The sequence below is a fragment of the Burkholderia latens genome, assembly GCF_001718795.1.
In the GTDB taxonomy this organism is placed as follows: domain Bacteria; phylum Pseudomonadota; class Gammaproteobacteria; order Burkholderiales; family Burkholderiaceae; genus Burkholderia; species Burkholderia latens_A.
This window is the reverse complement of the sequence record NZ_CP013438.1, coordinates 2246889-2339576: the sequence shown is the minus strand read 5'-3', so window position 1 is coordinate 2339576 and position 92688 is coordinate 2246889. Positions and strand designations below refer to the sequence as shown.

The 92688-nt window shown below is 67.3% G+C and carries 86 protein-coding genes (1 of these 86 cut by a window edge); 50 read left to right on the top strand and 36 right to left on the bottom strand.

Annotation, left to right across the window (positions count from 1 at the left end):
- Positions 1-89: 89 nt before the first annotated feature.
- The 3 genes from WK25_RS29650 to WK25_RS31560 form a co-directional block, all read right to left on the bottom strand.
- Entirely contained in the window at positions 90-1151 is a 1062-nt protein-coding gene (locus WK25_RS29650) for a ParB/RepB/Spo0J family partition protein (protein ID WP_040138955.1), read from the bottom strand.
- 23 nt (positions 1152-1174) lie between these two features.
- The gene (gene parA / locus WK25_RS29645) at positions 1175-1837 is read right to left on the bottom strand and encodes a ParA family partition ATPase (RefSeq protein ID WP_040138954.1); all 663 of its coding nucleotides are present in this window, start codon (positions 1835-1837) and stop codon (positions 1175-1177) included.
- Between the two features lie 94 nt (positions 1838-1931).
- The gene (locus tag WK25_RS31560; protein WP_069243469.1) at positions 1932-2438 is read right to left on the bottom strand and encodes a hypothetical protein; all 507 of its coding nucleotides are present in this window, start codon (positions 2436-2438) and stop codon (positions 1932-1934) included.
- 433 nt (positions 2439-2871) lie between these two features.
- Between WK25_RS31560 and arsC the strand changes: the two genes are divergently transcribed.
- A complete protein-coding gene (gene arsC / locus WK25_RS29635; RefSeq protein ID WP_040138952.1) occupies positions 2872-3228 on the top strand; it encodes an arsenate reductase (glutaredoxin) in 357 nt (118 codons plus the stop codon).
- Positions 3229-3679: 451 nt separating this feature from the next.
- On the opposite strand, the gene WK25_RS29630 is transcribed toward arsC, so the two are convergent.
- Positions 3680-3910 (bottom strand): zf-HC2 domain-containing protein, encoded by a 231-nt coding sequence (locus WK25_RS29630; RefSeq protein WP_069243468.1) that lies wholly within the window; start codon positions 3908-3910, stop codon positions 3680-3682.
- Positions 3891-4487: an RNA polymerase factor sigma-70 gene (locus tag WK25_RS29625; protein WP_040138950.1), complete on the bottom strand. Its 597-nt coding sequence runs from the start codon at positions 4485-4487 to the stop codon at positions 3891-3893. Before WK25_RS29625 ends, WK25_RS29630 begins: the two co-directional genes overlap by 20 nt.
- A 378-nt stretch (positions 4488-4865) precedes the next feature.
- Between WK25_RS29625 and WK25_RS29620 the strand changes: the two genes are divergently transcribed.
- A complete protein-coding gene (locus tag WK25_RS29620; protein WP_069243467.1) occupies positions 4866-5420 on the top strand; it encodes an NADPH-dependent FMN reductase in 555 nt (184 codons plus the stop codon).
- Between the two features lie 40 nt (positions 5421-5460).
- Here the strand turns inward: WK25_RS29620 and WK25_RS29615 are convergent, their stop codons facing one another.
- The gene (locus WK25_RS29615) at positions 5461-7701 is read right to left on the bottom strand and encodes a hybrid sensor histidine kinase/response regulator (protein ID WP_069243466.1); all 2241 of its coding nucleotides are present in this window, start codon (positions 7699-7701) and stop codon (positions 5461-5463) included.
- Positions 7702-8171: 470 nt separating this feature from the next.
- Between WK25_RS29615 and WK25_RS29610 the strand changes: the two genes are divergently transcribed.
- The 3 genes from WK25_RS29610 to WK25_RS29600 are packed head-to-tail and all read left to right on the top strand — an operon-like array spanning position 8172 to position 10106.
- Positions 8172-8540 carry a response regulator gene (locus WK25_RS29610; protein WP_040138947.1) on the top strand — a complete coding sequence of 123 codons (369 nt, stop codon included), beginning with the start codon at positions 8172-8174 and terminating at the stop codon, positions 8538-8540.
- Entirely contained in the window at positions 8533-9159 is a 627-nt protein-coding gene (locus WK25_RS29605; RefSeq protein WP_040138946.1) for a chemotaxis protein CheC, read from the top strand. The genes WK25_RS29610 and WK25_RS29605 overlap by 8 nt, the downstream gene beginning before the upstream one ends.
- The gene (locus tag WK25_RS29600) at positions 9156-10106 is read left to right on the top strand and encodes a diguanylate cyclase (protein ID WP_040138945.1); all 951 of its coding nucleotides are present in this window, start codon (positions 9156-9158) and stop codon (positions 10104-10106) included. Before WK25_RS29605 ends, WK25_RS29600 begins: the two co-directional genes overlap by 4 nt.
- A 53-nt stretch (positions 10107-10159) precedes the next feature.
- On the opposite strand, the gene WK25_RS29595 is transcribed toward WK25_RS29600, so the two are convergent.
- Entirely contained in the window at positions 10160-11044 is an 885-nt protein-coding gene (locus WK25_RS29595; protein ID WP_040138944.1) for an alpha/beta fold hydrolase, read from the bottom strand.
- Between the two features lie 179 nt (positions 11045-11223).
- Between WK25_RS29595 and WK25_RS29590 the strand changes: the two genes are divergently transcribed.
- The 5 genes from WK25_RS29590 (at position 11224) to WK25_RS29570 (ending at position 16618) form a co-directional block, all read left to right on the top strand.
- Complete coding sequence (locus WK25_RS29590) at positions 11224-11556, top strand: hypothetical protein (RefSeq protein WP_040138943.1); 333 nt, start codon at positions 11224-11226, stop codon at positions 11554-11556.
- A 255-nt stretch (positions 11557-11811) separates the two neighbouring features.
- Complete coding sequence (gene hpnD, locus WK25_RS29585) at positions 11812-12660, top strand: presqualene diphosphate synthase HpnD (protein ID WP_040140884.1); 849 nt, start codon at positions 11812-11814, stop codon at positions 12658-12660.
- 4 nt (positions 12661-12664) lie between these two features.
- Positions 12665-13918, top strand: coding sequence for a hydroxysqualene dehydroxylase HpnE (hpnE, locus tag WK25_RS29580; protein WP_069243465.1), 1254 nt, complete (start codon positions 12665-12667; stop codon positions 13916-13918).
- 15 nt (positions 13919-13933) lie between these two features.
- Entirely contained in the window at positions 13934-15907 is a 1974-nt protein-coding gene (shc, locus tag WK25_RS29575) for a squalene--hopene cyclase (RefSeq protein ID WP_040138941.1), read from the top strand.
- 3 nt (positions 15908-15910) lie between these two features.
- Positions 15911-16618 carry a phosphorylase gene (locus WK25_RS29570; protein ID WP_082721622.1) on the top strand — a complete coding sequence of 236 codons (708 nt, stop codon included), beginning with the start codon at positions 15911-15913 and terminating at the stop codon, positions 16616-16618.
- 121 nt (positions 16619-16739) lie between these two features.
- On the opposite strand, the gene WK25_RS29565 is transcribed toward WK25_RS29570, so the two are convergent.
- Together WK25_RS29565 and WK25_RS29560 are read right to left on the bottom strand one after the other, a co-directional pair.
- A complete protein-coding gene (locus WK25_RS29565) occupies positions 16740-17747 on the bottom strand; it encodes a VacJ family lipoprotein (RefSeq protein ID WP_040138939.1) in 1008 nt (335 codons plus the stop codon).
- Positions 17740-20373, bottom strand: a complete 2634-nt coding sequence (locus tag WK25_RS29560) for an MMPL family transporter (RefSeq protein WP_069243464.1) — start codon at positions 20371-20373, stop codon at positions 17740-17742. Before WK25_RS29560 ends, WK25_RS29565 begins: the two co-directional genes overlap by 8 nt.
- A gap of 329 nt (positions 20374-20702) precedes the next feature.
- Here WK25_RS29560 and WK25_RS29555 point away from each other — a divergent pair, with 329 nt between their 5' ends.
- On the top strand, positions 20703-21299 hold the full coding sequence (locus WK25_RS29555) for an MlaC/ttg2D family ABC transporter substrate-binding protein (RefSeq protein ID WP_040138937.1): 597 nt from the start codon (positions 20703-20705) through the stop codon (positions 21297-21299).
- 162 nt (positions 21300-21461) lie between these two features.
- On the opposite strand, the gene WK25_RS29550 is transcribed toward WK25_RS29555, so the two are convergent.
- From WK25_RS29550 to WK25_RS29505, 11 genes are all read right to left on the bottom strand, one after another.
- A complete protein-coding gene (locus tag WK25_RS29550; protein WP_059548502.1) occupies positions 21462-22106 on the bottom strand; it encodes a response regulator in 645 nt (214 codons plus the stop codon).
- A 32-nt stretch (positions 22107-22138) separates the two neighbouring features.
- Positions 22139-23521, bottom strand: coding sequence for a cache domain-containing protein (locus tag WK25_RS29545; protein WP_069243589.1), 1383 nt, complete (start codon positions 23519-23521; stop codon positions 22139-22141).
- A gap of 113 nt (positions 23522-23634) precedes the next feature.
- Positions 23635-25200, bottom strand: coding sequence for a sensor domain-containing diguanylate cyclase (locus WK25_RS29540; protein WP_040138935.1), 1566 nt, complete (start codon positions 25198-25200; stop codon positions 23635-23637).
- Between the two features lie 554 nt (positions 25201-25754).
- Positions 25755-27929: a malate synthase G gene (locus tag WK25_RS29535; RefSeq protein WP_059548500.1), complete on the bottom strand. Its 2175-nt coding sequence runs from the start codon at positions 27927-27929 to the stop codon at positions 25755-25757.
- Positions 27930-27973: 44 nt separating this feature from the next.
- Complete coding sequence (locus WK25_RS29530) at positions 27974-28378, bottom strand: GlcG/HbpS family heme-binding protein (RefSeq protein ID WP_069243463.1); 405 nt, start codon at positions 28376-28378, stop codon at positions 27974-27976.
- Positions 28379-28610: 232 nt separating this feature from the next.
- Positions 28611-28739 (bottom strand): hypothetical protein, encoded by a 129-nt coding sequence (locus tag WK25_RS32295; protein ID WP_257785765.1) that lies wholly within the window; start codon positions 28737-28739, stop codon positions 28611-28613.
- 7 nt (positions 28740-28746) lie between these two features.
- Entirely contained in the window at positions 28747-29589 is an 843-nt protein-coding gene (gene aroE / locus WK25_RS29525; protein ID WP_069243462.1) for a shikimate dehydrogenase, read from the bottom strand.
- Positions 29582-30808, bottom strand: a complete 1227-nt coding sequence (locus WK25_RS29520; RefSeq protein ID WP_069243461.1) for a CaiB/BaiF CoA transferase family protein — start codon at positions 30806-30808, stop codon at positions 29582-29584. The genes aroE and WK25_RS29520 overlap by 8 nt, the downstream gene beginning before the upstream one ends.
- Positions 30808-31266 (bottom strand): MaoC family dehydratase, encoded by a 459-nt coding sequence (locus tag WK25_RS29515; RefSeq protein ID WP_040138930.1) that lies wholly within the window; start codon positions 31264-31266, stop codon positions 30808-30810. Before WK25_RS29515 ends, WK25_RS29520 begins: the two co-directional genes overlap by 1 nt.
- Positions 31267-31268: 2 nt before the next feature.
- On the bottom strand, positions 31269-31661 hold the full coding sequence (locus WK25_RS29510; RefSeq protein ID WP_040138929.1) for a VOC family protein: 393 nt from the start codon (positions 31659-31661) through the stop codon (positions 31269-31271).
- The gene (locus tag WK25_RS29505; protein WP_069243460.1) at positions 31658-32608 is read right to left on the bottom strand and encodes a ketopantoate reductase family protein; all 951 of its coding nucleotides are present in this window, start codon (positions 32606-32608) and stop codon (positions 31658-31660) included. The genes WK25_RS29510 and WK25_RS29505 overlap by 4 nt, the downstream gene beginning before the upstream one ends.
- Positions 32609-32689: 81 nt before the next feature.
- Here WK25_RS29505 and WK25_RS29500 point away from each other — a divergent pair, with 81 nt between their 5' ends.
- The 3 genes from WK25_RS29500 (at position 32690) to WK25_RS29490 (ending at position 35498) form a co-directional block, all read left to right on the top strand.
- On the top strand, positions 32690-33610 hold the full coding sequence (locus WK25_RS29500; RefSeq protein WP_059548534.1) for a LysR family transcriptional regulator: 921 nt from the start codon (positions 32690-32692) through the stop codon (positions 33608-33610).
- A 133-nt stretch (positions 33611-33743) separates the two neighbouring features.
- The gene (locus WK25_RS29495; RefSeq protein WP_069243459.1) at positions 33744-35225 is read left to right on the top strand and encodes a DEAD/DEAH box helicase; all 1482 of its coding nucleotides are present in this window, start codon (positions 33744-33746) and stop codon (positions 35223-35225) included.
- Between the two features lie 84 nt (positions 35226-35309).
- A complete protein-coding gene (locus WK25_RS29490) occupies positions 35310-35498 on the top strand; it encodes a hypothetical protein (RefSeq protein WP_040140878.1) in 189 nt (62 codons plus the stop codon).
- Between the two features lie 138 nt (positions 35499-35636).
- Here the strand turns inward: WK25_RS29490 and WK25_RS29485 are convergent, their stop codons facing one another.
- From WK25_RS29485 to WK25_RS29465, 5 genes are all read right to left on the bottom strand, one after another.
- Positions 35637-36488: a carbohydrate ABC transporter permease gene (locus WK25_RS29485; protein WP_069243458.1), complete on the bottom strand. Its 852-nt coding sequence runs from the start codon at positions 36486-36488 to the stop codon at positions 35637-35639.
- Between the two features lie 21 nt (positions 36489-36509).
- Entirely contained in the window at positions 36510-37454 is a 945-nt protein-coding gene (locus WK25_RS29480) for a carbohydrate ABC transporter permease (protein ID WP_059548491.1), read from the bottom strand.
- 54 nt (positions 37455-37508) lie between these two features.
- On the bottom strand, positions 37509-38768 hold the full coding sequence (locus tag WK25_RS29475) for an ABC transporter substrate-binding protein (protein WP_059548489.1): 1260 nt from the start codon (positions 38766-38768) through the stop codon (positions 37509-37511).
- 62 nt (positions 38769-38830) lie between these two features.
- The gene (locus WK25_RS29470; RefSeq protein ID WP_069243457.1) at positions 38831-40822 is read right to left on the bottom strand and encodes a beta-galactosidase; all 1992 of its coding nucleotides are present in this window, start codon (positions 40820-40822) and stop codon (positions 38831-38833) included.
- A gap of 9 nt (positions 40823-40831) precedes the next feature.
- Entirely contained in the window at positions 40832-41980 is a 1149-nt protein-coding gene (locus WK25_RS29465) for an ABC transporter ATP-binding protein (RefSeq protein WP_040138922.1), read from the bottom strand.
- Positions 41981-42168: 188 nt separating this feature from the next.
- Here WK25_RS29465 and WK25_RS29460 point away from each other — a divergent pair, with 188 nt between their 5' ends.
- A complete protein-coding gene (locus tag WK25_RS29460; protein ID WP_069243456.1) occupies positions 42169-43203 on the top strand; it encodes a LacI family DNA-binding transcriptional regulator in 1035 nt (344 codons plus the stop codon).
- A 130-nt stretch (positions 43204-43333) separates the two neighbouring features.
- Here WK25_RS29460 and WK25_RS29455 read toward each other — a convergent pair whose 3' ends face one another.
- Positions 43334-43975, bottom strand: a complete 642-nt coding sequence (locus tag WK25_RS29455) for a GntR family transcriptional regulator (protein ID WP_069243455.1) — start codon at positions 43973-43975, stop codon at positions 43334-43336.
- Between the two features lie 94 nt (positions 43976-44069).
- Here WK25_RS29455 and WK25_RS29450 point away from each other — a divergent pair, with 94 nt between their 5' ends.
- Positions 44070-44546 (top strand): OsmC family protein, encoded by a 477-nt coding sequence (locus WK25_RS29450; protein WP_069243454.1) that lies wholly within the window; start codon positions 44070-44072, stop codon positions 44544-44546.
- A 146-nt stretch (positions 44547-44692) separates the two neighbouring features.
- Here WK25_RS29450 and WK25_RS29445 read toward each other — a convergent pair whose 3' ends face one another.
- Positions 44693-45643, bottom strand: coding sequence for a LysR family transcriptional regulator (locus WK25_RS29445; protein WP_040138918.1), 951 nt, complete (start codon positions 45641-45643; stop codon positions 44693-44695).
- 114 nt (positions 45644-45757) lie between these two features.
- Between WK25_RS29445 and WK25_RS29440 the strand changes: the two genes are divergently transcribed.
- The 16 genes from WK25_RS29440 (at position 45758) to WK25_RS29365 (ending at position 66176) form a co-directional block, all read left to right on the top strand.
- Positions 45758-47509 carry an IlvD/Edd family dehydratase gene (locus WK25_RS29440; protein ID WP_040138917.1) on the top strand — a complete coding sequence of 584 codons (1752 nt, stop codon included), beginning with the start codon at positions 45758-45760 and terminating at the stop codon, positions 47507-47509.
- A gap of 251 nt (positions 47510-47760) precedes the next feature.
- On the top strand, positions 47761-49119 hold the full coding sequence (locus WK25_RS29435; protein ID WP_069243453.1) for an MFS transporter: 1359 nt from the start codon (positions 47761-47763) through the stop codon (positions 49117-49119).
- A gap of 50 nt (positions 49120-49169) precedes the next feature.
- Entirely contained in the window at positions 49170-50099 is a 930-nt protein-coding gene (locus WK25_RS29430; RefSeq protein ID WP_069243452.1) for a dihydrodipicolinate synthase family protein, read from the top strand.
- Positions 50100-50130: 31 nt separating this feature from the next.
- Positions 50131-51060, top strand: coding sequence for a Gfo/Idh/MocA family protein (locus WK25_RS29425; RefSeq protein ID WP_040138914.1), 930 nt, complete (start codon positions 50131-50133; stop codon positions 51058-51060).
- Between the two features lie 73 nt (positions 51061-51133).
- Positions 51134-52147 (top strand): arabinose ABC transporter substrate-binding protein, encoded by a 1014-nt coding sequence (locus tag WK25_RS29420; RefSeq protein WP_040138913.1) that lies wholly within the window; start codon positions 51134-51136, stop codon positions 52145-52147.
- Between the two features lie 20 nt (positions 52148-52167).
- Positions 52168-53730 carry an L-arabinose ABC transporter ATP-binding protein AraG gene (araG, locus tag WK25_RS29415; RefSeq protein WP_069243451.1) on the top strand — a complete coding sequence of 521 codons (1563 nt, stop codon included), beginning with the start codon at positions 52168-52170 and terminating at the stop codon, positions 53728-53730.
- 30 nt (positions 53731-53760) lie between these two features.
- Entirely contained in the window at positions 53761-54780 is a 1020-nt protein-coding gene (gene araH, locus WK25_RS29410; protein WP_069243450.1) for an L-arabinose ABC transporter permease AraH, read from the top strand.
- 51 nt (positions 54781-54831) lie between these two features.
- On the top strand, positions 54832-55734 hold the full coding sequence (locus WK25_RS29405; RefSeq protein WP_069243449.1) for an SMP-30/gluconolactonase/LRE family protein: 903 nt from the start codon (positions 54832-54834) through the stop codon (positions 55732-55734).
- A 166-nt stretch (positions 55735-55900) separates the two neighbouring features.
- Positions 55901-56425: a MarR family winged helix-turn-helix transcriptional regulator gene (locus WK25_RS29400; protein ID WP_069243448.1), complete on the top strand. Its 525-nt coding sequence runs from the start codon at positions 55901-55903 to the stop codon at positions 56423-56425.
- Between the two features lie 234 nt (positions 56426-56659).
- Positions 56660-57490 carry a p-hydroxycinnamoyl CoA hydratase/lyase gene (locus WK25_RS29395; protein ID WP_040138908.1) on the top strand — a complete coding sequence of 277 codons (831 nt, stop codon included), beginning with the start codon at positions 56660-56662 and terminating at the stop codon, positions 57488-57490.
- Between the two features lie 71 nt (positions 57491-57561).
- Positions 57562-59010, top strand: coding sequence for an aldehyde dehydrogenase (locus WK25_RS29390; protein ID WP_069243447.1), 1449 nt, complete (start codon positions 57562-57564; stop codon positions 59008-59010).
- Complete coding sequence (locus tag WK25_RS29385; RefSeq protein ID WP_040138906.1) at positions 59007-60926, top strand: feruloyl-CoA synthase; 1920 nt, start codon at positions 59007-59009, stop codon at positions 60924-60926. The genes WK25_RS29390 and WK25_RS29385 overlap by 4 nt, the downstream gene beginning before the upstream one ends.
- 246 nt (positions 60927-61172) lie before the next feature.
- A complete protein-coding gene (mhpT, locus tag WK25_RS29380) occupies positions 61173-62378 on the top strand; it encodes a 3-(3-hydroxy-phenyl)propionate transporter MhpT (protein WP_040138905.1) in 1206 nt (401 codons plus the stop codon).
- 68 nt (positions 62379-62446) lie between these two features.
- On the top strand, positions 62447-63595 hold the full coding sequence (locus WK25_RS29375) for a porin (RefSeq protein WP_069243446.1): 1149 nt from the start codon (positions 62447-62449) through the stop codon (positions 63593-63595).
- A gap of 33 nt (positions 63596-63628) precedes the next feature.
- A complete protein-coding gene (locus tag WK25_RS29370; protein WP_069243445.1) occupies positions 63629-65353 on the top strand; it encodes a tannase/feruloyl esterase family alpha/beta hydrolase in 1725 nt (574 codons plus the stop codon).
- A gap of 205 nt (positions 65354-65558) precedes the next feature.
- Positions 65559-66176, top strand: a complete 618-nt coding sequence (locus WK25_RS29365) for a PolC-type DNA polymerase III (protein ID WP_069243444.1) — start codon at positions 65559-65561, stop codon at positions 66174-66176.
- A 116-nt stretch (positions 66177-66292) separates the two neighbouring features.
- On the opposite strand, the gene WK25_RS29360 is transcribed toward WK25_RS29365, so the two are convergent.
- The 3 genes from WK25_RS29360 to WK25_RS29350 all read right to left on the bottom strand — a co-directional run bounded on the left by WK25_RS29360 (position 66293) and on the right by WK25_RS29350 (position 69551).
- A complete protein-coding gene (locus WK25_RS29360) occupies positions 66293-67651 on the bottom strand; it encodes an aspartate aminotransferase family protein (RefSeq protein WP_069243443.1) in 1359 nt (452 codons plus the stop codon).
- A gap of 287 nt (positions 67652-67938) precedes the next feature.
- Positions 67939-68445: a GNAT family N-acetyltransferase gene (locus tag WK25_RS29355; RefSeq protein WP_069243442.1), complete on the bottom strand. Its 507-nt coding sequence runs from the start codon at positions 68443-68445 to the stop codon at positions 67939-67941.
- A 491-nt stretch (positions 68446-68936) separates the two neighbouring features.
- On the bottom strand, positions 68937-69551 hold the full coding sequence (locus WK25_RS29350; RefSeq protein ID WP_040140876.1) for a glycine zipper 2TM domain-containing protein: 615 nt from the start codon (positions 69549-69551) through the stop codon (positions 68937-68939).
- 435 nt (positions 69552-69986) lie between these two features.
- Between WK25_RS29350 and WK25_RS29345 the strand changes: the two genes are divergently transcribed.
- The 3 genes from WK25_RS29345 to WK25_RS29335 all read left to right on the top strand — a co-directional run bounded on the left by WK25_RS29345 (position 69987) and on the right by WK25_RS29335 (position 73202).
- The gene (locus WK25_RS29345; protein ID WP_069243441.1) at positions 69987-71186 is read left to right on the top strand and encodes an amidohydrolase family protein; all 1200 of its coding nucleotides are present in this window, start codon (positions 69987-69989) and stop codon (positions 71184-71186) included.
- A gap of 95 nt (positions 71187-71281) precedes the next feature.
- A complete protein-coding gene (locus tag WK25_RS29340; protein WP_069243440.1) occupies positions 71282-72466 on the top strand; it encodes an amidohydrolase family protein in 1185 nt (394 codons plus the stop codon).
- A gap of 253 nt (positions 72467-72719) precedes the next feature.
- Positions 72720-73202 carry a nuclear transport factor 2 family protein gene (locus WK25_RS29335; RefSeq protein ID WP_069243439.1) on the top strand — a complete coding sequence of 161 codons (483 nt, stop codon included), beginning with the start codon at positions 72720-72722 and terminating at the stop codon, positions 73200-73202.
- Between the two features lie 77 nt (positions 73203-73279).
- Here the strand turns inward: WK25_RS29335 and WK25_RS29330 are convergent, their stop codons facing one another.
- A complete protein-coding gene (locus WK25_RS29330) occupies positions 73280-74146 on the bottom strand; it encodes a LysR family transcriptional regulator (RefSeq protein ID WP_040138897.1) in 867 nt (288 codons plus the stop codon).
- A gap of 167 nt (positions 74147-74313) precedes the next feature.
- Between WK25_RS29330 and WK25_RS29325 the strand changes: the two genes are divergently transcribed.
- The 3 genes from WK25_RS29325 (at position 74314) to WK25_RS29315 (ending at position 76647) form a co-directional block, all read left to right on the top strand.
- Positions 74314-74553: a hypothetical protein gene (locus WK25_RS29325; RefSeq protein WP_069243438.1), complete on the top strand. Its 240-nt coding sequence runs from the start codon at positions 74314-74316 to the stop codon at positions 74551-74553.
- Positions 74554-74942: 389 nt separating this feature from the next.
- Entirely contained in the window at positions 74943-75746 is an 804-nt protein-coding gene (locus WK25_RS29320; protein ID WP_040138895.1) for an ABC transporter substrate-binding protein, read from the top strand.
- Between the two features lie 52 nt (positions 75747-75798).
- Positions 75799-76647, top strand: coding sequence for a phytanoyl-CoA dioxygenase family protein (locus WK25_RS29315; protein ID WP_040138894.1), 849 nt, complete (start codon positions 75799-75801; stop codon positions 76645-76647).
- Between the two features lie 106 nt (positions 76648-76753).
- Here WK25_RS29315 and hutC read toward each other — a convergent pair whose 3' ends face one another.
- Positions 76754-77491 (bottom strand): histidine utilization repressor, encoded by a 738-nt coding sequence (gene hutC, locus WK25_RS29310; protein WP_069243437.1) that lies wholly within the window; start codon positions 77489-77491, stop codon positions 76754-76756.
- A gap of 31 nt (positions 77492-77522) precedes the next feature.
- Positions 77523-78065: a helix-turn-helix domain-containing protein gene (locus WK25_RS29305; protein ID WP_040138892.1), complete on the bottom strand. Its 543-nt coding sequence runs from the start codon at positions 78063-78065 to the stop codon at positions 77523-77525.
- A 135-nt stretch (positions 78066-78200) separates the two neighbouring features.
- Here WK25_RS29305 and WK25_RS29300 point away from each other — a divergent pair, with 135 nt between their 5' ends.
- From WK25_RS29300 to WK25_RS29290, 3 genes are read left to right on the top strand one after another with little or no spacing between them, the layout of a single operon-like run.
- Positions 78201-78983, top strand: a complete 783-nt coding sequence (locus WK25_RS29300) for an aldolase (RefSeq protein ID WP_040140874.1) — start codon at positions 78201-78203, stop codon at positions 78981-78983.
- A gap of 50 nt (positions 78984-79033) precedes the next feature.
- Complete coding sequence (locus WK25_RS29295; protein ID WP_069243436.1) at positions 79034-79930, top strand: dihydrodipicolinate synthase family protein; 897 nt, start codon at positions 79034-79036, stop codon at positions 79928-79930.
- Complete coding sequence (locus WK25_RS29290) at positions 79927-80631, top strand: MOSC domain-containing protein (protein WP_069243435.1); 705 nt, start codon at positions 79927-79929, stop codon at positions 80629-80631. The genes WK25_RS29295 and WK25_RS29290 overlap by 4 nt, the downstream gene beginning before the upstream one ends.
- A gap of 14 nt (positions 80632-80645) precedes the next feature.
- On the opposite strand, the gene WK25_RS29285 is transcribed toward WK25_RS29290, so the two are convergent.
- The gene (locus WK25_RS29285) at positions 80646-81410 is read right to left on the bottom strand and encodes an SDR family oxidoreductase (RefSeq protein WP_069243588.1); all 765 of its coding nucleotides are present in this window, start codon (positions 81408-81410) and stop codon (positions 80646-80648) included.
- Between the two features lie 497 nt (positions 81411-81907).
- Here WK25_RS29285 and WK25_RS29280 point away from each other — a divergent pair, with 497 nt between their 5' ends.
- From WK25_RS29280 to trhA, 7 genes are all read left to right on the top strand, one after another.
- Positions 81908-82618 carry a YceH family protein gene (locus WK25_RS29280; RefSeq protein WP_069243434.1) on the top strand — a complete coding sequence of 237 codons (711 nt, stop codon included), beginning with the start codon at positions 81908-81910 and terminating at the stop codon, positions 82616-82618.
- A gap of 185 nt (positions 82619-82803) precedes the next feature.
- Positions 82804-83934: a 3-deoxy-7-phosphoheptulonate synthase gene (locus tag WK25_RS29275; RefSeq protein WP_069243433.1), complete on the top strand. Its 1131-nt coding sequence runs from the start codon at positions 82804-82806 to the stop codon at positions 83932-83934.
- A 405-nt stretch (positions 83935-84339) separates the two neighbouring features.
- Positions 84340-84768, top strand: a complete 429-nt coding sequence (locus WK25_RS29270) for a PRC-barrel domain-containing protein (RefSeq protein ID WP_040138887.1) — start codon at positions 84340-84342, stop codon at positions 84766-84768.
- Positions 84769-85351: 583 nt separating this feature from the next.
- Positions 85352-86842, top strand: coding sequence for an alanine/glycine:cation symporter family protein (locus WK25_RS29265; RefSeq protein ID WP_069243432.1), 1491 nt, complete (start codon positions 85352-85354; stop codon positions 86840-86842).
- Between the two features lie 349 nt (positions 86843-87191).
- Positions 87192-89270 (top strand): carbon starvation CstA family protein, encoded by a 2079-nt coding sequence (locus WK25_RS29260; RefSeq protein ID WP_069243431.1) that lies wholly within the window; start codon positions 87192-87194, stop codon positions 89268-89270.
- A gap of 12 nt (positions 89271-89282) precedes the next feature.
- Entirely contained in the window at positions 89283-89489 is a 207-nt protein-coding gene (locus WK25_RS29255; RefSeq protein WP_040138884.1) for a YbdD/YjiX family protein, read from the top strand.
- Positions 89490-89701: 212 nt separating this feature from the next.
- The gene (trhA, locus tag WK25_RS29250; RefSeq protein WP_040138883.1) at positions 89702-90322 is read left to right on the top strand and encodes a PAQR family membrane homeostasis protein TrhA; all 621 of its coding nucleotides are present in this window, start codon (positions 89702-89704) and stop codon (positions 90320-90322) included.
- Positions 90323-90413: 91 nt separating this feature from the next.
- On the opposite strand, the gene WK25_RS29245 is transcribed toward trhA, so the two are convergent.
- Both WK25_RS29245 and WK25_RS29240 read right to left on the bottom strand, forming a co-directional pair.
- Complete coding sequence (locus WK25_RS29245) at positions 90414-90845, bottom strand: nuclear transport factor 2 family protein (protein ID WP_069243430.1); 432 nt, start codon at positions 90843-90845, stop codon at positions 90414-90416.
- Between the two features lie 122 nt (positions 90846-90967).
- Positions 90968-91321 carry a DOPA 4,5-dioxygenase family protein gene (locus WK25_RS29240; protein WP_040138881.1) on the bottom strand — a complete coding sequence of 118 codons (354 nt, stop codon included), beginning with the start codon at positions 91319-91321 and terminating at the stop codon, positions 90968-90970.
- 493 nt (positions 91322-91814) lie between these two features.
- On the opposite strand from WK25_RS29240, the gene WK25_RS29235 reads away from it, so the two are divergent.
- Both WK25_RS29235 and WK25_RS29230 read left to right on the top strand, forming a co-directional pair.
- On the top strand, positions 91815-92192 hold the full coding sequence (locus tag WK25_RS29235; RefSeq protein ID WP_069243587.1) for a hypothetical protein: 378 nt from the start codon (positions 91815-91817) through the stop codon (positions 92190-92192).
- Between the two features lie 226 nt (positions 92193-92418).
- Positions 92419-92688 carry the 5' portion of a hypothetical protein gene (locus WK25_RS29230; RefSeq protein WP_069243429.1) on the top strand. It continues 210 nt past the right edge of the window, so 270 of the gene's 480 nt are visible here — the first part of the coding sequence; the start codon lies at positions 92419-92421; its stop codon lies beyond the right edge, outside the window.

Below are 92688 nucleotides of genomic sequence, written 5' to 3'. Positions count from 1 at the left end.
GGCCGTTCAGGCCTCCCTCGGAGCCGCCGGCTCGTCTCGTCCAATCTGAGCGGGCCCGACACATCGCCAGGCCCATCCCGCTCTTACCGTCACTCCGACAGCAGCATCCGCTCGAGTTGCTCGAGGATCGCGTCGCGTTTGTCCTTCGGCAAGCCACGCAGGCGCAATTCGATCCGGTCCTCGCCGTACGACTTCAGGTCGCCGACCGACTTGCCGCCAAGCTTGATCTCGAGCCGCTGCGCGTAGCGCTGGCGGCCCGCCGGCTTAGGCGTTTCCTGCGCTGCCACGCGACCCTTTACGATGTCCGACACCTGGCGCGTGCTGAGGTCGTCGGACACGATCTTGTTGATCAGCCGTAGCGTTGCCTCGGTGCCGCGCGCATTGTGATAACGGCCGACCTGATACGCCATGTTCGAACCGAAACGATCGGGGCGTGCGACCATCTCCTGCATGACGGCTTCCGGCAGCTTGCCGATCGACAGCGCAACTGCGACCGTCGACTCATCGAGGCCGAGATGTTCGGACAGTTCCTTCTGACTCTGGAAATGTTTGTCGTCCAGGAAGCGGCGCCATACGACGGCATTGTCGAATACCGTCTGCGAATCGCGTTGCACGTTCAAGTCGTAGCCGAGCTTGTAGCTCTCGATTCCGATCGGCACGTCGATCACGATCGCCTTCACGGTTTCCTTGTTCGCTTCCTTCAACGCGCGCACGCGGCGGCCGCCGTCGCTGACGAAATAGGAACCCGGATTCTCGTAATCGGGAATCACGTGAATCGCCTGCTGTTGCCCCTGCTTCGCGAGGTTGACCGCAAGCTCTGCAATCGACGACTTCAGATAGAAATGCCGCGGGTTGAACGGACTATGTTTGATCGCCTTCAGCGGCAGCTCGATCACCTGACCGGGGGCATAGCGGTTCTCGAGGCGCCACGCGCGATATTGCGGCGACTCGTCCGTCGACGGATCGAGCAGGACGTCGGCAACGGCAGGTGGCGCGACGTCCTTTCTGGCGGATTTCGTCGGTGCTGTCGTAGCAGTCTCGGACTTGACGATGCCGTCGATGGCATTCAGCCGATCAAGCGCGGTCCGCTTCTCGCTCGTCGTGATATCCGGGCGCGCTTGGAATCCTTTTGCAAATTGGGAGGGCTTCATGTGACTCCTTTATGCGCATAAAGTCAGGGCAGCATGGCGACGATTTCGTCGGCGCATGCGCGAATTTCCGCGGCGGCCAGCTTGGCGCCGCGATCGTTCATTTGCAGCACGGTCTGACCGAGCGCCATCGCCTGCTTGTAGGCTTCCCGGGTCGGAATTTGCGTCTTAAGCAACGGGAAACCGAGCTCCTCGAGCGCGCGCTTGAGCTCGCGGGTCAGCATGCGCTTCTCTTCGGTCTTGTTCAGCAGGAAAACGGCGCGAAGGTCTTCGTTCATTACCTGCGCCTGCTGGATCAGCTTGACCAGCCCGACGCTCGACCAGTAATCGGCCGGCGACGACGAAGTCGGAATCACGGCGATCGATGCGGCCAGCAACACGACGCCGGATACTTTCTCGGTAATCGACGGCGGGCAATCGACGACGATGATGTCGTAGTCGTTGATGAACTTCTTGATCTCGCGGTGGATCTGGCCGCCGGCTTCAGCGAGATTGACTACCGGGAAAGGGATACCGGCGTCGCTGTCACCGGATGCGCTGGACCAGTGAACCAGCGTGTTTTGACCGTCTGCGTCAATGACGAGGACGCGCTTCCCTTTTTCATGGAATGCCGCACCCAGGTGCATGGCGATCGTGCTCTTGCCGACGCCGCCTTTTTGTTGAGTGACTGCAATGATTTCCGCGGCCAATTTTCACTCCTGTTTTTGGTCGTTGAAATTCTACAGGACGATATTTATATTTCAATGAAATTGTGGTTCGCCAACTACGCGTTGGCCGTTTGGGCTATTGGTTTGTGCGCATAAAGTCACGCTCTGCCGGAGCGCTGACGTGGGACCGAGTTTGGAGCGGTGTGAAGCTCGGGCGCGAGGATTCGCGTGGGCGGCGATCCGGCAACTGCGTTGCTGTTCCGAATGTGGTCGCGGTGGTGGTAATGGAGCTTGGCCCGCGCGATCCGGCTGCAGCCGATGGCGTCGTCAGTTTATGCGCATAAATCGCCGGCGAATGTGGCCTCCTCCGTGGACGCATCTCGGCGACCACCGCGACCACCGCGACCACCGCGACCACCGCGACCACCGCGACCACCGCGACCACCGCGACCACCGCGACCACCGCGACCACCGCGACCACCGCGACCACCGCGACCACCGCGACCACCGCGACCACCGCGACCACCGCGACCACCGCGACCACCGCGACCACCGCGACCACCGCGACCACCGCGACCACCGCGACCACCGCGACCACCGCGACCACCGCGACCACCGCGACCACCGCGACCACCGCGACCACCGCGACCCTGGCGCTATCCGGGATGACTCAGCCAACACCGGAGACCTTGAAATGCGCAGGCCTTCGATGAAGGATGCCGACGTCCCTCCTCCGACCGCCACAGCTTTATGCGCATAAACCTGCGGTGGAGAGGGATCCCACCGTTGCCCCCGCCAAACATACCGCTCCGATTGCATTGCCGCCGGGAAACATTTGACTGAAGCGGTCCCCGCCAACACGTAGCCGTGCCGATCGCTGCGCCGCGCATGCGTTCGAGCCACCACCTTTATGCGCATAAACACCGGGGCGTTGCGCGCATTCCCCGGTCGACCCAACGGACGAATATCGTGCGGCCAGGCATTCAAATCGCCCATCACATATACATTGGCACCCCGCCGAAGCGCCCGTAACGAGACTGGCTACAATACGTGCCTCTCTCATGGAGGCCTGACCGATGATCACGATCTACCACAACCCCCGGTGCTCGAAATCCCGCGAGACGCTCGCACTGGTCGAAACGTTGAACAGCACCGGTACGCCGGTGAACGTCATCGAGTATCTGAAGACGCCGCCGTCTGTCGAGGAACTCGAAGCACTGCATCGTCAGCTCGCGCGGCCGGTGCGCGACATGCTGCGTGACGGCGAAGAACCGTACAAGACTCTGGACCTTGCACGCGCGAATCTGACCGACGCAGACGCATATGAAGCGATTGCCGCGCATCCGATTCTGCTGCAGCGTCCGATCGTCGTGTATCGGGGCAAGGCGGCGATTGGCCGGCCGCCCGAGTCAGTGCGGGCGCTGTTTGAATAATTGTTGTACGGCGTATTTTTCTTGTCGCATCAAATCGACGGCAAGCGTATCGGACTGGCGCACGCGCGAGTGGACTGAAGGCATTTACGAGATCGAACCCGGTTCCAACGCGGACCCACCGCCATCGAACGCAGCGCCATTGCCGTCCTGCCTCGGCCGATCAAACCGTGCACCCGAGAATCACCCAGATCAGACCGCGGGGCCGCATCGGCCGGTGACCATGGCAACGCCCGGCTCGCCGGCGCGTCGGCCGCCGGCTGCGCATCGCCATCACGGACGAACTGCGCCGGCTCGATTTCGCGCAATCGCACTGCGGTGCCGACGCGGGAAGTTTGCATCGCCCCGCGCCTTTCGCGACAGCTGCGCACGCAGTCCGCAGCGGTAGACGATCAACAGCCGACCGCAACGACCGTGGCCTTCCGCGCTGCCGCCTCGCGTTGGCCGCTATACGTCAGCGATCTTCGTCGCCCGGCGACTCGCGCCGAGCGTCGTCCGCCGCGACGTCGCGCCCCGCCGCCGCATGCGCGGCCGCCCGCAGCATCGCGATCTGCCCGCGATACGCACGGCATCCGCTGCACACCGGCAGATGTACATGCACCTGCATGTGCTCCTGAAGCGTCAATGACCGGTCGAGCGCAGCCGACAGCAGTCGCGTCACGTCCCTACATTTCCCCGGCAGCATCTTCGGTCGTCAATCCTTTTTCGCTGAGGCAGGTGCGCAGGCGCGTGCGCGCCCGATACAGCAGCACGCTGCAATGATTCGTCGTCAACGTCAGTTCGTGGCAGATATCGTCGATCGCGACATCCAGGAATTCGCGCATCATGAACACGCGGCCGATATGTTCGGGCAGGTGATCGAGGCAAACCTGGAATAGCGTCCAGAACTGCTGTTGCTGCAACAGCGTTTCGGGACGCGGCCACGGCCGCGGCTTCGTGTGTGCGGCCCAGTGCCCGTTTTCCTTGAACAGCTCGCGATCCAGCGCCGATTCGCCGTCGAGCTCCGCATCGAGCGCGGACAGACTCACCGTCCGCTGCCGCGCGCGCAGCGTATCGATCAGCTTGTTGCGCAGGATCCCGAAGACCCACGTCTTGTGCGCGGACCGTCCGGCGAACTCGCCCGCATGCGTCCACGCGGCCGTCAGCGCTTCCTGCACGGCGTCTTCGGCCGCGTCGGCATCGCGCAGCTGCAGCCGCGCGAAGCGCAGCAGATCGTGACGCAGTTGGGCGAGGTAAGCAGGATCGTCGTACGCGGACGGCATGGCGAGCGGAAAGCCTTGTATGGCAACAGCGTTGGATCGCGTTCCACAGGCAGGCGGCCGCGAAACGATGTGCGAGCAGCTTACTGGGCACGCGGCCACGCCGCAACGCATGTTCCGTCGCGAATTCACGAAGCGGCCCGCCTGGCTGCGCTATGCTTGCCGGAACGCCGCGTCGCGCGGCGCGAATTCGCGATGCGAGCGGGATGTAACTTCAGACCATAACGGTCGAGTTATCCACAATTTCTGTGGAAAACCTTGTGGAAAGTCGGCCGGTCGGCCCCGTCGGACGGCTCGCGGGCTGGCTTGCCTATAAACAGACCTTTGTCGCCTGTCCTGAATCAATCGGTCCGATTCCTCACTCACCGGAAGGAGAACACCATGTCCTATCGTGTTGCGGTCGTCGTCGGCAGCCTGCGTCGCGGTTCGTGGAACCGCGCGCTCGCGCATGCCGTAATCTCGCTCGCCCCAGCCGATTTCTCGTTCGAATTCGTCGAGATCGGCGAACTGCCGCTGTATAGCCAGGACTACGACGCGGACTTTCCGGAAGTCGCGAAACGCTTCAAGCAGTCGATCGAAGCAGCCGACGCGCTGCTGTTCGTCACGCCGGAGTACAACCGCTCGATTCCGGGTGTACTGAAGAATGCGCTCGACTGGGGGTCGCGCCCGTGGGGCCACAACTCGTGGTCGGGCAAGCCAGGCGCTGTGCTCGGCACGTCACCAGGCGCGGTCGGCACCGCGCTTGCGCAGCAGCATCTGCGCAACGTGCTCGCGTATCTCGACGTGAAGACGCTCGGTCAGCCGGAAATGTTCATCAAGCACGACCCGGCGCGCATCGACGACCAGGGCCAGATCGTCAGCGAAGATACGCGGAAATTCCTGCAGGGCTTCGTCGACCGCTACGTCGACTGGGTGCGCGTGCTGAAGTCGGTCTGAGCGTCGTCGCGTTGCAGGCGCCGGCCCGCGCGCCCGCGGGTCACGCGCCTGCGTGCCGCGCATCGCGCGCCTCGCGGATCCCGAGCAGGATCTCGTCGAGCAGCGCGATGTCGAACGGCTTCGACAACACGCGCACGTTGACGGTCCGCGTGCGATCGAGCTCCTCCGCGTAACCGGTGACGAGGATCACCGGCAGCTTCTCCGGCCGCTTGCCGATTGCTTCGGCGAGGTCGATGCCGTTCAGGCGGCCCGGCATGTGGATATCGGAAATCACCAGATCGAATGCATCGTTCGCGGCTGCGCCCTCGACCAGGCGCAACGCGTCGTCGGCGCTGGGCGCATAAGTGACGCGGTGCCCGAGCAGTGTAAGCAGCGCTTCGGTGCCGGCCGCGACTTCGCTGTTGTCCTCCACGAGCAGTACGTGCAGGCCCGCGAGCGGGCCGGTGCTCTGCGCGGCGGGCTGCGGCCGTGCGACGATGTCTTCGACACGCGCACGCGGCAGGTAGAGCCGCACCGACGTACCGGCGCCGACCGCGCTGTCGATCGTCGCGAGGCCGCCCGAGCGCTCGCAGAACGCGAACACCTGCGGCAGCCCGAGCCCCGTGCCCATCCCTTGAGGCTTGGTCGTGAACAGCGGCTCGAACGCGCGCGCCAGCACGTCGGGCGCCATGCCGGCGCCCGTATCGTCGAGCGAAATCTGCACGAAATCGCCGGTCAGCGGAAAGCCGTCCTCGCGACGCAGCGTCACGTTGCGCGCGCCGACGGTTAAACGGCCGCCGGTCGCCATCGCATCGCGCGCGTTGACTGCGAGATTGATCACCGCGAGCTCGAGCTCCGCGACGTCGACGCGGATCGGCCACACGCCTGCATCGACCGCGACGACCAGCGACGACTTCGAGCCGAGCGACGTCTTCAGCAGTTCGCGGCACGTGCCGAGCCATTGGCCGACGTCGATCGTCTCGTTGTGAAGCGGCTGCTTGCGCGCGACGCCGAGCAACTGGCGCGTGAGCGACTGGCCGTTCTTCAGCGCACGCTCGATCGCACCGAATTCCTTGTCGAGATGCTGGACGCCGCGCCGCCGCGCGATCTGCACGTTGCTCGAAATGATCATCAGCAGGTTGTTGAAGTCGTGCGCGACGCTGCCGACCAGATTGCCGAGCGCCTGCATCTTGCGCGACTGCCGGTACGCCGATTCGATCGAGCGGCGCATCGACGCCTCTGCCTGCCAGCGTTCCCATGCCGCCTCTTCCGCCTTCAGCCGCTTCAGCGACAACCAGATCACCCACCACAGCGCCACCGACGGCGCGAACATCGAGATGAACAGGACGCTCAGATGTTCGTACCACTGATGCCAGATGGCCGAAGTCCGGTACGAGCAGCTCACGTACACGGGATAGCTGCCGACCTGCCGGTACGCGACGATTTCGCTGTCGGTGCCCTGCCCGACGCGCACGACGCCCGCGCGCGGATCGTTGTGCGCATTGCCGAACGTCGCCGTGCGATCGATCGGCGCGCGTGACGGCGGCGGCGGATACGACGCGATCACCGCGCCGTCCGAGCGCGCGAGCGCCATCGTCATCGGCGTGGACGCACCGCCGAGCAGGTCGCGGTAGAACGCATTGAAGTAGGACGACTTGAGCGCGATCGACACCATTCCGGCGAACGACCCGTCGCTATGACGTCGCGCGACGCCGGTATTGAATACGGGGATGTTCTCGAGCTTGAGCGGCCCCATCATCAACCGGGAGATATGCTCGATCACCTTGCCGTCGCGGATGCCGGTGAAGTCGTCGCGGTTCGCGATCGACGCGTAGGGCGCCGGATAGTAGAGGCTGTTCGCGAGCAGCATCCCGCTCGCACCGAAGATCGACACCGCCGCTACCTGCGGATAGCCGCCGCCGATCGTATTGAGCGCGTCGTGAATGTCCGCTTCCTGGCGGCGCACCGCGGCGTCGTCCATGTCCTGCACGAGATCGACGATGCGCGCATCGAGCGTCTCGCTCAGGTCGAACACCTTGAGCGCGTGCTCTTCGGCGACGCGCACGGTGCGCATCGTCACGTCGCTCGCCGCGCCCTCGCGTGCCCTCAGGTCGTTGTACGCCATGACCGACACGTAGATGCACGGCAACACGATCGCCGCCACCAGCAGCACGATCAACGTCACGCGCCGGACCGCGAAATCGTGCTCGGGAGCGCCGGACGAATAGTTGCCGTCGTCCTGCCAGTCGTCGGCGGGCGCGGAGGCAGGTGGGCGGGAGTCGGCGGGACGTTCGGACGTCATCGAAGCGAGCGGGCGAAGCGGAGGTGGTCAATCATAAACGAGTTGCGCTCGGCCGCCGTACGGCACAGCACATGGGCAACCTGTCGCTTCCGACAGGAACGCAATGAAAGAATGAAAACGCTATGAATCCGGCAGCGCAAACGTACACAAAGAAAAATTTTGCGTGCTTATCTCAAAATTGATCGCGACTGTTTTCGGAATGACGGCCGATCGAATCGATTCTGTTCGAAATGGTGAAAATGGCGAGTTGCACCGCCTCCGGTTTACTCAGAGAATCGCGCCTTGCTTTCCCTATGACAGATATATGCGCCCGCCGGCGTTTGCCGCGCGGAGCGTCGCGCGCGTCGTGGCGCGACGCTCCGCGCGCGGCCGCAAGGCGGTTGCCCCGCGCTTGATTGCCCGGCGCCTCAAGAAGCGCGCCGCGCGGTCGTTAACGCGAGAGAGACCATTCCGTATACCGCTTCGCCGCCATGCCTTTGCCGATAGTGATTGCCGACGATTCCTTGCTCGCTCGCAAACTTCTGACAAAGGCGCTGCCGGGAGACTGGGACGTCGACGTCGCTTATGCGGCGAATGGTCGCGAGGCCTTGGCGCTCTATCGTGACGGCAAAGCTTCCGTGATGTTTCTGGACCTGACGATGCCCGACATGAACGGCTATCAGGTACTGGAAACACTGCGCCACGAAGATCTGAACACGTTCGTGATCGTGGTATCCGCCGATATCCAGCCGCAGGCGCAAGCACGCGTGCGGGAGCTCGGCGCGATCGCATTCGTTGCCAAGCCCGTGACGTCGGAGGCGTTGCTGCCCATTCTCAAGGAGTATGGGTTGTATGCCTGAATCGGTGTTCACGGCGGAGCAACGCGACGCGTTGCAGGAAATCGCCAACCTCGCGATGGGTCGAGCCGCTGCACGGCTCGCGCTGCTGCTCGGGCACTTCATCGAGCTGTCCGTGCCGCGCGTGCGCGTCGTGAAGGCGGCCGATGCTGGCGACGCGCTGCGCGAGATGACCGGCATTCACGAGAACGTGACGGCCGTGCGCCAGGGCTTCCGCTCCGACATCAAGGGCGAGGCGATCGTGCTGTGCCGCAGCGCGAGCGTCGCGCGGCTGATGTCGCTGATGGAGCGCACCTTCGGTGACGGCGTGTATGCCGGCATGGAGACGCAGGACGAAATCGTGTTCGACGTCGCGAACGTGCTGATGAGCGCGTGCGTCGCATCGATCCTCGACGAGCTCGGCCGCAAGCCGGTGTTCTTCCCGCCCGGGCTGCTCGGCGCGAACGTGTCGTTCGACGACGTGTTCCAGCCGAACGCGCTCGCGTGGAGCGTCGCGCTGCTGCTCGAAGTGAACTTCGGGCTCGAGGATCATGCGTTCCGCGCACATTTCGTGATGCTGATGGCCGAAGATTCGATCCGGCTGATGGGCGATGCGCTCGACGCGTTGCTGTCCGCGCTATGAACGCGCCGGCCGTTACCCCCGCTCCGTCGCTGAGCGACCTCGTGATCGAACGGGTCGGCTTCGGCCTGTTCGTACTCGATCGCGGGATGACCGTGCTGATGTGGAATCGCTTCATGCAGGACCACAGCGGCATCCCGGCCGCCGACGTGATCGGCCGCAACCTGTTCGACTGCTTTCCCGAGCTGCCGCGCGCGTGGCTGCAGCGCAAGCTCGAGAGCGTGTTCCAGCTCGGCAGCTTCGCGTTCAGCTCGTGGGAGCAGCGTCCGTACCTGTTTCGCTTCGAGCACGACCGGCCGATCACGGGCGGCGTCGATTACATGCAGCAGGACTGCACGTTCATGCCCCTCACGCGCGGCCGCGAAGTCGAGGCCGTGTGCGTGACGATCTCGGACGTCACTCACGTGAGCGTAATGCAGCGCGAGCGCGAAGAGGCGGTCGCGAAACTGCGCGAGCACGCGAACCTCGATGGCCTGACCGGCATCGCGAACCGGCGCTACTTCGAGGCGCGGCTAAGCGACGAGTTCGCGCGCTGGCAGCGTTACGGCGGCGACCTGTCGGTCCTGCTGTTCGATCTCGACCACTTCAAGACGATCAACGACCGGTTCGGGCACGCGGTCGGCGATGCGGTATTGCGCGAGACGGCGCGGCGCGTCGCGGCGATCGTGCGCGCGCAGGATACGTTCGGCCGTTTCGGCGGCGAGGAGTTCGCGTTGCTGCTGCCGTGCACGAATCTCGACGAGGCGATGCTCGTGGCCGACAAGGTGCGCGTTGCGATCAGCGGCACGCCGGTCGATGCGGAAGGCGTCAGCGTGTCGGTGACCGCGAGCGTCGGCGCCGCGTGTGCGACGGCAGGCGCGGCGGCGTGCGACGCGCTCGTCAACGAGGCCGACACCGCGCTGTATCGCGCGAAGCGGCTCGGGCGCGACCAGTCGGTCGCATACGCGTAACCGCCGCGCGGCCGCCGTTGCAGTTGCCGGTTCGCGCGTGTGCGGCGCGCGTTTCAGCTTTTCGCGATGTCGGCGAGCACGCCGGCCAGCACGGCCGGCTGCGACACGAACGGAGAATGGCTGCTGTCGAGCTGGTGCACGTGCGTCGGGTTGCCGGGCACGAACGCGTCGGCTTCGTCGATGAAGCGCTGCTGTAACGCCGGAAGAATCACGCGATCGGCCAGGCACTTGATGTAGTGACGGTCGATCGCTCCCCAGCGCGCGGCGGTCGTCGGGATCGCGGTGGCGAACGGCGCGGCCGGCACGTCGCAACTCATCAGGTTCGCGACCGCGTCGAAGTCGGCGAGCGGCGCGTCGTCGTACAGCGCACGCTTCATGAGTGCGCGATACGCGGTGTCGGCGCTGTGCGGATCGATCCGCAGCGCGCCGGCGACGCGCGGGCTCGCGAGCATCAGCGGGCCGAGCATCTCGCCGTGGTTCTCGGGCGCACGCACGTAGTCGAGGCCCGGCACGCCCGACGCGGGCATGAACGCGGCGAGATAGACGATCTTCGCGATCTTCTCGGGCGCGCGTTCCGCCGCGGCGGTGATCGCGAGGCCGCCCATGCTGTGCCCGACGAGCACGACCTTGCCGCGGCCCAGTGCGTACGCGTCGTCCACGGCCTGCATCACCTGCGTCGCGTAATCGTCGAGCGTGGTGTTCGCGACCGGCGACGGCTCGGCGCCGAACGCATCCTTGTCGAGCGGCCTGTCGAGATACGATGCGGGAAAGCGGGCATGGACGCCGTGCGCGGGCAGGTCGCGCGCGATCGACAGATAGCCGCGCGCGGCGAGCGCGGCCGCGACGTGCGTGTAGCACCACGCGCCGTGCCACGCGCCGTGCACGAGCACGAAAACGGGATGATCGGACTGCGGGGTGGCGGTTACGTTCGTCTCCATGATGTCCGTGTCGTTCGGGAAAGATGTTCATCTTAGACGAAGCCGCGCACGTCCAAGCATCGACGCGCGGGGTCGCGCGAAACCGCGCTTCTGTCTCGTACAGGCCACATTTCGTCTCGATCTGATTTGAATTTGTCGCGAAGCGCGCTAATTTGACGCTTTCGTCCCCTTTGCGCCCCATGAACGTCGACTATCTCTTCTACCGGAAGCCGGACAAACCCGGCCCCTATTCGCTCGACGACCTGGGCGACGTCGCGCCGCCGATCGGCCCCGGCGACGCCGTGCGTGCGGGAATCGCCAGCGTATTCGACGCGATCGACTGGCATGAATCGCCGGACGTGCCGGGCGCGTGGTTCGGCACCGGCAGCGCGTTGTTCCAGTTCACCGTGGAGCCGGACGGGCGCGTGACGAGCTTCATGGGCTCGCGGCTCGAGCGCCGCTCCATGCTGCAGCTGACCCGCGAAATGGGCCTCATCGCGCTCGACCTGCAGCGCGACATCGTCTACGGCTGAGGGGGCGGCCAGCCGCGCTGATGGCCACCGCCGTCCGCGCCGGCCCGCGGGTACGCGCCCGGCGCCCGCCCGGCGCGAGGCCGCCATCGAACTTCAAAGATTGCTATACTTTCGCCCAATTCCGGCTTCCGGCCGGTAATTTGTGCCTGTCTGCGTCGATCGTTCGCATATCTCGCACGCATTTGACGCCCTGACCAACCCAGCCGGGCATGGCTTCTTCAATCGCCCCGCGTGGGTGCCTCCGTGGAGCTCGTCTTGGCCGTTTCCAATCTCGTCGTGGACGAACAAGAAACCGACGCCGCTGCCGTCACATCGGGCAGTTCTTTCTATCTGGCAATGCGCATTCTGCCGGCGGTGCAGCGCGACGCGATGTTCCAGGTCTATGCGTTTTGCCGCGCGGTCGACGACATCGCCGACAGCGATTTGCCGCGCGCCGAGCGCAACGCGGGCCTCGATCGCTGGCGCGCGGATATCGACGCGTGCTTTGCCGGCCGTCCGCCGCGGCATTTGATCGCGCTTGAGCGCGAAATTCGCGCGTTCAACCTGCAGCGCGACGACTTCCACGCAATGATCGACGGGATGGCGATGGACGCCGCCGAAGACATCTGCGCGCCCGACGAGCCGACGCTCGATCTGTTCTGCGATCGCGTCGCGAGCGCGGCCGGCCGCCTGTCGGTGAGGATTTTCGGGATCCCCGACGCGGAAGGCATCAAGCTGTCGCACCATCTCGGCCGTGCGCTGCAACTGACGAACATCCTGCGCGACATCGACGACGATGCGGCAATCAACCGTTGCTATCTGCCGCGCGAGCTGCTCGCGCGGGAAGGCATCGCGATCACCGATCCGGCGACGATCGCGCGCGATCCGGCGCTGCCGCGCGTGTGCGCGACGCTCGTCGAACGGGCGATCGCGCACTTCCGCGAAGCGGACGCCGTGATGGACACCTGCGCGCGCGCGCAGGTGAAGGCGCCGCGCATCATGTCGGGCGCTTATCGCTGCATTCTCGACGCTGCGATCGCGCGCGGCTTCGCTTATCCGCGTGCCCCGCTGCGCAAGCCGAAGGCGCGCATGCTGATGATCGCGGCGCGCTACGCGCTGTTCTGAGCCGATGCCCAGAACCGTCCACGTGATCGGTGCAGGACTCGCGGGGCTGTCGGCCGCCGTCGAGCTGCAACGCCGCGGGCGGCGGATCGTGCTGCACGACGCGCGTGCGCATGCGGGCGGCCGTTGCCGCACGTGGTTCGACGGCACGTTGAACACGACGCTCGACAGCGGGCTGCATCAGATCTTCGCGGGTCAGCCCGCGACGCAGCGCTACCTGCGCGCGACGGGCGCGGCCGATCTGCTCGTCGGGCCCGCGCTGTCCGAATATCCAGTGGTCGACGCCGCGTCGCAGCAGCGCTGGACGCTGCGCTTCGGCAACGGACGCTGGCCGTCGTGGCTGTTCGATGCCGCCTCGCGTGCGCCCGGCACCACGCCGCTCGACTACCTGGCGCTCGCGCCGCTCGCATTCGCGCGCACCGGCCGCTCGCTCGCGCAGACGATGCGATGCGACGGCGTGCTGTGGGATCGCTGGCTGAGGCCGTTTCTCGTCGGCGTGCTGAACGTCGAGCCGCGCCATGCGAGCGCCGAGCTCGCACGAGCGGCGCTGTGGGGCGCGTTCTCGGCGGGCGGGCCGGGCTGCCGGCCGCTCGTCGCGCGCCAGGGGCTCGGCAGCGCGTTCGTCGAACCGGCGCTGCGGATGCTGCAGCATGGCGGCGCGCAAATACGGCTGAACTCGCGCCTCAATGCATTCGAGTTCGGCGCGCATGGCAATGCGGTCGACGCGATCACGATCGGCGGCGAACGCGTCGATCTCGCGCCGGGCGACGCGGTCGTGCTGGCCGTGCCGCCGGAGGTTGCGCAACCGCTGGTGCCGGACCTCACGGCGCCCGATACGTTCGGCGCGGTCGTGACCGCGTATTTCGCCGCCGACACGCACGACGGTCCTCCGCAGCAGACGACCGTCGTCAACGGCATCGTCGATGCGATGCGCACCGGCGACGGCACGCTCGCGGCATCGATCCGCGATGCGGGCCGCTGGCTCGACATGCCGCGCGACGCGCTTGCGCAGCGTATTTGGGACGACGTCGCGCGCGTGACGGGCGCGAATGCCGAAGCCATCCCCGCGTGGCAGCTCGTCGTCGAGCCGCGCGCGGGTTTTGCGGCGGTGCCGTCGCAGGAAATGAAACGTCCGGCCGTGCGTACGCGCTGGACCAATCTCGTGCTGGCGGGCGACTGGATTGCCACCGGCCTGCCCGCCACGATCGAGGGCGCGATCCGTTCCGGCCAACTGGCCGCGGACGTGCTCCAGACACAATAAGCAACAGAGGGACCGATGAACGATCTCACCGAAATGGCTACCCTGTCCGCCGGCACCGTGCCGGCCTCGCTCGACACGGCCGTCGCGCGCGCGACCGACGCGCTGTTGGCCGCGCAGAACGCGGACGGACACTGGGTCTACGAACTGGAGGCCGATTCGACGATTCCGGCCGAATACGTACTGCTCGTCCACTATCTCGGCGAGACGCCGAACCTCGAGCTCGAACAGAAGATCGGCCGCTATCTGCGCCGCATCCAGCAGGCCGACGGCGGCTGGCCGCTGTTCACCGACGGCGCACCGAACATCAGCGCGAGCGTGAAGGCGTATTTCGCGCTGAAGGTGATCGGCGACGACGAGAACGCCGAGCACATGCAGCGTGCGCGCCGGGCGATCCATGCGATGGGCGGCGCGGAGATGTCGAACGTGTTCACGCGGATCCAGCTCGCGCTGTACGGTGCGATCCCGTGGCGCGCGGTGCCGATGATGCCGGTCGAAATCATGCTGCTGCCGCAGTGGTTCCCGTTCCATCTGTCGAAGGTGTCGTACTGGGCGCGCACGGTGATCGTGCCGCTGCTGGTGCTGAATGCAAAGCGCCCGCTCGCAAAGAACCCGCGCGGCGTGCGTATCGACGAGCTGTTCATCGACCCGCCCGTCAACGCGGGGCTGCTGCCGCGCCAGGGTCACCAGAGCCCTGGCTGGTTCGCGTTCTTCCGCGTGGTCGATCATGCGTTGCGCGCGGTCGACGGGCTGTTCCCCAGCTACACGCGCGAACGCGCGATCCGTCAGGCGGTGGCGTTCGTCGACGAGCGCCTGAACGGCGAGGACGGCCTGGGCGCGATCTATCCGGCGATGGCCAACGCGGTGATGATGTACGACGTGCTCGGCTACGCTGAAGATCATCCGAATCGCGCGATCGCGCGCAAGTCGGTCGAGAAACTGCTCGTCGTGCACGAGGACGAAGCGTATTGCCAGCCGTGCCTGTCGCCGGTGTGGGACACGTCGCTCGCCGCGCATGCGCTGCTCGAAACCGGCGACGCGCGTGCGGAAGAGGCCGTACTGCGCGGCCTCGATTGGCTGCGCCCGCTGCAGATTCTCGACGTGCGCGGCGACTGGATCTCGCGCCGGCCGAACGTCCGGCCGGGCGGCTGGGCGTTTCAGTACGCGAATGCGCACTATCCGGACGTCGACGACACCGCTGTGGTCGTGATGGCGATGGACCGCGCTCAGAAGCTCAAGCAGACGGACACGTATCGCGAATCGATGGCGCGTGCGCGCGAATGGGTGGTCGGCATGCAGAGCAGCGACGGCGGCTGGGGCGCGTTCGAACCGGAGAACACGCAGTACTACCTGAACAACATTCCGTTCTCGGATCACGGCGCACTGCTCGATCCGCCGACCGCCGACGTGTCGGGCCGCTGCCTGTCGATGCTGTCGCAACTCGGCGAGACGCCGCTGAACAGCGAGCCGGCCCGTCGCGCGCTCGACTACATGCTGAAGGAACAGGAGCCGGACGGCAGCTGGTACGGCCGCTGGGGGATGAACTACGTATACGGCACATGGACGGCCCTTTGCGCGCTGAACGCGGCCGGCCTGACGCCGGACGATCCGCGCATGAAGCGCGGCGCGCAGTGGCTGCTGTCGATCCAGAACAAGGACGGCGGCTGGGGGGAGGACGGCGACAGCTACAAGCTGAACTACCGCGGCTACGAGCAGGCGCCGAGCACGGCGTCGCAGACGGCCTGGGCGCTGCTCGGACTGATGGCGGCCGGCGAGGTGAACAACCCGGCTGTCGCACGCGGCGTCGACTACCTGATCGCGCAGCAAAACGACGAAGGCCTGTGGGACGAGACGCGCTTCACGGCGACCGGTTTCCCGCGCGTGTTCTACCTGCGCTATCACGGCTATCGCAAGTTCTTCCCGCTGTGGGCGCTTGCGCGTTATCGCAACCTGAAGCGCGCGAATGCGACGCGCGTGACGGTCGGGATGTAACGCGTGCCGGCGACGCAGCACAACGGCACGCTGCCCGTCATCGCCGTCACGGGGATGGCGTTCGAGGCGCGCATTGCGCGCGGTCACGGCGTCGAGGCGGTGTTCGCCGCGCGGGCCGACCGGCTCGAGCGCGCGCTGGCCGAAGCGACCGCACGCGGTTGCGCGGGCATCGTCAGCTTCGGCACCGCGGGCGGGCTCGCGCCCGAGCTCGCGCCCGGCGCGCTCGTGATCGCGGACGCGATCGACGGCCCGTTCGGCCGCGTGCCGACCGATCCGGGCTGGAGCGCCCGCCTCGTCGCCGCGCTGCACGACACGCCGGTGTGGGCGCGCGTCACGCGCGGCACGATGGCGGCAGTTGGCGCGCCGGTGGTCAGCGAGCAGGAAAAGACGTCGCTGCATCGTGCGAAGGGCGCGCTCGCCGTCGACATGGAATCGCATATCGCGGCGGCCTTCGCCGCGTCGCGCGGCGTGCCGTTCGCGGTGTGTCGCGCGATCGTCGATCCCGCGTGGCGCACGCTGCCGCGCGCGGCGACGGCCGGCCTGCGCGACGACGGCAGCACCGCGATCCTGCCGATTTTGCGCGAGCTGCTGAAGCAGCCGTCGCAGCTTGGTCCGCTGCTGCAGGTCGCGGGCGATGCGCGCGCAGCGCGCACGACGCTGATACAGGCGCGGCACGCGTTCGAGCGTGCGGGCGCGATGCGGATCGTCTGAGCGGCGCTCGCCGCTTTCCCGCTGCGCTTCTCCCCTCCTCTTTTTCGTTTCGCGGACGCGCAAAAAAAGAGCGCTGCATGATGCAGCGCTCCTTGTCGTTCCGGCAGACGGCGTGGCCGCGCTACTGCGCGGCCGGAGCGCTTGCGGGCGGCGTCGGCACGGCCGGCGCGATGGGCGCGCCGTTCGCGGCAGGTGCGGTCGTTGCACCGGTCGGCGCAGCCGCCGATGCCGCAGCAGGCGCACTCGCGGGCGCTGCCGCGCCCGCACCCGGATCGTCGTACTGCGGCAGGCCCGGTGCGGCCGGCGCATTGTTCGGCGTTGCGCCCGATGCGCCTCCCGACTCACCCGGATCCTCATAGTTCGGCAAGCCGCCCGGCATGGCGGGCGTCGCGGCCGGCACCGCGCCGGCTTCACCCGGCTCCGCGTAGTTCGGCACCGCGGTCGACGCCGACTGCCCGCGATACGTGAGCGACTTGCGTTGCTGCAGATACGCATCGCGGACGAACGAATACGGATCGAGCGCCGCCTGCTTCAGCAAATCGGTTGCGCCGAGCAGGTCCGAGCGCGCGCTGATGAACTGCGCGATGTACATCGGATTGCGCACGGCCGGCTCGATGTAGTTGAGCAGGTTGAAGCGGACGTCCACCGCGCGGCCGACGCCGTCGCGAATCGTGCTTGGGCCGAACACCGGCAACACGAGGTACGGGCCCGACGGCATGCCCCAGCGCGCCATCGTCAGCCCGAAGTCCTGGTGATGCTTCGGCAGGCCGGCCGGCGTCGCGATGTCGATCAGGCCGCCGACGCCGAACACCGAGTTCATCGCCACGCGCATCAGGTCCTGCGTCGCATCCGTGATGCGCAGCTGCAACAGGTTGTTCGCCATGTTGCCGAGATCGCCGAGGTTCGAGAAGAAGTTGCTGATCGCGGTGCGCACCGGCGTCGGCGTGATCTTCTGGTATCCCTTCGCGATCGGCACCGCGATGTTCGTGTCGACCGTGTCGTTGAACTTGTACATCGCGCGGTTCATCGGCTCGAGCGGGTCGTTGGGGTTGCGGTTCGGGCCCGTCGCGCAGCCGCTGAGCACCGCGCTGGCTGCGACGGTCGCCGCAATGATTCGCACCTTATTCATTGTTTCCTTGCGATTGGTTCTTGGCGCGTTTGACGCGCGGTTTGCCCATCAGGACAGGCTGAAACACCACGGCGCCGATCAGCGTGCAGGTCAACGCCAGCGCAAGCAGTTTGCCCATGCTCGACGTGCCCGGATGATGCGACAGCCACAGGCTGCCGAAAGCGGTTGCCGTCGTCGCGGCGCTGAACAGCACCGCGTGCGTGAGGCTCGAGTGCAGCAGGCCAGTCTGCCCCGCGCGCCATGCCATCACGAAGTACACCTTGAACGCGACGCCGACGCCGAGCATCAGCGGCAGCGCGATGATGTTCGCGAAGTTCAGCGACATGCCGAGCACCACGCACATCTCGAGCGTGACGAGCCCGGACACGAGCAGCGGCACCAGCGTGCGCAGCACGTCGCCGAAGCGGCGCAACGTGATCCACAGCAGGATGGTGATCGAGATGATCGACCACAGCGCCGCATGCAGGAACGCGTTGATGATCGTCTCGGCCGAATGCAGGATCGAGATCGGACCGCCGGTCGCGCCCGGGTCCGCCGCCTTCACGGCCTTCGCGAAGCGGCGCAGCATCGTGTCGTCGTTCGGGTCGACGCCCTTGGGCACCTTCGGCGAGATCTGCACGAGCGCGTGGCCGTCCGGCGCGACCCAGTCGCGCACCAGCTGCGGCGGCAGCGATTCGCGCGTGATCTCCTGCGGCTGCAGCAGCGTCGCGAGCTGGTTGAGTGCGATGCGCAGCGTGTCCGAGAACGCGCGTTCCGCGCGATCGCGCGTCGCGCTGTCGGCCGCGGCCAGCTTCGCGAGCGATGCCGACAGATGCTGCGCGGCCGGCGCGCCCGGCCCCGGGTGATCTTCCGCCGCATAGCTCAGCAGGTCCGACACGCGCTTGAGCGCGGCGACGCGCTGCGCGTCGGTCGCGGGCGGCGCGGCCGGCTGCGTCAGCGCGGGCAGCAGTTCGCTCGCAGCCGTGGCGATCGCCGCGCGCTTGGCCGGCTGGTCGGCCGGCACGAAAGTCGTGAGCGTCGTCGTGCGACCGACCTCCGGCAGCGCGTCGAGGCGCTTCGCGGCCGCGTCGGCTTCGGCGAGCGACGGCGCGAGCAGCGTGACGTCGTTGACCGCGGCTTCCGGCGAATCCTTCAGCGCGAGCAGCGTCGCCATCGATTCGCTGTGCGGATCCTTCAGGTGCAGCGGATTGAAGTCGAAGTGCAGGAACGCGAGCAGCGGCAGCGCGCCGATCACGACCGCGAGCGTGCCGATGAGGATCGGCTTGCGATGGCGATCGAGGAAATCGTCGACCGGCGCGAGCCACGGAAACCCGGGCGTCTTCGATTCGCCGGGCGGCGCGAACAGGCGGAGCAGCGCGGGCAGCAGTGTGAGCGTGGTCAACAGCGCGACGAACATCCCGACGCCCGCGATCAGCCCGAGCTCGGACACGCCGCGATACGCGGTCGGGATGAACGAGAAAAAGCTCGCCGCGACGGCCGTGGTCGCGAGCGCGAGCGGCATGCCCATCGAGTGCGCGGCCCCGATCAGCGCGTGATCGATGCGCGGATCGCGGAAGCGTTCCTCGCGGTACTTCACGCCGTACTGGATCGAGAAGTCGACGCCGAGGCCCACGAACAGCACCATGAACGCGACCGAGATCATGTTCAGTGAACCGACCATCGCAAGGCCGAGCGCGGCGGTCACGACGAGGCCGACGAACAGCGTGACGAGCACCGATCCGATCATTCGCTTCGAGCGCAGCGCGAGCCACAGGATCACGAGCACGGCGAGCAGCGTGAGCACGCCGTTGAGCGCGGCGCCGTCTTCGACCGACGCGAATTCGTCGTCGGCGAGCGGCTGTTCGCCGGTCAGGCGCACGACCGCGCCGTAGCGTTTTTCCAGATCGAGCGTGCGCGCGGTGTCGCGGATCACCTCGCTCGTGGCCGCGCCGGCCTTCAGCGCGCCGTAGTTCACGACCGGCTGCACGGTGACGAATGCGCGCGCCGGCTGGCGTGCGGCGTCGCTGTCGACCAGCCCGCGCCAGGAGAATGCGGCCGGCTTGCCGGCCAGCACGTCGTCGACGGTCGCGGCACTGCGCGCGAGCAGCTTCGCCATCGCCGGCAGCTTGACCTGCCCGGTCAACAGCGGCTGGCCGAGCGTGGTGGACAGCGTGGTCGCGAGCCCGGTGAGGCTCGGGTTCTTCGCGAGTTCGTTGACGAGCGGCCGCGCGCTCGCGAGCTGGGACGTCGTATCCGACACCTCCTGCGGCGACAGGAACAGCAGCCCGTTGTGCTCGAAGAACGGGCCGCCGCCGGGTTCGCCGACCTGACCGATATGGCCGGCGTCGGTTTGCTTCTGCAGCGCGTCGGTGAGCGCGTGCGCGGCGGCGGTCGCGAATTCGGGCGCGGGCGCTTCGACCACCGCGAGGATCGTGCCGTTGCGTTGCGGGAACGCTGCGTCGACGGCCTTGCTGAGCGCGGCCCATTGCGGCTCGGCATCGACGAGCTTGCTGATGTCCGTGTTGATCTTGAAGTGCTGCGCGACATAGACGCCGCTGAACGCGGCAATGACGAGCGACAGCACGACGACCCAGACGGGGCGGCGGACCGACCATGCGACGAGTCGGACGATGAGAGATGTCACCATGTGGCGGTGCGGAGGGGCTGGCAAGGGCAAAGCAACGAGTATACCGGCGCAACGTGGCGTCGGTCGCGACGTCGCTACGTAAAAGGGCGGGAAGGATATTTGCTCCGCTTCGCGAGAATCGGCGCCAAAGATCGGATGATTGGTAAGGGGACGCTTACATAATCGGCGCGGAGCGCCGCGGCGAAGGCTCTGTGACAAAGGGGGATCAAAGGTAACAGTCGGTCACCGCGCGGCAGGCGCGCGTGGGGGCCGCTATACTTCGACCCACCGGCCGATGCAACGCATGCGATTTTGCCGGCCGTTTTTTCTCATCGAGTGCGAATATCAGTATGAAACGTCATCTGTTTGCTTTCATCGCGGCCGCAGCCGTGTCGGTTTCCGCTTTCGCGCAGAGCGCGCCGGTCGACGTCGTCCGCAGTGCGGTCGAGGGCACCGTCAACGCGATGAAGGCCGACCCGGCCGCGCGCGGCGGCGACATGGCGAAAGTCACGCAAGTCGTCGAGCAGCGCTTCCTGCCGGCGACGAATTTCGAACGCACGACCCGCATCGCCGTCGGCGACGCGTGGAAGCAGGCGACACCGCAACAGCAGCAGGAGCTGTACAAGCAGTTCAAGCTGCTGATGACGCGCACCTATGCGGCGTCGCTCGCGCAGCTCGGCAACCAGGATGCGAAGTTCTCGTTCAAGGCCGGCGGCGCGTCGGGCGCCGATGCGCTGGTGCAGTCGACGGTCACGACGCCGGGCGACAGCCAGTCGGTCGGCTACCGGCTCGGCAAGGTCGGCAACGACTGGAAGATCTACGACATCGACATGTCGGGCGCGTGGTTGATCCAGGTATATCAGGGCCAGTTCAAGAGCCAGCTCGCATCGGGCGGCGTCGACGCGCTGATCGCGTATCTGCAGAAGCACAATTCGCGGACGAATTGAGCGTCGACGCGCGAAGTCTGGATGCATGAAAGGCGCCTCCGGGCGCCTTTTCTATTCGCGGGTCGGTCGAGCGGCGATTGCCACTGCGGGATGCTGACCCAGCGAGTCTGCAAGTGCTTTGGAGGGGCGAATCGCGCGCGGTGCGAGCAGTCGGAAGACCGCCTACCGCCGCCGATGCTCGACCGCGAACTTGATCAGTTCCGCCTGCCCTTCGATTTCGAGCTTGCGTTTGAGATTGAGCCGGTGCGTTTCCACCGTGCGCACCGACAGCCCCGTCTGCTGCGCGATCTGCTTGCTCGACAGCCCCTCGGCCAGCGCATCGAGGATGTCGCGTTCGCGCGGCGTCAACCGGTCGAGCGGCGACGCGGTCGCGCTCGCCTGGATCATCCGCGCGGCGAGCCCTTCGCTGAAGAACGTCTGGCCGGCCAGCACCGCGCCGATCGCGCGCACGATCTCGCTCGCTGGCGAATCCTTCAGCAGATAACCGCTCGCGCCGGCTCGCACGGCCTGCGTCACGTATTCGACGTTGTCGTGCATCGACAGCATCAGCACGCGAATGCCCGGGAAGCGCTCGTGGAACACGCCGGCGAGCGTGATCCCGTTCATCCCGTTCATGCCGACGTCCATCAGCGCGAGATCGGGTTCGAGCGACGCGGCGAGCGCGAGCGCCTCGTCGGCGTTGCCGGCTTCGCCGACCACGGACAAGTCGGCTGCCTCGAGCCGCATCCGCAACCCGTCGCGTACCAGCGGGTGATCGTCGACGAGTAGCAGGCGGGCAGCGGGCCGGGCGGTGTCGGGGGCGCTCATGGGCAAGAGTCTCCGGTTAGGGGCGCGCACCGTCAGGCGGCGGCGCGCAGCGGCACGCGCGCGGCAACGACGGTGTGGCCAACCTGCGACGCGATCGTCAGCGTGCCGCCGAGCGCATCGAGGCGCTCGCGCATGTTGCGCAGCCCGATGCCGCGGCGCGCATCGGTCTGCGTCCGTTCGGCATCGAAGCCGCAGCCGTTGTCGGCGATGGTCAGCGTGACCGCATGCGCGCCGACATCGAGCGTGACGGCCGCGCGCGACGCCTGCGCATGATGCACGATGTTGCTGAGCGCTTCCTGCGCGATCCGGAACAGCGCCGTGTTGACCGCCGCAGGTAGCGGCCGCGCGCCGCTGTGCGCGACCTGCGTATAGCCGATGTCGATGCCGCTTTCCGTGCCGAGTTCGCGCACCAGTTGTTCGAGCGCGGCCGCGAGGCCGAGATCGTCGAGCATCGCCGGGCGCAGCGCATGCGAGATGCGCCGCACTTCGCGCAACGTGTCGCCGAGCCGCCCGACGCCCGACGCGAGCGCCTGCTCGGCTTCGGGCATGCGTGTCGCGCCGCGCTCGAAGCGCGCGAGCGCGGATTCGAGCATCAGCTTCGCAGACACCATCATCTGGCTGATCCCGTCATGCAACTCGCGCGACAGCCGTTCGCGCTCCTGCTCCTGCGATTCGACGACGCGCTGCGCGAGCTGCTTGAGCTTTGCGTCGGCACTGCGCGATTCGCTGACATTCAGCACCAGCGCGCACACGGCGATCGCGGCGGCGCCGGTCAGCGCGATCGCGGTGAGCCAGCTCATCGTTCGCTCGATGTTCGCGGACGCGCGCGCGTCGATGCGCTGCAACGCGGTGTCGACGTCATCGAGATAGATGCCGGTGCCGACCATCCAGCCCCAGCGCTCGAGCGCGACGACGTAGCCGAGCTTCGGTGCGGGCTTGCCGGTCGACGGCCGTTGCCACGTGTAGCGCACGTAGCCGCCGCCGTGCGAGGCCGCGCCGATCAGCTGCTGGATCGTCAGCGCGCCCTGCGGATCGCGCATCGTCCAGAAGTTGTGGCCGACGCGCTCGGGTTCGCGCGGATGCATCAGCGCATTGCCGTGCAGGTCGTAGACGAAGAAATAACCGTCGGGGCCGAAATCCATCTTTTGCAGCATCGCGAGCGCCTGCGTGCGCAGCAACCCGTCGTCGCGCGCGTTGCCGCCGCTAGCGTCGTACAGCGGCATGATCGCGCTCGTCGCAAGCTCGACGTAATGCTTGAGCTCGACTTCCTTGCTCGACAGGTACGCGGCCTGGATCGTCGCGTGCTGCGTGCGCGCGAGCGACGTCGCCTGCTGACGCACGCCGAAACCGATGCCGGCGATCGCGAGCAGGAACGGCACGATGGCCAGAAGAAATATCTTTGCCTTGAGTTTCATGGTGACGGGAAGCCGGCGCGCCGACGGCGGACGCGCGCCGCGCATAGCGCGGCGAGCCGACATTGTCGGCGATTTTGCCCGCCGGCGGCGCGCGCGGAATGGCCGGGCGGCGCTCAGGCGCGCCGCGGCTCGCGCTCGGCGGCGGCCGATGCGATCTGCACGACGACCCGGTTGCGTCCCAGCTCCTTCGCGCGATACAGCGCGTCGTCGGCGACTTTCAGCGCGCGCTGGATGCTGCAGTCGCGGGCCGGATAGCAGGTCGTCACGCCGATGCTCGCGGTGAGCCGCCCCGTCGTGCCCGTGTCGTGGTGGATGCCGAGCTCGAGGATGCCGGTGCGGATCGCTTCGGCGATCGTCACGGCGCCGTCCGTATCGACATTGGGCAGCACGACGACGAATTCCTCGCCGCCGTAGCGCGCCGCGTAGTCGGCCGGCCGCCGCAGGCAGCCGGCGATGCAGCGTGCGACCGCGGCGAGTGCGTCGTCGCCGGCCTGGTGGCCTTGCGTGTCGTTGTAGCGCTTGAAGTGATCGACGTCGACGAACAGCAGCGACAGCGCGTGTTGCGAGCGCGCGGCGCGACGCCATTCGCGCGCGAGTGTGACGTCGAGCATCCGGCGGTTGTCGAGGCCGGTGAGGCCGTCGGTGCGCGCGAGCGCCTCCAGTTCCGTTTCCGCGCGGTGGCGTTTGCGCAGCTGCACGTCGAGCAGCAGCGACAGGCCGACGAAGCCGAGCGCGAGGATCGCCATCGCCGAGCCGATCGGGATCGCGCGGTCGTACCACGCGGCGTACGTGTCGGCTTCGGAGCGCGCGACCATGATGATCAGCGGCAGGTTCTGCAGATGCCGGAACACGTACAGGCGCCGCACGCCGTCGATCGATGCGGTATCGGCGAAACTGCCTTCGCTGGCCGCCATGAACTGCCGGAACGTGCTCGCCTTGCTGATGTTGCGGCCGACGATCGCTGGATCGTATGGCTGGCGCGCGAGCATCAGGCCCTTCGTGTTGATCAGCGCCATCGACCCGCGATCGCCGAGCGCGAGACGCGAGAACAAATCCTGGAAATATTCGAGCCGGATCGACATCACCGCGACGCCGCCGAACGATCCGTCGGGCCGCGTGATCCGCCGGCTGAGCGCGATGCTCGGCGAGCCGGCGCGCAGCCGCGAACGGTATGGATCGCTGACGTACAGGCCGACGTCGGGGTGATCGCGGTGGACGGTGAAGTACGGTTCGTTGCCGAAATTGACCTTGCGCGGCACGTCGCTCTTGCCGTCGACCGCGATGTCGCCGTTCGCGTCGAGCACGTAGATCCCGCCGAGGTACCTGGCCGTGGTTGCGCGATCGAACAGCACCTGGCGGCGCAGCGGCATCGGCAGCGCGGTGACCGCCGGATCGTTCGCGCCGTCGACGACTGCCTGCAGCGACAGCGAATAGAACTCGATGTTGCGCTCGATGTCCCACGACGCCATCAGCGCGATGTTCTGCTGCGTGATCCGCGCGCGGTCGCGGGCGTCGACGCGGGCTTCGTACAGCACGATGCCGCACAGAAGCAGCAGGAGCAGACCGATCAGCAGCCCGGAATAAAAGATCAGATGCGGCAGCAGGAGCCGGCGCAATTGTGCGGCGATACGGCCGGTCGGGCCGGATTCGCTGGGCATTGCGTAGTCGGTCTCTGCCATGGTTCGTGAAGCGATGGGCATCGCCGTCAGCACGCGGGTCGATGCAATTGTTCGTATGATTGGCGCGTGGCGATCCGATACGCTGCCCCGTTGTGTTCTGCTGGTCCGACGACCGTGCGCCGATTATCGGAACAACGCGGCAGGCTGAACCGCTCGATTATTCATTCATCGGCGGATTCTGCCGCGATTCAACGATCAGGCGAATCGGGCCGCGTGGATTGGTCCGAGTATAACGCGCACGTTGGCGGACGCGAAAAATGTTGCCGGCCGTTGATCGGGATCAAATTACGACGGCCGCCGATACTTGCCAATCGCGCGGTGAACGTTGCTGCGCAAGGGCCTGTGGCGGCGTTGCGCGTGCCGCGCATTAGGTCGCGGCTCGATTTCCGTCTTTAACGGATTGCAGAATGTCTGCCCGACGTTGTGCAATGCGCAATGATTATTCTTTTCAGCGTCCGCCTCAGTCCGCATATGAAAACGGACGGCCGCGACGGCCGTCCGTTTCGTGAATCCGCATGCGGGAAAGCCCGCATGCGTGTGCGCATGCCGGGCGTTTACGCGCCGTGCTGCTGCGCCTTGAACGCGAGCCGGAAGCGATGCAACAGCGGCTCGGTATAGCCGCTCGGCTGCGACGCGCCCTGCAGCGCCAGCGCGCACGCGGCCTTGAACGCGGTCGACTCGTCGTAGGCGGGCGCCATTGGACGATAGTTCGGATCGCCCGCATTCTGCTGGTCGACGACGCGCGCCATCCGCTTGAACACGTCGAGCACGAAGGCTTCGGTGATCACGCCATGGCGCAGCCAGTTCGCGATGTGCTGGCTCGAAATGCGCAGCGTCGCGCGGTCCTCCATCAGGCCGACGTCGTGGATGTCTGGCACTTTCGAGCATCCGACGCCCTGTTCGACCCACCGCACGACGTAGCCGAGGATGCCCTGCGCATTGTTCTCGACTTCGCTGAGGATCTCGGCCTCGCTCCACTCGGCGCGCTCGACGACCGGCACGGTCAGCAGCCCTTCGAGCAGCGCGTCGCGCTCGCTCGCGTACGGCGTCTTCTCGAGTTCCTGCTGGACGGCCTGCACGTCGACGAGGTGGTAGTGCAGCGCGTGCAGCGTCGCGGCGGTCGGCGACGGCACCCACGCGGTGTTCGCGCCGGCGCGCGGATGCGCGATCTTCTGCTCGAGCATCGCATGCATCAGGTCCGGCATCGCCCACATGCCCTTGCCGATCTGCGCGCGACCGCGCAGGCCGGCCGACAGCCCCGCGAGCACGTTGTTGCGCTCGTACGACTGGATCCACGCCGACGACTTCATGTCGCCCTTGCGGATCATCGGGCCCGCTTCCATCGCGGTGTGCATCTCGTCGCCGGTGCGGTCGAGGAAGCCGGTGTTGATGAACGCGACGCGGGCCGCCGCCGCCGCGATACACGCGGCGAGGTTCACGCTGGTGCGCCGCTCCTCGTCCATGATGCCCATCTTCAGCGTATTGCGCGGCAGGCCGTACAAATCCTCGATCCGCGCGAACAGCGTGTCGGCGAACGCGACTTCGGCCGGGCCGTGCATCTTCGGTTTCACGATGTAGATGGAGCCCGTGCGCGAATTGCGCTTGGCCTTCAGGTCGTGCAACGCGCACAGCGTGGTGACGACGCCGTCGAGGATCCCTTCCGGAATCTCGTTGCCGTCTCGATCGAGCACCGCGCCGTTGGTCATCAGGTGGCCGACGTTGCGCACGAACAGCAGCGAGCGGCCGTGCAGCGTCAGCGTGCCGCCGGACGGCGTCGTGTATTCGCGATCGGCGTTCAGGCGGCGCGTAAACGTCTTGCCGCCCTTCGCGACTTCTTCGACCAGCGTGCCTTGCATCAGGCCGAGCCAGTTGCGGTAGAGCTGAACCTTGTCGTCGGCGTCGACCGCAGCGACCGAATCCTCGCAGTCGATGATCGTGCTGACCGCGGCTTCGAGCACGATGTCCTTCACGTTCGCGAGATCGGCGCGGCCGATTGGCGTCGATGCGTCGATCTGGATCTCCAGATGCAGCCCGTTGTGCTTCAGCAGGATCGCGGACGGTGCGCCGGCCGCGCCCTGGTAGCCGACGAATTGCGCGGGCTGTGCGAGGTGCACGACGCCCTTGCCGGTTTCGACGGCGAGCTGGCCGTCCTGCACGCGGTAGCGCAACGCATCGCGGTGCGAGCCGCTCGCGAGCGGCGCCGCGTTGTCGAGCACGCCGCGCGCGTAGTCGATCACGCGCTGGCCGCGCGTCGGGTTGTACGCGGTGGTGCGTTCGGCGCCGCCGTCCTCCGGCAGCGCATCGGTGCCGTACAGTGCGTCGTACAGGCTGCCCCAGCGCGCGTTCGCGGCGTTCAGCGCATAGCGCGCGTTCGACAGCGGCACGACGAGCTGCGGGCCGGCCTGCGTCGCGATCTCGGTGTCGACGTTCGCGGTGGCGGCCGCGACGTTCGCCGGCGCCGGCACGAGATAGCCGATCTTTTCGAGGAACGCGCGATACGCGGCGTGATCGCGCACCGGGCCGGGGTGCGCGCGGTGCCATGCGTCGAGTTCCTGCTGCAGGCGGTCGCGTTCCGCGAGCAGTTCGCGGTTGCGCGGCGCGAGGTCGTGCACCAGCGCCGAGAAACCGCTCCAGAACGCGGCCTTGTCGATACCGGTGCCCGGCAACGCTTCGTCTTCAATGAACTGGCTCAGCGCTGGCGCGACTTGCAGTCCTGCTTGGTCGATCATCGTGATTCCTCCCGGGGAATGAAAAACGCGCGCGCGTTGGCTGGCTATGCCACGACGCTTTGTGTACCGGCGCGGGCGATCTGCACATCCTGTTCGGACTTTACGCCAGACACGCCGATCGCGCCCGCGATGCGGCCGTCCACCGTGACCGGCACGCCGCCTTCGAGCAAGCCCGTCAGCGGCACGCTCAGAAACGCGGTGCGGCCACCGTTGATCATATCCTCATACGCCTTCGTCTCGCGACGGCCGAGCGCGGCCGCGCGCGCCTTGTCCTGCGCGATATGGGCGCTGGCCGCCGACGCGCCGTCGAGCCGCGCGAATGCGAGCAGGTGGCCGCCGTCGTCGACGATCGCGATCGATACGGACCAGCCGTGACGCTCCGCTTCCGCGCGGGCGGCGGCGAGCATGCGCTCGACGTCGGCGAGTTCGAGTTCGGGCTTGGTCTTCATGACGGTTCTCCGGAATCAGCGTCAGTTGACGAGTCGGTTGTCGACGAGCCCGATCCAGTGGCGCACGGGCGTGCGGCCGGCGCCGCTCAGGTGAGTCTGGCAGCCGATGTCGGCCGTGACAATCCGGTCGCGCGCGCGGCCGCGAGCGCGTCGGGCTGCCGTGCAGTTTCGTCGGGAGTTTGCGTTGCGCCGGGGATGCGCGGTTGACGCAGAAGGGCGCCGGCAGCGAGTGTCAGTGCGCGCCGGACGGCGGCTTCGCGCGACCGAACAGCGCCGATTCGCGCCGCGCGCGGAACGGGGTGAGCGGTGCGCCGGCAATCGCAGCCTCGCGACTCGGGACCATCGCGGTGCTGGCACTCATTGCGCGTTCAGTCGAACGGCACCGCAAGCCGGTCGATCACCGAACTGGTTTCCGGACGTACACCGCGCCACCACGCGAACGCTTCCGCCGCCTGCTCGACCAGCATGCCGACGCCGTCGGCGATTCCGTGTACGCCAGCATTTCTCGCGAGCCGAAGAAACGGCGTGAGGCGTTTGCCGTACGCGAGTTCGTAGGCCGTGCCGTGCGGGCTGAACACGCTCGGCGGAACCGGCGGCAGATTGCCTGTCAGGCTCGCCGACGTCGCATTGACCACCAGGTCGAAACGCCCCATCCGCTCGAGCTCCGCATAGCCGCCGGCCACGAGCGCATTACGCGGGCCGGACTGCGACACCTGCGCGACCAGTGTGCGCGCCTTGTGGACGTCGCGATTCGCGATGACGAGTTCCGCCGGCCGCGCGTCGAGGAACGGCAGCAATGCTCCGCGCACCGCGCCGCCGGCACCGAGCACCAGCACGCGCTTGCCGGCCATCGGCAGCCGCAGGTTCACTTCGATATCGCGCACCAGACCGATACCGTCGAAGTTGTCGGCCAGGATGCGGCCGTCGTCGAACTTCAGCGCGTTGGCCGCGCCCGCCAGCTTCGCGCGCTCGCTGCGTTCGTCGGCCATCGCGAACGCGTCGAGCTTGAACGGCGCGGTGACGTTGACGCCCTTGCCGCCCCTTTCGAAAAATCCGCGTACCGCTGCGGCGAACGCGCCCGCCGGTTCGAGCGGGCCTTCGATCGCCGTGTAGTTGATGTCCTGCTGCGTCTCCTGCGCGAAGAGACCGTGAATCAGCGGGGATTTCGTGTGCCCGATCGGATTGCCGATCACCGCGTACTGGTCAGTCATCGTTGGCTCGCTTGTGAAAGAGGACGCCATCGGCCAGCATCGCGTCGATCTCGGCCGAATCGAATCCCAGTGAATGCGCGACTTCCGCGTTGTGCTGCCCGAGATCGGGTGCGACGTCGCGAATCGTCGTATCGCAATCGGAAAACCGGAACGGCAGATTCGGCAGACGAAGCGTCCCGTAGCGCGGATGCTGTTGCTCGACGACCATGCCCCGTGCCTGAATCTGCGGATCGTCCAGCACCTCGTCGATGCGCTGCACCTTTGCGCACGGAACGTCGATGCCGTCGAGCAATTCGAGCACCGACGCGACGGAGCGGGCGGCGACCCACGGCTCGACCACCGACAGGATCGCCGCGCGGTGCGCGTTACGCCCGACGCTGTCGTGAAAGCGCGTGTCGGAGCCGAAATCCGCCGGGCCGCCGTGCGCGGCGATCAGCGCGGCGAAGCGCTTCCAAGCGTCGTCGACCTGCGCGGCGATCACGAGATCGCCGTCCGCTGCACGAAACACGCCGTACAGCGTCGACGTCGGCATGTCGTGCCCGGTCTGCTCGGGCAGCACGCCCTGCAGCGTGTAGCACTGCACCGCGTATTCGTGCATCGACACCAGCGTGTCGTACAGCGCCATGTCGATGTGTTGCCCGCGGCCGCTCGTCACGCGGCCCAGCAGCGCGGCGTTGATGGCCGCGACCGCATGGATGCCGGTATACATGTCGCCGAGCGAGATGCGCAGCAGCGGCGGCCGCTCGCCCGGCGTGCCGACCATCTGCATGATGCCGCTCTTTGCTTCCGCGATCAGCCCGAAACCGGCTCGATGCGCGTCCGGGCCGGTATGCCCGTACGCCGAAATCGAGCAGTACACGAGCCCCGGATTACGCGCCGACAGCTCCGCATAGCCGAGACCGAGCTTGTCCAGCGCGCCGGGCCGATAGTTTTCGATGAACACGTCGGCGGAATCGCACAGCCGCTGCATGAACGCCTTGCCGCGTGCGTCCTTCATGTTGACGCTCACGCCGCGCTTGCCCATGTTGAGCTGCAGGAAATAGCCGCTTTGCTGATCGTCGAGCACGGTGGCGTGCTGACGCCCGGCGTCGCCGGCGCCGGGGCGCTCGACCTTGATCACGTCGGCGCCGAGTGCCGCGAGACAGCGCCCGACATACGGACCGGCGAGGAAGTGGCTGTAGTCGACGACGCGGATGCCTTCGAGGGGACGGGCCTGCATCACAGCGCTCCCGGGCGGCGCGGCACCATCAGCCGATGTTCGCCGCGTTGAACGACCTGCCCGTGCTGATTGATCAGCTCCGACGGCAGCACGACGATGCCCCATTCCGGGCGGCTCTTGCTCGCGCGCATCGAGCCGACACGGAACGTCACGTGAAGCACGTCGCCGACCTTGATCGGCAGCAGGAAGTCCCACGTCCAGCCGAGCGACATGCCCGGCAGGAACCGGTAGTCGCTCTGCGTTTTCAGGCCGTCGGCAATCGACAGGCCGAACAGCCCGTGCGCGACGAGGCAGCCGAAATGGCTGGCGTTCGCGTATTCCTCGTCGACATGGACGGGCGTATGGTCGCCGGTGAGTTCAGCGTACGCGAGAATGCGTTCCTTGGTCACGACGTACTCGGGACTCGTGCACGTGTCGCCCTCGCGCGCGTCGTCCCAGTATTTCTCGACGATCGTCATGGTCATGCCTCCGCGCGCGGGTTGATCGCCAGCGCCTGTGCAACGCAGGACGCCGGCCGCGCCTGAATCAGTTCGACGGCCAGGCCGTCCGGCAGCCGCAGCCAGTTGCGCCCCTGCGGCATTTCGGTCACGCCGAACCGCCGTGCGGCGGCAAGCGCGGCCTCCAGGTCTTCGCACATCACGCCGAGATGCGCGAGCCGGCCTTCCGGGCCGTCATGTTCCGGCGCGTGGATGAACTGCAGGCCGCCGAGCGTCCAGTACTGACGCGGTGCGTCGAGCGAACCGTCCACTTCGCGCATCGTCATGCCGAGGACTTCCTCGAAGAAACCGATATGCCAGCGGATGTCCTTTACCCAGATCGCGACGTGTTCAAGATAGGCTTTTGGCGTGTTCATGCGTTGCCCTCCTCGCGCCGGCGATCGGCCATCGCGCGTTCGAGCCCCTTGATCGCGGCAACGAGCGTTGCATTGACCGGGGTCGGCACGCCATATCGTTGTCCGTAGCGCACGACCGAGCCGTTGATGAAGTCGATTTCGGTGATCGAGCCTTTCTCGAGGCTTTGCAGCATCGACGTCTTGAACGCCGCGGGCAGCCCCTCGGCGGCGAGCGTCCATGCCTGTTCGGGATCGGTCATCGAGAGCTTCACGCCGGCCGCCTGCGCCGCCGAGACCGCCTCGGCGACCGCCGCCAGCGACGTTGCCTTCAATAGCGGCTCGTCGTACAGCTGTCCGTAGGTGAGGCCGGTGATGCCGGTCAGCGCGCCCGTCGCGACGTTCACCAGCAGCTTGTCCCACATCGTGCCGACGATGTTGTCGCTGATTGTCGTGGCGAGGCCCGCCGTATCGAACGCATCGGCGATCGCCTGCACACGCGGCGTGATGCGGCCGTCGAGTTCGCCGATGTACGTGTATTTGCCGGCCACGCCCGATTCGACGTAGCCCGGGCCGCGCAGCACGCCGCCGACGTAAGTCTTGCCGGCGAGCACGCGCTCGCGGCCGACTACGTCTGCCAGGATGTCTTCGTGCCCGAGGCCGTTCTGCAGCGACAGCACGACGGTATCCGGCCCCACGAGCGACTGTGCGCCGCGGATCGCCGCGTCGGTGTGGAACGATTTGACGAGCACGATGACGAGATCGGCCACGGCAATATCGGCGGCTTGCGTGGTCGCATGGACGCGCACGTGCCGGGTGCCGCTGGCGTCGTCGACGCGCAGGCCGTCGCGACGCATCGCATCGACGTGCACGGGCGAACGGTCGATCAGCCAGGTCTCGTGACCGCCTTCGGTGAGGGTGGCGCCGATCGCACAGCCCAGTGCGCCGGCACCCAGAATCGCAATTTTCAACGGCTTCTCCTTGACGTATGGACGTACGATAGGAGCCGCCGCTCATACTGCCAATGCAATGGATACAATGGCGTCATTGCTATTGACAATAACGATGCGATGACCGCCGACCTGCCCGACCTGAAGCTGCTCCAGCTTTTCGATCTGCTGTACGAACTGCGCAGCGTCACGCGCGTTGCCGAGCAACTTGGCCAGAGCCAGCCGACGATCAGCATCTGGCTCGGGCGCTTGCGGGAACATCTTCACGACCCGTTGTTCATCCGGACGCCGGGCGGCATGGCGCCGACGCCGCAGGCCGACGCGCTGATCGGGCCGTGCCGGGAGATTCTGGAATCGCTGCGCCGCTTCACCGCGTGGGAGATCGCGTTCGATCCGGCGACGGCCCAGCGGCGGTTCCGGATCTGCATGACCGATGCAAGCCATATCACGCTGCTGCCGCGCCTGCTGGCCCACGTGCGCGCGCAGGCGCCGGGCGTTCGGCTGGAAGCCGCGCGCATCGACGGCAACACCGAACGCGCGCTCGAATCCGGCGAGGCGGATCTCGCGATCGGCTATGTGCCGTGGCTGGGCGGCGGCATCTATCAGCAGAAACTGTACGACCAGGACTGGGTATGTCTGGCGAACCGGCATCACCCGAGGATTCGCGGTCGCCTCGGTGCGAAGCAGTATCGTTCGGAAGGACACGTCGCGATTACCGCCGGAACCGGCGCGCAGCTCCTCGAACAGGCGCTGCGGCACGCGCGTATCGAGCGCGACGTGGTGCTTGAGCTGCCTGGCTTTCTGGGGCTGGGCGCGATCGTTCAGAGCACCGACCTGATCACGACGCTGCCGCGTCATATCGGAGAGACGCTCGCTCAGGCCAGCGATCTGGCGGTTCATGGATGCCCGATCCCGGTCGACGGGTTCGCGGTACGGCAGCATTGGCATGCGCGATATCACCATGAGGCCGGCAACCGCTGGCTGCGCGGTCTCGTGATCCAGCTGTTCGGGGCGTCGCACTGAGCGGCGGCGATCGGCATCGCGCGCGGCCGGGGGGCAGTGCGAGATCGCGGAACGGGCTCGCTCGCGGGTCGCCGAGTGCGCTGCGCTCGGCGCGGCACCCGCTAGAATTGCGGTTTTAGCCCGGAATACGCCCATGTCCTTTGCCTCGCTTGGCCTGATCGAGCCGTTGCAGCGCAATCTGCGAGATCTCAATTACCAGACACCTACGCCGGTGCAGGCCAAGGCGATTCCTGCCGTGCTCGGCGGCAAGGACGTGATGGCTGCTGCACAGACCGGCACCGGCAAGACCGCCGGTTTCGCGCTGCCGCTGCTGCAACGGCTGGTGCAACACGGGCCGGCCGTGTCCAGCAACCGCGCGCGTGTTCTGGTGCTGGTGCCCACGCGCGAACTGGCGGAGCAGGTGCTGCAAAGCTTCGTCGCATACGGCAAGGGCCTCGATTTGCGCTTCCTGGCCGCCTACGGCGGCGTGAGCATCAATCCGCAGATGATGAAGCTGCGCAAGGGTGTCGACGTGCTCGTCGCCACGCCGGGCCGGCTGCTGGATCTCAATCGCCAGAACGCCGTGCAGTTCGATCAGGTGCAGGCGCTGGTGCTCGACGAAGCCGACCGCATGCTCGATCTCGGCTTCGCGCGCGAGCTTAATGCCGTCTTTGCCGCGTTGCCGGCGCAGCGGCAGACGCTGCTGTTCTCCGCCACGTTCACCGACGACATCCGCGCGATGGCGGCAAGCATTCTGCGCAAGCCGGTCGATATCAGCGTCAGTCCGCCCAATGCGACGGCCAGCAAGATCAAGCAATGGGTCGTGCCGGTGGACAAGCGGAACAAGCCGGACCTCTTCATGCACCTGGTGCGCGAGAACAACTGGGAGCACGCGCTGGTGTTCGTGAAGACGCGTGCGGGCGTGGACTACCTCGCGGCGATGTTGCACGACGCGGGCTATGCGGTCGACACGATCCACGGCGACAAGCCGCAGCCCGCGCGATTGCGCGCGCTGGAGCGCTTCAAGGCCGGCGACGTGCAAATGCTGGTCGCCACGGACGTGGCGGCGCGCGGGCTCGATATCGACGACCTGCCGCTGGTGATCAACGTCGATCTGCCGATCGTCGCGCAGGACTACGTGCATCGCATCGGCCGCACCGGTCGTGCGGGCGCGAGCGGTGTGGCCGTGTCGCTCGTGTGCGCGGACGAAGCCCCGCAACTGGCCGCGATCGAAGCGCTGATCCGGCAGACGCTGCGTCGCGAAGAGGAGCCGGGTTTCGAAGCCGAACATCGGGTGCCGGAAACCAGTGCGACCGGGCAGATCATCAAGAAGCCGAAAAAGCCAAAGAAACCGAAAGTGCCGCAGGCGCAGCCGGCGCCCAGGCCGATGCCAGGCAAAAAGCCGCATGCGCAAAATGGTGATGGGAAGCGCAAGCCGGCGGCGCAGCGGACGACGGCTCCGGGCAATGGCGCGGGCGGCGCAAGCGCGAACGTGATCAGCGGCAGCCCGTTCAGCGTGCAAAAGCCGCGCGCGAAATCGGGCGGCAAAGCTGCGGGCAAGCCGGGTGCGGGGCCTGGCAAGCCGGGCGGGAAGCCTGGCAAGCCCGCCGGCGGCCGCGGCAAAGGCCGGCCCTGATTTTCGCCAATGTGACTGTCGGGGTTGCGTACGACATCGTGGCGGCTAGACTGGAAGTTCCCCCTGCAAATCATGGAGGGACACATGGCAACCATTTATGTTGTGAAGACCGGGGAGCAGTTCCTCTGTACCGCCGAGGACGGCGATATCGGCATCGCACCCGTGATCGAGGACGCCGCGTCGTTTCTGTCCTATGACGAAGCGGTCAAGGTGGCGAACCAGCACGCCGACCCCGGGTTCGAAATCCTGACCGTCGAGCTGACTTGCCGTTGACGCGGCGCGTAAGCCGCGTGATGGTGCCGGGCGCGCATGACGAGCCTGCACCGCATCGAGAAAAAAAAAAGCCCGCCGAAGCGGGCAACCTCTCGATGAAGAGGAGAGAGATCCGGCCGCGCGACCGGTGCCGCGCGCTCAACCCTTGGTGGCCCCGAACGTGAGCCCCGCGACGAAATGCTTCTGCATCGCGAAGAACATCGCGACCGACGGAAGTGCGGCGAGAATCGATCCGGCCGAAACGAGGTTCCACGACGTCGTCCATTGCCCCTTCAACGCCGCCACGCCCGCCGTGATCGGCGCGGCCTCGTCGCCTTGCGTGAGGCACAGCGCCCAGAAGTAATCGTTCCACACGAACGTGAACACGAGAATCGCGAGCGCGGCCAGCGCCGGCCGGATCAACGGCAGCACGATCCGCCAGAACACCGTCCACTCGCCCGCGCCTTCGATCCGCGCCGCCTCGATCAGTTCGAACGGCAACTGCTTGATGAAGTTGCGCAGGAACAGCGTGCAGAACCCGGTCTGAAACGCGACGTGAAACAGGATTAGCGCCTCGACCGTATTGAACACGCCGAGCCTCAGCGACAGATCGCGGACCGGAATCATCAGCACCTGGACCGGCACGAAATTGCCGGCGACGAACGTCCCGAACAACGCCGCGTTTCCGCGAAACCGGTAAGTCGCGAGCGCGAACCCGGCCATTGCCGCGAGTGCGATCGAACCGATGACCGACGGCACCGTGATCTGCACGCTGTTCCAGAAGTAATGGAGCATCGGCGACGTGGTCAGCGCATCGCGATAGTTCTCGATCATCGAGAAGTGCCGCGGCCAGCCCCAATAGTGGCCTTCGACCAGCTCCTCGGTGGAGCGCACCGACGTGACGAACACTGCGATCAACGGCAGCAGCCAGATCACGAGCGCGACGGGCAGCGACAGCTTGTACAGCCGGCGAGATACCGGCTTCCAGTGGGCAATGGGTGTCGGAAACATGATGAATGAACTCCGGGGAGGTCACTGCTCGTTGCGCAGCATGCGGCGCAACTGGAACGCGATGTAGACGAGCATGATCGCGAACAGCACGACCGCGATCGACGCGGAATAGCCGAGCCGGTAGTACTTGATCGCCTGGTCGTACATGTAATAAGCGAGCACGGTCGAGCTCTCGAACGGGCCGCCGCCCGTCATCACGGAGATCAGGTCGAAGCTGCGCAGCGCGCCGATCACGGTGACGACGATCGCCATGAACGTGGTCGGCCGCAGTTGCGGCAGCACGACGTGCCACAGCAGCGCGAAGCCGCGCGCGCCTTCCATCCGCGCCGCTTCGATCTGTTCCGGATTCACCGACGTGAGGCCGGTCAGGTACAGGATCATGCAATACGCGGTTTGCGGCCACAGCGCGGCGAACACGATGCCGAACGTCGCGTAGCGCGCATCGCCGAGCACCGGAATCCCATGCCCGGCGATCAGTGCGAGCAGGCCGAACGTCGGGTCGTAGAACCACGAGAAGATCAGCCCGACGACCACGCCGGACAGCACGAACGGCGCGAAGAACAGCGACTTCACGAGCCGGATGCCGGCGACCGCCTGGTTCAGGTACAGCGCGAGCGCGAGGCCGAGCGGCGGCGCGAGCATGAACAGCGCGAGCCAGATCACGTTGTTGCGCAGCGCGGTGTAGAACGTCGGCGCCTGCAGCAGCTCGGCATAGTTCGCGAGACCGACGAACGTGCGCTCGGTCATTCCGTCCCAGTTGCAGAGGCTCAGCCACAGCGTCGACAGGATCGGCCAGATCACATAGACGGCAACCATTGCGCACGCCGGCGCGAGAAAGAGCCACGCGGCGCGGCGTTGTCGCCGCACGGCCGGCGACGGGCGGCGGGCGGATCGTGCTGCGGATGAGCCGCGACCCGGCAATGCGGCAGCCGTTTCGACGGGTCTGGACGTGATCGGACTGGACACGGCAAGCCTCCTGGGCGGACGCGGCGGCACGCGGCCGCCGCCGGGGTCATACGGTTATTTCTTGTAGATCCGCTTGCGGGTCTGCTCGAGCTGCGCGAGGACGCTATCGAGCTGCGCGGGATTCGCGACGAACTGCTGCATTCCCTTCATCCCTTCGTCGGCCATTTCCTTCGTCATGTCGCGGTCGTAGAACTGCGCGACACCGCCTTTGGTGTCCGCAAGAATCCGGAAGCCGATCCGCGAGATCGGATCGGCCGGCTCCGGCGATTTGCTGTTGGCCGACAGCGAGCCGAGCCCTTCGGCGAGCTTCGCGCCGATCTCGGGCGTTTCGACGAACGCGAGGAACGTGTGCGCGTCGGCCTTGTTCTTCGCCTTGGTCGGGATGTGCAGCGATTCGACGGGGCCGTCCTCGGCGGTCGGCACCTTCGCGTCGATGATCGGGAAGCGGTAATAGCCCATCTCCTGCTTCACGTTCGGCGGAAAGCCGGCCGCGATGAACGTGCCCATCAACATCATCGCGGCCTTGCCCTGGAACAGGAACGGCTGCGCGCCGTCGAGATCGTAGGACAGCGCGTTGTCGATGAAGTAGCCCGAATCGATCAGCGATTTCCACGTCGTGTAGACCTTCTTCACGCGCGGATCGGTGTACGGCACGTCGCCGGCCATCAGCTGCTGGTGGAACGCGTTGCCGTTCAGGCGCAGATCGAGGTAGTCGAACCAGCCGGCGAGCGTCCATGCATCGCGGCCGCCGACCGCGATCGGCGTGATGCCGGCTGCCTTCAGCTTCTTGCATGCATCGAGAAACTGATCCCACGTCTTCGGCTCTTCGGCGATGCCGACCTTGCTGAACAGATCCTTGCGATAGAAGAGCCCCCACGAGTAGTAGACGGTCGGCGCCGCATACTGCTTGCCGTTGTACGACGATGCGCTGCGCGTCGACGCGTACATCGCATCCCAGCCGTTCTTCTTCCAGTCGCCGCTCAGATCCTCGAACAGCCCGCGCTTCGCGTAGTACGCCATCCGCTCGCCCGCATGCCAGTTCACGACGTCGGGCGCGACGGTCGTGAGCCATGCGGGCAACTGCACCTTGTACGCTTCCTCGTCGACGAAGGTGGGCTTCACGTCGATGTCGGGATGAGCCTTGTGGAACGCCTCGATCGTCGATTGCCACACGGCGCGCTGGCTGGCGCCCTTGAACGCGATGTTGATCGTCAGCGTGCCGGCGTCGGCCGGCGCCGCGGCGCAGAACGATGCGAACGCGATGGCGGCGGCGCTCGCCAGCCGGGCGGCGACGCGAAGGGGGCGATGTGTCATGTGTGTCTCCATTCCTGTGTGTCGTTGTGCGTGACCGGCGCTGCGGGCGCCGGGGGCGGTTGCTACGAACGGCTTCGATACACGGCGACGCCTTGCGGCTCGACCTGCGCGGCGCCCACCACGAACGCGGACGGCGGCACCGCGTCGATCGTGTGCGGTGTGCTGCCGTAGTTGAATACGTACGTCAGTCCGCCGCGCCGGCTCACGCGCACGCCGTCGCCGAGCGGCGTCGGCGCGAGGCCGGCTTCGGCCGCGACGTCGGCGAACAGGCGCGCGGTGGTCGCGTCGTCGAACAGCGCGGCCCAGTAGTGCAGCGCGCCGTGCGACACGCAGGCCGGGTGACCGTCGGCGAAGCGCGCACGCACGACACTGCGTGCGCCGTCGTGCAGTTCGACGAGGTCGCGCCAGTGACGTGCGTCGCCGGCGAGCGGCGAGCCGTCGCGCAACGTGCCGTCGATTCGCGCGGTCACGTTCGGCCGCAGCGATTCGACGCGCCACACGCGCACCGGCAGCAGCGATACGAGCGGGCCGGGCGGCAGCGTCGGCGGAATCTGCAGGTCGGCGGTCTTCGAACCGGTGCGCGGGCCGAAGACCACGTGCGCGCCCGATGCGGCGACGCGCGTCGCGAAGTCGTCCGGCACGATCGGCAGCGGCGGCACGACGACGAGCCGGTAGCCGTCGAGCGGCGCATGCGCGGAAACGATGTCGACGTCGAGGCCGAGCGAACGCAGCGCCGAGTAGTACTCGAACGCGAAACGCGGATAGTGAAAATCGGCGCCTTGCGGCTGCACTTCGAAAAGCCACTTCGCCTCGTAGTCGAACACCAGCGCAACGGGCGCGCGCACCGGGCCGCTCGGGTCGGCCTCCGCGCCGGCATCGAGCACGGCCTCGATTTCCTGCGCGACGCGCTGCGCTTCGCGGCCGCCTTCGTCGAGCCTGTCGTCGGGCGTGTGCAGGCCCGCATGCATCTGCTCCTGCGCGAACGGCGCCTGCCGCCAGCGGAAGTACGACACGCAGCCGGCGCCGTGCGCGAACGCTTCCCAGCTCCACAGCCGCACCATGCCAGGCAGCGGCGCGGGGTTCCAGTGCGCCCAGTTCACCGGGCCGGGCTGCTGTTCCATCACCCAGAACGGCAGTTTCGACATGCCGCGATACAGATCGTGATTGAACGACGCAAAATCCGGGTGGCCGGTGCGCAGCCAGCGCGCCTTCACGTCCGGCGCGAACCACAGCTCTTCGAGTGCGCCGAGCGGATAGCTGTCCCACGTCGCGACGTCGAGGTCGCGCGCCACTTCGTAGTGGTCGAACTCCGTGAACAGTTGCATGAAGTTGTGCGCGACGGGCCGGTCCGGCGAATGCGCGCGGATCACGTCGACCTGCATCCGGTGATAGCGCGCGAGCTCGTCCGACGCGAAGCGCCGGTAGTCGAGGCGGTGCGACGGATGCGCTTCGGTCACGGTGCCGACCGGCGCATCCACTTCATCGAAATGCCGGTATTCCATGCTCCAGAACACGGTGCCCCACGCGCGGTTCAGCGCGTCGATCGTGCCGTAGCGCGCCTTCAGCCATTCGCGGAAGCGCACGAGTGCGGCCGGCGAGTAGCTGACGACCGTCTGATGGCAGCCGAGCTCGTTGTCGGTCTGCCAGTAGCGGACGGCCGGATGGCGGCCGTAGCGTTCGGCCACCGCGGTGCAGATCCGGTGCGACGCCTCCAGATAAGTCGGCGACGAGAAGTCGTAATGGCGGCGCGAGCCGAACCTGCGCGGCTGGCCGTCCGCGCCGATCGCGAGAATGTCCGGATGACGGTCGACGAGCCACTTCGGCGGCGTCGCGGTCGGCGTGCACATCACGATCTCGAGACCGGCCGCGCCGAGCACGTCGACCGCGCGGTCGAGCCAGCCCCAGTCGTATTCGCCGGGCGACGGCTCCATGCGGCTCCATGCGAATTCGGCGATTCGCACCTGCGCGATGCCGAGTGCCTTCATCCGGCGGGCGTCGTCGGCCCACATCGATTCCGGCCAGTGTTCCGGGTAGTAACAGACTCCGAGGCGCATGCCCGATCCTTATGCGTAATGGTGGACGGGAAGGGCGGCGCACGCGGGCACCGCGCGGCCGTCTTCGGTGAACAGATGACAGGCCGCAGCCGGCGCATGCGCATGCACGCGCTCGCCGGTGCGGATGGCGGCATCGCCGGGCACTTTCGCGATTAGCGGTGTGCCGCCGGGCTGGTCGAGGTGCACGTAGGTCTGCTCGCCGAGCCGTTCGACGAGCGCGACGTCGCGCGCGAGCGTCGTCGCGTCGTGCGCGGCGCCGAGCGTCAGGTGTTCGGGGCGGATGCCGAGCGTGACGGCCGCGCCCGGCGCGAGCGCGGAGCCGTCGCGCGGCAGCGTGAACGTTTCGCCGGACGGCAAGACGGTGACGGTCGTGCGCTGCGCGTCGCACGCGGCGACCACGGCCGGCAGGAAGTTCATCCGCGGCGAGCCGATGAAGCCGGCGACGAAGCGGCTCGCCGGGTGATGATAGAGATCGAGCGGCGCGCCGACCTGCGCGATGCTGCCGTATTGCGCGGTGTCGGCGCCGGCGTGCAGCAGCACGATCTTGTCGGCGAGCGTCATCGCTTCGGTCTGGTCGTGCGTCACATAGACGACGCTCGCGCGCTCGAACTGCCGGTGCAGCTTCGCGATCTCGACGCGGGTCTGGCCGCGCAGCGCCGCGTCGAGGTTCGACAGCGGTTCGTCGAACAGGAACACGCCGGGCTCGCGCACGATCGCGCGGCCGATCGCGACGCGCTGCCGCTGGCCGCCGGACAGCGCTTTCGGCTTGCGGTCGAGCAGCGTATCGAGTTGCAGGATCCGCGCGGCGTCGCGCACCTTGCGGTCGATCTCCGCCTTCGGCACGCGCGCGAGCTTCAGCCCGAACGCCATGTTCTCGTAGACCGTCATGTGCGGAAACAGCGCGTAGCTCTGGAACACCATCGCGACGCCGCGCTCGGCGGCCGGAACGTCGTCGACGCGACGGCCGTCGATCGACAGTTCGCCGTCGGTCAGGTCCTCGAGGCCCGCGATCATGCGCAGCAACGTCGACTTCCCGCAGCCGGACGGACCGAGGAACACGCAGAACTCATGCGCGCCGATCTCCAGATCGACGTCGCGAATGACCGGCGCGTGGTCGCCATACGCTTTCTGCACGCGCCGCATCGAGATGCTCGCCATTGTCTCCGCTCCATGTTTTAATGCGCTTTTACCGATGCTTAAGCGCTTAATCATCGCGATCAAAAAAGAGGCGATGCGATCGCGGCCGAGTCGCGCCCGTCACGCGGGCGGCAAGGGATGCGGCGATAGTGCGCCGCTTCGGCAAACGAAGCAAATACTGGATTGTCGTCTCATATAGTGAGCAAACGATGGCAACACTGGATGAAGTGGCGCGCCGCGCCGGCGTGACGGCTGCGACCGTGTCGAACGTGCTGCGCAACCGCGGCCGGGTCGGTGACGCAACGCGCTCGCGCGTGCTCGAAGCGGTCGACGCGCTCGGCTATCGGCCGCATCTCGCCGCGCGGGCGTTGGCGGAGGGGCGGGCGCCGACGGTCGCGCTGATGGTGTCGAGCATCGCGAACCCGTTCTATCCGGAATTCGCGCTGGCCGTCGAGCGCGCAGTGCGCCGCAACGGGCAGTTCCTGATCGTCTGCAATACGAATGAAGATCCGTTGCAGGGGTGCGCGTATCTCGACCAGATCGCAGGCACGATTTCCGAAGGCATTCTCGTGACCAACGCGAATCTGCACCTGCCCGATCTCGCCGACGTCGCGCGGCGCGGCGTGCCGGTCGTGCTGTGTCTATGGGAGCGGCCCGATGCGCCGCCGGAAGGGTTGCCGTGCGTCGCGGTGGATTTCCGCGAGGCGGGGCGGATTGCGACGCGGCATCTGATCGAACTCGGGCATCGCGAGATCGGCGTAATCGTCGGCGGGTCTGCGAACGGCGTGCAGGCCGCGCGCTACGACGGTTTCGTCGACGTGATGCGCGAAGCCGGGCTGGACGCATCGCGCGTCGCCGCCGGGCGCGATTCGATCGAAGGCGGCGTGCATGCGGCAGGGCAATTGCTCGATGCACATCCCGGGATGACCGCGCTCGTCGCCACCAACGACCTGCCCGCGATCGGCGCACTGCACGCAGCGGCCGACCGCGGCCGGCGCGTGCCCGACGACCTGTCGATCGTCGGCATCACCGATATTCACCTGGCGAGCGACACGCGGCCGACGTTGACGACGGTCGCGATTCCGACCGGCGAGGCGGCGGGACTCGCGGTCGAATTGCTCAATGCGTTGCGCGAGGCGGGCGGGTACATCGACGATGCGTCGCGCGTGCGGACGGCGTCGGTGCCGCGGCTGGTGGTGCGGGGGACGACCGGGGCGGCGCCGGCACGCCGAACGCCGGCGTAGACGTCGCGTGCGGTCGCGATGCGTGCCGTGCGTCTCGCAAGCGCGCGGGTCACGCCCGGAAGCTGAAAACGGAGGATGGCTCGCCGGCCGATGGGTGACATGACGAGGCGGGCCGGATCGTCCGTCTGCGTCACCGGCCTTCGACGAGCCGCATCACGATGGACCGGGCCGAATCGAGATGCGCGACCGTCATCGCGCGGGCGCCGCGTGCATTGCGTTCGCGGCACGCTTGCAGGATGGCTTCGTGCTCGACCTGGAACGACGGCGTATCGGCCAGCAACGTGGCCTGCAGGCGCTCGTAGCGCTCGACCTGGCCGCGCAATTCCGCGATCGCCTTCAATTGCCGGTCGTTGCCGCAACACGAGTACAACAGTGCGTGGAATTCGCGATTCAGTTCGCCTTGCCGGCGCGGCACGCTGGATTCGCCGAGCAGCCGGTGCACGAGTTCGGCTCGCGCGAGCGTCTCGTCGTCGAGCCGCTTCACGCTCCGGTAGATCGCATCGCCTTCGAGCAGCGCGCGCATGTCGTAAATTTCCTGCACGTCGGACGCGCTCAGCATCCGCACGACCGCGCCACGATTGCGGAAGATGTCCAGCAGTCCTTCTCGCTCCAGCCGCTGGATCGCCTCGCGCATCGGAATCCGGCTGATCCCGAAGCGCTCGGCGAGATCGCGCTCGACCAGCCGCTCGCCTGCCTGCAGCTCGCCGTTGATGATCATCTCCCGCAACGATGCGGCCACGGCATCCGCCGTGGAATCGAGTCTGGCTTCCATGCGTTCGCGTTCCTTAGTTTGGAATAATGGTATACCAAACGACATTCCGGTGCCACAATGGCGGCCTCACGTTCCGATATCGAAGGAGAGCGAGATGGCGCACGGCGAACACAAGTACCGCGTGGCAGTGGAGTGGACCGGCAACCGGGGCACCGGTACGTCGGGGTATCGCGAATACGGCCGCGATCATGTGATCCGGGCGGGTTCGAAGCCGGACATTCCCGGCTCGTCGGATGCAGCGTTTCGCGGCGACGCGGCGCGGTGGAATCCGGAAGACCTGCTGCTGGCTTCGGTATCGGCGTGCCACAAGCTCTGGTATCTGCATCTGTGTGCGGATGCGGGCGTGCGCGTGCTTGCGTATGTCGACGACGCAGAGGGGACTATGCTCGACAATCCCGAGCCGGGGCGCTTCACCGAAATCGTGCTGCATCCGCGCGTGACGATCCGCGCGGGCGACGACCACGAGCTAGCCGAGCGGCTGCATCATGACGCGCATGCGAAGTGCTATGTGGCGAATTCGGTGAATTTCCCGGTCCGGTGCGAGCCGGTGATCGAGGTTGCTGCAGTGTGAGGCAGGCGTTGGGGAGCGCGCGAAGGCACGTTGCCGTCGAGTGAAGTTGGGTCGAGATCGTGCCGGACCGAACAGCGGTGAGGTATCGCCCCGCAGGCCAGGGGTTATCCAGGACGGCGACCGATCACCGCACCCGCCGCCGCCCCTTACAGCGCGACCCCGTACACCTCCCGCGCGGCCGCCCGAATCGCGTCCGCCATCACCTCGACGGCAGGCGAATGCAGCCGGTCGGTGCGCGTGATGATCCCGAAATCGTCCATCCGGCAGTCCATCTCCAGCGGCAGCATCGTGACGATCCCGTGTCGCGCGTAGTATCGCGCGACGTCCTCCGCGAGCACGGCGATCATGTCGCTCTGCTCGATCAATTGCGTAATGAACAGCAGCGCCGCCGTCTCGACGACGTTCGCCGGCGGCGCCAGGCTCGCGCGCTGGAACACGAGTTCGAAGCGGTGGCGCAGCACGCTGCCGGCCGGCGGCATCACCCACGCGGCGCGCTGCACGTCGGCGAGCGACAGCGGCGCCTGCGCGAGCAGCGGATGGTCGGGCCGCACGACCGCGGCGACCGGCTCGCCCGTGAGCGGCTCGTAGCGCAGATGCAGCTTGTCGTGCTCGGCGGACAGCCTTCCGAGCACAATGTCGAGCTTGTCCTGCGCGAGATGTTCGAGCAGCACGTTGCTCGTGTCGATTGCGACGGACACCCGCACGTTCGCATGTGTCCCCTTCACGGCAGCGACAGCCGGCGGCACGAGCCGCAATCCCGGCGACGTGATCGCGCCCACCGCCACGTGCCCCAGGTGGCCGGCCTTCAGCGCGGCCAGCTCCTCGCGCGCCTGGTCGAGGCTGCCAAGCGCCGCGCGCGCGTGGCGGATCAACGCGTCGCCGTATAGCGTCGGCCGCATCCCGCGCGGCAACCGCTCGAACAGCACCGCGCCAATCGATTCCTCGAGCTCGCGCAGCAGCTTCGACGCGGCGGGCTGCGTCATGCTCAACGCGGCCGCTGCGCGGTGAATGCTGCCTTCGTCGGCGAGCGCGACGACCAGCAGCAGCTGGCGCGTCTTCAAGCGGTTGCGGTTTCCCCACGGGCTGGCTTCGGTCATCGTACGGGTTTATATCGATATCGGAATGGATATCGTAATCGCCTAAAACGTCATTAGCCAGTTATCAAAATTCTGCCTAGACTGCGCCGGTATCCCGTCACCACAGGACTGACGATGTCGGCAACAAAACCCAGGCTGCGCTCCACCCAATGGTTCGGCACCAACGACAAGAACGGCTTCATGTACCGGAGCTGGATGAAGAACCAGGGCATTCCCGATCACGAATTCGACGGTCGGCCGATCATCGGCATCTGCAATACGTGGTCCGAACTGACACCCTGCAACGCGCACTTCCGCAAGCTCGCCGAGCACGTGAAGCGCGGGATCTCCGAAGCGGGCGGCTTCCCCGTCGAGTTCCCGGTGTTCTCGAACGGCGAATCGAACCTGCGGCCGTCCGCGATGCTCACGCGCAATCTTGCATCGATGGACGTCGAGGAAGCGATCCGCGGCAACCCGATCGACGCGGTCGTGCTGCTCGCGGGCTGCGACAAGACCACGCCCGCACTGCTGATGGGCGCGGCGAGCTGCGACGTGCCGGCGATCGTCGTGTCGGGCGGCCCGATGCTGAACGGCAAGCTGGAAGGCAAGAACATCGGTTCGGGCACGGCCGTCTGGCAGCTGCATGAAGCACTGAAGGCCGGCGAGATCGACCTGCATCACTTCCTGTCGGCGGAAGCCGGCATGTCGCGCTCGGCGGGCACCTGCAACACGATGGGCACCGCATCGACGATGGCGTGCATGGCCGAGGCGCTCGGCGTCGCGCTGCCGCACAACGCGGCGATTCCGGCCGTCGATTCGCGCCGTTACGTGCTCGCGCACATGTCCGGCATCCGCATCGTCGAGATGGCGCTCGAAGGGCTCGTGCTGTCGAAGATCCTGACGCGCGCGGCGTTCGAGAACGCCATCCGCGCAAACGCGGCGATCGGCGGCTCGACCAATGCGGTGATCCACCTGAAGGCGATCGCGGGCCGCATCGGCGTGCCGCTGGAACTCGAGGACTGGATGCGCATCGGCCGCGACACGCCGACGATCGTCGACCTGATGCCGTCGGGGCGCTTCCTGATGGAGGAGTTCTATTACGCGGGCGGCCTGCCGGCCGTGCTGCGCCGGCTCGGCGAAGGCGGGCTGCTGCCGCATCCGGATGCACTGACGGTCAACGGCAAGTCGTTGTGGGAGAACGTGCGCGAAGCGCCGAACTACGACGACGAAGTGATTCGCCCGCTCGACCGTCCGCTGATCGCGGACGGCGGGATCTGTATCCTGCGCGGCAATCTCGCGCCGCGCGGTGCGGTGCTGAAGCCGTCGGCGGCGAGTCCCGAGCTGCTGAAGCATCGCGGCCGCGCGGTGGTGTTCGAGAACCTCGAACACTACAAGGCGACGATCAACGACGAATCGCTCGATATCGACGCGAGCTCCGTGATGGTGCTGAAGAACTGCGGGCCGCGCGGGTATCCGGGAATGGCCGAGGTCGGCAACATGGGGCTGCCGCCGAAACTGCTGCGCCAGGGCGTGAAGGACATGGTGCGGATCTCGGATGCACGGATGAGCGGCACCGCGTACGGCACGGTCGTGCTGCACGTCGCGCCGGAAGCGGCCGCGGGCGGGCCGCTCGCCGCGGTGCGCAACGGCGACTGGATCGAACTGGACTGCGAGGCCGGCACGCTCCATCTGGACATCACCGACGAAGAATTGCAGCGCCGTCTGTCGGATGTCGATCCGAATGCGGCGCCGGGCGTGGCCGGGCAGTTGGGCAAGGGTGGTTATGCGCGGCTGTATATCGATCACGTGCTGCAGGCCGACGAGGGGTGCGACCTCGACTTTCTGGTCGGCATGCGCGGCGCGGACGTGCCGAGCCATTCGCATTGAGCGGCAGGCAGTGGCGTTCGAGAAAGGACGAGGGCGGCGATTGAGGGGAATGCGGTGACGCGCACGATGTGGTCGAGCGCGATCGCAGTCCGACCGCGAAGCATGGGATCGATGCAAGCGGTAAAGCGCTGACGTGCATCGACCGCGAAGCATGGGATCCACGCAAGCGCTGAAGCGCTAACGTGGACCGACCGCGAAGCATGGGGTCCACGTAAGCGCTAAAGCGCTAACGTGGACCGACAGGAGACAAGATGACGACGCAGTACACGCCCGCGCACCCCGCGGCGGACCAGTCCGATTCGCCGGCAGCCGTCGACGAACGGCAACTCACCCGCCTGCTCACACGCAAGCTCGTGCCGTTCCTCGCGCTGATCTACGTGGTCGCATACGTCGACCGCACCGTCGTCGGCTTCGCAAAGCTGCACATGAACGCAGCGATCGGCCTCGGCGATGCCGCTTACGGCCTCGGAGCCGGCCTGTTCTTCATCGGCTACTTCCTGTGCGAAGTGCCGAGCAACCTCGCGCTCGGCCGCTTAGGCGCACGCGTGTGGTTCGCGCGCATTCTCGCGACGTGGGGCGTGATCACGATGGCGATGGCGCTCGTGCAGGGGCCGACCAGCTTCTACGTGCTGCGCTTCCTGCTCGGTGCGGCCGAAGCCGGCCTCTATCCCGGCATCCTCTACTTCCTCACGCAATGGTTTCCGATGCGCGAGCGCGCACGCGTGATCGGCCTGCTCGTGCTCGCGCAACCGCTCGCCGGCATCGTGACGGGCCCCCTCGCGGGCTGGCTGCTGTCCACGCACGGGCTGCTCGGCCTGTCGGACTGGCAGACGCTGTTCGTCGTCAGCGGCCTGCCGGCCGTGCTGCTTGCGTGGCCCACGCTGCGGCTGCTGCCGGAGTCGCCCGCGCATGCGCGCTGGCTGAACGACGGCGAACGCCGCTGGATCGCACGGCAACTCGCCGCCGACCGCGACACGTATCGCCCCGATTCGCACGGCAATCCGCTCGCCGCGTTGCGCGATCGCCGCGTGCTGCTGCTCGCCGCGCTGTTCCTGCCGTTTCCGCTGTGCATCTACGGGCTGTCGCTGTGGCTGCCGACGATCATCCACGCATTCGGCACCGGCGATGCGGCAACCGGACTGCTGTCCGCCGTGCCTTACCTGTTCGCGGTGGCCGGCCTGCTCGTCGTGCCGCGCCACTCGGATCGCAAGCGCGAGCGCTACTGGCACATCGTCGTCGTCTCCGCGGCCGCCGCAGCGACGATGGCCGCCAGCGCATGGGTGCGGCAACCTGCGCTGCAGTTCCTGTTCATCTGCCTGACCGCGTTCTCGCTCTATTCGATCCAGGCCGTCGTGTGGGCGCTGCCCGGCGAATTCCTGACCGGCACGAGCGCGGCGGTCGGCATCGCCGCGATCAACTCGCTCGCGAATCTCGGCGGCTACGCCGGGCCGTACGGCATCGGGCTGATCAAGGCATCGACCGGCAGCCTCGCTGCCGGCCTGTACTTCCTCGCGGCGACGCTGCTGTTCGCGGTGCTGATGACGTTCGTGGTCCGCGCCGCGCTGCGCACGCCCGAGCCGGCCGCACGCGCATTCGCCGGCGAATCGTGAACGCATTGTTTTCCGGCTGAACGCCGTTTCGACTGACGCAGGACCGAACCATGACATCGAGCAGCACACCGCGCTATCGCGGCATCTTCCCCGTCGTCCCGACGACGTTTACCGACACCGGCGAGCTCGACCTCGCGAGCCAGAAGCGCGCGGTCGACTTCATGATCGACGCTGGCTCCGACGGCCTCTGCATCCTCGCGAACTTCTCCGAGCAGTTCGCGATCACCGACGACGAACGCGACGTGCTGACGCGCACGATCCTCGAACACGTCGCCGGCCGCGTGCCGGTGATCGTCACGACGTCGCACTACAGCACGCAGGTCTGCGCGGCGCGCAGCCTGCGCGCGCAACAGCTCGGCGCGGCGATGGTGATGACGATGCCGCCTTACCACGGCGCGACGTTTCGCGTGCCAGAAACGCAGATCTTCGATTTCTATGCGCGCGTGTCGGATGCGATCGGCATCCCGATCATGATCCAGGACGCGCCCGCGAGCGGCACCCCGCTGTCCGCACCGTTGCTGGCACGGATGGCGCGCGAGATCGAGCAGGTCGCGTACTTCAAGATCGAGACGCCGGGCGCGGCCAACAAGCTGCGCGAGCTGATCCGGCTCGGCGGCGACGCGATCGAAGGGCCGTGGGACGGCGAAGAGGCGATCACGCTGCTCGCCGACCTGCATGCGGGCGCGACCGGCGCGATGACGGGCGGCGGGTTTCCGGACGGCATCCGGCCGATCCTCGAAGCATTCCGCGAAGGGCGCGGCGACGATGCGTTCGCGCATTACCAGACGTGGCTGCCGCTGATCAATCACGAGAACCGCCAGTCCGGGATCCTGACCGCGAAGGCCCTGATGCGCGAAGGCGGCGTGATCGCGTGCGAGCGGCCGCGGCATCCGATGCCGGAACTGCATCCGGACACGCGTGCGGAGCTGATCGCGATCGCGCGCCGGCTCGACCCGCTCGTGCTGCGCTGGGCGCGCTGAGCCAATCGCGAATGGTGAAGGAGAAACGCAGATGAGCAACGTGATTTCGCTGGGCGTGATCGGGATCGGCAAGATTGCGCGCGACCAGCATCTTCCCGCAATCGCGGCTGAGCCCGGCTTCGTGCTGACCGCCTGTGCGAGCCGTCACGCGGAAGTCAACGGCGTACGCAATTATCCGGATCTGCACGCGCTGCTGGCCGCCGAGCCCGAGCTCGACGCGGTGTCGCTGTGCGCGCCGCCGCAAGTGCGCTACGCTCAGGCGCGCGCCGCACTGGAGGCCGGCAAGCACGTGATGCTCGAGAAGCCGCCTGGCGCGACGCTCGGCGAAGTGGCCGCGCTCGACGCGCTCGCGCGCGAACGCGGTCTCACGCTGTTCGCGACCTGGCATTCGCGCTGCGCGAGCGCCGTCGAACCGGCGCGTGCGTGGCTCGCAACGCGCACGATCCGCGCGGTTCAGGTGCGCTGGAAGGAAGACGTGCGCCGCTGGCATCCGGGGCAGCAGTGGATCTGGGAGCCGGGCGGCCTCGGCGTGTTCGACCCCGGCATCAACGCGCTGTCGATCGTCACGCGAATCCTGCCGCGCGAGCTCGTGCTGCGCGAAGCGACGCTCTACGTGCCGAGCGACGCGCAGATGCCGATCGCGGCCGAACTCGATTGCGCGGATACGAACGGCGTGCCGGTGCACGCGGAATTCGACTGGCGCCACGGCCCGGTCGAGCAGTGGGAGATCGCGGTCGACACGTCGGACGGCGTGCTCGCGATCAGCCGCGGCGGCGCGCAATTGTCGATCGACGGCGCGCCGGTCGAGATCGGGCCGGAGCGCGAGTACCCGGCGCTGTATGCGCATTTCCGCGCGCTGATCGCGCGCGGCGAAAGCGACGTCGACGTGCGGCCGTTACGGCTCGTCGCCGACGCGTTCCTGTTCGGACGGCGCGTCGGGACCGACGCGTTCGGCCGCTGACAATGTGCCGATGCGCCAAAGCGAGACCGGCACGACGGATGTTGAAGACCCAAGCCATTACAAGGAGACACGCATGAACCGCACGAATCGAACGATCCGCCGACACACGCTGCGCGCACTGCTCGCCGCGCTCTGCATCGCCCCGCTCGGGATGCAGGGCGCCGCCCACGCCGACGCGCCGCTGAAGATCGGCTTTCTGGTGAAGATGCCCGAGCAGGCATGGTTCATCAACGAGCAGAACGCTGCCGCCGCGCTCGGCCAGAAGGAGAACTTCTCGGTCGTGAAGATCGGCACGCCGGACGGCGAGAAGGTGCTGGCCGCGATCGACAACCTCGGCTCGCAAGGCGCGCAGGGTTTCGTGATCTGCGCGCCCGACGTGCGGCTCGGGCCGGCGATCGCGTCGCGCGCGAAGCGCTACAACATGAAGTTCGTGACGGTCGACGACCAGCTCGTCGATTCGACCGGCAAGCCGCTGCCGAACGTGCCGCACCTCGGGATGTCGGCGACGAAGATCGGCAACCAGGTCGGTCAGGCGATCGCCGACGAGATGAAGCGCCGCGGCTGGAAGCCGGAAGAAGTCGGCGCGCTGCGCGTGACCAACTACGAGCTGCCGACCGCGAAGCTGCGCACCGACGGCGCGACGCAGGCGCTGCTTGCGAACGGCTTCCGCAAGGAGAACATCTTCGACGCGCCGCAGAAGACGACCGACGACGAAGGCGGCTTCAGCGCGGCAGCGCCCGTGCTCGCCCGTCATCCGAACGTGAAGAAGTGGGTGATCTACGCGCTGAACGAGGAAACCGTGCTCGGCGCGGTGCGCGCGACCGAACAGCTGCACATCCCGGCGGCCGACGTGATCGGCGTCGGCATCAACGGTGCGGGCGAGGCGTTCGCCGAATTCCAGAAGAAGGAGCCGACCGGCTTCTACGGGACGATCGCGGTCAGCTCGACGAACCACGGCAAGGACAGCACGCAGAACCTCGTCGACTGGATCCGCAACGGCAAGGTGCCGCCGGCCGACACGCAGACGAGCGGCAAGCTGATGACGCGCGCGAACTGGCAGGCCGTGCGCGCCGAACTCGGCATCTGAGCGTGCGGGGCGACGACGCAATGACGATGCAGACGATCACGGCCGTGTCGGGCAACGACGCCGCGGCCACGCCCGGCGCCGTTGCGCCGCCGCCCGGCGGCGCGCTGCTCGCGCTCGACGGCATCACGGTGACGTTTCCGGGCGTGCGTGCGCTCGACGGCGTGTCGCTGTCGGTGCGCGCAGGTGAAGTGCACGGGCTGATGGGCGAGAACGGCGCGGGCAAGTCGACGTTGTTGAAGGTGCTGTCCGGCGTGAACCAGCCGCAGGCCGGCACGCTGACGCTGAACGGCGCGGTCCAGCGCTTCGCGTCGACGCGCGCGGCGCTCGAGGCGGGCATCGCGATCATCTACCAGGAGCTTCATCTGGTGCCGGAGCTGACGGTCGCGGAGAACCTGATGCTCGGGCAACTGCCGAGCCGGCTCGGCGTGGTCGACGAGCGCGCGCTCGCGGCGCGGGCGCTCGATGCGCTCGAACGGCTCGGCGAGCACATTGATCCTGACATCCCGGTCAAGTATCTGTCGATCGGGCAGCGCCAGATGATCGAGATCGGCAAGGCGCTGATGCGCGACGCGCGCGTGATCGCGTTCGACGAACCGACAAGTTCGCTGTCCGCGCGCGAGACGACGCAACTGTTCCGCATCATCCGTTCGCTGCGTGCGGAAGGCCGCGCGATCATCTACGTCACGCACCGGATGGAGGAAGTCGACGCACTGTGCGATCGCGTGACGGTGTTTCGCGACGGCCGCCGCATCGAAACGTTCGAATCGGTCGCCGATCTCGATCGCGACCGGCTGATCGGCTGCATGGTCGGCCGCTCGATCGAGGACGTGTACGGCTACCGGCCGCGCACGGCCGGCGACGTGCTGATCGAGGCGAAGGGGCTGACCGGGCCCGGGTTATCGGAGCCGGTATCGTTCGCCGCGCGGCGCGGCGAGATCGTCGGTTTCTTCGGGCTCGTCGGTGCGGGCCGTTCGGAGCTGATGAAGCTGCTGTACGGCGCGGCGCGCCCGAGCGGCGGGCACGTGGAGCTGGGCGGCAAGCGCGTTGCGTTCGCAAGCCCGCGCGACGCGGTCCGCGCCGGCATCGCGCTGTGCCCGGAAGACCGCAAGCAGGAGGGCATCGTCGCGATCGCGTCGGTGGCCGACAACCTGAACATCAGCGCGCGTCGCCACTTCAGCCCGGCGCGCGTGCTGCTCGACGCGCGGCGCGAACGCGAGCTCGCGCAGAAATACATCGAACGCCTCGCGATCAAGACGCGCGACGGCGAAACGCCGATCGGCGCGCTGTCGGGCGGCAACCAGCAGAAGGTCGTGCTCGCGCGCTGGCTGGCCGAGCGCATCGACGTGTTTCTGATGGACGAGCCGACGCGCGGCATCGACGTCGGCGCGCGCGCGGAAATCTACAACCTGTTCTACGAGCTCGCGGAAGCGGGCCGCACCGTCATCATCGTGTCGAGCGATCTGGCCGAGGTGATCGGCGTGTCGGACCGCATCATCGTGATGAAGGAAGGGCGGATCGCGGGCGAGGTGGCGAAGGCGCAGGCGACGCCCGACGCGCTGATCAAGCTCGCGCTGCCGCGCTAGCGGCGAGCAGTCAACCGGAAAGCAACTGATATGAGCCAGGCAATGCAACCCCAACGTACTTCCCCCTCCCCGGACGCCGCGGCCGCGGCCGCGCGCCCGCGCGGCGGCGTGTGGCAGCTGGTCAACCGCTCCGGCATCGTGATGGTGTTTCTCGTGCTGTTCGCGGTGCTGTCGCTAACGGTGCCGGACTTCCTCACGCCGCGCAACATCCAGGGCCTCCTGCTGTCGGTCACGCTGATCGGCTCGATCGCGGTGACGATGATGTTCGTGCTCGCACTCGGCGAAGTCGACCTGTCGGTCGCGTCGATCGTCGCGTTCTCGGGCGTCGTCGCATCGACGCTGATCACCGCGACGCACAGCGTCGTGCTCGGCATCACGGCGGGCGTGCTCGCGGGCGGCGCGGTCGGGCTCGTGAACGGCGTGCTGATCGCGCGTTGGCGGATCAACTCGCTGATCGTCACGCTCGCGATGATGGAAGTCGTGCGCGGGCTCGCGTTCATCACGTCGAACGGCGACGCGGTGATGATCTCCGAGGAGCGTTTCTTCGATCTCGGCGGCGGCTCGTTCCTCGGCATCTCGTATCCGATCTGGAGCAACATCATCGGCTTCGTCGTGTTCGGCTTCCTGCTGCGCAAGACGGTGTTCGGCAAGAACGTGCTGGCCGTCGGCGGCAACGGCGAAGCCGCGCTGCTCGCAGGGCTGCCGGTGATGCGCATCAAGATCACGGTGTTCGTGCTGCAGGGGCTCGTGACCGGCTTCGCCGGCGTGATGCTCGCGTCGCGGATGAGCCTCGGCGATCCGAAGACGTCGGTCGGCCTCGAACTCGGCGTGATCTCGGCATGCGTGCTCGGCGGCGTGTCGCTGACGGGCGGCGTCGCGACGATCTCCGGCGTGCTGGTTGGCGTGCTGATCATGGGCTCCGTGCAGGACGCGATGAGCCTGTTGAACGTGCCGACGTTTTACCAATATCTGATACGCGGCGGAATTCTGTTGCTCGCGGTGCTGTTCGACCAGTATCGTCGCAACCAGCGGCGCGCGATGAAGATCTGAGTTCGACCCGAGCGCGACCGCCGGCAACTACGACGAATATCGGGAGACGGCATGCAACAGACTCATCCGGGCACGGCGGCGGCGCTGCTGGTGGACAGCCGCAACATGCTCGGCGAAGGCGCGACGTGGTGCGATGCGACGCACGCGCTGTACTGGACCGACATCGAAGGCGCGCGGCTGTGGCGCTGCCGCGCGGACGGTTCCGCGCTCGCGCAGTGGCCGATGCCCGAGCGCCTGGCGTGCTTCGCGCTCACGCCGGATCCCGACGTGCTGCTGGTCGGACTCGCGACCCGTCTCGCGTTCTTCGATCTGCGCAGCGGCGCGTTCACGCAGATCGTCGACGTCGAGCCCGATCTGCCGACGCGTCTGAACGACGGCCGCTGCGATCCGTTCGGCGCGTTCGTGTTCGGGATGAAGGACGAAGGCGGCGAGCCGCCGCGCGCGGTCGGCGGGTTCTATCGGCTCAATCCTGACCTCACGCTCGAGCGGCTCGCGCTGTCCGCGGCGGCGATCGCGAACAGCATCGCGTTCTCGCCCGATGGCACGAAGATGTATTTCTGCGATTCGATGGTGCGCGAGATTCTCGTGTGCGATTACCGTACCGGCGGCGACGTGGCCAACTTGCGGCCGTTCGCGCGCTTGACCGATGCGAACGGCGACCCGGACGGCTCGACGATGGATCGCGACGGCGGGCTGTGGAACGCGCAATGGGGCGGCCGGCGGGTGGTGCGTTACGGGCCGGACGGCGTCGAGACGGATCGCGTCGACGTGCCGACCGCGCAGCCGAGCTGCGTCGCACTCGACGGTGCCGGCCGGTTGTACGTGACGAGCGCACGCGTCGGGCTCGACGACGATGCGTTGGCGAACGATGCCGACGCCGGCGGCGTATTCGTCGCGCGCACCCGCTACGCGGGGCTGCCGACCGCGCGATTCGCGGGCAAGCCGCGCCGCTGATCGCGCCGCCGCATACGGGTTGCCGTCGATGGGAGCCCGCTGATGCGGCGGGCCGCGCGCTCATGCACGCGATCCGGTGCGGACGGCGGCTGCGATCGGCCGCCGCCACGTCGTTCATCTGCCCACCTGCTGGTAAGATGGCCCGCAATTCCATCCCGCCAGCACCATGAGTTCCGCAACGACCAAGCCCGCTATCCCGAAGCGCGCGGTAAAGCACACCCCGACGGACGCCGCGACGGCCGACCGCGCGCCCGGCGACAAGCCGAAGGCGCGCGTGCAACAGCGCCTGACCTACGTGATCGGCGGCCTCGACCGGCTGCTGCGCCGTCACATGACCGACGCGCTCGCACCGCTCGGCATCACGCTCGCGCAATACACGGCGCTGTCGGTGCTCGAGGCGCGCGGCGCATCGTCGAACGCACAGCTCGCCGAGCGCTCGTGGATCACGCCGCAATCGGCGAACGAGGTAATGAGCGTGATGGCCGCCCGCGGCTTCGTCACGCGCGAGGCCGACCCGTCGCACGGCCGCATCATCCTGCTGAAGCTGACCGACGCAGGCGCGGCGATGCTGCGCGAATGCGAGGCCGTGCTGCGCCCGCTCGAGGCGCGCATGCTCGGCGACATCTCCGCCGACGATGCCGCGCACGTGCAACGCGCGCTCGAACTGTTCTCGCGCAACCTGCGCGGCTGATCCCCGCCGCCGATCGCTTCCGAACCCGCATGACGCGGGCCCGCGCGGCCCGCTTTCGCCGTGTGCGCGTTGCCGCCGGCCGCCTGACCGTTCCCTGATTTCGTCGCTTTCCGCTTCGGGTTAACACCGGCGCTCATGCCGCTTGCAATATCAGGTAGCCTGATATTAAATGAAGTCGTCCGCAGCAGGGATGCTGCGCACCGAATCGCACAGGAACGAACGACAGGAACAGACATGAGCAAGTACGACAACCGCTGGCAGACCGTTGAAGTGAAAGTGGAGGCCGGCATCGCGTGGGTCACGTTGAACCGCCCGGAGAAACGCAATGCGATGAGCCCGACGCTGAACCAGGAAATGCTGCAGGTGCTCGACGCGATCGAGTTCGACGACGAGGCCAAGGTGCTGGTGCTGACGGGCGCCGGCGCCGCGTGGACGGCCGGCATGGATCTGAAGGAGTATTTCCGCGAAATCGACGGCGGCTCCGACGCGCTGCAGGAGAAGGTGCGCCGCGACGCGTCGGAATGGCAGTGGCGCCGGCTGCGGATGTACAACAAGCCGACGATCGCGATGGTGAACGGCTGGTGCTTCGGCGGCGGGTTCTCGCCGCTCGTCGCGTGCGACCTCGCGATCGCCGCGGATGAAGCGGTGTTCGGGCTGTCGGAGATCAACTGGGGCATCCCGCCCGGCAACCTCGTGAGCAAGGCGATGGCGGACACGGTCGGGCACCGCCGCGCGCTGCACTACATCATGACCGGCGACACGTTCACCGGCGTAGAAGCGGCGGAGATGGGCCTTGTGAACAGCAGCGTGCCGCTCGCCGGGCTGCGCGACGCGACGATCGCGCTCGCGGCGCGGCTGATGGACAAGAACCCGGTCGTGCTGCGCGCGGCGAAACACGGCTTCAAGCGTTCGCGCGAGCTCACGTGGGAGCAGTGCGAGGACTACCTGTATGCGAAGCTCGATCAGGCGCAGCTGCGCGATCCGGAACGCGGCCGCGAACAGGGGCTGAAGCAGTTCCTCGACGACAAGACGATCAAGCCGGGCCTGCAGGCATACAAGCGCTGATACAAGCGCCGACGCAGCCGCCGGCGCAACCGCCGGCGTAACCGGAAGAGACAGGCAAGGCAGGAGACGACATGACCGACAGACGGATGCTGATCGGCGGCGAGTGGTGTACCGCCCGTGACGGCCGCACCTTCGACCGCTTCAACCCCGCGACGGGCGCGCTTGCGTCGCGCGCGCCGGCGGCCGGCATTGCCGACGCCGACGCGGCAATCGACGCCGCGCAGCGCGCATTCCCCGCGTGGGCGGCGCTCGCGCCGACCGAGCAGCGCCGCCGGCTGCTGAAGGCGGCGGACCTGATGGACGCGCGCATCGACGAATTCATCGCGGCCGGCGTCGCCGAAACGGGCGCGACGCCAGGCTGGCTCGGCTTCAACGTGACGCTCGCGGCCAACATGCTGCGCGAGGCCGCGTCGATGACGACGCAGATCGACGGCGACGTGATCCCGTCGGACGTACCGGGCAATCTCGCGCTCGCGATGCGCGTGCCGTGCGGCGTGGTGCTCGGCATCGCGCCGTGGAACGCGCCGGTGATTCTCGGCACGCGTGCGCTCGCGATGCCGCTCGCGTGCGGCAATACGGTCGTGTTGAAGGCATCCGAGGCATGCCCCGGCGTGCATACGCTGATCGGCGCGGTGCTTGACGAAGCCGGGCTCGGCGGCGGCGTGGTGAACGTGATCACGCACGCGGCCGCCGATGCACCCGAACTCGTCGAGCGGATGATCGCGCATCCGCACGTGAAGCGCATCAACTTCACCGGCTCGACCCACGTCGGCCGCATCATCGCGCGCCACGCGGCCGCGCACCTGAAGCCCGTGCTCCTCGAACTCGGCGGCAAGGCGCCGGTGCTGGTGCTCGACGATGCCGACCTCGAGGCGGCCGTTGACGCGATCGCCTTCGGTGCGTTCTTCAACCAGGGGCAGATCTGCATGTCGACCGAGCGCGTGATCGCCGCGCGGCCGATTGCCGACGCGCTCGTCGAACGGCTGACGGCAAAGGCCCGCACGCTCGTTGCCGGCGATCCGCAGGCCGGTCACGCACTCGGCACGATGGTCGATGCGGCGGCGGCCGCGCGCGCCGCGTCGCTGGTCGACGATGCGCGTGCGCACGGCGCGCGACTGCCGCTCGGCTGCCGAGTGGAGGGCGCGACGATGCAGCCGTCGATCGTCGACGGCGTCACGCGCGACATGCGGCTCTATCGCGAGGAGTCGTTCGCGCCGGTCGTCGCGATCCTGCGCGCGGACAGCGACGACGAAGCGGTCGCGCTTGCGAACGACAGCGAGTTCGGATTGTCGGCGAGCGTGTTCAGCCGCGACATCGCGCGTGCGATGGCGGTCGCGCGCCGGATCGAATCGGGGATCTGCCACGTCAACGGGCCGACCGTGCACGACGAAGCGCAGATGCCGTTCGGCGGCACGAAAGCGAGCGGCTACGGCCGCTTCGGCAGCCGCGCGTCGATCGCGGAATTCACCGAGCTGCGCTGGATCACCGTGCAGACCACGCCGCGGCACTACCCGATATGAGCGAGCCGACGATGAATGTTGCGACGCCCGCGAGCAGCCCGGTGAACGACACGGGCCGCGTGCGCTACCGCGCGGCCGACGTCGCGGTCGGCGCGGCCGAGATTCGCCGCACGGCCGACGGCACCTGGTACCTGCGCTCGCGCGAGCCGCTCGGCGATTACCCGACGCGCATCACCGACTGTCTCGTGCGCGGCGCGCAAGCCCATCCGGACCGTGTGCTCGCCGCGCGGCGCGGTGCGGACGGCCACTGGATCGAGATCACGTACGCGCAGATGCTCGAACGCGCCCGCGCGCTCGGCCAGGGGCTCGTCGATCTCGGGCTGTCGGCCGAGCGTCCGCTCGCGGTGCTGTCCGGCAACGATCTCGAGCATTTGCAGCTGATGTTCGCGGCGATGCTGGCGGGCGTGCCGTACTCGCCGATCTCGCCCGCGTATTCGCTGGTGTCGGCCGACTTCGGCAAGCTGCGCCACACGCTCGCCGTGCTGCGGCCGGGTGCCGTATTCGTCGCCGAGCGCGCGCCGTTCGCGCGCGCACTCGACGCGACGCTGCCGGCCGATGCGGCGCTGATCGTCGCGCGCGACGCCGACGCCGATGCCGACGGCCGCGCGGTGCCGCTGTCGCGGCTGCTCGGCACCGCTCCGCGCACGATCGACGCGATCCACGCCGCGGTGGGTCCCGATGATCTCGCGAAGATCTTGTTCACGTCGGGTTCCACCAAGCAGCCGAAGGCGGTGCCGACCACGCACCGGATGCTGTGCAGCAACCAGCAGATGCTGCGCCAGACGATGCCCGAGCTCACGCGCGAACCGCCGGTGCTGGTCGACTGGCTGCCGTGGAACCACACGTTCGGCGGCAGTCACAACCTCGGCATCGCGCTGTACAACGGCGGCACGCTGTATATCGACGACGGCCGCCCGATGCCGGGCCGCTTCGACGAAACCGTGCGCAACCTGCGCGAGATCGCGCCGACGATCTACTTCAACGTGCCGAAGGGCTGGGAGGAACTGACCGCCGCGCTCGAGCGCGACGCCGCGCTGCGCGACACGTTCTTCTCGCGCGTGAAGCTGTATTTCTTCGGCGGAGCGGGGCTGTCGCAGGCCGCATGGGACCGGCTCGACCGCGTGACCGAAGCGCATTGCGGCGAGCGGATCCGCATCATGGCCGGCCTCGGGATGACCGAGGCGTCGCCGTCGTGCCTGTTCACGACGGGGCCGCTGATGCGCGCCGGCTACATCGGGCTGCCCGCGCCCGGCTGCGATGCGAAGCTCGTGCCGTGCGGCGGCAAGCACGAACTGCGCTTCAAGGGGCCGAACGTGATGCGCGGCTACTGGCACGCGGACGTCGATCCGCGCGACGTGTTCGACGAAGAAGGCTACTACCGCAGCGGCGATGCGGGGGTCTTTGCCGATCCGGCGCGGCCGGAACTCGGGCTGATGTTCGACGGGCGGCTGACCGAGGACTTCAAGCTGAGCAGCGGCACGTTCGTCAGCGTCGGGCCGCTGCGCGCGAATGCGGTGTCGAGCGGTGCGCCATACGTGCAGGACGTGGTCGTCACCGGGATCAATCGCGACGACATCGGCTTGCTGGTGTTTCCGCGCGTCGATGCATGCCGTGCACTGGCCGGGCTTCCCGCCGATGCATCGGTGACCGACGTGCTGCGCGCGCCGGCCGTGCGCGCGGCGTTTGCGGCATGGCTCGCTGCGCTGAACCGGAACGCGAGCGGCGGTTCGACGTTCGTCGCGCGGATCCGGCTGATCGACACGCCGCCGTCGCTCGATCTCGGCGAAGTGACCGACAAGGGTTCGCTGAACCAGGCCGCCGTGCAGAAGCATCGCGCGGCGACGATCGATGCGCTGTACGACCCGACGCGGCGCGATCCCGACGCGATCTACGCGCAAGCGGCGCGCACGGGCTGAAACGCGTAACGGGCAGCACGCGGCAACGGGCCGCAACGAGCAGCAACGAGCAGCAACCAGCGGGCACAACGACCGGCCGGCCACGACACCGGCGGGCATTCCTGCGGCCAGTGAATCAGGTTGCCTGATAAATGCAGCCATTCATGCGACCCCTCGCGCGCCGGCCCGCCACTGGCCGGCGGCGGCGCGCGGCGGCCGTTGCAAGGCCGGCCGACTACAAGACAAGACATAGGATCTGGAGACAGCATGAACACTTACGTTGCCGAAAAACCCACGGTCGCGACCACGCTCGCACTGTGTTTCGCGATCGCACTCCTCGAAGGGCTCGACCTGCAGTCGGTCGGTGTCGCCGCGCCGCGGATGGCGCGCGAATTCGGACTGTCGGTGTCGCAGATGGGCATCGCGTTCAGCGCGGGCACGTTCGGGCTGCTGCCGGGCGCGATGCTCGGCGGCCGGCTCGCCGACCGGATCGGCCGCAAGCGCGTGCTGATCGCGTCGGTCGTGCTGTTCGGGCTGCTGTCGATCGCGACCGCGCAGGTCTCGACATTCGCGATGCTCGTCGTCGTCCGCGTGCTGACCGGCATCGGCCTCGGCGGTGCGATGCCGAACCTGATCGCGCTGTCGTCCGAAGCGGTCGAGCCGCGCTCGCGCAGCAGCGCGGTGGCGACGATGTACTGCGGCATTCCGTTCGGCGGCGTGATCGCGTCGCTTATCGGCGTGCTGCTCGCCGGCGACACCGAATGGCGGCACATTTTCTACGTCGGCGGCGTGGGGCCGCTGCTGCTCGTGCCGCTGCTGGTGTGGTTCCTGCCGGAATCGCGCGCGTATCTCGACGTCGCCGGCACGCAGGCCGCGCGCACCAGCGTCGCACGCACGCTGTTCGGCGACGGCCGCACGACGTCGACGGTCGCGCTTTGGGTCAGCTACTTCTGCACGCTGATCGTCCTGTACTTCCTGCTGAACTGGCTGCCGTCGCTGATGGCCGCGCGCGGGCTCGATCGCGCGCACGTCGGCCTCGTTCAGATCGCGTTCAACGTCGGCGCGGGGCTCGGCGCGCTCGGCATCGGCGCGGCGCTCGACCGGATGCGCGCGTCGCGCGTGGTCGGCGGCATGTATGTCGGGATCGTGCTGTCGCTTGCCGCGCTCGCCGCCGCGCCCGGTTTCGCATCGCTCGCGGTGGCCGCGTTCGCGGCCGGGATGTTCGTCGTCGGCGGACAGTCGGTGCTGTATGCGCTCGCGGCGATCTACTACCCGACCGCGATGCGCGGCACCGGCGTCGGCGCGGCGGTCGCCGTCGGCCGGCTCGGCTCCGTCGTCGGGCCGCTCGCGGCCGCGACGCTGCTCGCCGCTGGCCGCAGCGCGCCCGTCGTGATCGGCGCGAGCATTCCCGTCACGCTCGTCGCGGCCTTCGCTGCATTCGTGCTGATCCGCCGCCCGCACGCGGACGACTGAAACGTTTCGCTTTTTTCAATGCGCGCCGTCAGAGCGCGCAATTCATCACGGTCTGGAGACGCAACGAAATGAAGACGAAGACAAGGAACGGCCTGCTGGCCGCCGGCGCGTGCTGCGCGCTTGCCGCACCGGGTGCGCACGCGCAGTCGAGCGTGACGCTGTACGGGATCATCGATACGGGCGTCGAGTTCGTGTCGCACGCCAACGCGGCCGGCGATCACGTCGTGCGGATGCCGGGCGTGACGGGCGAACTGCCGTCGCGCTGGGGGCTGCGCGGCACCGAAGATCTCGGCGGCGGCTACCAGGCGGTGTTCACGCTCGAAAGCGGCTTCAACGTGCGCGGCGGCGATTTGGGCCAGGGCGGCCGGCTGTTCGGGCGGCAGGCGTTCGTCGGGCTGAAGAGCAGCTTCGGCACGCTTGCGTTCGGCCGCCAGTACACGATGACGTACCTCGCGCTGCAGGGCGCGGACATCATCGGCCCCGACATCTACGGGCTCGGCTCGTTCGACGCATACGTGCCGAACGGCCGCGCCGACAACGCGGTGACTTACGTCGGCACGTATCGCGGCGTGACGCTCGGCGCCGCGTATTCGTTCGGCCGCGACGGTGCGGGTACCGGCAACTCGCCGGGGCAGGGGACGTGCGCGGGACAGGTGCCTGGCGACGCGGTGCAATGCCGGAACTGGTCGGTGATGCTCAAGTACGACAGCGCGTATTTCGGCGCGGCGGCGTCGTACGAGGAACAGCGTGGCGGCACCGGTGCGGCCGCCAACTTCTTCGACGGCGTGGCGCCCGCCCCCTTCACGAGCAGCGGCGGCAAGGACACGCGCACGCACGTGAGCGCGTATGCGCAGGCGGCCGGCGCGCGGATCGGCGCGGGCTGGATCGGGCGGCGCGTGTCGACCGGTTCGCCGGCGGCGCCCGGCGCGCATTCGGATCTGTTCTTCGTCGGCGCGTCGTATGCGGTGAAGCCCGACTTCATCGTCGACGGCGAAGGCTACCGGATCGTCAACAGCGCGCACGACACGCGCGGCACGATGGCCACGCTGCGCGCGACCTATTTGTTGAGCAAGCGTACGGCCGTCTACGCGCAGTCGTCGTATCTGTGGAACAGCGCGCATGCACGCTACTCGGTCAGCGGCGGCGGCCCTGGCACGACGCCCGGCGCGGGGATGGGTCAGCTCGGCGCGATGGTCGGCGTGCGGCACATGTTCTGATTCATCGGCGTGACGAACTGAACGGGAGATATCGTGAACAGAAAATCTGCATTCCTGTATATCGCGCCGTTGTCGGCCGCCGCGATGCTTGCAGGTTGCGGCGGCGACGATTCGGTCAGCTCCGCACCGGCGCACCTGAGCGCCGCGACGCCGGCCGCGATGGCGCAGACCTGCGACGCGCTCGCGGCGAAGCTCGCGTATGCGAACACGTCGTTCACGTCGGTGACGACCGCGGCCGCCGGTGCGCTGAAGGTGGCCGGCAAGCCGATCGCCGAGCATTGCGTGGTGCAGGGAAAGATGAACGAGCGCGTGAGCGCGGTGGACGGCAAGACCTACGCGATCGGCTTCGAGATGCGCTTGCCGAAGGCATGGAACGGCCGCTTTTTCTATCAGGCGAACGGCGGGCTCGACGGCAACGTCTTGACCGCGACCGGCGAGATCGGCGGCGGCGGCCCGCTGACGGACGCGCTGAACCAGGGCTTCGCCGTGATCAGCTCGGACGCCGGGCACAGCGCCGCGCAGAATCCGCTGTTCGGCCTCGATCCGCAAGCGCGACTCGACTACGGCTACGGTGCCGTCGATGCGCTCACGCCGATGGCGAAACAGGTGATCCGGCTCGCATACGGGAAAGCGCCCGATCGCAGCTATTTCGGCGGCTGCTCGAACGGCGGCCGTCATGCGATGGTCACCGCCGTGCGCAACGCGGGCGACTATGACGGAATCATCGCAGGCGACCCGGGCTTTCACCTGCCGAAGGCGGCGATCGGCGAGATATACGGTGCGCAGCAGTTCGCAAAGATCGCGTCGGCGACCGGAACGAACGGGCTGCCCGACATCCGAAGCGGCTTCACCGACACCGAGCGCCAGTTCGTCGGCGCGAAGATTCTCGACAAGTGCGATGCGCTCGACGGCGTGGCCGACGGAATGGTGCAGGACGTTGCCGCATGCCAGGCGCATTTCAGCGTCGACACGGACATTCCCACCTGCGCGAATGGCACGCGTACCGGGTCGTGCCTGACGACCGCGCAGAAGGGTGCGCTGGAGAACGTATTCGCGGGCGCGCGCAACAGCGCGGGCACGGCGCTCTATGCGAGCTTTCCGTACGATCCGGGCATCTCGGGGCCGGGCTGGGCCGCGTGGAAGCAGTCGAATTCGATCGTGCTCGACCCGGCCGCGATGGCATTCACGTTCATGACGCCGCCGAAAACCGCTGCGACGCTCGCGAATCTCGCCGGCTTCGCGCTCGGCTTCGACATGGACAACGACGCACCTGCGATCTTCGCGACGAACGGCACGTACACGCAATCGTCGTGGTCGTTCATGACGCCGCCCGACGAGACGAACCTGTCCGCGCTGAAGTCGCGCGGTGCGAAGCTGCTCGTCTATCACGGCACCGGCGATCCGGTGTTCTCGTTCAACGACACGAGCGACTGGTATGCGCGGCTCGCGCAGGCGAACGGCGGCGATGCATCGAGCTTCGCGCGCTTCTATCCGGTGCCGGGGATGAACCACTGCTCGGGCGGGCCGGCCACCGACCAGTTCGACATGCTGACGCCGCTCGTCGCGTGGGTCGAGCAGGGCCAGGCGCCCACGGCGATCGTCGCCGCCGCGCGCGACACGACGAACGCGGTGCCGAACGCGGACGTGCCGGCGTCGTGGGGCGCGGGGCGCACGCGTCCGCTGTGTCCGTATCCGCAGGTCGCGCGCTACAACGGCTCGGGCGACCTGAATTCGGCGGCGAGCTTCAGTTGCCGGTGACGTAAGGGAACGCGCGAATGGACCAAGGTGCGCGCGCATCGGTCCATTCGCCGTGGCGGCGGGCAGGTGCGCGAAGCGGCGGCGTTCGACGCATGACGTCGTCATTTTCCGGGGAAGGCCGGATCAGGATGTACCATGGCGCGTCCTCGTCGGTGCGATGTGCTGACCGACGTGCAGCACCATGTCTCCTTCCTCCGATTCGACCATGCAAACCGTAGCGGTACTCGACTTCGAAACAACCGGGCTTTCTCCGAACATGGGAGACAGAGCGACCGAAATCGCCGTGATCCTGCTGCGCGACGGCGAGATCGTCGACCGCTACCAGAGCCTCATGAACGCAGGGCGCCGCATTCCGTCCGACGTTGTCGCGCTTACCGGCATCACGAACGAAATGATCGCGTCGGCGCCGCCGGTGTCGAAGGTGATGAAAGAGGCCGCCGCGTTCGTCGGCAGTCATCCGGTCGTCGCGCACAACGCCGGTTTCGACAAGCGCTTCTGGCAGGCCGAACTCGGGATGCTCGGGATGGCGGCCGACCATGCGTTCGCGTGCACGATGCTCGTCGCGCGGCGCGTCTACCCGGATGCGCGCAGCCACCGGCTGTCGAGCCTCGCCGACATGTTGCGCCTGCCGCAGACGGGCCGCGCTCACCGCGCGATGGTCGACGCCGAGATTGCGAGCCATCTGTGGTGCCGGATGCAGCGCGACCTCGGCGCGACGTACGGACTGACGCAAGTCGATCACGGGCTCATGTCGCGCCTGCAGACGACGAGCAAGGCGAAGGTCGCGACGTTCTTCGGTTCGCTGGGCGCACGCGCGCGCTGACCCCGGCGCCTGCAGTGCGGCCGGTGCGCGGGTCGATCCGGCGGATCCGCCGAAGTGGCGCCAGGCGTGCGCTCGGCCGGCCGTTGTGAGCGACCTCGAACGCACGCCGCATCATGTCACAGCAGTTCGCCCATACACGCATCGAACTGCGCGACGAGCGTGTCGACGTCGTCGGTCGTCGTCTGCGGGCACACGAGCATCATGTTGTGGAACGGCGTGATCAGCACGCCGCGGTTCAGCAGATACAGATGCACGATGTGCTCGAGCTCGCTGTCGAGTTGCTCGCCCGCGATCGTGCCGTTGCGCGGCGGTACCGGCGTGAACTGGAACTCGGTGCGCGCGCCGATGCGCGTCACGCACCATGGCAGCCCGCGCTTCGCGATTGCCTGTTCGAGCCCGCTGGCGAGCCGCGCGGCCAGTTCGAACATGTGCGCATACGCGGCATCGGTCGCGACTTCTGCAAGCGTCGCCCGCATTGCATGCATCGCGAGCATGTTCGCGGTCAGCGTCGTGCCGATGCCCGAATGGCCGGGCGGCGCGTTCAGCTTCGCCTGCTTCGCGCGATTCGCGAATTCGGCGCTAAACCCGTACACCGCGCACGGCACGCCGCCCGCGATCGGCTTGCCCACGACCAGCGCGTCCGGCTCGAGGCCGTGCGCGGCCGCGTAACCGCCCGGGCCGCTGCTGATCGTGTGCGTTTCGTCGATCACGAGCAGCGTGCCGTATCGGCGCGTCAGCTCGCGCGCGGCGTCCCAGAAACCGGGCTCGGGCAGCACCATTCCGATGTTCGTCATCGCCGGCTCGGCGAGCACGCACGCGACGTCGCCAACCTTCAGCGCCGCTTCGAGCGCGTCGAGATCGTTGAACTCGATCACGCGCGTGTTCGCGAGCAGGTCATAGGATTGACCGAGCAGGCTGTCGCGCTGCACCGGACGACCGTCGACGAGGTCGACGAACACGTCGTCGACCGTGCCGTGATAGCAGCCGTTGAACACGACGATCGTGTTGCGGCCGGTGGCCGCGCGTGCCCAGCGCAGCACGAAGCGGTTCGCGTCGCTCGCACTCAGCGCGAATTGCCAGATCGGCAGCTTGAAGCGCCGCGCGAGTTCGCGCGACACCCATGCGGCGTCCTCGCTCGGCAGCATCGTCGTATAGCCGCGCGTCGCCTGTTCGGCGAGCGCGCGCGCGACGGGCTCGGGAGCATGGCCGAACATCGCGCCGGTGTCGCCAAGGCAGAAGTCTGCGTAGCGGTGACCGTCGACGTCGGTGAACGTCGCGCCGCGCGCTTCTTTCACGACCAGCGAAAACGGTGTCGACCAGTCTTGCATCCAGTGCAACGGCACGCCGAAGAGCAGGTGCTCCGCCGCTTCCGCGGACAACGCGCGGGAGATCGGCATGGCTTCGGTGAACGCGTGGCGCTCGCGATCGAACAGTGCGCGAGCGCGGATGAGGTCGACTCCGTGGCGGGTCTGCAATTGAAGCTCCTGTGACGGGGTTAAGGGACCGGTGAAACCTCCGCGAGCTTGTCATATTCCGTGCGCGCGGTCGATCCGGGCTAGCCGGCCGCGCCGGGATGCAGAAAGTTTGTGCGCATAAAGATACGACGACGGACGTCTTGTCGCGCTGGACGGGGCGATTGTCACGTCGCCGTGGTCGATCTACGGGTTCAACGTCGGTGCGATGACGCTGACGAACGTGACGATCGCCGACAAGCGGTGATGAAACGCGTTCGCGTGCGATCGGCGCGGTGCGCGCGAGCGCATTACGCCAGCATCTTGACCATGTGGTGTTCGTCGTAGAAGCGTCCGTCGACGAACAGCGCACGCAGTTCCGTGCCGAACCGGACGAAGCCCTGCGACGCATATAGCCGCTCCGCGCTGCGGTTGATCTCGTTTACGCACAGCGTCAGCTGCGTGCAGCTCCACGTTTGCGCTGCGTGGGCTGTGGCGGCGTCGAGCAGCGATTGCGCGACGCCCCGCCCGCGATATGCGGAGGCGACGAACACGCCCCATATCAATGCCTTGTGCGCTACCTTCGCGCGCGTATCGCGGCGCACGCCGGTGATGCCGATGAGCGTGTCGTCGTCGAATGCGCCGAATACGGCCTGCACGCCGCTGGGCGTAATGCGCGTCGCGAATTCCTCGACCGGGATGCCGGCTTCTTCGTCGCGTGTCGGCAGGAACGACGTCGGCGACGTGTCGATCGCGTGCAGGCGGACGGAGCGGAATTGCGCCGCGTCGGCGGCATCGAGCAGGCGGATCGTGATCATCGGTGCGGTTCGCGGGTTTGTCGGGGGAGGCGGATTTGCGGCGTGCGCGGCGGCGGTGCATCGACAATGCTAAGGGGAAACGCGTACGTTTGCCTGTGCGATCGCCGTGCCGCATCGACGCGCGTGGCGCACGTTACGGGCACGCGAATGGCGGCCGTTGCCGCGGGCGGGAATCGCGACACAGGCGTGTGACGAGCCGACCGGAAATTGCGCATGCCGTGGCGAACCCGTGCTCACCCGAGCCAGCCGGAACGCCGCATGTTGGCCGACGCGCTCCACGCGAGGCTCGTCCTCGGGCGGGATTTCGATCTGCGGGGAAGTGACGGTGCGGTGTCGTGCGCGAATGCGATGCGGCGCCGACCGAGAGAGCCGAAGATGAAGCGATGCGCGCCGGGCGTCGCGCCGGCGCGCGTGAAGTGCGGACAATGCGTCGGGATCCTGCGGCGCGGTGTGTCATGCGCCCGACCGCGTCGGGCGCACGGCCCGCCGCGTTAATACCGCGACAGCTGATTGCCGTTGATCTGCACGCGATCGCCCGGACGCAGGTCGCCCGGCGACTGCACGTCGAACGACCGCATCGAGCCGTCGCTGACGCGTACGTCGATCCGGTAGCTGCTTGGCGGCTGGGCCGCGCCCATTTGCTGGCCGATCTGGTTGCCGGCCACGGCGCCGCCGAGCGCGCCGATCACGGTCGCGGCGTCGCGGCCGTGGCCGCGGCCGAACTGGTTGCCCACCAGGCCGCCGACCAATGCGCCGACGACGGTGCCCGCGACCCCCGACGCACCGACCGAGCCGCTCACCGGCTGGATATTCGCGACCGTGCCGTATTGCGTGCCGTAGCCGTTGCCGTACTGGCCGGCGTAAGGCTGCGGGTTGCCGTACTGGTCGTACTGCGGCGCCTGGTTCGGATAGGCCGGCTGCTGCGGTTGAACGTAGCCGGGTTGCGAATACGCGGGTTGCGCGTAGCCGGGCGTCGCGTACTGCTGCTGCGGATAACCCGGTTGCGCGCCGTAGTACCCCGGCGCGACACAGGCGGTCAGCGGAAGCGCCGCCACGGCGACGAGCGAGGCGAACAGAACGGTCTTCGTGGAAGGCATGCGCATCATGGTGATTTCCTGCATCGGCAACGTGTTCGCCGACGAAAGCCGGGACGGGTGGCGAACTCGGCGTGAGTATAAGGAAAGGGCGGATGCGCGTCCGGTGCGGCCGGGTAACAACGTGTAAAGTCTGTTGCCGCGCAAATCGGTGTGCACATTGGCGTGGGGTGGGCCGCGCGGGCGGCCTGCGCAGGTGGCAGCCCGTCACGCACACGTCGGCCGTTCTGCCGATTCCGCTGCGACCGCGCCCTCATCCGCCCACGCGGGCATCCGCGCCGCACATTGCGGAATCGAATGCACGGCATCGCGACATTTAATTGGCCACTGGCAGCCCGGTCCGATATCGTGGCCGCATTCGCTGCCAACGGTCCCGCCCGCCGGCTGCGGTGCCGTTCCCGTTTCCGCGCCAGTGTCGCGCAGCCACCGCCCCACCCATTCCAGCTCATGACCGATCGCTTCTTCACCCACGCCGTCGATGCCGGCGGACAGCCCATCAACCTCGTCGTCCGTGAAGGGCGCTTCGTCGCGATCGGCGCCGACTGCACCGCCGTGCCGGGTGCGGAAACGATCGACCTCGGCGGCTGCGTCGTACTGCCCGGCTTCGTCGACGGCCACATCCATCTCGACAAGAGCTTCGTCGGCGATCGCTGGGTGCCGCACGAACCGGTCGGCTCGCTGCGCGAGCGGCTCGCGGTCGAGACGCGCCAGCTCGCGGCGGCGCCGCCGATCGTCGAGCGTGCGAACGCGCTGATCGAGCAGGCCGCCGCGTTCGGCACGATCGCGATGCGCAGCCACGTCGACGTCGATGCGACGACGGGCCTGTCGAACCTGCAGGCCGTGATGGCGGCGCGCGAACAATGGCGCGGGATCGTCGACATCGAACTCGTCGCGTTTCCGCAGGCCGGCGTGGTGAGCTGCCCTGGCACCGCGGCGATGCTCGATGCGGCCGTGCGCGAAGGCGCGGACGTGGTCGGCGGGATCGATCCGACGACGCTCGACGGCGATGCGGACGGCCAGCTCGACATCGTGTTCGGCATTGCCGAAAAGCGCGACGTGAAGATCGATATCCACCTGCACGAGCCGGGCGCGACCGGCATCGCGCAACTGCTGCGGATCGCGGCGCGCACGCGCGCGGCGGGCCTTGGCGGTCGCGTGAACGTGAGCCACGCCTATGCGCTCGGCCAGGTCGATCACGGCGACGTCGAGCGTGCGGCCGCGGCGCTTGCCGACGCCGGCGTGTCGATCCTGACCAACGCGCCGGGCGACTGCGCATTCCCGCCGGTGCGGCAACTTCGCGACGCTGGCGTGCACGTGTTCGCGGGCAACGACAACATCCGCGACGCGTGGTGGCCATATGGCAACGGTGACATGCTGCAGCGCGCGATGATGGTCGGCTACCGCTCGGGCTTCTATACCGACGACGCGCTCGGCATCGCGCTCGACATGGCAACGCACGCCGGCGCCCGCGCGATCGGCAAGGCCGATTACGGGATCGCGGTCGGCTGCGACGCGAGCTTCGTCGCGGTGCGCGCACCGAATGCGGCGGCGGCCGTGGCCGGCGTGCCGGCCGAACGCTGGGTGTTCCGCCGCGGCGAAGCCGATACCGGCGCGCCGATTGCACCGGCCCTGCGTTTCGGGCGATGACGAACGACCGCCGTCGCGGTGCCTGCATCGCGGCGGACTCGCATCGAGCGACTGACCGACGCACCGATACACCGACTGACCCTCTCGGAACCGACATGACGAATTTGCTGATCCGCAACGTCCGCACGCACGCCGACGAAGCGTTCGACATCCTGATCGAAGGCGACCGCATCGCGCGCATTGGCCCGTCCCTCGACGCACCAGCCGACTGTGCGAACGAAGACGGCGCGCACGCGCTTGCACTACCCGGCCTGGTCGAAGGCCATACGCATCTCGACAAGACCCATTGGGGGATGCCGTGGTATCGCAATGCGGTGGGGCCGCGACTCGTCGATCGCATCGAGAACGAACGCACGTACCGCGCGACGAGCGGCCATGATGCGGGTGCCGCGTCGCTCGCGTTGTCGCGCGCATTCCTTGCGGCCGGGACGACACGCATTCGCACGCACGTCGACGTCGATACCGACGCGGGCCTGCGGCATCTGCACGGTGTGCTTGCGACGCGCGAGACGCTGCGCGGCCAGGTCGACATCCAGATCGTCGCGTTTCCGCAGTCGGGCGTGCTCAAGCGGCCCGGCACGGCCGCGCTGCTGTCCGACGCGCTGGCTGCGGGCGCAGATTTACTCGGCGGGCTTGATCCGTGCGCGATCGAGGGAGATCCGGTCGACGCGGTGGACGTGCTGTTCGGCATTGCCGAGCGCCATGGCTGCGGGCTGGACGTGCACTTGCACGAGCGCGGCTCGATGGGGGCGTATTCGCTCGACCTGATCCTGCAGCGCACGGCTGCGCTCGGCATGCACGGCAAGGTCACGATCAGCCATGGCTTCTGCCTCGGCGACATCGCCGACCGCGAGCGCGACGCGCTGCTCGCCCGGATGGCCGAACTCGGCGTCGCAATTGTCACGACGGCGCCGGCCGCGGTGCCGGTGCCGCCGGTGGTTGCGTGCCGTGCGGCCGGCGTGACCGTGATCGGCGGCAACGACGGCGTGCGCGACACGTGGACGCCGTACGGTTCGCCGGACATGCTCGAGCGCGCGATGCTGATCGGCATGCGCAACGATTTCCGGCGCGACGATGCGCTGGAAGTCGCGCTCGACTGCGTGACGCACGGCGCTGCGCGCGGCTGCGGCTTCGCCGACTACGGCCTGGAAGCGGGCAAGCGTGCGGACGTCGTGCTCGTCGATGCGCTGACATTTGCCGAGGCCGTGGTCTCGCGGCCGACTCGACGGCTCGTCGTGTCGTCGGGGAAGATCGTCGCGCGTGATGGTGTGCTTGTCTGAACGCCGCTTTGCTGTCCGCAGGATCGGGCTGCCTTCAGTCCGACGGGCGATGCGGGGCGCGCGCGATGGCGATCCGCGCTGAACGCGCGCGTTGCGGCGGGCGGGGTGGGGTTTCGTTCAGCCTGCCTCCCGGAAGATGCCGATACGACGCACCCGAGTGATGGCGATAAGGTCCAATCGAACGCATCGCGGCCGGTATGATCGGGCTTCCTTCAGCTCGATTTCCGGGGAGACGACGATGCGATGCACCCGCATGACGACGGCACGCGCCGCGCGATGCGCGCGATGGGTGGCCGCGGCCCTGTTCGCGGCGACGTCCGCGCACGCGATTGCGTCCGGCGTGGATAGCGTGGATAGCGCACTTCAGGAGGCGAACCGTCGTACGGTGCTCGCGTTCTACGAGAAAGGGCTGAACGAGAAGGACGCGGACGCCGCGCTCGCGTACGTTGGCGACCAATACGTGCAGCACAACCCGAACGCGGCCGACGGCCGCGACGGCTTCCGCAAGTTCGTCGCGTTCCTGCGCGACACGTATCCGCAGTCGCATAGCGAGATCAAGCGCTCGTTTGTCGACGGCGACTACGTGATCCTCCACGTGCACGCGGTGCGCGAGCCGGGCACGCGCGGCAGCGCGATCGTGGACATCTTCCGGCTCGCGCACGGCAAGATCGTCGAGCACTGGGACGTGAACCAGCCGGTGCCGGAGCATGCGGCGAACGGGAATACGATGTTCTGACGCGCGGCGGTCTTTCGGCAGCACCGAGCGCCAACGGCCATCTGCACGCCGACGCCCAAATCGCCGCAGAGCCGCGTTTATTCCTCCTCGTGCTCGAGCATCGCCGCGAGCACCTTCGTCAGTTCGCTGACCATCGGATCGGCAGTCGGCCGATGCAGGATCGCAATGTCCATGTGCTCGATGGGCGCGAAGCCGCCGGGCTCGTCGTTCAGCACCACGTGGTCGTCGGTCACCACGCGCGCGGGCAGCACGCTGATCCCGAGCCCGTCGGCCACCGCCGCCTGGATTCCGCTCAGGCTCGATGTCGTGAAGCTGATGCGCCAGCGGCGGCCGCGTTCCTCGATCGCCTTGATCATGTCGTCGCGATAGAGCCCGCGCGGCGGAAACACGACGATCGGCACCGGGTCGAGGTCGATCGTCGGATGCCGTGCGCTGTCGATCCAGCGCAGTTTCTCGGGCCAGCGTGCCACCGCCTCGCGGCTGTCGCGCCGTTGCTTGATCAGCACGAGATCGAGCTCGCCGCGATCGTAGGCCGCACAGATGTCGCGGCTCAGCCCGCACGTCACTTCGAGCTTCACCTGCGGGTGGTCGCGCTTGAACGCCGCGAGCGCATGCGTCGTGCGGCCCGCCGCGAAATCGTCGGGCACGCCGAGCCGGATCGTCAGCGCGACGGTCGCGCCCGACAGCGCTTCGAGCATCTCGTCGTTCAGCGCGAGCATGCGCCGTGCATAGCTGAGCACCGTCACGCCGGCGTCGGTCGGCCGTACGTCGCGCGTGCCGCGGTCGAGCAGTCGATGCCCGGCGATCTCCTCGAGCCGCCGCACCTTCTGGCTGACCGTCGACTGCGTCGAATGCAATCGCGCGGACGCGGTCGTGAAGCTGCCGCAGTCGGCCACCATCACGAGTGCGCGCAGCAGGTCGAGGTCGAACAAAGGTCTATTCATTTCCGCACTTTTATCGATTCTGGCATTTCATTTTCAAATGAATGCGACGACTTTTAGCATGGCCGGGGCCCGCGGGCAATCGCGGTTTCGCCGGACTCGGCGTGCGTGCGTCGCCCGCGGTGGCGCACGCGGCACGAGCACGATGGATGTTGTTCAAACGATGAGCGATGGCCGGCGCGCTTGCGCTGACGGTGCGCACATCGGCCACCGCAGCCGCCCACGGCGGAGCGCTCGGTGCAAGGCTGCGCAGCGCAACGGACCGCGGCGCTGCCGGCGACGCCCGGATGGTGTTGAAGCACGCCGCGCGAATCAATTCACGAGACGACGAGAGCCGCGCGGTGTTCCTGCCCGCAACGCGCGAATCACGCGGACCGGACGCGCATGCCCGTCGACGGCAAGCGGTCTAGGATGGTGGCAATCAAAGTCCGATATCCATACGAAAGAGCGCTCGGGCGCCAGCGAATCATCGACATCGGAAGATGTGGATATCCGGCATCGCCCACTCTCGATCAACTGTGCGATTCGCTCGGGTAAACACCGAAAAATATAGTAATTTGCCGCAATAAGCGCTCTATATTTCTCTATTGCGCGCATCTTGAGCGACTTCTCCGGGCGGCCGTTGCCGATCGTCCATGGCTGCGTTTTCATGCCTTGCGCTCACGGATTGAGCGGTCTAGACTGCATTGCAGTTTCAACGAAGTCCCGTCTTTCGCGCGCCGTATTCGGCTCCCCGGCGCACGGCTCCCAATGGACGCCCGGCGCTTGCCGCCGCGTCGAGACCACAAGGACACCCGTCATGATCCGCACTGCAAAGCTTGTCGTTTCCGTGCTGGCGCTCGCGCCGCTCGTCTCGTTCGCGCAGGATACGGCGACGATCCGGTGGGGCATCGATCCCACTTATCCGCCGTTCGAGGCGAAGCAGCCGGACGGCTCGCTCGCCGGCTTCGATATCGACCTGCGCAATGCGATCTGCGAGCAGCTGCGCGCGAAATGCGTGTGGGTCGAGCAGGGCTTCGACGGGATGATTCCGGCGCTGCGCGCGCGCAAGTTCGACGTGATCATGTCCGCGATGACGGCCACCGACGAACGGCTCAAGCAGATCGATTTCTCGAACAAGCTCTATGCGTCGCCGGGCGCGCTCGTCGCGCCGGTCGGCTCGAAACTGCTGCCCACGGCCGCGTCGCTCGCGGGCAAACGCGTCGGGATCGACCAGGGCACCACGCAGGAGGCCTACGCGAAGGCGGAATGGGCGACGAAGGGCGTGACGATCGTGTCGTACCAGAACCAGGACCAGGTGTACCAGGATCTGGTGAACGGCCGGCTCGACGCGACCTTCCAGGACAAGACGCAGGCCGGCTATGCGTTCCTGAAGACGCCGCGCGGCAAGAACTACGCGTTCGCCGGCCCCGACGTAACCGACGTGCGTATCACCGGCTACGGCGTCGCGATGGGCGTGCGCAAGGGCGACGCGGAGATGAAGAAGCGGCTGAACGATGCGATCGCCGCGATCCGCGCAAACGGCACGTACCGGAAGATTGCTGCGAAGTACTTCGACTTCGATATTTACGGTGCTAAGCAGCAGGTGACGTCGGCACCGTGAAGCCGTCCATGTCTCCCATGACCCCATGAGTCATTCAATCGACAGCCAGCCCATGACGAGTATCCAGGACCGCGTCGCGCAAGCCGTGACGCCCGAACTGATCGCCGCGTTCCGCGACGAAGGCGCGGTGTGCATCAAGGGCATCTTCTTGCCCGACGAGGTGGCCGCGCTGCGCGCCGGCATCGACGCGAATCTCGCGCAGCCGAGCGCGCGCGCGAAAGTGGCGAGCCGGCCCGACGATCCGGGCTGGTTCTTCGAGGACTTCTGCAACTGGCAGCACAACGCCGCATATCGCGACTTCATCGTGCATTCGCCGGCGCCGTCCGTCGCGGCCGCGCTGATGGGCGCGCGGACGGTGCGGCTGCATCACGACCATCTGCTCGTGAAGGAGCCCGGCACGCGACAGCGCACGCCGTGGCATCAGGATCAGCCGTACTACAACATCGAAGGCGACGACAACGTCAGCATGTGGATCCCGGTCGATCCGGTGCCGCTCGAATCGACGCTGGAATTCGTCGCCGGCTCGCACCGTGGGCCGTGGCTGATGCCGCGCACGTTCATGGACAAGGAGGCGAAGTGGTTTCCGGAAGGCAGCCTCGCCGATCTGCCCGACATCGAAGCCGACCGTTCGGCGTTTCCGATCCGCCACTGGGCGCTCGAGCCGGGCGACATGGTGTGCTTCAGGATGCTGACGTTGCATGCGTCGGGCGGCACGCAGAACCGTCGGCGCGCGTTCTCGATCCGTTTCGTCGGCGACGATATCCGCCACGCACCGCGCCGCTGGAAGACGTCGCCCGATTTCCCCGGGCTCGCCGACGAACTGCCGGCTGGTGCGCCGCTCGATCATCCGCTGTTTCCGGTCGTGTGGTCGCGCGGGGCAGGGCAGGTCGCGGCGATCTGACGCGGCTTCGCGGACACCGACCACATCGGGCGTCATGCGCGCGGCGGCGGCGTCGCGATGAGGCGGTTGCCGCGCGCGATCGTTTGCTTGCTTCGGCGAAGGTTGCTCAGGTCTGGTGGCGGCCCGCGCCGGGTTTGAACCGCGAGCCGAGCCGGTAGCGATTGCCCGGATGCAGGAAGTGCACGAACGTGACCGGCAGCCCGTTCGTCCAGGTGCGGCGCGTGAGCGTGAGGCACGGCTCGTCGGCGCGCATGTCGAGCAGCCGTGCCTGTTCGCTTGTCGGCAGCGACGCGTCGACCACGTGCTCGATCTCCAGTTCGTAGTGCGACACGTTGTTGAACAGGTATTCGGACGGCGGTTCCGCCTGAAAGTCCTGATCGATGAATGCCGGCGCGGCGGCCGGATTCACGTAGCGGTCCTCGAGCTGGATCGGGCGTCCGTTTTCCTCGTGCACGCACACGACGTGATAGACCGGCGTGTTGACCGCGAGCCCGAACGCGGTTGCGACGTCGAACGATGCGGGCTCGCGCGACCGACTCAGCACGCGACACGTGTATTCGTGCCCGCGCGCGCGGATTTCGTCGCGGATGTGCGCGATCATCAGCAGGTTCGACTGCGGTTTCGCTTCGGCGACGAACGTGCCGACGCCTGCAATGCGCTTGAGCACGCCTTCCTCGGTCAGCTCGCGCAGCGCGCGGTTGACCGTCATGCGCGCGACGCCGAATTGCGCGGCGAGATCGAGTTCGGACGGAATGCGGTCCCCGGGCCGCCAGTCGCCTGCATCGACGTTCTGGCGAACGAGCGTCTTGATCTGCTGGAACGGTGCGGTGGTCTTCGTGACCATCGGAGGATCCTTGCGCGAAGAAGTGACGAGGCTAGTCGTCGTGACTGACGATGACCAGGATTTCCGCCTGCGCGGCGCCGAGGCTGCGCGTGCGGTGCGGGATGAGTGCGTTGAAATAGACTGAATCGCCGGTCTTGAGTTGCACCGTCTCGTTCGGAAATTCGATTTCGATACGCCCTTTGTGCACGAACAGGAATTCCTCGCCTTCGTGTTCGCGGAACGTCGACGCCGCGAATTCGTGCGGCGGGTGCACGATGAACGGCAGCATTTTCTTCGGCGCGACGCCGGCCGCGATGCTTTCGAAGCGGTGCGCGTGGCTGTCGGCCGCCGCACCCATCGCCGTGCGCTCCCCCGCGCGCGTGACCGTGATCAGCTCCCGGTTCCGGCTTTCCGAGAACAGCTGCTCGACATCGACATTCAGCGCCTTCGACAGCTTCAGCGCAACCCCGATCGACGGCACGCTCAGGCCGCGCTCGACCTTCGACAGGTAGCTCTTGGTCAGGCCGGTCTCGTCGGCCAGCACGTCGAGCGTCCAGCCCTTCTGTTTTCGGAGCAGTTTCAGGCGAATCGTCATGGGGCGCCACGGGTTCTTCGAAAAATCGATTGTAGCGCATGACACAAAGTGTCATAAGGTGTATTGTGTGTCCTGAAGCTCCCGGGGAGACGGCTGCGGTTGGCGTGGCCGATCCGGTTCATTCAGGAGGCGAACATGGCGGAAACGCTGAATTTGACGAAGGAGGCGCTGGTCGAGCTTGCGGAGCGGCGCCTCGACAACGAGGTGGGCGACAGCGGCTGGTCCGTCCGGCAGAAGCTGGCACTGACGTGCCGGATCCTTTTCGACGCCGGCCATGATTCGGGGCTGGCCGGACAGATCACGTGCCGCGCGGACGAAGCCGGCACGTATTACACGCAGCGGCTCGGGCTCGGTTTCGATGAAATCTCGGCCGCGAACCTGCTGCGCGTCAACGAGGATCTCGACGTGGTCGACGGCAAAGGCATTCCGAATCCGGCCAACCGGTTCCATACGTGGATCTACCGCGAGCGGCCGGACGTGAACTGCATCATTCATACGCACCCCGCCCACGTGGCGGCGCTGTCGATGCTCGAGCAACCGCTCGTCGTGTCGCACATGGACACGTGCCCTTTGTACGACGATTGCGCGTTCCTGAAGGACTGGCCAGGCGTGCCGGTCGGTAACGAGGAGGGCGAGATCATCTCGAAGGCGCTCGGCGGCAAGCGGGCGATCCTGCTGTCGCATCATGGCCAGCTCGTGGTCGGCAAGACGATCGAGGAAGCATGCATGCTCGCGCTGCTGATCGAGCGGGCGGCGAGGCTGCAACTGCTGGCGATGTCGGCCGGCGAGATCAAGCCGGTTCCGCCGGCGCTGGCGCGCGAAGCGCACGACTGGATTTCGAAGCCGAAGCGTGACGCCGTGACCTTTGATTACTACGCGCGCCGCGCGTTGCGTACGCACCGGGACTGCATCGCATGATCGGGCATTTCGTTTCCACCGTATCCACCCATCATTAAGGAATCCGCATCGTGTCCATTCTTTTGCAAGGCGTGATCGCCTACCCTGTTACGCCGTTCTCTGCCGACGGCTGTGTCGACCTGAACTTGCTCGACGCGCTGATCGAGCGCCTGATCGCCGATGGCGTCCATGCGATTGCCCCGCTGGGCAGTACCGGCGAAAGTGCATACCTGTCCGATTCCGAATGGGAATCGGTCGCCGCCGCGTCGATTCGCGCGGTGCGCCGGCGTGTGCCGACGGTCGTCGGCATCTCGGATCTCACGACCGCGGGAGCGGTGCGCCGCGCGCGCATTGCCGAACAGGCCGGCGCCGATGCGGTGATGGTTCTGCCGGTGTCGTACTGGAAGCTCGGCAACGATGAAATCGTCGCGCACTATCGCGCGATCGGCGACGCCATCGGCATTCCGATCATGCTGTACAACAATCCCGCGACGAGCGGCGTCGACATGTCGCCGGAGCTGATCGTGACGATCTGCAAGGCTGTCGACAACGTGACGATGGTCAAGGAAAGCACCGGCGACATCGGACGGATGCACCGCCTCGCGCAGTTGAGCGACGGGACGATCCCGTTCTACAACGGCAGCAATCCGATGGCGCTGGCCGCGCTTGCGGCGGGCGCGGCCGGATGGTGCACGGCCGCGCCAAACCTGAATGCCGATTTGCCGCTTGCGCTTGTCGACGCGATGCGCACGGGCGACCTCGCGCGCGCCCGCGCGGTATTCCACGCGCAGTTGCCGCTGCTGCAGTTCATCGTCAGCGGCGGGTTGCCGGTGACCGTGAAGGCCGGATTGCGGCTGCGCGGCTTCGACGCCGGCGAGCCGAGACGGCCGCTGCTGCCGCTTGGCGACGCACGCACGCGTGAACTCGAACGCGTGCTGGCAGCCCTGGCGGACGGCGTGGCGGCATGAGCGGCGACGCACGCCCGGCGATCGCGGCGGCCATCGGCATGGTGCGCGTCGGCACCAGCGGGCCGCTGGCCGGCACGCGGCACGTCAGTGCGATCGACAAGCAACCGGTCGACGCGCGCCTGTGGCTGGGCGCGCTCGGCTTTGCCGGCGATAGTCAGGCCGATGCGCGGCATCACGGCGGGGCCGACAAGGCGGTCCATCACTACGCGCACGATCACTATGCGTGGTGGTCGGCGCAGATCGGCATGCGCGACGTGCTCGCGCGGCCGGGCGCATTCGGCGAAAACCTGTCGACGCACGGCTTGACCGAGCATGACGTGTGTCTCGGCGACGTGTTCACGCTGGGCGGCGCCGTGCTCCAGGCGTCGCAGTCGAGGCAGCCGTGCTGGAAGCTCAATGCGCGGTTCGACCATCCGCGGATGGCCGCACTCGTGCAGGAAAGCGGCCGGACCGGCTGGTACTACCGCGTGCTGCACGAAGGCTGGGTCGCGCCGGGCGATGTGCTGACATTGCATGAGCGTCCGTATCCGCAATGGCCGCTGTCGGACGTGCTCGACGTGCTGTACCGGCGCACGCTCGACATGGCGGCGCTCGACGCGCTGTGCGACGTTCCGGTGTTGACGCGAGGCTGGCGCACGATGCTCGAAAAGCGCCGGACGGAACGCCGGGTCGAGGACTGGACGAAGCGGCTCGGTGGATGAGGGCCGCTGCCCGGTTACGCCGGCGGCAGATTCCGCACGTCGGCCGTCGGCTCGGCGCCGAACGCATCGCTGAGCGCGTAGTTGATCAGCTGCCGCGCGGCGGCCTCGGGAGTCGACAGCGCGCCGCTCGCCTTCAACTGGTCGAACTTCTCGCGCATCGGGAAGTTCGCTTCGCTGGTCGAGCGGATCGTCGCCTGCATCGCCGTATCGACAACGCCCGGCGCGACGCTGCAGATTCGCAGCGCGCGATTCGCATCGAGCGCGACGGCACGCGCGTGATGGTCGAGCGCGGCCTTCGTCGCGCAGTAGACGCTCCAGCCCGCGTACGCATTGCGCGCGGCGCCGCTCGACACGTGCAGGATCCGGCATTCGGTCGGCGTTGACGCAACCTGCGCGAGCGCCGCTGACAGCATCAGCGGCGCCGCGACGTTCACGCCGACCGCGCGCGCGACGAGCGTCGGGTCTTGCGCCGCAAGCGGCCCGATCGGGTCGACGATGCCCGCGTTGTTGAAGAGCAGCACGATCGACGCGCCGTCGACGTAGCTGCGCAGCGTGTCGCCGGCGAGCCACGTCGCGATGGCCGACGCGTCCGACAGGTCGAGTTCGATTTCGGCGAGGCGGCCGCCCGCCTGCGCGGCGAGCGATGTATGGCGGCTGCGCGACACGCCGAGCACGGCGATGCCTTGTTGCAGCAGTTGTCCGGCGAGTGCTGCGCCGAGGCCGCGCGTGTGTCCAGTGACGATGGCGCGCACGTTCGGCGTGAGCGAGGATGCAGTCATGGTGATAAGCGTTTGAACGGTTGAGCCGTGTTGACCACGCGAGCGCGGCACGGATGCACGCACGCACGACATGCACGACCGCTGATGCGCTGCGACGGAGTCGGCTGCGAACGCGATCGCGCGGGGCGCCGCGTGTCCGGGCGAACGCGTATCGTAGCGCCGCCGTTCGCGCCGCGCAAACGGGAACGCGATACTGAGCAACGAGCACGAGCAACGAGCAACGAGCAACGAGCAACGAGCAACGAACAACGAACAACGAACAACGAACAACGAACAACGAGCACGCAAAAAGCATCCGCACCACCGAACGCCCGCACCGTCGCACGACGCTGCACGCAGCGAATCGTTGGACGAAAGGCCGGCCGCGGCAAGTGCGCGCGCCTTGACGGCGAGCGGCATCGTGCCGCACGTCGCGAGCTATCATATGGCTCGCCCGTTCGCGACGCCGGACGGGCCGCGACCGTTTCCCTTCACCCGCTGCACGCTGCGACGCCATCATGAACACCACGCCGGATACGCCCACGCCCCGCGCCCTGCGCGAACTCACGCCCCTCGAAGCACGGATTCTCGGCGTGCTCGTCGAAAAGCAGCACACGGTGCCGGACACCTATCCGCTGTCGCTGAACGCGCTGACGGCCGGCTGCAACCAGAAAACCGCGCGTTCGCCGGTGATGAACGTCAGCGAGGACGAAGTCACGACCGCGCTCGACGGGCTCAAGCATCTGAGCCTCGTGATGGAAGGGAGCAGCAGCCGCGTGCCGCGTTTCGAGCACAACATGAACCGCGTGCTCGGGATTCCGAGCCAGGCGATCGCGCTGCTGACGATCCTGCTGCTGCGCGGCCCGCAGACGGCCGCCGAGCTGCGCCTGAACAGCGCGCGCCTGCACGGCTTCGCCGATATTTCGTCGGTCGAGGCATTCCTCGACGAACTCGCCGCGCGGGCGCAGCCGCTCATTGTCCGGCTGCCGCGCGCGCCCGGTGCGCGGGAAAACCGCTGGATGCATCTGATGTGCGGCGAAGTCAACATTGCCGATTACGCCGGTGCGGATACGGGCGGCGGCGCGGATTCCGTTCCGCCGTCCGAGTTCGAGGCGCTGAAGGCGGAGCAGAAGCGGCTGTCGGACGAAGTGGCGCGACTGAACGCGCTGGTCCAGCGGATGGCGACCGAACTCGGCATCGACGTCGACGCACCGGGCGCCGCGAGCTGACGGGTTGCCCGCGCCCTCCGCACGTGCGGCGCGTGCGGCATTCGTGCAACGCGCCGAATGCCCGGCGAGCCCGTGCGGATCGCCGTTCGTTCGTCGCGCGTTCTGACGGCGGCGCGCCGCGCGTCACCGCGCGAATGCCATAATCGAGCCCGCAACACATTCAAGACGTCCCCCGGAGAACCCCCATGCAGAACCTCGACAATCCCGCCCACGATCGCGAGGTAGGCAGCGCCGACGCGACGCAGGACACCACGCGCATCGACGACGTCCGCATCGGCGCGGTGCGTCCGCTGATCTCGCCCGCGCTGCTGCAGGACGAACTGCCGGTGCCCGCCGCGACGCAGACGCTTGTCGAGGACACGCGCCGCGCGATCGGCGACATCCTGCACGGCCGCGACGACCGGCTGCTGCTCGTCGTCGGCCCCTGTTCGATCCACGACCACGATCAGGCGCTCGAATACGCGCGCCGCCTGAAGGCCGCCGCCGATGCGCTGAAGGACGATCTGCTGATCACGATGCGCGTGTACTTCGAAAAGCCGCGCACCACGGTCGGCTGGAAGGGCTACATCAACGACCCGCGGCTGGACGGCAGTTTCCGCATCAACGAGGGGCTGCGCGCCGCGCGCCAGCTGCTGCTCGACATCAACGCGCTCGGCCTGCCGGCGTCGACCGAATTCCTCGACCTGCTGAGTCCGCAGTACATCGCGGACCTGATCGCGTGGGGCGCGATCGGCGCACGCACGACCGAGAGCCAGAGCCACCGCCAGCTCGCGTCGGGACTGAGTTGCCCCATCGGTTTCAAGAACGGCACCGACGGCGGCGTGCAGGTCGCGTCGGACGCGATCGTCGCCGCGCGCGCGAGCCATGCGTTCATGGGGATGACGAAGATGGGCATGGCCGCGATCTTCGAGACGCGCGGCAACGACGACGCGCACGTGATTCTGCGCGGCGGCAAGAACGGGCCGAACTACGACGCCGAGCACGTCGAGGCGAGTTGTGCCGTGCTGCGCAAGAGCGGGTTGCGCGAACAGGTGATGGTCGATTGCTCGCATGCGAACTCGAACAAGTCGCATGAGCGGCAGATCGAGGTTGCGCAGGATCTCGCACGTCAGCTGTCGCAGGGCGAGCACCGGATCGTCGGCGTGATGGTCGAGAGCCATCTCGAAGCCGGCCGGCAGGACCTGAAGCCGGGCGTGCCGTTGCAGTATGGCGTGTCGATTACCGATGCGTGCCTGAGCTGGGCGCAAACGCTGCCGGTGCTCGACGTACTGGCCGAGGCGGTGCGGCATCGCCGGGTGTATTCGCGCAATGCGTGACGCGGTTTCGCTGCATGGCGGGGTGGCATCCGCCGCGCAGTTCGATGCGCAGTTCGATGCGCAGATGAACGACGGCCCGCTCGCGCAGATGTTCTGCTGATCGATATCCCGCAGCGCCTGTCGTCGCGCCTCGCACGCGCCTTTATCCGCACGATCGTTGATCTTTCCCCGTCCTGGCCCGCCTGCCACGCTGCACGCTCAACGCACGTTGCGCCGAATGTCGCTACCATGAACCGCGTGTTGCACGCTGTGGCCCGACGCTACCGGCCCGTCATGCACACGCGCAGTGGCGGCGCGGCCGGCCGCCACGCGACCGACGAAGCGCGGGGCGCTCACCGATCAGCCATTGCGCCCGCGTCGCTTCGTTCCCGGAGCCAACAACAACCGAACCGGAGTGCAACGCACATGAAGTTCTACAAGACCCTTATCGCAGCAACCGTCCTCGCATCGAGCGTCAGCGCGCACGCGCAGATCGCCGGCGCGCAGCCGCTCAGCGTGACCGTCGAGCAATCGCAGGCGCTGCTCGAAGGCTGGAGCGTGAAGAAGAGCGTGCTCGGCAAGGCCGTCTACAACGACGCGAACCAGAAAGTCGGCACCGTGCGCGATCTGATCGTCGCGCCGGACGGCTCCGTGTCGGCGGCGATCGTGTCGGCCGGCGGGTTCCTCGGCGTGGCCGCGCACGACGTCGCGGTGCCGATCGCATCGCTTGACGTGCGCAACGGCAACATCTATCTGCCGGGCGCGACGAAGGACGCGCTGAAGGCGACGCCGGCGTTCCAGTATGCGAAGGTGCCCGCGGCGCCGAAGCCGAAGAAGGTCGACGACAAGCATTGACGCAAGCAGCCCGGCGCGGAATGTGCCGGGCCTGAACGCGCACGTGCCGTAAGTGGCCCTTGCGCCGGCGATGTCGGCGTACACGGCACACACGGCGCGCAGCGTCCGCGCGGCGACCGGATCGCGTCGGCGAGCGACGATGGATGAACGACGTTTGCCGCGCTGCCACGGCACGTCGCGCAGGCCGCTGCGGCAGCGAACCTGCCGCGGCCGCGTCGGCAATGCCGCCAATACCGCTCATGCCTTCAATGCCGGCGACTGCATCGCCGGCTTTCTTCCGTCTGCCGATCCTCCAGTAAAGCGAACGCGACGGGCCACTGCCCGCTGCTGCTGCCCCCCACACGTGTATCAGGCACCGAGCCCTCGGCCATGACGAGCCCGACGGCGCGCCGGGCTGTCCCGCCACTGTTCCGTCCGGCGAACTGCCGGCTGCTCGGGACTCACCCGGATTCGAATGAAATCGTAAGGCGTGTAATATAAATGAAAGTTATATTCGGATTTGTCCGACGTCGCGGCTTTCGCGTGTCGCCGTGACGAGTCCGGCTTTCGCTACACGTCCACCCGCTTTCAACCGAAACGCCTCATGGAAAAACTCGTCGACTCGATCAACGGTGTTATCTGGAGCCCCGCGCTCATCTTTTTGTGTCTCGCGGCTGGCCTGTATTTCTCGCTGCGCACGCGCTTCGCGCAGGTGCGCCACTTCATCGAGATGCTGCGCCTGATGCGCGGCAGCAAGGCGTCGGCCGAAGGCGTGTCGTCATTCCAGGCCCTGGCGATGTCGCTGTCCGGGCGGGTCGGCACCGGCAACATCGCCGGCGTCGCGACCGCGATCACGTTCGGTGGTCCCGGCGCGATGTTCTGGATGTGGCTCGTGGCGTTCCTGGGCGCGAGCACCGCGTTCGTCGAATCGACGCTGTCGCAAATCTACAAGGTGCGGCGCGAAGGGCAGTACCGTGGCGGCCCCGCGTATTACATCGAGAAGGGGCTCGGGATCCGCTGGTACGCCGTGGCGTTCGCGGTTGCCACCGTGCTCGCGTGCGGGCTGCTGCTGCCGGGCGTGCAGGCGAACGGAATTTCGTCGGCGATCGAGAATTCGTTCGGCGTGGCGAAGCCGGTCACCGGCGCGGTGCTTGTGCTGCTGCTCGGCCTCATCATCTTCGGCGGCGTAAAGCGGATCGCGCGCGTCGCGGAAATCGTCGTGCCGTTCATGGCGCTCGGCTACATCCTGATCGCATGCGTCGTGATCGCGCTCGACATCGAGCGGCTGCCGGGCGTCGTCGCGCTCGTGTTCGAGAGCGCGTTCGGCTTCGAGGCCGGCTTCGGCGCGGTGCTCGGCATGGCGATCCAGTGGGGCGTGAAGCGCGGCGTCTATTCGAACGAGGCGGGCCAAGGCACCGGCCCGCACGCGTCGGCGGCCGCGGAAGTGACGCACCCGGCGCAGCAAGGGCTCGTGCAGGCGTTCTCCGTCTATGTCGATACGCTGTTCGTCTGCTCGGCAACGGGCTTCATGATCCTGATCACCGGCGCGTACAACGTGATCGCGCCGAACGGCCGCGCACTGTTCTCGGGCGCGGCGGGCGTCGAGGCGGGCCCCGGCTATACGCAGATGGCGGTCGAATCGGTGCTGCCCGGCTTCGGCGCGGCCTTCGTCGCGATGGCGCTGTTCTTCTTCGCGTTCACGACCATCCTCGCGTACTACTACATTGCGGAAACCAACGTCGTCTACCTGAGCCGCACACGCAGCAGCGCCGCCGGCACGTTCGTGCTGCGCGCGGTGATCCTGCTGGCGACGCTGTACGGTGCGGTGAAGAGCGCGAGCGTCGCATGGGCGCTCGGCGATATCGGCGTCGGTTTGATGGCCTGGCTCAACATCGTCGCGATCCTGCTGCTGCAGAAGCCCGCGCTCAACGCGCTGCGCGATTACGAGGCGCAGAAGCGGGCGGGGCGCGAGCCGACGTTCGACCCGGCCGCGCTCGGCATCGCGAACGCGACGTTCTGGGAGCAGCCGGCTTCGGCCAACGCCGATACGGACCGCCGGCCGACGCCCGTGGTCCAATCCGAGCGGCTCTCGTAGCGCGCGGTATCGCCGTGCGCATGGCGCTGGCTGCCGCATCGACGCGGTCGCACGGCGGTGCGTGTTGCGAAAATCACTCGCGAAGGGCCGGCACATCCGTTGCCGGCCGTTTCGAGGCTGACTGCGCGAGCGCACTGCCGTTGGGTTCGCCCGGACGATGCGCACACATCTACGTAATTCTACGTAGCCCCGCATACGTAGTTATGCGCTTGTAAGTCTCCCCCGTCGCGCGGAATACTACGCCCCACCGCCGTGGCTTTCCCGAGCCGCGGCACGACGCATCGACGTCACGCGGGTGCGGCGGCCTCACCGCATCCAGTCAAAAACACATTGGAGACCAGGAGACGCCATGAATCGGGCTTCCAGTACCCTGCTCTGGATCGCGGTCGCGCTGCTCGGCGCGTTCGCGTTCGGGACGATCGCGCTCGCACACGGCGAACGCGTCAGCGCGCTATGGATCGTGATCGCCGCGGTCTGCGTATATCTGATCGCATATCGCTTCTACAGCCGTTTCATCGCCATCAAGGTCATGCAGCTCGACGGGCTGCGGATGACGCCGGCGGTCAAGTACAACGACGGCCTCGACTACGTGCCGACCAACAAGTACGTGCTGTTCGGCCATCACTTCGCCGCGATCGCCGGCGCCGGCCCGCTCGTCGGGCCCGTGCTCGCCGCGCAGATGGGCTATACGCCCGGCATGCTGTGGATTCTCGCCGGTGTCGTGTTCGCCGGCGCCGTGCAGGACTTCATCGTGCTGTTCATTTCGACGCGCCGCGACGGACGTTCGCTCGGCGACCTCGTCAAGATGGAGCTCGGCACGGTGCCCGGCGTGATTGCGTTGTTCGGCGCGTTCCTGATCATGGTGATCATCCTCGCGGTGCTCGCGCTGATCGTCGTGAAGGCGCTGACGAATTCGCCGTGGGGCACGTTCACCGTCGCCGCGACGATTCCGATCGCGCTGTTCATGGGCGTCTACACGCGCTACATTCGTCCGGGCCGCATCGGCGAAGTGTCGATCATCGGCTTCGTGCTGCTGATGGCGTCGATCGCATTCGGCCAGACCGTGCACGATTCGCCCGCACTCGCCGCGTGGTTCACGTTCAGCGGCACGCAGCTCACGTGGATCCTGATCGGCTACGGCTTCGTCGCTTCGGTGCTGCCGGTGTGGCTGCTGCTCGCGCCGCGCGACTACCTGTCGACGTTCCTGAAGATCGGCACGATCCTGGGCCTCGCGATCGGCATCCTTGTCGTCGCACCCGAACTGAAGATGCCGGCGCTGACGAAGTTCGTCGACGGCACGGGCCCGGTGTGGTCGGGCAACCTGTTCCCGTTCCTGTTCATCACGATCGCATGCGGCGCGGTATCGGGCTTCCACGCGCTGATCTCGTCGGGCACGACGCCGAAGCTGCTCGACAACGAAACCAACGCGCGCTTCATCGGTTATGGCGCGATGCTGATGGAATCGTTCGTCGCGATCATGGCGCTGGTCGCCGCGTGCGTGATCGAGCCGGGCATCTACTTCGCGATGAACGCGCCGGCCGCCGTGCTCGGCTCGACGCCGGAAGCAGTCGCAAACACGGTCACGCAATGGGGCTTCGTGCTGACGCCGGACATGCTCACGCAGACGGCCAAGGCCGTCGGCGAAACGACGATCATCGCGCGTGCGGGCGGCGCGCCGACGCTGGCGGTCGGCATGGCGCACATCCTGCACCAGGTGATCGGCGGCGAAGCGATGATGGCGTTCTGGTATCACTTCGCGATCCTGTTCGAGGCGCTGTTCATCCTGACGGCCGTCGACGCCGGCACGCGCGCGGGCCGCTTCATGCTGCAGGATCTGCTCGGTACCTTCCATCCGGCGCTCAAGCGCACCGAGTCGCTGCCTGCGAACCTCGTTGCCACCGCGCTGTGCGTGGCCGCGTGGGGCTACTTCTTGTATCAGGGCGTGGTCGACCCGCTCGGCGGCATCAACACGCTGTGGCCGCTGTTCGGCATCTCGAACCAGATGCTTGCCGCGATCGCGCTGGTGCTCGGCACCGTCGTGCTGTTCAAGATGAAGCGCGAGCGCTACGCGTGGGTGACGATCGTGCCGACCGCGTGGCTGCTGATCTGCACGCTGACGGCCGGCTGGCAGAAGATTTTCGATGCGAACCCGAAGGTCAGCTTCCTCGCGCACGCCGCGAAGCTGCAGGCCGCGGTCGACGAAGGCAAGGTGCTCGCGCCGGCGAAGTCGATCGCGCAGATGAAGCGGATCATCTTCAACGACTACATCGATGCGGCGCTCGCCGGCCTGTTCATCTTCGTCGTCGTGTCGATTGCCGTGTACGGGCTGCTCGCCGTGCTGCGCGCGCGCCGCGAGTCGAAGCCGACCGTGCGCGAGACGCCGTACGAGGCAATGCCGGCCGCGCAAGCGCTCGGCAGCGGACGATAACGGGAGGCCGCGATGTTCAGCGATCTCGGCAGCGATCTGCGCAGCGCAGGGCGTTACCTCGGGCAGGCGTTGCGGCTGATGGTAGGCGTGCCCGACTACGACACCTACGTCGCGCACATGCGCGAAACCCATCCAGACCGCGAGCCGATGACGTATGAGGAATTCTTCCGCGAACGTCAGAACGCCCGGTACGGATCGGGGGCAGGGAAGTGTTGCTGAACCGGGCTGACGCAGCTGGACGATAGGCCCGTCCGGCACCCGGCCACGAAGCGCCGTGAAGGAATTCGCGGCGCTTTTTCTTTTGGCGGGCGCGCGGCGTGCTCGACGCTTACCATCGTCGCAGCGCTTGATTGCGTTCAGCGCGGCGCGATTCGCTCGCCGGTATCATATGGCTTGCTTTTTTCCGATGAATCCGCGCAGGAGAACCCGTCGTGCATGCCGGTGAGCGTTTCAACAGCATTTCCCATCTCGTCGGTGCCGTGTTGTCGGTGGCGGGGCTGGTCGCGCTGGTGACGATGGGCGCGCTCGACCGCGACCCTTACAAGATCGTGAGCTTCAGCGTGTACGGCGCGATGCTGATCCTGCTTTACGGGATCTCGACGGCCTATCACAGCGTGCGCAATCCGCGGCTGAAGGCGATCTTGCAGAAGTGCGACCATTCGGCGATCTATCTGCTGATCGCCGGCAGCTACACGCCGTTTACGCTCGTCACGTTGCGTGGCCCGTGGGGCTGGTCGCTGTTCGGCGTGAGCTGGGGGCTCGCCGCATTCGGGATCGCGCAGGAGCTCACGCTGGGCCGGCGCACGCGCATCGTGTCGATGGTGCTGTATGTGCTGATGGGCTGGCTCGCGCTCGTCGCGATCCGCCCGTTGATCCATGCGTTGCCGCCGGTCGGTGCCGTGTGGCTCGTGGCCGGCGGCGTCATCTACAGCGCGGGAATCTACTTCTTCATCAACGACGAGCGGATTCGCCACGGACACGGTATCTGGCACCTGTTCGTGCTGGGCGGCAGCCTGTGCCAGTTCGTCAGTGTCGCGATGTATGTCGCGTGAACGGCGCGGGGGCGGCGGCAAATGCATAGCCGCGTCCTGCGGCCGTGCAAGCGTTGAACGGCGTGCCGCGCGTGCTCGGCGGTCTTCGGCATCAGATGCGGGCCGCCGCGGGCGTGACGTTGCGCAGCGCGTTGACGCCAACCCAACCCCAGTAGACGCGATGATGCGCGATCAAGCCGTCGCGCAGATCCATCACTTCGACGAGATCGACCTGATCGCCTTCCGGTGTTTCGCGCGGATATTCCCAAGTGAGCTGCCGGCCGTTCGAAAAGAACAGCCCGGTTCGATACCAGCGCCCGAGTCCGCTGCCCGGATTGCGCAGGCCGGCCGCGAAGAACGCGGCGATTGAAGCCTTGCCGTGGAGCACGCCCGAGCCGTGCTCCGGCAGCGTGACTACGATGAGCGGCGTTTCGAGGATCGCGTCGTCCGCGTACAGCGACATCAGCGCGTCGAGATCGCGTGCGACGACGGCGGCGTGCCAGTGGTGATGGATGCGTTGCGCATCGGGGTCGGCGTGTGTCATCTCGGGTTCCGGCAAGCGTGAATAACGGAACGACTGTATCGGCGCCACGCCGCCGGACGTTTCATCCCGATCCGAAACGTCGATGTCACGCACGCGCAGCGGGCGCGCGTCCGCGCTCCGCGTCAGCCGCCGAGCGCGCCGAGATTCAGTTCATACGACTTGCCGATCCACACTGCGCTGTCGCGATGGTCGCGCAGTTCGTCGTCCGTGTTCGGATGCAGGAAGATGTCGAGTCCGCCGTGATTCAGCACGAGCCACGGCACGATGGCGTCGAAATGCGCGGCGTCGAACGCGATCTGATAGGACCACGCCGGATGCGGGCCGACGAGGCGCTCGTGAAAGCGGCCGAGTTCGATGATCGCGCCGAATCGTTCTTCGACGACGACGCGAAACGCCCAGGCCGCGTCGCGGCTCGCGGCGTCGAAGTAGACGTGTGCGTGCCAACTGTCGATGGCGGTGGTGTCGATGGCAGCCATGGCGGAACTCGAAAGAAGAACAGGCAAGGACTAGCGCCGTGCGTGACGGCCGATGCGCAATTATCTCGCGTCCTGGCGGGACACGTCTCGTCGCGGAGCAGGTAATCGGCGCGATGGACTTGTCGTGTGTCAGGGAATCCAGTGTGTTCGTTGAGTCATTTCGCACTTGTGCCGGCGTGTGCGGCATCGTGCCGAAAGCCGCGCCGAGCACCGCCCGGACCGAATTCGCATCGGCAATACGTCATTTCAAAAACTGCAAAAGCGATTCGCGTGGCGCTTCGATTCGTCAGCCAAAATGCGATCAGGTAATTGAATGAAATAAAGAATTTCCGCTCGGGCGGCATTGGCGAATCGCTTGAATCGGGGGCCGGCCGCCAGTGCAGAAAAAATCAATTGCGGAATCGGCTATTCAAGCGCATGGCCACGCGACATACGATGATTGCACCGCATCGACGACGACGATCGATGCGGAAACAACCATGTGGAGGCCATGATGCGATCCGTTGTTTCCCTTGCTGTCCTGTCCGGCGCGCTTGTCGTGCTGCCTGCCGCAAGCTTCGCGCAGTCCGTCGATACCGACTGGCAACCGAACGCCGCGCCGTTGACCTGGTCGGCGGCGCGTGCCGAAACCGACGTGCAACTAATGCAGATGACGCGCGCCGGCTATCGCGCGACGACAGCCGGCAATCAGAACTATCCGCTCGCGATGCAGCGCGCGCTCGAGCGCGTGAGGTACCCGGCGCCTGACCGCTCGCCGGAGGAGAAGGCCGCGATGGAAGAGCGCGCGGCAAGCGCCGCGCGCAGCGGCCATCCGGTGAAGGCGTTCTTCGTGAAGACGGCGTACTACCTGAAGGGCGAGAATACGTTCTGATGCGGGAGGCGAGCATGGCATGCGCTGATGGATTCCCCGACGTGTTGCGCGCATCGGTGGTTCGCCGGCGACGCCAGGCGCGCGCGACGCGGTCGCGGGGCGGCATGAACGGCGGCGCGCCGCGCCGCGCGAACGGCCGTCGAGATGGGAGTCGCGGCGCCGTTGCGTGCCGCATCGCATGGTCGGCATTCGATGCGGACGACGTCACGCCAGGCGAGGGCCGATCATGAAGGCCGCCAGAAAAGGCCGTCGCCACGTTCCGTTGACGCGCGAATGGCTGCTGCCGCTGCCGCCCGCGCATGCGCGCGACATCTCGCTGAAATGCCACATGGCGCTCGTCGCGCTGCGCGGCGAGCACGGCAACGAAACGTTGCTGATGCGGTTGCGCACGAGCGTCTACCTGGTGTTCCTCGCGCTCGACGACGCGGTATCCCCGGACGCGAGCATCAACCTGTGCGTCGACGCGGAGCGCGTGCTCGACGCGAGCGTTGCGCGC

What these genes read in the sequence shown, in the direction of transcription:
- WK25_RS29650 (WP_040138955.1), bottom strand. Translation starts at nt 1,151, where the DNA reads ATGAAGCCCTCCCAATTTGCAAAAGGATTCCAAGCGCGCCCGGATATC.
- arsC (WP_040138952.1), top strand. Translation starts at nt 2,872, where the DNA reads ATGATCACGATCTACCACAACCCCCGGTGCTCGAAATCCCGCGAGACG.
- WK25_RS29630 (WP_069243468.1), bottom strand. Translation starts at nt 3,910, where the DNA reads ATGCTGCCGGGGAAATGTAGGGACGTGACGCGACTGCTGTCGGCTGCG.
- WK25_RS29625 (WP_040138950.1), bottom strand. Translation starts at nt 4,487, where the DNA reads ATGCCGTCCGCGTACGACGATCCTGCTTACCTCGCCCAACTGCGTCAC.
- WK25_RS29620 (WP_069243467.1), top strand. Translation starts at nt 4,866, where the DNA reads ATGTCCTATCGTGTTGCGGTCGTCGTCGGCAGCCTGCGTCGCGGTTCG.
- WK25_RS29615 (WP_069243466.1), bottom strand. Translation starts at nt 7,701, where the DNA reads ATGACGTCCGAACGTCCCGCCGACTCCCGCCCACCTGCCTCCGCGCCC.
- WK25_RS29610 (WP_040138947.1), top strand. Translation starts at nt 8,172, where the DNA reads ATGCCTTTGCCGATAGTGATTGCCGACGATTCCTTGCTCGCTCGCAAA.
- WK25_RS29605 (WP_040138946.1), top strand. Translation starts at nt 8,533, where the DNA reads ATGCCTGAATCGGTGTTCACGGCGGAGCAACGCGACGCGTTGCAGGAA.
- WK25_RS29600 (WP_040138945.1), top strand. Translation starts at nt 9,156, where the DNA reads ATGAACGCGCCGGCCGTTACCCCCGCTCCGTCGCTGAGCGACCTCGTG.
- WK25_RS29595 (WP_040138944.1), bottom strand. Translation starts at nt 11,044, where the DNA reads ATGGAGACGAACGTAACCGCCACCCCGCAGTCCGATCATCCCGTTTTC.
- WK25_RS29590 (WP_040138943.1), top strand. Translation starts at nt 11,224, where the DNA reads ATGAACGTCGACTATCTCTTCTACCGGAAGCCGGACAAACCCGGCCCC.
- hpnE (WP_069243465.1), top strand. Translation starts at nt 12,665, where the DNA reads ATGCCCAGAACCGTCCACGTGATCGGTGCAGGACTCGCGGGGCTGTCG.
- shc (WP_040138941.1), top strand. Translation starts at nt 13,934, where the DNA reads ATGAACGATCTCACCGAAATGGCTACCCTGTCCGCCGGCACCGTGCCG.
- WK25_RS29565 (WP_040138939.1), bottom strand. Translation starts at nt 17,747, where the DNA reads ATGAATAAGGTGCGAATCATTGCGGCGACCGTCGCAGCCAGCGCGGTG.
- WK25_RS29560 (WP_069243464.1), bottom strand. Translation starts at nt 20,373, where the DNA reads ATGGTGACATCTCTCATCGTCCGACTCGTCGCATGGTCGGTCCGCCGC.
- WK25_RS29555 (WP_040138937.1), top strand. Translation starts at nt 20,703, where the DNA reads ATGAAACGTCATCTGTTTGCTTTCATCGCGGCCGCAGCCGTGTCGGTT.
- WK25_RS29550 (WP_059548502.1), bottom strand. Translation starts at nt 22,106, where the DNA reads ATGAGCGCCCCCGACACCGCCCGGCCCGCTGCCCGCCTGCTACTCGTC.
- WK25_RS29545 (WP_069243589.1), bottom strand. Translation starts at nt 23,521, where the DNA reads ATGAAACTCAAGGCAAAGATATTTCTTCTGGCCATCGTGCCGTTCCTG.
- WK25_RS29540 (WP_040138935.1), bottom strand. Translation starts at nt 25,200, where the DNA reads ATGGCAGAGACCGACTACGCAATGCCCAGCGAATCCGGCCCGACCGGC.
- WK25_RS29535 (WP_059548500.1), bottom strand. Translation starts at nt 27,929, where the DNA reads ATGATCGACCAAGCAGGACTGCAAGTCGCGCCAGCGCTGAGCCAGTTC.
- WK25_RS29530 (WP_069243463.1), bottom strand. Translation starts at nt 28,378, where the DNA reads ATGAAGACCAAGCCCGAACTCGAACTCGCCGACGTCGAGCGCATGCTC.
- WK25_RS32295 (WP_257785765.1), bottom strand. Translation starts at nt 28,739, where the DNA reads ATGAGTGCCAGCACCGCGATGGTCCCGAGTCGCGAGGCTGCGATTGCC.
- aroE (WP_069243462.1), bottom strand. Translation starts at nt 29,589, where the DNA reads ATGACTGACCAGTACGCGGTGATCGGCAATCCGATCGGGCACACGAAA.
- WK25_RS29520 (WP_069243461.1), bottom strand. Translation starts at nt 30,808, where the DNA reads ATGCAGGCCCGTCCCCTCGAAGGCATCCGCGTCGTCGACTACAGCCAC.
- WK25_RS29515 (WP_040138930.1), bottom strand. Translation starts at nt 31,266, where the DNA reads ATGACGATCGTCGAGAAATACTGGGACGACGCGCGCGAGGGCGACACG.
- WK25_RS29510 (WP_040138929.1), bottom strand. Translation starts at nt 31,661, where the DNA reads ATGAACACGCCAAAAGCCTATCTTGAACACGTCGCGATCTGGGTAAAG.
- WK25_RS29495 (WP_069243459.1), top strand. Translation starts at nt 33,744, where the DNA reads ATGTCCTTTGCCTCGCTTGGCCTGATCGAGCCGTTGCAGCGCAATCTG.
- WK25_RS29490 (WP_040140878.1), top strand. Translation starts at nt 35,310, where the DNA reads ATGGCAACCATTTATGTTGTGAAGACCGGGGAGCAGTTCCTCTGTACC.
- WK25_RS29485 (WP_069243458.1), bottom strand. Translation starts at nt 36,488, where the DNA reads ATGTTTCCGACACCCATTGCCCACTGGAAGCCGGTATCTCGCCGGCTG.
- WK25_RS29475 (WP_059548489.1), bottom strand. Translation starts at nt 38,768, where the DNA reads ATGACACATCGCCCCCTTCGCGTCGCCGCCCGGCTGGCGAGCGCCGCC.
- WK25_RS29470 (WP_069243457.1), bottom strand. Translation starts at nt 40,822, where the DNA reads ATGCGCCTCGGAGTCTGTTACTACCCGGAACACTGGCCGGAATCGATG.
- WK25_RS29465 (WP_040138922.1), bottom strand. Translation starts at nt 41,980, where the DNA reads ATGGCGAGCATCTCGATGCGGCGCGTGCAGAAAGCGTATGGCGACCAC.
- WK25_RS29460 (WP_069243456.1), top strand. Translation starts at nt 42,169, where the DNA reads ATGGCAACACTGGATGAAGTGGCGCGCCGCGCCGGCGTGACGGCTGCG.
- WK25_RS29455 (WP_069243455.1), bottom strand. Translation starts at nt 43,975, where the DNA reads ATGGAAGCCAGACTCGATTCCACGGCGGATGCCGTGGCCGCATCGTTG.
- WK25_RS29450 (WP_069243454.1), top strand. Translation starts at nt 44,070, where the DNA reads ATGGCGCACGGCGAACACAAGTACCGCGTGGCAGTGGAGTGGACCGGC.
- WK25_RS29445 (WP_040138918.1), bottom strand. Translation starts at nt 45,643, where the DNA reads ATGACCGAAGCCAGCCCGTGGGGAAACCGCAACCGCTTGAAGACGCGC.
- WK25_RS29440 (WP_040138917.1), top strand. Translation starts at nt 45,758, where the DNA reads ATGTCGGCAACAAAACCCAGGCTGCGCTCCACCCAATGGTTCGGCACC.
- WK25_RS29435 (WP_069243453.1), top strand. Translation starts at nt 47,761, where the DNA reads ATGACGACGCAGTACACGCCCGCGCACCCCGCGGCGGACCAGTCCGAT.
- WK25_RS29430 (WP_069243452.1), top strand. Translation starts at nt 49,170, where the DNA reads ATGACATCGAGCAGCACACCGCGCTATCGCGGCATCTTCCCCGTCGTC.
- WK25_RS29425 (WP_040138914.1), top strand. Translation starts at nt 50,131, where the DNA reads ATGAGCAACGTGATTTCGCTGGGCGTGATCGGGATCGGCAAGATTGCG.
- WK25_RS29420 (WP_040138913.1), top strand. Translation starts at nt 51,134, where the DNA reads ATGAACCGCACGAATCGAACGATCCGCCGACACACGCTGCGCGCACTG.
- araG (WP_069243451.1), top strand. Translation starts at nt 52,168, where the DNA reads ATGACGATGCAGACGATCACGGCCGTGTCGGGCAACGACGCCGCGGCC.
- araH (WP_069243450.1), top strand. Translation starts at nt 53,761, where the DNA reads ATGAGCCAGGCAATGCAACCCCAACGTACTTCCCCCTCCCCGGACGCC.
- WK25_RS29405 (WP_069243449.1), top strand. Translation starts at nt 54,832, where the DNA reads ATGCAACAGACTCATCCGGGCACGGCGGCGGCGCTGCTGGTGGACAGC.
- WK25_RS29400 (WP_069243448.1), top strand. Translation starts at nt 55,901, where the DNA reads ATGAGTTCCGCAACGACCAAGCCCGCTATCCCGAAGCGCGCGGTAAAG.
- WK25_RS29395 (WP_040138908.1), top strand. Translation starts at nt 56,660, where the DNA reads ATGAGCAAGTACGACAACCGCTGGCAGACCGTTGAAGTGAAAGTGGAG.
- WK25_RS29390 (WP_069243447.1), top strand. Translation starts at nt 57,562, where the DNA reads ATGACCGACAGACGGATGCTGATCGGCGGCGAGTGGTGTACCGCCCGT.
- WK25_RS29385 (WP_040138906.1), top strand. Translation starts at nt 59,007, where the DNA reads ATGAGCGAGCCGACGATGAATGTTGCGACGCCCGCGAGCAGCCCGGTG.
- mhpT (WP_040138905.1), top strand. Translation starts at nt 61,173, where the DNA reads ATGAACACTTACGTTGCCGAAAAACCCACGGTCGCGACCACGCTCGCA.
- WK25_RS29375 (WP_069243446.1), top strand. Translation starts at nt 62,447, where the DNA reads ATGAAGACGAAGACAAGGAACGGCCTGCTGGCCGCCGGCGCGTGCTGC.
- WK25_RS29365 (WP_069243444.1), top strand. Translation starts at nt 65,559, where the DNA reads ATGCAAACCGTAGCGGTACTCGACTTCGAAACAACCGGGCTTTCTCCG.
- WK25_RS29355 (WP_069243442.1), bottom strand. Translation starts at nt 68,445, where the DNA reads ATGATCACGATCCGCCTGCTCGATGCCGCCGACGCGGCGCAATTCCGC.
- WK25_RS29350 (WP_040140876.1), bottom strand. Translation starts at nt 69,551, where the DNA reads ATGATGCGCATGCCTTCCACGAAGACCGTTCTGTTCGCCTCGCTCGTC.
- WK25_RS29345 (WP_069243441.1), top strand. Translation starts at nt 69,987, where the DNA reads ATGACCGATCGCTTCTTCACCCACGCCGTCGATGCCGGCGGACAGCCC.
- WK25_RS29340 (WP_069243440.1), top strand. Translation starts at nt 71,282, where the DNA reads ATGACGAATTTGCTGATCCGCAACGTCCGCACGCACGCCGACGAAGCG.
- WK25_RS29335 (WP_069243439.1), top strand. Translation starts at nt 72,720, where the DNA reads ATGACGACGGCACGCGCCGCGCGATGCGCGCGATGGGTGGCCGCGGCC.
- WK25_RS29330 (WP_040138897.1), bottom strand. Translation starts at nt 74,146, where the DNA reads ATGAATAGACCTTTGTTCGACCTCGACCTGCTGCGCGCACTCGTGATG.
- WK25_RS29325 (WP_069243438.1), top strand. Translation starts at nt 74,314, where the DNA reads ATGGCCGGCGCGCTTGCGCTGACGGTGCGCACATCGGCCACCGCAGCC.
- WK25_RS29320 (WP_040138895.1), top strand. Translation starts at nt 74,943, where the DNA reads ATGATCCGCACTGCAAAGCTTGTCGTTTCCGTGCTGGCGCTCGCGCCG.
- WK25_RS29315 (WP_040138894.1), top strand. Translation starts at nt 75,799, where the DNA reads ATGACGAGTATCCAGGACCGCGTCGCGCAAGCCGTGACGCCCGAACTG.
- hutC (WP_069243437.1), bottom strand. Translation starts at nt 77,491, where the DNA reads ATGGTCACGAAGACCACCGCACCGTTCCAGCAGATCAAGACGCTCGTT.
- WK25_RS29305 (WP_040138892.1), bottom strand. Translation starts at nt 78,065, where the DNA reads ATGACGATTCGCCTGAAACTGCTCCGAAAACAGAAGGGCTGGACGCTC.
- WK25_RS29300 (WP_040140874.1), top strand. Translation starts at nt 78,201, where the DNA reads ATGGCGGAAACGCTGAATTTGACGAAGGAGGCGCTGGTCGAGCTTGCG.
- WK25_RS29290 (WP_069243435.1), top strand. Translation starts at nt 79,927, where the DNA reads ATGAGCGGCGACGCACGCCCGGCGATCGCGGCGGCCATCGGCATGGTG.
- WK25_RS29285 (WP_069243588.1), bottom strand. Translation starts at nt 81,410, where the DNA reads ATGACTGCATCCTCGCTCACGCCGAACGTGCGCGCCATCGTCACTGGA.
- WK25_RS29280 (WP_069243434.1), top strand. Translation starts at nt 81,908, where the DNA reads ATGAACACCACGCCGGATACGCCCACGCCCCGCGCCCTGCGCGAACTC.
- WK25_RS29275 (WP_069243433.1), top strand. Translation starts at nt 82,804, where the DNA reads ATGCAGAACCTCGACAATCCCGCCCACGATCGCGAGGTAGGCAGCGCC.
- WK25_RS29270 (WP_040138887.1), top strand. Translation starts at nt 84,340, where the DNA reads ATGAAGTTCTACAAGACCCTTATCGCAGCAACCGTCCTCGCATCGAGC.
- WK25_RS29265 (WP_069243432.1), top strand. Translation starts at nt 85,352, where the DNA reads ATGGAAAAACTCGTCGACTCGATCAACGGTGTTATCTGGAGCCCCGCG.
- WK25_RS29260 (WP_069243431.1), top strand. Translation starts at nt 87,192, where the DNA reads ATGAATCGGGCTTCCAGTACCCTGCTCTGGATCGCGGTCGCGCTGCTC.
- WK25_RS29255 (WP_040138884.1), top strand. Translation starts at nt 89,283, where the DNA reads ATGTTCAGCGATCTCGGCAGCGATCTGCGCAGCGCAGGGCGTTACCTC.
- WK25_RS29245 (WP_069243430.1), bottom strand. Translation starts at nt 90,845, where the DNA reads ATGACACACGCCGACCCCGATGCGCAACGCATCCATCACCACTGGCAC.
- WK25_RS29240 (WP_040138881.1), bottom strand. Translation starts at nt 91,321, where the DNA reads ATGGCTGCCATCGACACCACCGCCATCGACAGTTGGCACGCACACGTC.
- WK25_RS29235 (WP_069243587.1), top strand. Translation starts at nt 91,815, where the DNA reads ATGCGATCCGTTGTTTCCCTTGCTGTCCTGTCCGGCGCGCTTGTCGTG.